This is a genomic window from Nakamurella lactea DSM 19367 (genome assembly GCF_000426645.1).
GTDB lineage: Bacteria > Actinomycetota > Actinomycetes > Mycobacteriales > Nakamurellaceae > Nakamurella > Nakamurella lactea.
On record NZ_AUFT01000001.1, the window covers coordinates 226,438 to 341,780 of the forward strand.

The 115,343-nt window shown below is 69.3% G+C and carries 99 protein-coding genes and 3 tRNA genes (2 of these 102 only partly in view); 33 read left to right on the forward strand and 69 right to left on the reverse strand.

Annotation, left to right across the window (positions count from 1 at the left end):
* Positions 1–534, reverse strand: partial view of a serpin family protein gene (locus K340_RS0101250; RefSeq protein ID WP_029135365.1) — the 5' end (the start) only. The gene continues 969 nt to the left of window position 1, outside the view; 534 of the gene's 1,503 nt are visible here — the first part of the coding sequence; the start codon lies at positions 532–534; its stop codon lies off the left edge, out of view.
* 444 nt (positions 535–978) lie between these two features.
* Between K340_RS0101250 and K340_RS0101255 the strand changes: the two genes are divergently transcribed.
* Entirely contained in the window at positions 979–1,599 is a 621-nt protein-coding gene (locus K340_RS0101255; RefSeq protein ID WP_051264924.1) for a GNAT family N-acetyltransferase, read from the forward strand.
* Between the two features lie 287 nt (positions 1,600–1,886).
* On the opposite strand, the gene smc is transcribed toward K340_RS0101255, so the two are convergent.
* Complete coding sequence (smc, locus tag K340_RS26640) at positions 1,887–5,567, reverse strand: chromosome segregation protein SMC (protein ID WP_037362173.1); 3,681 nt, start codon at positions 5,565–5,567, stop codon at positions 1,887–1,889.
* A gap of 238 nt (positions 5,568–5,805) precedes the next feature.
* Positions 5,806–6,108, reverse strand: a complete 303-nt coding sequence (locus K340_RS36190) for a hypothetical protein (RefSeq protein ID WP_051264750.1) — start codon at positions 6,106–6,108, stop codon at positions 5,806–5,808.
* Between K340_RS36190 and K340_RS26650 the strand changes: the two genes are divergently transcribed.
* Positions 6,035–6,817 carry an SGNH/GDSL hydrolase family protein gene (locus K340_RS26650; protein ID WP_084613909.1) on the forward strand — a complete coding sequence of 261 codons (783 nt, stop codon included), beginning with the start codon at positions 6,035–6,037 and terminating at the stop codon, positions 6,815–6,817. The two genes, K340_RS36190 and K340_RS26650, sit on opposite strands and share 74 nt — an antisense overlap.
* A 61-nt stretch (positions 6,818–6,878) precedes the next feature.
* On the opposite strand, the gene K340_RS0101275 is transcribed toward K340_RS26650, so the two are convergent.
* The 4 genes from K340_RS0101275 to K340_RS26655 all read right to left on the reverse strand — a co-directional run bounded on the left by K340_RS0101275 (position 6,879) and on the right by K340_RS26655 (position 9,358).
* Positions 6,879–7,178 carry an acylphosphatase gene (locus tag K340_RS0101275; protein WP_029135367.1) on the reverse strand — a complete coding sequence of 100 codons (300 nt, stop codon included), beginning with the start codon at positions 7,176–7,178 and terminating at the stop codon, positions 6,879–6,881.
* 41 nt (positions 7,179–7,219) lie between these two features.
* The gene (locus tag K340_RS0101280) at positions 7,220–7,939 is read right to left on the reverse strand and encodes a hypothetical protein (protein ID WP_029135368.1); all 720 of its coding nucleotides are present in this window, start codon (positions 7,937–7,939) and stop codon (positions 7,220–7,222) included.
* A 98-nt stretch (positions 7,940–8,037) separates the two neighbouring features.
* Positions 8,038–8,796 (reverse strand): hypothetical protein, encoded by a 759-nt coding sequence (locus K340_RS0101285; protein WP_029135369.1) that lies wholly within the window; start codon positions 8,794–8,796, stop codon positions 8,038–8,040.
* Positions 8,786–9,358 (reverse strand): RNA polymerase sigma factor, encoded by a 573-nt coding sequence (locus K340_RS26655; protein ID WP_211229201.1) that lies wholly within the window; start codon positions 9,356–9,358, stop codon positions 8,786–8,788. Before K340_RS26655 ends, K340_RS0101285 begins: the two co-directional genes overlap by 11 nt.
* 185 nt (positions 9,359–9,543) lie before the next feature.
* Between K340_RS26655 and K340_RS0101295 the strand changes: the two genes are divergently transcribed.
* From K340_RS0101295 to K340_RS0101305, 3 genes are read left to right on the forward strand one after another with little or no spacing between them, the layout of a single operon-like run.
* Positions 9,544–10,332 (forward strand): LamB/YcsF family protein, encoded by a 789-nt coding sequence (locus K340_RS0101295; protein ID WP_029135370.1) that lies wholly within the window; start codon positions 9,544–9,546, stop codon positions 10,330–10,332.
* Entirely contained in the window at positions 10,329–10,994 is a 666-nt protein-coding gene (locus tag K340_RS0101300; protein WP_154674006.1) for a 5-oxoprolinase subunit B family protein, read from the forward strand. The genes K340_RS0101295 and K340_RS0101300 overlap by 4 nt, the downstream gene beginning before the upstream one ends.
* Positions 10,987–11,880, forward strand: a complete 894-nt coding sequence (locus K340_RS0101305) for a 5-oxoprolinase subunit C family protein (RefSeq protein WP_029135372.1) — start codon at positions 10,987–10,989, stop codon at positions 11,878–11,880. The genes K340_RS0101300 and K340_RS0101305 overlap by 8 nt, the downstream gene beginning before the upstream one ends.
* Here the strand turns inward: K340_RS0101305 and K340_RS26660 are convergent.
* From K340_RS26660 to K340_RS35605, 4 genes are all read right to left on the reverse strand, one after another.
* Positions 11,844–13,601: an MDR family MFS transporter gene (locus K340_RS26660; protein WP_211229202.1), complete on the reverse strand. Its 1,758-nt coding sequence runs from the start codon at positions 13,599–13,601 to the stop codon at positions 11,844–11,846. The genes K340_RS0101305 and K340_RS26660 overlap by 37 nt on opposite strands.
* Before the next feature lie 114 nt (positions 13,602–13,715).
* A complete protein-coding gene (locus tag K340_RS26665; RefSeq protein ID WP_084613911.1) occupies positions 13,716–14,156 on the reverse strand; it encodes a MarR family winged helix-turn-helix transcriptional regulator in 441 nt (146 codons plus the stop codon).
* Positions 14,157–14,261: 105 nt separating this feature from the next.
* Positions 14,262–14,846, reverse strand: a complete 585-nt coding sequence (locus K340_RS26670; protein WP_051264756.1) for an NUDIX hydrolase — start codon at positions 14,844–14,846, stop codon at positions 14,262–14,264.
* A 64-nt stretch (positions 14,847–14,910) separates the two neighbouring features.
* Positions 14,911–15,192: a hypothetical protein gene (locus K340_RS35605; RefSeq protein WP_029135373.1), complete on the reverse strand. Its 282-nt coding sequence runs from the start codon at positions 15,190–15,192 to the stop codon at positions 14,911–14,913.
* Positions 15,193–15,363: 171 nt separating this feature from the next.
* Between K340_RS35605 and K340_RS0101330 the strand changes: the two genes are divergently transcribed.
* On the forward strand, positions 15,364–17,334 hold the full coding sequence (locus tag K340_RS0101330; protein ID WP_029135374.1) for a serine/threonine-protein kinase: 1,971 nt from the start codon (positions 15,364–15,366) through the stop codon (positions 17,332–17,334).
* 23 nt (positions 17,335–17,357) lie between these two features.
* On the opposite strand, the gene K340_RS0101335 is transcribed toward K340_RS0101330, so the two are convergent.
* From K340_RS0101335 to K340_RS0101350, 4 genes are read right to left on the reverse strand one after another with little or no spacing between them, the layout of a single operon-like run.
* Complete coding sequence (locus tag K340_RS0101335) at positions 17,358–19,529, reverse strand: transglutaminase-like domain-containing protein (RefSeq protein ID WP_029135375.1); 2,172 nt, start codon at positions 19,527–19,529, stop codon at positions 17,358–17,360.
* A gap of 7 nt (positions 19,530–19,536) precedes the next feature.
* Positions 19,537–20,760, reverse strand: a complete 1,224-nt coding sequence (locus tag K340_RS0101340) for a DUF58 domain-containing protein (RefSeq protein WP_029135376.1) — start codon at positions 20,758–20,760, stop codon at positions 19,537–19,539.
* 11 nt (positions 20,761–20,771) lie between these two features.
* Positions 20,772–21,773, reverse strand: coding sequence for an AAA family ATPase (locus K340_RS0101345; protein ID WP_211229203.1), 1,002 nt, complete (start codon positions 21,771–21,773; stop codon positions 20,772–20,774).
* Positions 21,770–25,063: a hypothetical protein gene (locus K340_RS0101350; protein WP_029135378.1), complete on the reverse strand. Its 3,294-nt coding sequence runs from the start codon at positions 25,061–25,063 to the stop codon at positions 21,770–21,772. The genes K340_RS0101345 and K340_RS0101350 overlap by 4 nt, the downstream gene beginning before the upstream one ends.
* Before the next feature lie 279 nt (positions 25,064–25,342).
* Between K340_RS0101350 and K340_RS0101355 the strand changes: the two genes are divergently transcribed.
* Positions 25,343–25,798 (forward strand): phage holin family protein, encoded by a 456-nt coding sequence (locus K340_RS0101355; protein ID WP_029135379.1) that lies wholly within the window; start codon positions 25,343–25,345, stop codon positions 25,796–25,798.
* 25 nt (positions 25,799–25,823) lie between these two features.
* Here the strand turns inward: K340_RS0101355 and K340_RS0101360 are convergent, their stop codons facing one another.
* The 14 genes from K340_RS0101360 to K340_RS0101425 form a co-directional block, all read right to left on the reverse strand.
* Positions 25,824–30,203, reverse strand: coding sequence for an FtsK/SpoIIIE domain-containing protein (locus K340_RS0101360; RefSeq protein WP_029135380.1), 4,380 nt, complete (start codon positions 30,201–30,203; stop codon positions 25,824–25,826).
* Between the two features lie 176 nt (positions 30,204–30,379).
* Positions 30,380–30,658, reverse strand: a complete 279-nt coding sequence (locus K340_RS0101365; RefSeq protein ID WP_037362183.1) for a hypothetical protein — start codon at positions 30,656–30,658, stop codon at positions 30,380–30,382.
* 159 nt (positions 30,659–30,817) lie between these two features.
* Positions 30,818–32,527: a hypothetical protein gene (locus tag K340_RS0101370; protein ID WP_029135382.1), complete on the reverse strand. Its 1,710-nt coding sequence runs from the start codon at positions 32,525–32,527 to the stop codon at positions 30,818–30,820.
* Between the two features lie 205 nt (positions 32,528–32,732).
* Positions 32,733–33,527, reverse strand: a complete 795-nt coding sequence (locus K340_RS26675) for a hypothetical protein (protein ID WP_211229204.1) — start codon at positions 33,525–33,527, stop codon at positions 32,733–32,735.
* Positions 33,528–33,659: 132 nt separating this feature from the next.
* Complete coding sequence (locus tag K340_RS0101380) at positions 33,660–33,896, reverse strand: hypothetical protein (protein ID WP_029135383.1); 237 nt, start codon at positions 33,894–33,896, stop codon at positions 33,660–33,662.
* Between the two features lie 18 nt (positions 33,897–33,914).
* On the reverse strand, positions 33,915–34,814 hold the full coding sequence (gene mutM / locus K340_RS0101385; RefSeq protein ID WP_029135384.1) for a bifunctional DNA-formamidopyrimidine glycosylase/DNA-(apurinic or apyrimidinic site) lyase: 900 nt from the start codon (positions 34,812–34,814) through the stop codon (positions 33,915–33,917).
* Between the two features lie 5 nt (positions 34,815–34,819).
* A complete protein-coding gene (rnc, locus tag K340_RS0101390) occupies positions 34,820–35,608 on the reverse strand; it encodes a ribonuclease III (protein ID WP_029135385.1) in 789 nt (262 codons plus the stop codon).
* Positions 35,609–35,627: 19 nt separating this feature from the next.
* Entirely contained in the window at positions 35,628–35,807 is a 180-nt protein-coding gene (rpmF, locus tag K340_RS0101395) for a 50S ribosomal protein L32 (RefSeq protein WP_029135386.1), read from the reverse strand.
* Between the two features lie 2 nt (positions 35,808–35,809).
* Complete coding sequence (locus K340_RS0101400; RefSeq protein ID WP_029135387.1) at positions 35,810–36,430, reverse strand: YceD family protein; 621 nt, start codon at positions 36,428–36,430, stop codon at positions 35,810–35,812.
* 180 nt (positions 36,431–36,610) lie between these two features.
* Positions 36,611–37,342 carry a DivIVA domain-containing protein gene (locus tag K340_RS0101405; RefSeq protein ID WP_029135388.1) on the reverse strand — a complete coding sequence of 244 codons (732 nt, stop codon included), beginning with the start codon at positions 37,340–37,342 and terminating at the stop codon, positions 36,611–36,613.
* Positions 37,343–37,446: 104 nt separating this feature from the next.
* Entirely contained in the window at positions 37,447–37,989 is a 543-nt protein-coding gene (gene coaD / locus K340_RS26680; RefSeq protein WP_084613913.1) for a pantetheine-phosphate adenylyltransferase, read from the reverse strand.
* Positions 37,986–38,573 carry an RsmD family RNA methyltransferase gene (locus K340_RS0101415; protein WP_029135389.1) on the reverse strand — a complete coding sequence of 196 codons (588 nt, stop codon included), beginning with the start codon at positions 38,571–38,573 and terminating at the stop codon, positions 37,986–37,988. The genes coaD and K340_RS0101415 overlap by 4 nt, the downstream gene beginning before the upstream one ends.
* 5 nt (positions 38,574–38,578) lie before the next feature.
* Positions 38,579–42,001, reverse strand: a complete 3,423-nt coding sequence (locus tag K340_RS0101420; RefSeq protein WP_029135390.1) for a pyruvate carboxylase — start codon at positions 41,999–42,001, stop codon at positions 38,579–38,581.
* Between the two features lie 260 nt (positions 42,002–42,261).
* Positions 42,262–43,788 carry an FGGY-family carbohydrate kinase gene (locus tag K340_RS0101425; protein WP_051264760.1) on the reverse strand — a complete coding sequence of 509 codons (1,527 nt, stop codon included), beginning with the start codon at positions 43,786–43,788 and terminating at the stop codon, positions 42,262–42,264.
* 219 nt (positions 43,789–44,007) lie between these two features.
* On the opposite strand from K340_RS0101425, the gene K340_RS26685 reads away from it, so the two are divergent.
* Together K340_RS26685 and K340_RS0101435 are read left to right on the forward strand one after the other, a co-directional pair.
* On the forward strand, positions 44,008–44,619 hold the full coding sequence (locus tag K340_RS26685) for a putative immunity protein (protein WP_051264762.1): 612 nt from the start codon (positions 44,008–44,010) through the stop codon (positions 44,617–44,619).
* On the forward strand, positions 44,616–45,131 hold the full coding sequence (locus K340_RS0101435; RefSeq protein ID WP_029135392.1) for a putative immunity protein: 516 nt from the start codon (positions 44,616–44,618) through the stop codon (positions 45,129–45,131). The genes K340_RS26685 and K340_RS0101435 overlap by 4 nt, the downstream gene beginning before the upstream one ends.
* A gap of 94 nt (positions 45,132–45,225) precedes the next feature.
* On the opposite strand, the gene recG is transcribed toward K340_RS0101435, so the two are convergent.
* The 3 genes from recG to K340_RS0101450 are packed head-to-tail and all read right to left on the reverse strand — an operon-like array spanning position 45,226 to position 49,833.
* Positions 45,226–47,496: an ATP-dependent DNA helicase RecG gene (recG, locus tag K340_RS0101440; RefSeq protein ID WP_029135393.1), complete on the reverse strand. Its 2,271-nt coding sequence runs from the start codon at positions 47,494–47,496 to the stop codon at positions 45,226–45,228.
* 56 nt (positions 47,497–47,552) lie between these two features.
* Positions 47,553–48,491, reverse strand: a complete 939-nt coding sequence (locus tag K340_RS0101445) for a hypothetical protein (RefSeq protein WP_029135394.1) — start codon at positions 48,489–48,491, stop codon at positions 47,553–47,555.
* 7 nt (positions 48,492–48,498) lie between these two features.
* Positions 48,499–49,833 carry a family 1 glycosylhydrolase gene (locus K340_RS0101450; protein WP_051264764.1) on the reverse strand — a complete coding sequence of 445 codons (1,335 nt, stop codon included), beginning with the start codon at positions 49,831–49,833 and terminating at the stop codon, positions 48,499–48,501.
* Between the two features lie 169 nt (positions 49,834–50,002).
* Between K340_RS0101450 and rpmB the strand changes: the two genes are divergently transcribed.
* The gene (rpmB, locus tag K340_RS0101455; RefSeq protein WP_029135396.1) at positions 50,003–50,194 is read left to right on the forward strand and encodes a 50S ribosomal protein L28; all 192 of its coding nucleotides are present in this window, start codon (positions 50,003–50,005) and stop codon (positions 50,192–50,194) included.
* A 212-nt stretch (positions 50,195–50,406) separates the two neighbouring features.
* On the opposite strand, the gene K340_RS0101460 is transcribed toward rpmB, so the two are convergent.
* A complete protein-coding gene (locus K340_RS0101460; RefSeq protein WP_029135397.1) occupies positions 50,407–51,522 on the reverse strand; it encodes a branched-chain amino acid aminotransferase in 1,116 nt (371 codons plus the stop codon).
* A 192-nt stretch (positions 51,523–51,714) separates the two neighbouring features.
* Here K340_RS0101460 and K340_RS26690 point away from each other — a divergent pair, with 192 nt between their 5' ends.
* The 7 genes from K340_RS26690 (at position 51,715) to K340_RS35615 (ending at position 58,766) form a co-directional block, all read left to right on the forward strand.
* A complete protein-coding gene (locus K340_RS26690) occupies positions 51,715–53,262 on the forward strand; it encodes an extracellular solute-binding protein (RefSeq protein ID WP_211229205.1) in 1,548 nt (515 codons plus the stop codon).
* 27 nt (positions 53,263–53,289) lie between these two features.
* Positions 53,290–54,186, forward strand: coding sequence for a carbohydrate ABC transporter permease (locus tag K340_RS0101470; protein WP_029135398.1), 897 nt, complete (start codon positions 53,290–53,292; stop codon positions 54,184–54,186).
* A 50-nt stretch (positions 54,187–54,236) separates the two neighbouring features.
* On the forward strand, positions 54,237–55,058 hold the full coding sequence (locus tag K340_RS0101475) for a carbohydrate ABC transporter permease (protein ID WP_037362408.1): 822 nt from the start codon (positions 54,237–54,239) through the stop codon (positions 55,056–55,058).
* A gap of 33 nt (positions 55,059–55,091) precedes the next feature.
* Positions 55,092–56,276, forward strand: coding sequence for an ABC transporter ATP-binding protein (locus K340_RS26695; RefSeq protein ID WP_051264766.1), 1,185 nt, complete (start codon positions 55,092–55,094; stop codon positions 56,274–56,276).
* Positions 56,273–57,460 (forward strand): CehA/McbA family metallohydrolase, encoded by a 1,188-nt coding sequence (locus K340_RS26700; protein ID WP_051264768.1) that lies wholly within the window; start codon positions 56,273–56,275, stop codon positions 57,458–57,460. The genes K340_RS26695 and K340_RS26700 overlap by 4 nt, the downstream gene beginning before the upstream one ends.
* Positions 57,461–57,707: 247 nt before the next feature.
* On the forward strand, positions 57,708–58,178 hold the full coding sequence (locus tag K340_RS35610) for a hypothetical protein (protein WP_154674009.1): 471 nt from the start codon (positions 57,708–57,710) through the stop codon (positions 58,176–58,178).
* Between the two features lie 30 nt (positions 58,179–58,208).
* Entirely contained in the window at positions 58,209–58,766 is a 558-nt protein-coding gene (locus K340_RS35615) for a hypothetical protein (RefSeq protein ID WP_154674010.1), read from the forward strand.
* 105 nt (positions 58,767–58,871) lie between these two features.
* Here K340_RS35615 and K340_RS0101495 read toward each other — a convergent pair whose 3' ends face one another.
* Positions 58,872–61,634 (reverse strand): glycoside hydrolase family 38 N-terminal domain-containing protein, encoded by a 2,763-nt coding sequence (locus K340_RS0101495; RefSeq protein WP_029135401.1) that lies wholly within the window; start codon positions 61,632–61,634, stop codon positions 58,872–58,874.
* An 8-nt stretch (positions 61,635–61,642) separates the two neighbouring features.
* A complete protein-coding gene (gene gcvT / locus K340_RS0101500) occupies positions 61,643–62,764 on the reverse strand; it encodes a glycine cleavage system aminomethyltransferase GcvT (protein WP_029135402.1) in 1,122 nt (373 codons plus the stop codon).
* A gap of 129 nt (positions 62,765–62,893) precedes the next feature.
* Here gcvT and K340_RS0101505 point away from each other — a divergent pair, with 129 nt between their 5' ends.
* Positions 62,894–64,372 (forward strand): leucyl aminopeptidase, encoded by a 1,479-nt coding sequence (locus K340_RS0101505; RefSeq protein WP_029135403.1) that lies wholly within the window; start codon positions 62,894–62,896, stop codon positions 64,370–64,372.
* A 55-nt stretch (positions 64,373–64,427) separates the two neighbouring features.
* Here K340_RS0101505 and K340_RS0101510 read toward each other — a convergent pair whose 3' ends face one another.
* Positions 64,428–64,784 (reverse strand): hypothetical protein, encoded by a 357-nt coding sequence (locus K340_RS0101510; RefSeq protein WP_029135404.1) that lies wholly within the window; start codon positions 64,782–64,784, stop codon positions 64,428–64,430.
* A 187-nt stretch (positions 64,785–64,971) separates the two neighbouring features.
* Here K340_RS0101510 and lpdA point away from each other — a divergent pair, with 187 nt between their 5' ends.
* A complete protein-coding gene (gene lpdA / locus K340_RS0101515; RefSeq protein WP_029135405.1) occupies positions 64,972–66,348 on the forward strand; it encodes a dihydrolipoyl dehydrogenase in 1,377 nt (458 codons plus the stop codon).
* 36 nt (positions 66,349–66,384) lie between these two features.
* Entirely contained in the window at positions 66,385–68,244 is a 1,860-nt protein-coding gene (sucB, locus tag K340_RS0101520) for a 2-oxoglutarate dehydrogenase, E2 component, dihydrolipoamide succinyltransferase (protein WP_029135406.1), read from the forward strand.
* Positions 68,245–68,409: 165 nt separating this feature from the next.
* Here sucB and K340_RS0101525 read toward each other — a convergent pair whose 3' ends face one another.
* The 4 genes from K340_RS0101525 to recO are packed head-to-tail and all read right to left on the reverse strand — an operon-like array spanning position 68,410 to position 71,903.
* Positions 68,410–69,264: a TIGR03943 family putative permease subunit gene (locus K340_RS0101525; protein WP_029135407.1), complete on the reverse strand. Its 855-nt coding sequence runs from the start codon at positions 69,262–69,264 to the stop codon at positions 68,410–68,412.
* Positions 69,265–69,292: 28 nt separating this feature from the next.
* The gene (locus tag K340_RS26705; RefSeq protein ID WP_037362189.1) at positions 69,293–70,297 is read right to left on the reverse strand and encodes a permease; all 1,005 of its coding nucleotides are present in this window, start codon (positions 70,295–70,297) and stop codon (positions 69,293–69,295) included.
* On the reverse strand, positions 70,294–71,088 hold the full coding sequence (locus K340_RS26710) for an isoprenyl transferase (RefSeq protein WP_051264770.1): 795 nt from the start codon (positions 71,086–71,088) through the stop codon (positions 70,294–70,296). Before K340_RS26710 ends, K340_RS26705 begins: the two co-directional genes overlap by 4 nt.
* On the reverse strand, positions 71,085–71,903 hold the full coding sequence (recO, locus tag K340_RS26715) for a DNA repair protein RecO (protein ID WP_037362416.1): 819 nt from the start codon (positions 71,901–71,903) through the stop codon (positions 71,085–71,087). The genes K340_RS26710 and recO overlap by 4 nt, the downstream gene beginning before the upstream one ends.
* 140 nt (positions 71,904–72,043) lie before the next feature.
* Here recO and K340_RS0101545 point away from each other — a divergent pair, with 140 nt between their 5' ends.
* Positions 72,044–72,823, forward strand: a complete 780-nt coding sequence (locus tag K340_RS0101545) for a hypothetical protein (protein ID WP_154674011.1) — start codon at positions 72,044–72,046, stop codon at positions 72,821–72,823.
* 232 nt (positions 72,824–73,055) lie between these two features.
* Positions 73,056–73,553: a GNAT family N-acetyltransferase gene (locus tag K340_RS0101550; protein WP_029135409.1), complete on the forward strand. Its 498-nt coding sequence runs from the start codon at positions 73,056–73,058 to the stop codon at positions 73,551–73,553.
* Between the two features lie 46 nt (positions 73,554–73,599).
* On the opposite strand, the gene K340_RS0101555 is transcribed toward K340_RS0101550, so the two are convergent.
* Positions 73,600–74,139, reverse strand: coding sequence for an AAA family ATPase (locus K340_RS0101555; RefSeq protein WP_029135410.1), 540 nt, complete (start codon positions 74,137–74,139; stop codon positions 73,600–73,602).
* Positions 74,140–74,220: 81 nt separating this feature from the next.
* Between K340_RS0101555 and K340_RS0101560 the strand changes: the two genes are divergently transcribed.
* Positions 74,221–74,745, forward strand: coding sequence for a hypothetical protein (locus K340_RS0101560; RefSeq protein ID WP_029135411.1), 525 nt, complete (start codon positions 74,221–74,223; stop codon positions 74,743–74,745).
* Positions 74,746–74,827: 82 nt separating this feature from the next.
* Here K340_RS0101560 and clpX read toward each other — a convergent pair whose 3' ends face one another.
* The 4 genes from clpX to tig form a co-directional block, all read right to left on the reverse strand.
* The gene (gene clpX / locus K340_RS0101565; RefSeq protein WP_029135412.1) at positions 74,828–76,096 is read right to left on the reverse strand and encodes an ATP-dependent Clp protease ATP-binding subunit ClpX; all 1,269 of its coding nucleotides are present in this window, start codon (positions 76,094–76,096) and stop codon (positions 74,828–74,830) included.
* Positions 76,097–76,410: 314 nt separating this feature from the next.
* Positions 76,411–77,091, reverse strand: coding sequence for an ATP-dependent Clp protease proteolytic subunit (locus K340_RS0101570; RefSeq protein ID WP_084613915.1), 681 nt, complete (start codon positions 77,089–77,091; stop codon positions 76,411–76,413).
* Positions 77,092–77,127: 36 nt separating this feature from the next.
* Positions 77,128–77,718 (reverse strand): ClpP family protease, encoded by a 591-nt coding sequence (locus tag K340_RS0101575; RefSeq protein ID WP_037362418.1) that lies wholly within the window; start codon positions 77,716–77,718, stop codon positions 77,128–77,130.
* Positions 77,719–77,941: 223 nt separating this feature from the next.
* The gene (tig, locus tag K340_RS0101580) at positions 77,942–79,444 is read right to left on the reverse strand and encodes a trigger factor (protein ID WP_029135415.1); all 1,503 of its coding nucleotides are present in this window, start codon (positions 79,442–79,444) and stop codon (positions 77,942–77,944) included.
* Positions 79,445–79,617: 173 nt separating this feature from the next.
* Between tig and K340_RS26720 the strand changes: the two genes are divergently transcribed.
* Entirely contained in the window at positions 79,618–81,402 is a 1,785-nt protein-coding gene (locus tag K340_RS26720; protein ID WP_037362191.1) for a thioredoxin domain-containing protein, read from the forward strand.
* Positions 81,403–81,410: 8 nt separating this feature from the next.
* On the opposite strand, the gene K340_RS0101590 is transcribed toward K340_RS26720, so the two are convergent.
* A tRNA-Gly gene (locus tag K340_RS0101590) sits at positions 81,411–81,484 on the reverse strand.
* Positions 81,485–81,562: 78 nt separating this feature from the next.
* Between K340_RS0101590 and K340_RS0101595 the strand changes: the two genes are divergently transcribed.
* Positions 81,563–81,636 (forward strand) — tRNA-Pro (locus tag K340_RS0101595).
* A gap of 83 nt (positions 81,637–81,719) precedes the next feature.
* Here the strand turns inward: K340_RS0101595 and K340_RS0101600 are convergent.
* From K340_RS0101600 to K340_RS0101615, 4 genes are all read right to left on the reverse strand, one after another.
* A complete protein-coding gene (locus tag K340_RS0101600) occupies positions 81,720–82,748 on the reverse strand; it encodes a LacI family DNA-binding transcriptional regulator (protein ID WP_029135416.1) in 1,029 nt (342 codons plus the stop codon).
* 56 nt (positions 82,749–82,804) lie between these two features.
* A complete protein-coding gene (locus K340_RS0101605) occupies positions 82,805–83,728 on the reverse strand; it encodes a carbohydrate ABC transporter permease (RefSeq protein WP_029135417.1) in 924 nt (307 codons plus the stop codon).
* A complete protein-coding gene (locus tag K340_RS0101610) occupies positions 83,725–84,912 on the reverse strand; it encodes a carbohydrate ABC transporter permease (RefSeq protein ID WP_245599395.1) in 1,188 nt (395 codons plus the stop codon). Before K340_RS0101610 ends, K340_RS0101605 begins: the two co-directional genes overlap by 4 nt.
* A 166-nt stretch (positions 84,913–85,078) precedes the next feature.
* The gene (locus K340_RS0101615; RefSeq protein ID WP_154674014.1) at positions 85,079–86,602 is read right to left on the reverse strand and encodes an ABC transporter substrate-binding protein; all 1,524 of its coding nucleotides are present in this window, start codon (positions 86,600–86,602) and stop codon (positions 85,079–85,081) included.
* Between the two features lie 269 nt (positions 86,603–86,871).
* Between K340_RS0101615 and K340_RS0101620 the strand changes: the two genes are divergently transcribed.
* Together K340_RS0101620 and K340_RS35620 are read left to right on the forward strand one after the other, a co-directional pair.
* The gene (locus K340_RS0101620; RefSeq protein WP_029135420.1) at positions 86,872–88,095 is read left to right on the forward strand and encodes a pyrophosphate--fructose-6-phosphate 1-phosphotransferase; all 1,224 of its coding nucleotides are present in this window, start codon (positions 86,872–86,874) and stop codon (positions 88,093–88,095) included.
* Between the two features lie 4 nt (positions 88,096–88,099).
* Positions 88,100–88,624: a hypothetical protein gene (locus K340_RS35620; RefSeq protein ID WP_051264775.1), complete on the forward strand. Its 525-nt coding sequence runs from the start codon at positions 88,100–88,102 to the stop codon at positions 88,622–88,624.
* 44 nt (positions 88,625–88,668) lie between these two features.
* Here the strand turns inward: K340_RS35620 and K340_RS0101630 are convergent, their stop codons facing one another.
* The 3 genes from K340_RS0101630 to K340_RS0101640 all read right to left on the reverse strand — a co-directional run bounded on the left by K340_RS0101630 (position 88,669) and on the right by K340_RS0101640 (position 90,467).
* A complete protein-coding gene (locus K340_RS0101630; protein WP_029135421.1) occupies positions 88,669–89,139 on the reverse strand; it encodes a ribose-5-phosphate isomerase in 471 nt (156 codons plus the stop codon).
* A 21-nt stretch (positions 89,140–89,160) separates the two neighbouring features.
* Positions 89,161–89,685, reverse strand: a complete 525-nt coding sequence (locus tag K340_RS0101635; protein ID WP_029135422.1) for a universal stress protein — start codon at positions 89,683–89,685, stop codon at positions 89,161–89,163.
* A gap of 107 nt (positions 89,686–89,792) precedes the next feature.
* Positions 89,793–90,467, reverse strand: coding sequence for a mycothiol-dependent nitroreductase Rv2466c family protein (locus K340_RS0101640; RefSeq protein ID WP_245599396.1), 675 nt, complete (start codon positions 90,465–90,467; stop codon positions 89,793–89,795).
* A 153-nt stretch (positions 90,468–90,620) separates the two neighbouring features.
* Here K340_RS0101640 and pepN point away from each other — a divergent pair, with 153 nt between their 5' ends.
* Positions 90,621–93,173, forward strand: coding sequence for an aminopeptidase N (gene pepN, locus K340_RS0101645; RefSeq protein WP_029135424.1), 2,553 nt, complete (start codon positions 90,621–90,623; stop codon positions 93,171–93,173).
* 35 nt (positions 93,174–93,208) lie between these two features.
* Here the strand turns inward: pepN and K340_RS0101650 are convergent, their stop codons facing one another.
* The 3 genes from K340_RS0101650 to K340_RS26730 all read right to left on the reverse strand — a co-directional run bounded on the left by K340_RS0101650 (position 93,209) and on the right by K340_RS26730 (position 95,550).
* On the reverse strand, positions 93,209–94,351 hold the full coding sequence (locus K340_RS0101650; protein WP_029135425.1) for a DNA polymerase IV: 1,143 nt from the start codon (positions 94,349–94,351) through the stop codon (positions 93,209–93,211).
* Positions 94,352–94,465: 114 nt separating this feature from the next.
* Positions 94,466–94,945, reverse strand: coding sequence for an NUDIX domain-containing protein (locus K340_RS0101655; protein ID WP_029135426.1), 480 nt, complete (start codon positions 94,943–94,945; stop codon positions 94,466–94,468).
* 14 nt (positions 94,946–94,959) lie between these two features.
* Positions 94,960–95,550, reverse strand: a complete 591-nt coding sequence (locus K340_RS26730) for a hypothetical protein (protein WP_154674015.1) — start codon at positions 95,548–95,550, stop codon at positions 94,960–94,962.
* Between the two features lie 108 nt (positions 95,551–95,658).
* Between K340_RS26730 and K340_RS37205 the strand changes: the two genes are divergently transcribed.
* Positions 95,659–95,787 carry a hypothetical protein gene (locus K340_RS37205; protein ID WP_281170677.1) on the forward strand — a complete coding sequence of 43 codons (129 nt, stop codon included), beginning with the start codon at positions 95,659–95,661 and terminating at the stop codon, positions 95,785–95,787.
* 646 nt (positions 95,788–96,433) lie between these two features.
* On the opposite strand, the gene K340_RS26735 is transcribed toward K340_RS37205, so the two are convergent.
* The 3 genes from K340_RS26735 to K340_RS0101675 form a co-directional block, all read right to left on the reverse strand.
* Positions 96,434–96,895, reverse strand: a complete 462-nt coding sequence (locus K340_RS26735) for a DUF5130 family protein (protein ID WP_037362193.1) — start codon at positions 96,893–96,895, stop codon at positions 96,434–96,436.
* On the reverse strand, positions 96,882–97,109 hold the full coding sequence (ctaJ, locus tag K340_RS26740) for an aa3-type cytochrome oxidase subunit CtaJ (RefSeq protein ID WP_037362195.1): 228 nt from the start codon (positions 97,107–97,109) through the stop codon (positions 96,882–96,884). Before ctaJ ends, K340_RS26735 begins: the two co-directional genes overlap by 14 nt.
* A 107-nt stretch (positions 97,110–97,216) precedes the next feature.
* Positions 97,217–97,768 carry an HNH endonuclease gene (locus K340_RS0101675; protein ID WP_084613975.1) on the reverse strand — a complete coding sequence of 184 codons (552 nt, stop codon included), beginning with the start codon at positions 97,766–97,768 and terminating at the stop codon, positions 97,217–97,219.
* A 351-nt stretch (positions 97,769–98,119) separates the two neighbouring features.
* Here K340_RS0101675 and K340_RS26745 point away from each other — a divergent pair, with 351 nt between their 5' ends.
* The 3 genes from K340_RS26745 to K340_RS0101690 all read left to right on the forward strand — a co-directional run bounded on the left by K340_RS26745 (position 98,120) and on the right by K340_RS0101690 (position 101,366).
* Complete coding sequence (locus tag K340_RS26745) at positions 98,120–99,100, forward strand: mechanosensitive ion channel family protein (protein WP_051264932.1); 981 nt, start codon at positions 98,120–98,122, stop codon at positions 99,098–99,100.
* Complete coding sequence (locus K340_RS0101685; RefSeq protein WP_037362198.1) at positions 99,097–99,525, forward strand: globin; 429 nt, start codon at positions 99,097–99,099, stop codon at positions 99,523–99,525. The genes K340_RS26745 and K340_RS0101685 overlap by 4 nt, the downstream gene beginning before the upstream one ends.
* A gap of 92 nt (positions 99,526–99,617) precedes the next feature.
* On the forward strand, positions 99,618–101,366 hold the full coding sequence (locus K340_RS0101690; protein WP_029135429.1) for a glycoside hydrolase family 13 protein: 1,749 nt from the start codon (positions 99,618–99,620) through the stop codon (positions 101,364–101,366).
* A 37-nt stretch (positions 101,367–101,403) separates the two neighbouring features.
* Here K340_RS0101690 and K340_RS0101695 read toward each other — a convergent pair whose 3' ends face one another.
* The 9 genes from K340_RS0101695 to K340_RS0101735 form a co-directional block, all read right to left on the reverse strand.
* Positions 101,404–102,033: a hypothetical protein gene (locus K340_RS0101695; protein ID WP_029135430.1), complete on the reverse strand. Its 630-nt coding sequence runs from the start codon at positions 102,031–102,033 to the stop codon at positions 101,404–101,406.
* A gap of 2 nt (positions 102,034–102,035) precedes the next feature.
* A complete protein-coding gene (locus K340_RS0101700) occupies positions 102,036–102,482 on the reverse strand; it encodes an acyl-CoA thioesterase (protein ID WP_037362427.1) in 447 nt (148 codons plus the stop codon).
* A gap of 54 nt (positions 102,483–102,536) precedes the next feature.
* On the reverse strand, positions 102,537–107,411 hold the full coding sequence (locus K340_RS0101705) for an NAD-glutamate dehydrogenase (protein ID WP_037362200.1): 4,875 nt from the start codon (positions 107,409–107,411) through the stop codon (positions 102,537–102,539).
* A gap of 202 nt (positions 107,412–107,613) precedes the next feature.
* Entirely contained in the window at positions 107,614–108,063 is a 450-nt protein-coding gene (locus K340_RS0101710) for a hypothetical protein (protein ID WP_029135433.1), read from the reverse strand.
* 34 nt (positions 108,064–108,097) lie between these two features.
* Positions 108,098–109,780 (reverse strand): energy-dependent translational throttle protein EttA, encoded by a 1,683-nt coding sequence (gene ettA, locus K340_RS0101715; RefSeq protein WP_029135434.1) that lies wholly within the window; start codon positions 109,778–109,780, stop codon positions 108,098–108,100.
* Between the two features lie 212 nt (positions 109,781–109,992).
* Positions 109,993–110,568, reverse strand: a complete 576-nt coding sequence (locus K340_RS33735) for a single-stranded DNA-binding protein (protein ID WP_051264781.1) — start codon at positions 110,566–110,568, stop codon at positions 109,993–109,995.
* Positions 110,569–110,708: 140 nt separating this feature from the next.
* The gene (locus K340_RS26755) at positions 110,709–112,799 is read right to left on the reverse strand and encodes a cytochrome c oxidase assembly protein (RefSeq protein ID WP_161632036.1); all 2,091 of its coding nucleotides are present in this window, start codon (positions 112,797–112,799) and stop codon (positions 110,709–110,711) included.
* A 74-nt stretch (positions 112,800–112,873) separates the two neighbouring features.
* Positions 112,874–112,946: transfer RNA gene (locus tag K340_RS0101730), tRNA-Arg, on the reverse strand.
* Between the two features lie 412 nt (positions 112,947–113,358).
* Complete coding sequence (locus tag K340_RS0101735) at positions 113,359–113,940, reverse strand: TetR/AcrR family transcriptional regulator (protein ID WP_029135435.1); 582 nt, start codon at positions 113,938–113,940, stop codon at positions 113,359–113,361.
* Positions 113,941–114,024: 84 nt separating this feature from the next.
* Here K340_RS0101735 and K340_RS26760 point away from each other — a divergent pair, with 84 nt between their 5' ends.
* Complete coding sequence (locus K340_RS26760; protein WP_154674017.1) at positions 114,025–114,861, forward strand: EamA family transporter; 837 nt, start codon at positions 114,025–114,027, stop codon at positions 114,859–114,861.
* A 51-nt stretch (positions 114,862–114,912) separates the two neighbouring features.
* Here K340_RS26760 and K340_RS0101745 read toward each other — a convergent pair whose 3' ends face one another.
* Positions 114,913–115,343 carry the end of a beta-ketoacyl-ACP synthase 3 gene (locus tag K340_RS0101745; protein ID WP_029135436.1) on the reverse strand. The gene runs 556 nt beyond the window's last position, so the window shows 431 of its 987 coding nt (coding positions 557–987); its start codon lies beyond the right edge, outside the window; it ends in the stop codon at positions 114,913–114,915.

Sequence of the window (115,343 nt, forward strand, 5' to 3'; positions counted from 1 at the left end):
CGCGCGCAGTGCCGCGTCGATCTGGGCCGCCGTCTTTCCCTTCGCGCCGGCCCTGGCCATCGCCAGCACGGTGAACAGCGAGTACGGACTGATCGCGGTATTGGCCGCGGACGGGTCGAGCCCGCGTGCCTGCCGGAGAAAGTCGGCGCCGAAATCGGTCAGCGCGGTGCGGGCGGCTGCTGCATCACCCGGACCGCGCCGGGCACCGGTGCCGCGCAGTGCCTGCGGCGGTCGGGCCGGACCTGGGGTGGGCACCGGACCGGAGGTCGGGGCCGGATCGGAAGAACGGATCGGATCAGAGGATGTCGCCGGCTCGGCGCTCAGGGTTCCCTCGGCCTGCGTCGAGGCCGGACCGCCACCGGACCGGGCGGTCTCGGAAACGGAATCCACCGAGGTGTCGGGACCACCGGCGTTCGATTCGGCGCTGCAGCCCGCCAGGCTCGCGGCCACGCCGGAAGCAGCGGCCGCGGCCACCAACAGGAACCGGCGGCGGGTGACGGCCCCGGCGGCATCAGCGGTGCCGAGAGTGTTCATACCCGCAAGACGTTATCCGGTCCGAGCGCGTTGCACCCGCCGGCGACCTGACCCGCAGGCTGATGCGCGGACGCCGTCCGACGCCGTCAGGCCCGTGACGGCACCAAGGAAACGCGGTGCGCCGGTACGAGTCTCACCGATCCAGAAGATGAATGGCCGGTCGACGATGAGCTGCACGATAGCGCCGCCAGGTCGGGTGGTCCGGTCGGTCCCTGACGGGCTGACGGGGCCGACGGATCAGCGCCGTTCGGCCCCGGATGTTCGGGCCCATCTCGTCCCAGGTTTGCAACTCCCAGGCGGCCCCAGACCGCGAACCAGCCGTCCGGACCGACGGGCCACCACCGGCGACCAGCTCAATTTCAGTGACGCACGCCGAGATCTTCGTCGTAGCGAACCGGCTAGTATGTGCCGCATGCGGAACTGCGTCACGGGCGCGAATTCGTCATGATCGAAACCGCGCCGGGTGACGAGGGCGTGACGACTTCGCACGTGGTCAAGCCGCTCACGCTCGAGACGTTCCCGGCGTGGCTGGCGCTCGCGCAGAAGCACAACGGGGTCTGGGGTGGCTGCTACTGCTCGTATTTCCACGGCGACACAGAGCACACCATCAAGCGGGAGTATGACGGGCCGACGTTCAAGAAGCGACTCGTGGCGGAGGGTGTCGCACACGCCGCACTTGTCTTCGACGGGGACGACGCCATCGCCTGGTGCGAGTACGGCAGCCCGCTGGAACTGCCGAACATCTATCACCGCAAGGAGTACGACGCGGCCGAGACCAAGCCGGCGCCCTGGCGCATCACCTGCTTCTTCGTCGACCGCGACTACCGACGTTCAGGGGTGGCGCGGGAAGCGCTGGACGGCGCACTGGAGTTGATTGCTCGGGCCGGTGGGGGCGAAGTGGTCTCGTTCGCCAACGAGCTCGTCGACGGCAAGAGGACGTCGTCGTCGTTCCTGCACAACGGCACTCGGGCCATGTTCGAGAAGGCTGGATTCACGTTCGAGCGTCACATCGGCAAGCGCAAGACTGTGATGCGCAAGACGATATCGCAGGCCCAGGGACCGTGACCACGCCATGCCGAGCCGCGCCACGCCGCGGTCGAGTTCGCTCGGTCGTTGCTGACGATCACCGCCGGGCGTCACTTGTTGGCCTCGCTGCCGGGCACGTGGTCGAGATCGACGCCGGATCTCACCGCGCAGCATCGGCGATCCCGTCGGCGGCCGTCGCGCTCCGCGCCGCATCGTCGCCTGACTCTTCCCACTCTCGCTAGGCAGCTTCGTAGTCCTGCTCCAGGTCGGGCAGCCGTAACATGCGCACGGCATGCTGCAGCGCGGCCTGCGATGCAGGCGGAGTCCTACTCGGGTGTCCCCACTGGCGCGGGCGTTCGCAATTCCTCGGCCCGGGCATCGGACTCCCCCGGCGTCCCGACCGACCGAACGGGTGCCGGCCGGTCGTCCGCCGACCGGATGCGCTGGCTGATCACCTGGGTGATGCCGTCGCCGCGCATCGAGACGCCGTACAGCGCGTCGGCGGCCTCCATGGTGAATTTCTGGTGGGTGATGATGATCAACTGCGAGGAGTCGCGGAGCTCGGCGAGCAACCCGACCAGCCTGGTCAGGTTGACCTCGTCCAGCGCGGCTTCCACCTCGTCCATGATGTAGAACGGGCTGGGCCGGGCCCGGAAAATCGCCACCAACATGGCCACCGCGGTCAGCGACCGTTCGCCGCCGGACAGCAGCGAGAGCCGCTTCACCTTCTTGCCGGGCGGCCGGGCGTGCACCTCGATGCCGGTGGCCAGCATGTCCGACGGATCGGTGAGCACCAGCTCGCCTTCGCCGCCGGGGAACAGCGTGGCGAACACCGTGACGAATTCGCGGGCCACGTCGTGGTAGGCGGCGGTGAAGACCTCAAGGATCTTGTCGTCGACCTCCTTGACCACGGTCAGCAGGTCGGTCCGGGTCGCCTTCAGGTCTTCCAGCTGGGTGGACAGGAAGGCGTGCCGTTCCTCCAGCGCGGCGAATTCCTCCAGCGCCAACGGGTTCACCTTGCCCAGCAGCGCAAGATCCTTCTCGGCGCGCTTGGCCCGCCGCTCCTGGGTCTGCCGGTCGTAGGGCATGGGCTGCGGCGCGGAAACCTCGTCGCCCCGTTCCTTCGCCGCGTCGTACTCCCCCATCTCCAGCGCGGTCGGCGGCACCGGCACCTCCGGGCCGAACTCGGCGAGCAGGTCGTCCGGCGAGATGGCGAACTCCACCCCGATCCGCTCCACCAACTGTTGGTGCCGCAGCGACTGCTGCGCGCGCTGCACCTCGTCCCGGTGCACAGTGTCGGTGAGCCGGTCCCACTCGGACTGCAGCTCGGCCACTGCCCGCCGGGTCTTCTCGGCCGCCGCCTCTGCTCCGGCGCGGGCGGCCTGGGCCTGCTCCCGGCCGGCCGTGGCGTGCTGCAGCGAGATGTCCAGCTTCTCGGCGGCCCGGCGGCCCAGCTCGACCACCCGGCCGGCAACGGCGGCGCCCGCCGCCCGCCGGCGGACGGCGGCCTCGGCCCTGGCGGTGGCCTCGCGTTCCTGTCGGGCCGCCCGGCGCAGCCCCTCGGCGGTGCCGGATCCGGCTCTGGCCCGTTCCTCGGCGGTGCGCAGCGCGAGCCGGGCATCCACCTCGGCCTGCCGGGCGCGGGCGGTCACCTCAGCAGCTGCGTCCCGGGGACCGGCATCCACCTCGGTCGAGGCGTCCGCTGTGTCCTCGGTCGCCGCTCGCAGCCGCCGCTCCAGGTCGTCCAACGCCGTCCGGTGCTGCTCGCGGGCCGTCTCGGCGGCGTCCCGCTGACGCTCCAGCCGATCGGCCTCCGCCGACGCCGATCTGGCCTGCTCGCCCAGCCGACCGAGCTGCTCGGCGACCGCGGACAGCTGGGCGTCCGACTCGTGCAGCGCCGACAGTGCGAGATCGGCCTCATCGGCCAGCTGCTGCGCCTCGGTCCTGGCGCCGGACAACGCCGCCTCCAGCTCGGTGATCCGGCTGCCCACCGCTGCCAGCCTGGTCTCGGCCTCGTCGACCGCCGCCTGGATCTCGATCACCGACTGCTTGCCGGCGCTGCCGCCGAACGCCCAGTCGGCGCCGATCAGGTCGCCACCGGTGGTAACCGCCCGGATGCTCGGCTCGGCCGTCACCAGATCGGTTGCGGCGGCAAGGTTCTCGACGATCGCTACTCGGTCGAGGGCACGCAACAGGGCCGGCCGCAACGATTCCGGCGCCTGCACCTGATCGATTGCCCAGACCACCGCGGCATCCGGCAGCTCCGGCCAGCCGGATCGGTCGATGAGCTCCGGTGCTCCGCCCAGCAGCAGCCCGGCCCGGCCACCGTCGCTGTCCCGCAGGTGCTCCAGTGCTCCGGCGGCAGCCGTCAGCCCTTGCACCGCAACGGCATCGGCCACCGAACCGAGCGCCGCACCGACGGCCGTCTCGTGACCGGGCGTCACGTCCAGCACCGAGGCCACCGAGCCCAACAGACCGGGCAACTCGGCCGACAACAGCGCGCCGGCGCCGTCCCGGCGGTCCAGCCCCATCGACAGCGCCTCGGCCCTGGCCTTCAGGCCGGTCTGTTCGGTGCGAGCCTCGCGAAGAGCATCGGTCAGCTCGCCGACCCGGTCGGACGCGGTGTTGGCCGCCGTCTCCGCGGCCAGGTGCGCCTCGTCAAGGCCGACCTCTGACGAGTCCAGGTCGCCGACCGAATCCTGCAGGTTCTCGAAGTCCGTCCAGGCGGTGGTCGCGCGCTCACGGGCGCCCGTCACCGCCGTCCCCAGCCTGGCCACCTCGTCATCCGAGGACGACAGCCGAGACCTTGCGGCATTGACCTGCCCGGTCAGCCGGGCCAGTCCCTCCCGGCGATCGGCAATCGCCCGCGAGGCGGCGACAAGTTCCGCCTCCGCGGCCCGCAGGGCCTGCTCGGCGCCGCTCCTGGCCGTCACGGCGTCGGCCAGTTCGGTCCTGGCCGCATCCACGGCCTGTTGCCGGGCCGCCTGTTCGGCCTCGGCCGCCTCCGCCTGCCGGTCCAGTTCGTCCGGGTCGCGGCCGCTGCGGTGCGCTTCCTGCGGCGCGGACAGATTGCGGGCCCGCTCCTCGGCCAGCGAAATGGTGCCGCGGAATCGTTCGGCGAGCGCCGACAACGAGAACCAGGTGTCCTGCGCTGCCTGCAGGGCCGGGTTCGCCTCGGCCAGCGCGGCGCCGGCCCGTTCGGCCGCGGTGGTGGCCTCGGTGAGCGCCTGCTGGATCTTCTCCCGGTGCGCGACCGCGGCTTGCTCGTCGGCGTTCTCTTTGGCGATCTGCTCGGCCAGGCTGACGAAGTCGTCGGCGATCAGCCTCAGCTTCGCGTCCCGCAGGTCGGCCTGCACCCCGGCGGCCCGGCGGGCCACCTCGGCCTGCCGGCCGAGCGGCTTGAGCTGCCGGCGCAGCTCACCGGTCAGATCGTTGAGCCTGGTCAGGTTGGCCTGCATCGAATCGAGCTTCCGCAGTGCCTTTTCTTTGCGTTTGCGGTGCTTGAGGACGCCGGCCGCTTCCTCGATGAAGGCCCTGCGGTCCTCCGGCCGGGCGGACAGCACCGCATCGAGCTGGCCCTGGCCCACGATCACGTGCATCTCGCGACCGATGCCGGAGTCGCTGAGCAGCTCCTGGATGTCCAGCAGCCGACACGAGCTGCCGTTGATCTCGTACTCGCTGGCGCCGTCCCGGAACATCCGCCGGGTGATCGACACCTCGGTGTAGTCGATGGGCAGCGCGCCGTCGGCGTTGTTGATGGTCAGGGTGACCTCGGCCCGGCCCAGCGGCGGCCGATCCGCGGTGCCGGCGAAGATGACGTCCTCCATCTTGCCGCCACGCAGCGCCTTGGCACCCTGCTCGCCGAGCACCCAGGCGATGGCGTCGACCACGTTGGACTTGCCGGATCCGTTCGGACCGACGACGGCGGTGATGCCGGGCTCGAACTGCAGGGTGGTGGCCGACGCGAACGACTTGAAGCCCTTGAGCGTGAGCGACTTCAAATACACGCGGTCTTCACCTCTCTGCCGACACCCGATCTGTCCGGATTCTCGCGAAACCGTTGGCGCGGGCCCGCGGTATGGCGACTCGCGAAAGGTTACCCGCTTTCGGATGGCCCCCTTCCCCGACGACACGCCTTCGCCGCTGGTCGGCCGTCGGGTCCGAGAGATCGCCACTCGGCCACGTCCACCCGCCGAGAGTGACGAGTTCGACTCGCGCACGCCGTCGCGTCCCCAGCAAGGGTGTCTACCCTGGCGACGTGTCGCACGCTGGCGAAAGCTCGACAATCTCCCGGGTGAGCCGACTCGGGTCGGCGGTGGCACTCAGCGTGATCCTGGTGGCCACGGCCACCGGTTGCTCGCCGGCGAAGACCCTGGCCCCCGCGGCGACGCATTCCTCGGCGACAGCCACAGCCACAGCCACAGCCACAGCCACAGCCACAGCCACAGCGTCCGTCACGTCGGCCACCTCGGCCATGTCATCGGCCGCAACCGCGTCGGCGGCGGTGACGCCATCGAGTTCGACACCGGCCAGGCCACCGGAGACCACACCACCGCGACCGTGGAGGGTGTTGGCCGTCGGCGACTCGGTGACGACCGGCAGCGCCTGTAAGTGCACGCCGTTCCCACAGCAGTACGCCACGCTGTTGACCCATGCCCGCGGGGTACCGACCACCGTCACCAACCTGGGGGTGAACGGCCTGACCGCGGCCGGGCTACTGGCGCTGGTCAAGGATCCGAAGTCGGCCGTCAGGCGCGCCCTGCCGAACGCCGACATCGATCTGATCACCATCGGCGCCAACGACTTCGGCGACAATTACGCCGACATCACCTCGGCCTCCTGCCGCGGCCCGGACCGCACCGACTGTGTCGATGACGAGTTGGCTGCGCTGCGCATCACCATGACCCAGTTGATCGACGAGATCCACCAGGTGCGCAGCAGGCGGCCGACGGCCATCCTGGTGTCCGGCTACTGGAATGTGTTCCAGGACGGTCAGGTAGCCAAGGACAAGTTCCCGACCGCCGGCGTCCAGGCCACCAAGGCGTTGACGCAACGGGCCAACACGGTGCTGCGTGAGGTGGCGGACGCCGATGGCGCCACCTATGTCGGGCTGTACACCGCGTTCAACGGTCCAGCGGCGAGTGGCGACATCACCCAACTGTTGGCTCCGGACGGCGACCATCCGAACGCCAGGGGCCACGCCCTGATCGCCCAACGGCTGTTGGCGGCCGGGCTGCCCGGTCTGGTCCGGGGCTGACGCCGGGTCAGCGGATCTGGATTGCGCTACGTCACCGGCCACGGGTCTCGTGCGGACCCGGTCACGCCTCGACGAATCCGACCAGATCTCCCCGGGGTTCGGCGTAGCGCTCCGAGACGTGGCTGACGTGCCCGGGAGGGCGGCCCTCGCGCAGCAACCGCACCAGCTGCTCGCAGGCGGCCCGCGGGCCCTCGGCGATCACCTCGACCCGGCCGTCCGGCTTGTTGATCGCCTTGCCGACCAGCCCGAGCTCGAGCCCGCGCACCCTCGTCCACCAGCGGAAACCGACGCCCTGCACCCGGCCGTTGACGAACGCCGTCAGCCGCACCCGTTCGTCGGTGCCGGGGGGCTGGTCGGTCATCCAGTGGATTCTAGGGACCGTAGGCGCCCACTGTCCGGTGGCTACCCGTCCCCGAGCATCACCACCGGCAGCGGTGCCAGCCCGTCATCGTCGTCGCCTTCGGACCGCCGACGCTGCAGGCCAAGGCCGAGCCCTGCCAACACCGCGAGCGCTGCGCCAACGGCCAATCCGACCACTGCGAACGGCCAGCCGGCAAAATCGGGCCGGTCCAGTATCCGGCTGGTCGCCGTTACGGGCGCCGGCCCGGGACTCGCCTGGCCGGCAGCGGACCCGGCGTTCTGGCCGATGCCGCTGGGCGCCTGCGGGGTCGGTCCACCCGCCGCCCATGGTTCTGGGTTGATCACCAGCCGATCCAGCATCCCGGCCAACAATGAGCCGTTTTCGGAATGGTGCCAGAGCCCCTGCCGGTCCCGCTGCGAAGCCGAGTACCGGACCTGGGTCCAGATCCACGGGTCGGCACCGGCGTAGTAGTACACCCGGTCCACCCGGCCGATCTCGCCGCCGTACATCAGCCAGGTGACGGTGACGTACGGGCCGTTCGCCCCGTGCGGCTCTGCCGGGGTCCCCGCCCCGCCGCTACCCAGCAGGGTGCCGAGGTCCTGGAAGTCTCCATCGGAGTACGACAGTGCGGTGGCCCGCCCGATGTCGGTCGCCGAGAGCACCATCGTCGTCGGCCCGCCCGCGCTCGCCGGGATCGCTGAGATCACCATGGCCAGACCAGCCACCAGAACGCTCAGTGCGAAACGCGAGATGCGCCGCATGACAACCTCCCGTTCCGTTACCGCGGCCGTCTCTTGGCCGCCCTGCCCCGAGTACACCGCCGGTGCCCGACCGGTTCCGTCGTCGGCGGGTCAGCGGGTCAGCGGATGGACCCGGCGATCTGCAGGGCCCCGTCCTTGGTCGGCACGCCCTCCAATCTCAAGGTCAGCCCGCGGTGCTGCCACACCAGGGTCGGGCCGGCCGTCCGGGCGGATTCGGTGTGCTCGCGTCCGGCAGGGTCGACGTAGACCAGTTCGTGCGGAGCCGAGAGCCAGGCGGCATCGTCGGATCCGACCTGGGTGAACTGCACGTCCTCGAAGTACTTCTTGTAGTAGTACGGGGACACGGTGCCGTCGAACTCATCCAGCCGGACGGTTCCGTTCCCGGACGTCCAGACCAGCGACACCCGCCGGTGATCCGCGGAGACCTCGACGGCGCCCGGCGGGCCGAGGGCCGAGGGCACCAACGGCGTGAAGCCGACCAGTTCGGCTGCCCGGGCCAGGCTCATCGACGTGGCCGGACTGCCCGGCCCGCCTGCGGCGGGGGCCGGTCCCGGCGGGCGTTGGTCGGCGGGTTGCTCGCTGATCACCACGGCGCCGAAACCGAACCAACGGCCGACCGCGGCGCCGACCGGGCTCACCGCGCCGACGCCGATCAGGGCGCCGAGCAGCACCGCGATGACGGACCGCCGGCGAGCGCGCAGCCAGCGCCGAAGGTCGGCGACCCGGCTGGGTCGTCCGCCGGGCAGCGGATCGTCCCTCAGCGCGAGCAGCACCGGGCCGGCCAGCTCCAGGTCCGGCACCTCGATGGTGCGTCCGAGGGTTCTCAACTCGTTCTCCAGCTCCAGATCAGTTGCCACGCCGCACCTCCTTCGTCGTTGCCTCGTCCGCCGGCAGTCCGACCGGGCCGCTGCCGGACACGGCGGTCAACCCGTCGCGGAGCCGACGCAGGCCGCGTGAGGTCCGTGACTTCACCGTTCCGGGCGCGAGTCCGAGCACCTGCGCGGTCTCGCTCTCGGTCAGCTCCAGCAGGAACCGGCAGACCAGCACGTCCCGGTACCGCGCGGCCAGCCGATCCAGTTCGCGATGCAGCTGGTCGCGGCGCTCACGGCCGACCACGGTGTCCGCCGGGTCCGCGGCCTCGTCCATCGGCACGTCGATCAACACCCGGCGCTCGCGCTCGGACCGGCGGCCGCGACTGCGATGTACGTTCCGGGCCTGGTTGCCAACGATGGTCAACAGCCAGGGCCGGAACTCGGATCCGGCGCGGAAGCGGCCGAATGCCCGATAGGCGTTGACGAACGACTCCTGCACCACGTCCTCGGCCTCCGCACCGGCGCCCAGCGCCATCGCGGTGCGCAGCGCAATCGACGAGTACCGACGCACCAGAACCCCGTACGCATCGTGGTCTCCGATGCGCACTCGTTCCAACAGTTCGGCCTCGTCACGTCCCGAGTCCGGATCCGATTCGCCGACGTCGGCCTCCTTCCCTTGCTCGGGTCGAACGGCGGTGGTTCTGGGTCCCGGCTGGCTGCCTACACAGCTGTCTACACCGCCGAACGGATTCCGGTTCCGGGCGCTGCGCACGGACCGGTGATACTGGGGCGATGAGCTCCCCCGCAGCCTCCAATGCCCGGACCGTCGACCTGAACGCCGATCTCGGCGAGTCCTTCGGGCGTTGGGTGCTCGGTGACGACACGGCAATGTTGGAGGTCGTCAGCAGCGCGAACGTTGCCTGCGGCTTCCACGCCGGCGACCCGACCGGACTGCTGCTGATCTGCGAGCAGGCCGCGGAGCGTGGCGTGGTGATCGGCGCCCACGTCTCTTATCGCGACCTGGTCGGCTTCGGACGCCGCTTCGTCGATGCCACCGCGGCAGAGCTGACGGCCGACGTGCTCTACCAGATCGGTGCGCTGGACGGTCTGGCCCGCGCCGCCGGAACGGCCGTCCGTTACGTCAAACCCCATGGGGCGCTGTACAACAGCATCGTCGAGCACCCGGAGCACGCGGCTGCCGTCGTCGAGGCGGTGCGACGGTACGACCCCGAGCTGCCGGTCGTCGGGCTGCCCGGCTCGCAGTTTCTGCAACTGGCGCAACGCGCCGGGCTGCGGACGATCAGGGAGGCCTTCGCCGATCGGGCGTACACCCCGCAGGGCACCCTGCTCTCCCGGCGCGAGCCCGGCGCCGTGTTGCACGACGCCGACACGGTGGCCGCCCGGATGGTCGGACTGGTCACCACCGGCCGGATCACCGCGGTCGACGGCACCGAGATCGAGTTGACGGCCGATTCGCTGTGCACGCACGGCGATTCGCCCGGCGCCGTCGCCATCGCCAGGGCGGTCCGGGCGGCGATCGAGGCGACCGGTGTGACGATCCGGCCGTTCGTGGCGGCATGACGGGTCCCGGTGTCGCGGTGACGATCCGGTCGATGGGCGACACCGCGCTGTTGATCGAAACGCCCGACCTGCCCTCGATGCAGTCCGTCGATCGGCTGTTGCGCACCGCCGCCCGGGACGAACGGCTGCCTCCCATCCTCGATCAGGTACCCGCCGCGCGCACGATTCTGGTCGTGCCTGCCGATCCGGCAGACCTGCCGTCGCTCCGGGCCCTCCTGCAGACGCTCTGCGCCACAGCGGATCCGGCCGAGGTTCCTGGCGAGGACGGCACCGCGGTGACCATCGACGTGCACTATGACGGCCCTGATCTCGGCGCGGTCGCCGGGCTCACCGGCCTGTCGGTTGGCGAGCTGATCGCTGCCCACACCGGCTCGCTGTGGCGGGTGGCGTTCTGCGGATTTGCTCCCGGCTTCGGCTATCTCGACGGGGGTGATCCCAGGCTCCGGGTGCCGCGTCGCGCGGAACCCCGCACCAGCGTGCCGGCCGGATCGGTCGGCCTCGCTGGTGAGTTCAGCGGCGTCTATCCGCGGGCGTCACCCGGCGGTTGGCAGCTGATCGGCCGCACCGATGCGCAGATCTGGGACGTCGAGAAGACGCCGCCGGCGCTGCTGCAACCCGGCACCGCGGTGCGGTTCCGGCCGATCCGGGCAGACGATGACTGATCCGACCACGGGTGCTGCGGCACTGGAGATCCTGTCCCCGGGCATCCAGACGCTGATCCAGGATCTCGGCCGGCCCGGGCTGGCCGCGGTCGGCGTCGGGCGCTCCGGGGCGGCCGACCGCGGCTCGTTCCGGCGGGGCGCGGCGCTGGTCGGCAACCCGGACGCCGCCGCCGCCCTCGAAGTGCTGCTGGGCGGACTCCAGGTCAGGGTGCACGGCGCCGTCACGCTGGCCGTCACCGGCGCCGACCTGGCGGTCGCCGTCAACGGCGACCCGGTGCGCGGCAAGGGCTCTGCCGCAGACATCGTCTTCTCCGTTGACGACGGTTCCGTCGTCACGCTGGGCAACGCCCGACGCGGCCTCCGCGGTTACCTGTCGGTGGCCGGCGGGATCGACGTCCCACCGGTGCTGGGGTCGAGGTCGACCGACACCCTGGCCGATCTCGGGCCGGCCCGCCCGCAGCGCGGCGACCTGCTGCCCGTCGGGATCGCCGCGCCGAGGCGCGATAGCCCCGCCGCAGCAACGGTTCTGCCGGACGGCGAGCTGCTGCTCCGAGTGATCCGCGGCCCGCGCGACGACTGGTTCGCCGACCCGGAGCTGCTGGTGCGGACGGCCTGGGCGGTCTCGCCGCGCAGTGACCGGATCGGCGTCCGGGTCACCGGCGGCGACCTGCGTCGGTCCGCCGGCCGCGGCGAGCTGCCGAGCGAGGGCATGGTGCACGGGTGCCTACAGGTGCCACCCAACGGCGAGCCGGTGCTGCTGATGCCGGACCACCCCGTCACCGGGGGTTACCCGGTGATCGGGGTGGTGATCGATGCCGACCTGGACCTCATCGCCCAGGCCAGGCCCGGTCAGTCGGTGAGGTTCCGCTGGGCCGAATCCGGTTGACCCGACGGCTCGGCGATTCCGGTGCCGACCGGCTGCAGGGCCGGCCGTTCGAGTTCGTCCCGCTCGTCATCGGCGAGCTCCATCATGGCCGAATCGTCGACCGCGACCGGGGCCGGGTTCTCGGCCTGCACATCGGCGTACAGCTCGACCGCGGTGCGGGTGCCGAGCGGCCGCTCCTTGAGCAACGCCACCGCCAGGATGGCGATCAGGCCGAGTGCCGCCGAGATGATGAACAACTCGGTGACGCCGCCGGCGAAGGAGTCCTGCACAACGCTGCGCAGTGGCTGCGGGAACTGCAGCACGGCGGCCGGTTCCGGCAGTCCATCGGCCAGATTTGCCAGCTGCGACTGCGGCACCTGTTGCTCGACGATGCCGGAGGCGGTGAGCGAGGCGACCCTGGTACCCAGGATGGCGCCGAGCACCGAGACCCCGATCGCGCCGCCCAGCGAACGGAAGAACGCGACCGATGCGCTGGCCACGCCCATCTCCGTCACCGCGACCTCGTTCTGCACGATCAGCACCAGGTTCTGCATGACCATGCCGGTGCCGGAGCCCAGCAGCAGCAGATACACACCCATCAGCACGAACGAGGTGTGCGCGTCCATCGTGCCGAGCAGGGCGAACCCGGCGGACATCAACACCGCGCCGAGGACCATCCACTTCTTGTAGTGGCCGGTCCGGCTGATGACCTGGCCGATCAGGGTCGAGGCGAGGAAGGTGCCGACGACCATCGGGATGGTCAGCAGACCGGCGTGGGTCGGCGTCTGGCCGCGGGACAGCTGCAGGTACTCGCCCAGGAACACCGAGGAGCCGAACATCGCGATACCGACGACCACGGAGGTGATGATGGACAGCACCGCGGTCCGCATCTTGAACAGGTGCATCGGGATGATCGGTTCGGCGACCTTGTTCTCCACCACGATGGCAGCGGCCAGCACCACCAGCGACCCGATCACGAAAGCGCCACTCTGCCAGGAGATCCACTCGAAGCTGCTGCCGGCCAACGACACCCAGATCAGCAGGGCGGACACGCCGCCGGCGATCAGGCCGGCACCGAGGAAGTCGATCCGGGCCTTGCGACGGACCACCGGAAGGTGCAGGGTCTTCTGCAGCAGGATGAGTGCGACGACCGCGATCGGCACGCCGACGAAGAAGTTCCAGCGCCAGCCAAGTGAGTCGGTGATCAGTCCGCCGACCAGCGGCCCGGCCACCATGGCAACACCCATCACGCCACCCATCAGGCCCATGTACTTGCCACGCTCGCGGGGCGAGATGATGTCGGCCATCACGATGGTGACCAGCGCGGTCATCCCACCGGCACCCAGCCCCTGCAGCACCCGGAAGGCGATCAGTTCACCTGGAGCGGTGGAGATCCCGGCCAATGCGGAACCGACCACGAAGATGATCAATGCCAGCTGCACCAACAACTTTCGCGACATCAGGTCGGCGAGCTTTCCCCAGATCGGGGTGGACACCGTTGTCGCCAGCAGGGTGGCGGTGACCACCCAGGTGTAGGACGCCTGCCCGCCACCGAGATCGGCGATGATGATCGGCAGCGAGGTCGACACCACCGTCGAGGACAACAGGGTGACGAACATGCCGAGCAGCAGACCGGAAAGTGCCTCGAGCACTTCACGGCGTTGCATCGGCGCCGCGATCTCGTCGCCGGCGCCGGGCCCGGCTGCGGTGGATTTCACCGAGCCGGATGGGGTGGTGGTCATTGCAATTCCTCTACAGATCGTTGATGTTCGGAAACGTGTGCGCGGCTGACGGAGCCCGCGAGGTTTGCCTGTCCGTGCGGCTCCGCACGGAAGAGTGGATGGGTTGGCAGCCGGTCAGGCTGCCGAGTCGACGATGACGGCTTCGAGGTCCTCCCGGAGCCTGCCGGTCAGCGTCGTGAGGGTGCTGACCTCGTCGGGATGCCAATGCTCCAGCGCGCTGTCGATCAGCTCCGCCCCCCGGCGGAAATAGTCCTCGACGACCGCCCGACCGGCCGGCGTCAACGAGACGAAACTCGAACGCCCGTCACCGGGATCGCACCGTCGCTCGACCCGGGCCTGCGCCTCCAGCTCGGCGACCTGTCTGGTCACCACCGACGGGTGGACGTGCAGGGTTGCCGCCAGGTCCCCCAGCCGCATCTCGCCCGACCGGAACAGCACACCCAACACCGCGATCGAACCGACCGGCGCGGCGTCGGCAAGCCGACGACCCACCATGCGCTTCAGCGCGAACAGCTGCTGCAGCGTCGGCAGCAACGTCTGCACTTCAGCCCTCATTGCTACTCCCTTGTTGATTGCCTCAGGCAACTTTACAAGAATTGATTGCTGGAAGCAACCACATAGGCAGGGATCGGCTGTTGAACGCGTCACAGGAGGCGCGGGCTACCGCACCGGGACGACGGACTCCTGTTGCCGACCGAGATCCAGCGGCGGGATTCGTGGGTCCGGCGCTGCCAGCCTGACCCGGAGCTCGGCCCAGAGGGCGAGAATGCCGGCCGGCCACACCGCATCGGTGGTGCGGCCCAACTCATCGGACGGCCACCAGCGGTGGGCCAGCAGCGAGAGTCTCTCGTCGTCCGTGTGGCCGGTGGTGTCGACCTCGAAGGCCGGAACCGTCAGGCCGAAGAAGATCTCCTGCTGCTCGACGATCACGTCGCTGTAGCCGTGCACCGCGTGGCGCACTGCGATCGGCCCGATCAGCTCTTCTTCGTCGATGACGGCGCCGGTCTCTTCGGCCAGTTCGCGGACGGCGGCTGCGCGGTCGGACTCCCCCGATTCAACGCCCCCGCCGGGGGTGATCCACCAACTGCTCCCAGGAACACCCGGGTCACTGTCGGCGAACAGCAACAATCGGTCGGCGTCGTCCTGCAGCAGCACCCTGGCGGTGCGGCGCCGGCGTCGGGGCCGCTGGTCCGCCGGCACCGCGGTGAAGCGCTGTCGGCCGCCGGCGGCGGGTTCGCTGCTCACCCGGCCACGGTAACCGGTGGGCGGTAGTCCGGCCGATGGCCACCGGCCGGGCCGAACGTTCAGATCAGGCCGAGGCTTCGTCCTGCAGGTCGGCGCGCTTGCGCAACTCCCGGCCCCGGTGGTCCATCTCGGTGGACGACTCGGCCATCTTCGGCCGCAGCGTGCTCCCCCAGTTGTCGACGAATCGCTCGGCGTTTCCGCCCTGCCAGACGACGCCGTCCAACATCCCCTGGATATTGCCCATCAGTCCGTTCATCTGCTCGCTCTGTCCGCGCATCTGCGAGGCCTTGCCACGGCAGTAGTCGGTGTCCAGACCCTGGAACTGCTGCCGGTTGTGAGTCGTCATCATCGTCACCTCGTGGTCGCTGGGTTTGACGGAATTGCCCGCTGTCCGCCGTTGGAACCCTTCGAAGGTAAGTCGAGTCGTACGATCCGTACATCCTGCCGGCGGCGGAACGTTCCACCTTCTCCGTCGCGCGGGCGCATTCCAGACCGGCAGCGGCGACGAGGGGGACGGGTGGAGACTGGCCACGGGGAACCGGCGGGCCCGGCCGTGATCGCCGGCGCGCTGGTCCTGGACGGTTTCACCGACGTAGTGGCGGTCGCCAGCGGCGGCGACAGCACGATCTACCGGGCCCACCAGTCGTCGCTCGACCGCGACGTGGCGATCAAGGTGGTCAGCCTGTCGGAACCAGAGGAGTTGCGCCGCTTCGAAAGGGAGATCTCGCTGACGGTGCGGCTGGGCCGCGCGCATCCGAACATCGTCACGGTCTTGGACACCAGGACCTTGCCGGACGGCCGGCCGTGCATCGTGATGGACTTCTTCGAGCTCGGCTCGATCCACGACCGGCTGCGGGTCGCCGGGCCGTTCGCTTCCGACGAGGTGGTGACGATCGGCCGGGTGATCGCCGACGCGCTGGCCTTCGCTCACGATCAGCGGGTGGTACACCGGGACGTCAAGCCGCAGAACATTCTGATGCTGCCGACCTCGTATGTGTTGGCGGACTTCGGGATCGCCCGGTCCGTCGATGCCGGCCACACCGCATCGCTTGAGCGGCTGAGCTATCGGCATGCCTCCCCGGAAGTGCTCGACGGCCGGCCACCGGAGCCGACGGACGACCTGTGGTCGCTGACGTCGACGATGGCCACCCTGCTGGAGGGCCGGGCGCCGTTCGCTGCTGACGACCCGGGCGAAGACTCCGCACTGGCCTACCTGCGCCGGGTTCGGCTGGGCGAGCGGCGACCACTGCCGGCCGACACCCCACCGGCACTGGCCGCACTGATCGATCGCGGCATGCATCCCGATCGACGTCGGCGGTTCGGCAGCGCGGCGGAATTGATGGCTCAGCTGCGTGAGCTCGACCGGCAGACCACCAGCTGGGCACCGCAGGAAACCGGATCCGGTTCGGCGTTGCCCGGCGTCGACCGTGCCGTGCAGGATGGCTCAGCTACCGCACCCCGACACGCCGCCATCGCCGCTACCGTCCCCGAATCCAAGGCCGCAGGGGTCGCGGCGCCTGGCTCCGACCTGCCGGCCGACTCCGAGGACCGGCTCTGGGCACCGGGACCGAGGGCCTCAGCACCTGAAGCCGCAGCACCCGAAGCCGTGGCACCCGAAGCCGTGGCACCCGAAGCCGTGGCACCCGAAGCCGTGGCACCCGAAGCCGTGGCACCCGAAGCTGTGGCACCCGAATCCACAACACCCGGACGCACGGCACCGGAAACCACGGCACCCGGCGACCCAGCACCCGCCGACCTGGCCGCGCCCGTTCGGTCGGTCGCCGCGGCGACCACCCCGGTAGGCCCGGCCGCGGCGTCCGGCGCCGAGCGACCGGAGGACGCGGAACCGACCGGGTGGCGACCTGAGACGGCCACTCCGGCGGGTCGAGCGGGCGACGGTGTCCCACCGGGACAGGCGGCTCCGCGGCCACCAGCGGGGCCGGGTGCCGACCGCGACCGGATCCCACCGAAGGTCCGCGGCCGGATCATCGTGCTGGCCGCGGTCATGCTGGTGGCCGCCGCCGTCCTCACCTACTTCCTGGTCAGGACCCCGCCGCCGCCCGCGGCCGGCCCCGACACCTCCACACAGGTCACCGGCACGATCGCCGGGCTCGGCGCTGCCGGCGGGTCCGGCACCGCCGCCACCGCGGTGAGCTCGCGGCGGCTGTCCACCAGCGACCCGGACTACACTCCGCAGTTCCTGAAGATGTCGGTGGACGGGAACCTGCTGATCGTCACCGTGCGAGGTCCGCAGGCCGACGATGCCGCGCTGGCGCTCTTCGATGCCACCGACTACGACCGGACGGCCAACACCGGCAATCTGGTTCCGCTGACCAAGGATCCGGTGGCCAGGGCGAAGGAGGGCGACACCCAGATCTCCGTACCGCTGCCGGCCGGCCGCAAGACGATCGTGGTCGCGGTGATGGGCCTGTCCCCGGACAGCAACAAGAGCGGTATCGCCTTCTCGCCACCGCAGAAGATCGGCTGACGGCTGCCGCCGGGCGTTGGCCGTCAGACCCGACGGCGCCAGGCCGCCGGGCGCAGGTACCAACCGATCCGGCCGGCCGGCGACAACGTCGCCTTCATCGCCTTGCGCACCTGCAGCGCATCACGCCAGGTGCCGGGCGCCACTGCGGTGCCATCCGGCCCGAAGCACTCCCGCTCGGCCTGTCGGGCAACGGTTTCCGCGGTTCGCCCGACCTGCGGACCGACCCGTTCGGAGATCGCCAGCGCCACCCGTTCGGTCGGCCAGTCGATCCCGAGCGGAATCCTCGCCAGCCGGGCACCACGTTCGACCGCGGTCCAGGCGCCCGCGGCCCCGCGCCGACGCAGCCGCAGCAGCACGGCGAATCCGCCGAGGAGCGCGAGCAGCAGCGACCCGACCAGTAGCGACCCGCCGACGGCAGCACCGACCCTGGCGCCCGCCGCCCAACCGCCGCCACCGACCGCCGCGCCGGCAGCGGCATCCGGATCGACCTGCAGGATCTCCGAGTCCTCCTGGGTCTGCGTCGACTGCTCGGCCTTCACCCGCTCGTGGTGCTGCTGGGCCGGGGTCTTGTTCGGACCGGGCACCGGGTCGAACGCCACCCAGCCGACGCCGGAGAAGTACACCTCCGGCCACACCGACATGTCCCGGCCGAGTACCGGTCTGGTCGCTTCCGTGACGCCGGGCGCCGCCGAGAGCTGGGCACCGACCACCACCTTGGTCGGCAGGCCGATCGAGCGGGCGAGCACCGCGAAGGCCGAAACGAAGTTCTCCGCGGACGCGGACTTCGCCGGCTGCGCCGGGCCGGCCCCGACCAGCTCCGCCACGGCGTACATCGAGGTGCTGCCGGAGTCCTTGGGATCGACAGAACGCCCTTGGCGCAGCGCCGCTTCCAGGGCAGCTGCCTGGTCGTAGCGTCCCGGATAGTCCCGCACAACGGCATCCACCCAGGTCCGAAGGTCGTCGCTGACCGTCGGGGTCTGCAGGTACGGCGCCGCCGCCTGCTGATCGGGAACACCCGCCGTGGACAGCGATGCGTCGTCGGCCACGTCTACCGAACCTGTCACGGTGTACGGCCGCGGATCGCTCCCCTGACCGATCCGGCCGATCGAACCGCCGGTCAGGTCCTGCACGGCGTCCGCCAGCGACACCGAGGCCACCCGACCACCGGCCGGCAACAGATCGCCGGGCAGCTTGCCCGGCGTCACCCGCATCGAGTATGCCGCGGTCAAGGTGCCGGTAGCGAGTTCGCTGAGCCGGGGGCTGCCGAACAACGCGAAATCGGTTCCGGTGGACCAGCTGTTGCCGTCATAGCCGATGTAGTCGGCTACCGCCACCCGGTCGGGGACGACGCCTGCCACGGTGAACAGTTCAGTGTCCCACCCGTCGGCGTTGCGGTCCTGCCAGGCGGACAGCTGCGGCAGCAGATTCTGCTGCTCGACAACGATCCGCGGCGGCGTCACGTACTGCCGCACGTCCCAGCCCGGCGCCGGATTGCTGAGGGCGACCAGAGTTGCGCAGACCGCGCAGACCGCTGCGGCCCCGATGGCCGGCATCGAGATCGGCGTCCAGGCCAGCAGGGTGACCAGCACCAGGGCCGCTGCCACCACCCCCCACCGATCGGCGGCGCCGGCCGTGAGCAGTTGCCCGGCGGCATACAGCAAGGGCGCCATCACGATCGGCGCAATGCCCATCGGCCGGCCCGGACCGCGTAGCTGGGCCCGCACCACCACGAAGGTGTGGGCGAGACCGACCAGCAGGAACGCCGGTGCCAGCAGATCCAGCCGGGCCGGCGTCCCGGGCGGTGTCGACAGCAGTGCGGCGACCGAGTCCAGTAACACCCGCCAGGCCGGCCGGGCGATCTCGGTGTCCGGGCCCACCCGCGGCGTTCCGGACACCATCAGGTAGCCCAGCACGATCACCACTACACCGATGCCGGGGCCGGCCAGCAGCACCGGCACCCGCAACCTGACGGCGACGACGAAAAGCCCGAGCACCAACCAGCATTCGCCGGCCAGCAGCAACGCCGGCCACCATCCGCCGAAGGTGGAGCCGAGGAACATCGAGGCGAGCGTCATCACCACGGTGGCACCGATCAGCGCCCGCCGGCCGAGTGCCGGACGCGGCGGCTTCCCGGTGGCGCCCTCGACGGTGTCGGCGTCGGTCACGACCGGCCGATCCTGCACCCCGGCGCTCATCGGTCGCTCATCTGGCCGCGCCGGTCAGGTTGCTGTCGATGCCGGACAACCTGCGCAGCACCATTTCTGCGGTCGCTGCCCGCAGCACCAGTACCCCGCGGGTGGCCTCGGCGCGCGGTGCGGAGGCATCGCCGCCGGCCTCGTCCGACCCGCCCCCGCCGTCCAGCTGCAGGATCACCATCATCCGGTGGTCGTGCCCGCCACCGAGCCGATGGGCGAGTTCGCCGGGTTCACCCTGCGGGCCGCACACCACCACGGTCAGGTCGCCGCCCGGAACCCGCGGACTGCTGTCGTCGGTCAAGGGCAGGCAGGCGATGGCCAGTTCGGTGGCCGTCAGCCCGTCGGCGTCGGCGCTGTCGACACCGTCGCGCCCGCGGCCGGTCCAGGTCACCGGCAGCCCGCTGCGCACCGCGAAGCCGACGACGCTGGTGGCCACGTCGAGCATCTCCGCGTAGGTCTCTGGCTCAGTACCGGACACGTTGTCCACCACCACGTTCACCGATGAGACCGAAGGTTCGGCGTCCTGTCGGATCATCAGCCGACCGACCCTGGCGGAGATCCGGGCGTTCACCTTCCGCAGATCGTCGCCCGGTGCATACGGCCGCAGGCTGCGTAGTTCGGTGCCCCCGCCCTCGACCTCGTCCGACCGCAGTGCCTCGACCGGCAACAGCCCGTTCTCCGGCATCCGCATCGGCAGCGAGCGGGCCAGCACCATCACCAGGTCCTGGGTGGCGTCGGTCAGTCGCATTCTGGCCAGGCCGGCGAAGCCGAAGAACCGCAATTGTGCCGGACCGATCTGCACCGGGCCCGGCAGGTCGGTGGAGATCGGATAGTCGAGCACCGAGCCCTGGTGGTCCAGCGACATCCGTTGCGGCGTCAGCGGTCGACCGGCCACCCGTTCGGTCACCTCCACTTCGCCCCCGGGCGCCGAGGCCCGCGGGGTGATGCTCATCCGGCCGGACAGCACGGTCAGCCGGCGGATCGGCCGGTCCGGCAGGGTGCGGGTCACCGTCAGACCCCGTTGGGTCACCAAACCGATCATCGAGACCCCCACCGAGACGCCGGCAGCGATCCCGAGACCGAGCAGACCCGGATAGCGGGCCAGCGCACCCATCAGCAGGCAGCAGCCGGCGACGATGGCCAGTGCCAGCCCGCGCCCGGTGAGCCCGACCCGCCGCCCGGCGCGGGCCGGGTTCGGCAGCGGGTTCGAAGCCGGGTTCGGTGCCGTCATCGCCGGTCCGGTCAGTTCTGCGGCCGCGGAGCCGACACCGACGCGACCACGTCGGCCAGGATCTCCTCCACCGGTACCGGTGTCGAGCGGTAGTCCTGAGCCGCGATCAATCGGTGCGCCAGCGTGGGTTCGGCAAGCCGCTGGACATCGCCGGGGACCACGAAATGTCGGCCCTGGGCCGCCGCGTACACCTGGCAGCAGCGGACCAGCATCTTCAGTCCGCGGGTGCTGACCGCCACCCGCAGCCGCGGCTCCGCCCTGGTGGCCAGGCCGATGTCGCGGATATAGGCCAACACGGGCGGTGCGATGTGCAGGGTGGCGAGCCGCCGCGACCAGCTGGCCAGCTCCTCCGGTCGCATCACCGGGCTGATCCGGTCGACCTCGCCGGCGCCGCCATTGGGATCGATGGCCAGCAGCTCGAAGTCCGGATCCGGGACACCCAGCGAGGTCTTGATCGCGAACCGGTCCAGCTCGGCCAGCGGCAGCCGGAAGGTGCCGTCGGCGTCCAGCGGGTTCTGGGTGGCAAGGGTGACGAACGGATCGGGAACCCGATGGGTGGTGCCGTCGACGGTCACCGTGCGTTCGGCCATCACCTCCAGCAGTGCGGACTGGGTCTTGGCCGCCGCCCGGTTGATCTCGTCCGCCAGCAGCACGTTGGTGAACACCGGTCCGGGGCGGAACGTCAGCTCACCGCTGTTGGGTTCGTACACCAGGCCGCCGGTGATGTCGGCCGGCAACAGATCCGGTGTGAACTGGACCCGGCTGGACGATCCGCCGATGGCGGCGGCCAGCGCCCTGGCCAGCGTGGTCTTGCCGGTCCCGGGGAGATCCTCGATCAATACGTGACCGTTGGCAGCCAGGGCCACCGCGACCAGCTCGATCACCCGGCGGCGGCCGACCACCACGCCGTCGACGGCCGAGCACAGCTTGTCGAACAGCAACCGGAACCCGGCCACCTCGTTCTCGGTGACCGGCCGGATCTGGGTGTGTTCTGGCTCGACGGTGACGGTCACTGCTGCTCCTCGGGTTTCGGTGCGTCGGCCGCCGGCGCGTCAACGGTGTGCTTGCCCCTGGCCCGCCGGCGCCCGACGTTGATCAATCCGGCCAGGAACAACAGCCCGGCGGCGGATCCGTAGCGGGACAACGGGTTCTGCACCGGCGCCGCGGACTCCTCGGTGCTCGGCTGCAGCCAACCGGTGTCGCCGCGCAGCTTCGGCATGCAGGTATACGGGCCGGTCGGGCACGGCTCGGGGGTGTTACACATCGGCATACCCGCGAGCCAACGATCGCCCCGCAGATTGCTGCACTGGACACCGTCGTAATTCAGGTATGCGGTCGCGCTGCCGACCACAGCGCCGCCTTTGATCGCGTTGACGGTAATGGTGATGTCGTCCATCGCGGTGGTTCCCCAGGTCACGGACGAGCTGGTCGTGGTCGTGGTCTGTGTTTGATTGCCGTACGTGCCGACGTACGTCACCTTGTAACTGTCGGCGCCGGCGGCCGGCGCCGTCCAAGCCACCGAGACCTTGAACCGCATCTGTGCAGGCGACAACCCGGTCGGGTTGGGGTTCGGGACGTCTTTGTCCAGGCCCACGCTGGTACTGGCGCTGCTCGTTCCGGCCGCGTTGATGGCCATCACTGTGATCGACACCGAGCCGAGCCCGTCCGGATACTGCTTCGAGGCGGAGGTGCCAGCGACCGGGACATCCGTCGCAACCCCATCCTTGGTGAACGTCACCTTCCAGGACGTCGCGCCGCCACCACCGGACCAGTTGACACTCACCAGGTTTGCGCTCGAGCCATGGGAACCGATGGTCACCGCTCCGGGCTTCTGCGGCGGCACGTCCTTGTCCAGGCTCACGTCGGTGTTCGCGCTGGTCGTCCCGGTGTCATTGGTGGCCGTCACCGTGATCGACACCGCGCCGAGCCCGTCCGGGTACTGCTTCGAGGCCGTCGTCTTGCCGGCCGCGACGTTCTGGGTCGAAGCCACCCCATCCTTGGTGAAGATGACCGTCCACGATGTCGCACCCGTGCCACCGGACCAGTTGACGCTCACCAGGTTTGCGCTCGAACCATGGGACCCGATGGTTACCGCTCCCGGCTTCTGCGGGGCCGGCGGAACATCCTTGTCCAACTCGACCGTCTTCTGGGCGTTCGTCGCACCGGCGGCGTTGCTCGCCACCAACTGCACGGTCACCGTGCCCAGACCGGCCGGATAGCTCTTCGTCGCCGAGGTGGCGTCGCCGGCCAGATCGGCCGTCTCCGTGACGCCGTCCTTGGTCCAGCGCACCTGCCAGCCGGTCGCGCCGCCGCCACCGGACCAGTTGACGCTCACCACATTTCCGCTGGAGGACGCGGTGTCGATGGTGACCGCGCCGGGGACGGCAGCCGGAACGTCTGACGTGTTGGTCACCGAGGTGTCGGCACCGGCCGTGTCCGTGACGGAGGTGTCGGTGTTCGTGGTGACGGTGGACGTGGTGACGGTCGCCGAGTCGGTTGTATTCGTCGTCGAGCCGCCGTTGGGCTGCTGCCCGTGCGGCTTTCCACCGGGGTGGCTGGTCGACGTCCTGGAGCCACCGAGATCGAGCTGATTGCTCGGCTCCGAGCGGACCCGCACGCCGTCACCGAAGTCGGCGATCACCTCGAACCGCACCACGCCGGACAGATTCGCCAGCCGGACCGTTGCCGAGCGCTGCGATCCGCCGACGTCGGTTCCGCCGGCGCCGTCGGTGGTCTGTACCCGGTAGCCGATCGGGATCTCGTTCGGCGGCTGCCAGGTCACCGTCACCATGCCCGGCGCGGTCATCCTGGCCGACACCTGCCGCGGGCCGTCATGGGTGCGCGGCGAGGCGTTGGTCACGGTGGTGTCGGCCGGTCCGTTGACCGTCACGCTGGTCGACGTGTCGACACCGCCGCCGTTGTCCGCCGGCTGTTGGTGCGAGCGGGGCGCGTCCTGCGACGCGCCTGCATCCGGCGGCTGCGGTGCACTCCGATCCGGCTCCGACGTCGACTGTTCGGTGGTCTGCTGTTCGCTGCTGGAACGCTCCGCGGGTGGGTTGCTGCTCGGCGCTGCGCTGCTGGTGGGCACGGACGGGCCGGTCGCGGTGGCACTGGCCTTCTTCGGCTTGTGCACAGGGACGGCCGGATCCTTGATCGTGGTGCGGTGCTGGCGGCCGGCGCTGTCGACCGTCACCGCCTGCTCCGCCCCGGGCGATGACACCACCAGCGCGTCGTCATCCTTGGTGATCTGCGGTGTCTCGGTGCCGCCGGTCACGATGTCCGGTTGCGCGGAGCGCCCCGTGCGGTCGAGCACCACGGTGCGCCCCTGCCCGGCGCACGGCACGTACACCCGGTCGCCGAACACCGCCGGCTTACCCGGGTCGGTGCAGCCGGTCGAGCCGAGGTTGGTCATCCGGACCTGGTCGCCGTCCAGGATCAGCACCGACTTCTGGTCGGTCACCGTCACCGCGACCAGATCGTTCGGCGTGTCGTCCGCCGGCACCACCTCGCCGTCCAGGTCCTGGACGACGGCCGCCACATCCTTGCCGGTGCCGACCTGGATCACCGTGCGGGTCGACGGCGAGAAGACCGTCACACCCTTGCTGTGCGGCACCATCTTCGAGCCCTTACCGGCGCCGTCGACGGTCGAGTTGCCGTTGGTCAGGAACCGCCCGGCCTCGTCGGAGTAGTGCAGCGAGGTCAGTTCGCCGTTCTCCCCCAGCGCCCACAGGTCCTCCTGCTCGTCGACCACCACGTCGGCCAACGGCCCGGAGGCGACGAACGCCTCGCCGACGTCGACGTTGGTGCCGGGCTGCACGCTGCGGATGACGCCGGTGGTCAGGTCCGCGAGATAGGTCCGGCCGGTGCGCAGCAGCCACTTGTGGGTGCCGGGGTCCTCGGTCCTCGGCTGGGAGGCGACCATCTCGCCGACGTCGATCGACACGGTCCGTCCGGTGGCCGGCGAGGTGACCAGCACGACGCCGTTCCCCTGCTGCACCGTGACGGTCCCCGGCACGTCGACCGCGACCTTGGTGACCGGCTCGCCCGTCACCGGGTTGATCTGTACGACGGTGCCGTCGCCCGCGGCGACCCAGGTCTGCCCGTCCGAGGTCTGCGAGGTCGCCCTGGCCACGCCGGCGCCGAACACCACACCTGAGGCCAGCGCGGCCGCCACCACCAGCAGCGCGGCCTCGGTGGCGCCGCGGTTCCACAGTGCCTTCAGGCCGCTGCGCACCGACCAGCGGCGCACGGACCAGCGGGACCGCCGAACATCGGCGGCCCCGGTCGGGGCTGGGTCGGCCATGGTGTTCCTCCCTCGGCACTGCGCACCTCACCTGCGGCGACCCGATCGTCGACCGGTCGGACGGTGACCCCCACAGTGGACCAGTTGGAAGGTTAACAACGCATCTCGCCGAGGGCGGAACCTTCCGCAATATCCCCCCGAACCGGGTGACGCGGACATTCTGCCGGGGTGGTCGTAGAGTCAGTAACGGGACCACGACCCGACCGGGACGAACCCACCACCCTCGCTGAGTAACTGCCGGCCGCCGGTGCCAGGGCGACCGATGACCAGGAGACACCCATGATCCGGATGCTCATCCAAATCGCCGTCAACCTGGCGTCCTCCGCCGTCGCCTTGCTGATCGCCTGGTGGCTGATTCCCGACTTCCACCTCGAGGCGGGCGGTTTCTTCATCGCGGTGGCGATCTTCACCCTCGCGCAGAGCGTGCTCGGCCCGTTCGTCTTCAACCTCGCCCGCCGCTACTCGGCGCCCCTGCTCGGCGGCATCGGTCTGGTATCCACGCTGTTGTCGCTGTTCATCACCAGCCTGCTGCCGGGCGGGCTGTCGATCGTCGGGTTCGGCACCTGGTTCCTGGCCGCCCTGGTGGTGTGGCTGATCACCGCGATCGGCGGCTGGATCCTGCTCGGAATCCTCGCCAAGCGCGGCCGGGCACGGCAGCAGAACAGGAATGACGAGCGGGTCATCGATCGGCTGCAACAGCAGGGCCGCATCCCCAAGTCGACCGACCAGGGCTGACGGCCCACGGGCGCTGCAGGTCGCCTCAGCCCGCAGTGACGAACTGCAGCACCCTGGCTGCTCCGGCCTCCACCAGTAGTCCGCGTCCGATTCCGGTCAGCGGCTCCATCGGGTACGAGGGCACATCGCAGCCGGCCGGCATGCCGTCGTTGTCGTGCGGCATCAGCAACACACTGCGGCGGGTCCGGTGCAAGGCGTCGACCAGTCCGGACTGCATCGTCGCGTCCCGCAACTGATCGGTGTGCACGGCCGCGAGCAGGGCAATGTCGGAGCGCTCTCCGGCGGCCGCCGCGCCGACCAATCCGGCCAGGGCCCCGAGCAGGTCGCGGACGATCTCGTCGTGGTCCCAGCGCTCCTCGAGCCGATGCACGTCGTCGACCAGGATCGCCGCCCGCACCTGACCGTCGGTGGTCGGCGCGCCGAGTCGGTCCAGCATGGCGGTGAGCTCGGCCAAGGCCTGATCCGGCCGGCCGAGCTCGACCGCGCCGAACCGATCGAAGGCGCCCGAGGAACGCGGGCTGACTGCGAGGATCGGCAGCCCGGCGTCCTGCCGGCGCAGCGCCTGCCCGATACCGGCCAACAGGCTGGTCCGGCCGGACCCGGTGCGGCCGCAGACCAGCAGCGGACGACGGCCCAGCGGCACCCCGACGGCGGTGACGGAGTCCGCCTCGACCCCGAGATAGGTGGTGCCACCGACCCCGACCGGCAGCGCGGTCGGCGACACCCGGTCCGGCATCACCGGCACCTTCGTCACCCTGGTGCCGGAATGCCGGTCGTCCCAAGCCCTGGCGGCGTCCGCCAGCGCGGCGGGATCGACGGTGGCGTCGGCGATCTGCGCCTCCAGGCGGCCGAAAAGCGCCCGGCCGGCGGCGGCGTCGGCGTCCAGGATGTTCATCGGCACGCCGAGCATCGAGTAGTCGTCCTCGGTGGTCATTCGCAGCACCAGCCTGGCGCCGACCGTTGCCAGCAGCTGCATCGCCAGACCGCCGCGCTGCGGGCTGGTGCCGATCACGTGCACACCGCATCGGCGACCGTCCTGCAGCAGCGACTCGAACAACGCATAGTGACTGCGGCGCATCATGTTCCCGGCGTCGATGGTGTCCACCATGGCCGGCAGGTTGTCGATCAGCAGCAGCACCCGCGGAAGCGTGTGGCCGATCCGGGCCAGGTCGACCAGATCCGCCGCGCCGGTGCCGGCCAGCAGCGCGTTGCGCTCGTCGACCAGCCGTTTCAGGGTGCGGATCAGCCGCAGGGTCCGCTCCAGGCCGGCCAGCGGGACGACGGACGCCACGTTCGGCAGCTCCTCCAGGGCGACCAGGCCGCCACCGGCCGCGTCGATGCCGTAGATCAGCGTCGGAGCCTCGTCGGTCGAGGTCAGTGCAGCGACCGCACACGCCCGCAGGGCCGCGGTCTTGCCCGACCCGGAGGTGCCGTAGATCAGCGCGTTCCCGGCCCTGGCCAGATCGAGTTCGAGCGGGATCTGCCGCTGGTTGGCCGGGTCGTCCAGCAGACCGAGGGTCAGCACTCCGGGCTCGGTGCCGGCCTGGGCCGGCAGCGGCAGCGACTCGGGCAGGGCGGGCAGCCAAGGCAGCCGCGGGTCCGGCCGGCCGCTGAGCCCGTGCGCCCGGTTCACCGTGTCCACCAACCGGTCAAGGTCGGTGCGCGGGTTCACCCGGTGGGCGCCGGCCGCCCCGTGCGATCCGGCCGGTCCGAAGGCGCCGGACGGATCGGGCTCGATCGCCGAGTGCGGCCGGACGCTGACCGGTGAGAGCGAATCCGCCACCGGTTCCCGGCCACCGACGTAGGCGACCTGCACCAGCTCGGTGGAACCGTGACCGGTGCGCCGGATCCAGGCCCGACCCGGTGTGCGACGGGAGATCCGGGCGGCGTCGGTCGTCTCGATCACGTCGTCAGAGTCGTCGCCGGAGGCCACCCGCAGCGCGATCCGCAGATCGGTGTTCGCCTTGATCTGATCACTGATCACCCCGGACGGACGCTGGGTGGCCAGAATCATGTGCATGCCGAGCGAGCGACCGCGCTGGGCGATCGACACCATGCCGTCGATGAAGTCCGGCACCTCGGCCAGCAGGGCAGCGAACTCGTCGACGCAGATCAGCATGGACGGCGGCGCGGCCTCCGGGTGGTCCCGCTCCAGCGCCAGCAGATCCTTGGCACCGTATTCGGCCAGGATGTGTTCCCGCCAGGTCAGTTCGGCGTTCATCGAGACCAGCGCCCGGTGCACCAGCGCGGGCGTCAGATCGGTGATGTAGCCGACCGTGTGCGGCAGATCGGCGCACTCCCGGAAGGCGGCGCCGCCCTTGTAGTCGACCAGCAGGAACGTCATCCGGCTCGGCGGGTTGTTGGCGGCCAGCGAGACGATCAGCGATTGCAGCAACTCCGACTTGCCGGCGCCGGTGGTGCCGGCGACCAGCCCGTGCGGGCCATCCTCACGCAGGTCAAGGCTCACCAGACCGTCCACCCCGACACCGATCTGGGCGCGCAGCCCGGTCGATCCCGCCCACCGCCGGCAGATCGCCGTCGCGTCGTCCAGGTCGTCCAGGTCGCTCCCCAGCTCGGTGAACCGCACCGCACCCGGCAACGCGGTGTCCGGCGCAACGGTAGCGGCGACATCGCGGAACGCGGACAGCTGCCGGGCGTACTCCCACGACGTGGTCAGGTCCAGCCCGTCCACCCGGTCAAGGGCCAGCACCCCACCGCGGTCGCGGATCAGCACGCTCGGGCCGTCGGCCGGCGCGCCGCCGATCAGGTCGAGCAGCACGCCGGTGGCCGCCGGGGCGTGATGCCGGCCGGCGCCGAGCCAGATCACCGTGCAGTGGCCCTGCCCGGTGGCCAGCGACTCGACCACCCGCCGCGGCACTCCGGCGGCCTCGTCGACCACACAGATCACGTGGTGGTTGCCACCCGATCCCTCGGCGAGCGACTCCACCAGGGCCCGGCCGGCGGCCGGTCCGATGGTGACGCTGGCCGCCCCGCCCGGCCGGGGACCGGCGTGCGGCAGCCAGCGCAGCACGCCCTCGAGGTCACGACGGGCCGGTGACAGCGCGGCACAGATCGACACATCGAACGGCGAATGGTTGACGGCGATCCTGATCAGCAGGCTGCGAACGGCCGCGTCGACCTGCTCGGCGCTACCGACCACTCCGAACACCTTGGCGCCGAGCACGTCCGGGGTGACCGGCAGTTCGTCGATGGTCGCGGCCGCGGCGATCAGGCCGCGGATCTCCTCGCGCAGTTCGGCTCCGGGACTCAATTGCGGTGCCTTCAGCCGGGTCTTGGCCGGCACCGTGCCGATGCCGACCCGGACCGACAGGAAGTCCGGATCCCGCGGGGTACGCACCCAGACCAGCTGTCGGTTGGCCAGCCGCCGGGCCAGGCCGTTGACCTCGGGATCGTCCTGATAGGCCTGGTCCCGTTGCGCGACGGCCAGTTTCGCCACGCCCTGGCGGATCTCGTCGCACTCGTCGCGCCAGGCGATCACGTCTTTGCGATGTTGGCTCAGTTCCTGCCGCCGCTGGATCAGGTGGCCGCCGATCATCGCGACCGGCCAGGCCAGCAGGTAGACCATCGAACGGCCAAGGCCCATTGTCGACATCATCGAAGCACCGAGCACCAGTGGCATCGCCAGCATGGCCCACGGGAAGTGATGCGGCGACGGCTCCGACGGCGGGGACGGGAGGTCGACCTCCGCCTCCGGCACCGACACGCCGAATCGCGGAGTCCGGGTGACCGCCCCGGACCCGAGCGCGCTGCCGCTCTCGACGGACCGGGTCGCCGGTGCCGGGTCGGCGCGGTGCGGCGGGGCGGACAGCAACAGCACTGTTGTGCCCAGCCGCAGCCTGGTGCCGAACGGCACCAGGGTGGGACGGCGGATCGAGACGTCCTGGTTCGCAACCCCTTGCTGGAACGTGCCCGAGGCCGACCCGTCGTCGATCACCGTCGGTTCGCCGTCCAGCTCGAGATGACAGTGCCGCCGGCTGACGTCCGGGTCACTGAGCTGCACGGTGCTGCTGCTGCCGCGGCCGATGGTGGCACTGCGGCCGGTGAGTTCGTAGGTTCGGCCGGCATCGGGGCCGGCCAGCACCTCGATGATCGCCACCACCGCCGACGCCGGCCGGCGATCGGTGGCCCGCAGCCAGCCGTCCGGAACGGACTCGACGCTGATCAGTTGCCCGTTGCGCAGTCCGGTCTCGGCCAGTAGCCGGTCGGCCGGCCACACCGCGCCGTCGGTGGTCGGTGCGAACAGCGTCCGGCTCCGGCCGCCCTGCAGGTGGCTGCCCAATGCTCGGGCGAGATCGCCGACGGTGGCGCCGGTTTCCGCTCTGACCTCGACGTCGACCGGCGGGATGCCGGACCCGCGGCTGGGGATCACACTGAGGCAGATCATTACGGTCCTCCTGCTGGGCGTGGTGCAGACTCCTCGACGCTAGGGCGCTGGCGTGCCCGGCCACCAACTGTCGGGGGCGGAAGCTTCCGGTTGTTCACGGCATGCCGGAAGGGCGGCACCGCCACGGAATCGATCCGCGGGGCGCCGCCCTTCCAGGGTTCGGGCCGGCTGTCCGGTCAGTGCGAGCCGGAGGCCTGATCCTGCTGCTCGGCTTCCTTCTTCAGCTGGGTGCTGGCCGACTCCAGCGCCTGCGCCACCGACTTCAGCGCCTTGGTGTACTGGGTGGTCCAGGAGTTGCGGAAGGTGTCGGCGTCCTGGCCGTACCACTCCGTCTCCTGCAGCTGGCGGGTCAGGTCCTTGGTGATGGTCAGGATCTGCTGGGCGTCGGTGGTGCACGAGCTGGCCAGCTTGCGTCCCTGCTCGGTGTTCATGCCCTTCAGGCCGGTGGGTGCCATGATGATTCTCCTTCGAAGTGTTCCGGCGCTGTTGCCGGAATGCGATGTCCGCCCGATGGTTTCGGTGCGGCTGGTGCTGGTGATGCAGGTCCTGCGATGGTTGTTCCTGCTGTGCCACCGGCGGAACAGTGATCCACCCGCGGCAGGTCAGTGCCCTGGTCAGGCCGGCAGCCCGGGCTGCGCGGCGAAGACCTCCTCCCCGGACTCAACGGAGTCGTCGTCGTTGTCCGAGCGATTCCGCCGGGCGTACAGGCCGCCGAGCAGAGAGGCGGCGACCGCCGCTCCGCTGAGCGGCACGGCCGCCGACCCGGTCGGGGTTTGCTGGGCCGCGGTCGCGACCAGCCTGGTCTGCACGTCGCCGCCGGCGCCGGAACTCCCGGTGTCGACCGAACCGCCGCCGTGGGCGGTGTAGACGACCTCGGAGCGCGCCGGCTGGCTCGGCTGATTCGCTGCGGGCTCCGGGCTGTAGCTGCCGGAGCCACCGCCGGAATCGCCGCTGCCGGACCCGCCGCCGGATTCTCCGCTACCGAGATCGCCACCGCCCGAACCACCGCCGCTCGAGCCGCCCGATTGTTCGGCTGGGAACGAGTCAGGTTGTGCGGCAGACATTTCCGGTGCCGAACCGACCAACGATCCGGCGTCCGGCGCGACGGCGAACTGCTGGTCGTCCGACCGCGACGACGGAGTCAGGGTGTCGTCCGCCGCGAAGTACGACTGCGGTTCGTCGGAGTACGGCTGGTCGAACGATCCGACGTCCGTACTCCCCGGGCCGGCGGGGGTATCGACGAACTCCGGTGTGTCCGCTGCGCCGACATCCGCGGTCTCGATGCCCAGGTGCTCGCGCAGCCGGTCCAGATCGGACTGCAGGGAACTGATGTCGCCGGCAACCGCATCGGTGTCGATGCCGGTCGGGGTGTCGACCGACCCATCGTTCGACCCGTCACCCGCACCGTCGGCGACGGTGCCGTCGGCGTTCAGCACACCGAGCTCGCGTAGCGCTCCGATCACCGCCTGCCAGATCTGCCCGGCGGTGAACGTCGGTGGCGTCCCGGCCGGTCCGTCGGTGCCGGAGCCCGTGCCGGAACCCGCGTCGGTGCCGGAACCCGCGTCGGTGCCGGATCCCGCATCGGTGCCGGATCCCGCATCGGTGCCGAATCCCACGTCGCTACCGCTTCCGGTGTCGGTGTCGGTGCCGATCCCGGTGTCGGTGCCTGCCCCGGCGTCCGTGTCGCTGCCGGTGCCGCCGGTCGCCGCATCGCCGTCGGTGTCGCCGATCAACTTCTCGATCGCGCCGACCAGCGCCCCGAGCTTGGTGATCTGCTCCGACAGCGTGCCGTCGGCGACGCCGTCACCGTCCACCGACTCGGCGAACGCGCTGAGCTTGGTCAGGATGTTCGCGACGTCGCCGACCACGGTCTGCAGCTTCCCGGTGTCCAGCGAGGTCGTGTCGACCGCGCCAACCTCAGCTCCGGTGATGGTGGAGCTCTCCGGATCGGCGGCCTTGTCGACTGCCGCCGGATCACCCTTGAGCACCGGGGCCGGCACGTAGCCGGTGTCTCCGGCGTCGATGATCAGCCGGTTCGAACTGGTGTCCTTCTGGACGGATGACGCGAGCTTCACCACGTTGGCGAACAGTTTCAGGTTCTTCGAGACCGCTTGCAACAGCGGGATGACGCTACCCTTGATGTACGCCGACAATGCCGCGGCGTATCCGGTCCAGCTCATCGCATCGAGCGCTACGCACAACGCCTTGAGCGCGATCACCATGGTGTCGGCGAACTCCGCCGCCTCGGTCATCTTGGCCACGATCTTGTCCAGACCATCGGTGTCCGAACCGCGGAATCCTGCCGTGCTCGCCTGCTGGGTCATCCGTCCCCACCTCCCCGCTTCTCCTTGTGCCATCGCGTTTTTCGCCCGGTACGTTCCGGGATCGCGATGTCCGTTGGGAGAAAGCTATGGCCGGGTTGGCGACCTGCCAAACAAATCAGGGGTGGAAACTTCCGCCTTCTCGCCGGCGGCCGGAGGCCGGACCGACTCGATCGGGGTGGCTGTGCGAGTCAATTCTCGTTGCGGCTCAATCGTTTCGGGACGCCTGGCGGGCGCGTTCCACCGCCCGTTCCGCGGCCCGCTCGGTCGCCTTCCGCTGCACCTGCGCGAGGTCTTCCGGCGTCACCAGCCGGACCTCGGCCGCCCGTCGGCCGACAGCGAACCGGACGTTCTGCGATCGCCCCTCGGAGCGGGTGAACGGATCGTCCACCCGGCCGAATGCCAGTCTGGAGATGATCTTGATGGCGTCGTCCACCCGCTGTGGGCGGACCAGGTTCCAGGCGTACGTGTTCCACTGCGCCACCCGCTCGTAGATCTCCCGGTTGCTGGGCGGCCGCGGGTAGTCGTCCTGCCCGACCAGCCAGGGTTCGGCCAACGCGAGCGCGACGAACCACTCGCGGCCGAACTGCTCCAGGGTCGGCGCCGCGCTGGTGGCCGCGCTGTCCGGGTCGCCGCCACCGGTCGGCGGCTCGGCCGGGTCCGTCAGGTCAACCTGCTCGATGTCCAGATCGAGCTCCAGATCCGTGTATCGGCCGGCAGCGTCGACCGCCCCGCGCAGCAGCACCAGCTGGTTCTCGCCCTCGTCCAGCAGCGCGACCATCCCGCGGGACAGGGTCACCCGTCGGGCGCCGGCCGGCGCGTCGAACAACGACGACAAGCGCGCCTCGCCGGCGCCGCTGAACCTGATCCTGGCCACCTCGCTGCCGACCTCGATGGTCAGCGCGGTCCTCGAGGTGTGCTCGGCGGCGGTCGGCACCTTGACGAACGTGGTCTGCAGGCCGGCGGATATCGGTGGGTCCGACTGTGGATCCCGTCCGATCACGATGGTCTCCCCGGATCCGACAACCACAGCCGCCACGGACCGCCCCGAAACACTCACCCTCAGCATCGGGTCAGCATAGAAGGAGCCATCGCCACGCGCGGCCGGATCGCCGCGCAGTACGAGGGTCAGCGGCTACCTGGTCAGCGTCCGAACCGCACCGAAGCCGGCGAGTTGCTCGGCGGTCCAAGCGACAGGACGAATGCTGAAGTCGGTGACGGTGTAGTCGGCCCGCATGACGAGTGCGATCGACGATCCGCTGATGACGCCTGTAGCTCCGTGCGGTCCCCGAGCAACCGGAGAGACGAAGGTCCCCGTCAACAGGATCATGATCTGCGGCTCGGATCCGTCGTCGAGGTCGCCAAGGCCCAACCGATGAGCCTGGCACTGTCACACCGGCAGGCCGCGCGGCCGGCGCTGGCAGCGCGGACACAGGTACGACGAGCGGTTCATGAACGCCTCGCGCCGGATCGCGGTGCCGCAACGCCGGCACGGCAGGCCCTCGCGGCCGTAGGCATCAAGGGTGCGGTCGAAGTAGCCGGACTCCCCGTTCACGTTGACGTACAACGCATCGAAGCTGGTGCCGCCGACCGCCAGCGCCTCGGACATCACCTCGGTGGCCGACTCCAGCACCGCCCTGGCGGCCGGCCGGGACAGCGTCGCGGTGGGCCGTCGGTAATGCAGTTTGGCCCGCCACAACGCCTCGTCGGCATAGATGTTGCCGATTCCGGAGACAATCGTCTGGTCCAGCAGGGCCCGCTTCAGCTCCGTGTGCTTGGCCCGGATCGCGGCGACCGCCGCATCGATCGAGTACTCGGGATCCAGCGGATCCCGGGCGATGTGGGCAATGGCGTCCGGCAGGTCGGCACCGTCGGGAGCGAAGGCGAGACCGCCGAACGTCCGCTGGTCGAGGAAGTCGAGAGTCGGGCCGCCGTCATCGAAGATGAACCGGACCCGCAGGTGCGGATGGTCGAGCACCGGCGCGGCCCCGTCGGTGGCGTCGAACTGCTCCGGCCGGCCGTCGGCGGGCTCGCCGATCCGGAACTGCCCGCTCATTCCCAGGTGGGCCAGCAGCGCGTCGCCGTCGTCGAGCACCATCCACAGGTACTTGCCGCGCCGACGGACCTGCTCGATCCGCCGGCCGGCCAGGATCGCCGCGAAATCCGCGCGACCGCCGGGATGACGACGCACCGCCCGGTCGGAGTGCACCAGCACCCGCGAGAGGCGGCGGCCGGTGACGTGCTCGGCCAGGCCGCGCCGCACCACTTCGACCTCGGGCAGCTCCGGCATGTCGGTCAGTCGGCGGTCTGGTCCGCCGGCCCGGCGGCGGTGTCCCCAGCTGCCGTGTCGTCAGCGGGGGTGGCGTCAGATCCGTCGTTGATGCTGTTGTAGGCGGTGGCCGCCGCCTGCTGCTCGGCTTCCTTCTTGGTCCGGCCGGCGCCGTTGCCGAGCGGTTCGCCGCCGACGATGACCACCGCCTCGAACGTCTTCGCATGGTCGGGGCCGTCCTCGGTCACCTCGTAGACCGGCAGCCCGAGACCCTCGGCCGCCGACAGCTCCTGCAGCGAGGTCTTCCAGTCCAGCCCGGCACCCAGCGACGGCGCAATCACGATCAGCTCGTGGAACAGGCGGTGGATCACCCCGCGGGTGGGCTCCAGCCCGAGCTGCAGGTACAGCGCGCCGAGGATCGCCTCGACCGCATCGGCCAGGATCGACGCCTTGTCCCGGCCGCCGGTGAGCTCCTCACCGTTGCCGAGCCGGATCAGCTGGCCGAGGTTCATCGCGCGGGCCACCCCGGCCAGCGCGTGCATGTTGACGATGGACGCCCGCAGCTTGGCCAACTGCCCCTCGGGCAGGTCCGGATGGGTGCGGTACAGCTCCTCGGTCACCACGATGCCCAGCACCGAGTCGCCGAGAAACTCCAGCCGCTCGTTGGTCGGCAGGCCGCCGTTCTCGTAGGCGTAGGACCGATGGGTCATCGACAGCACAGCGAGCTCGGCGTCGATGTCGACGCCGAGCTCGGTGGACAGCTGTGAGACGAGTGCGGAATCGGGAAGTTGTGGCCCACGCGCCGCACCGCTCATCGTTTCGTCAGACTGCTTGTCAGACGCCGACGACCTGGCGACCGTCGTACTGGCCGCAGTTCGGGCAGGTGATGTGCGGCGGCTTCAGCTCGCCGCAGGCCTTGTTGCTGCAGGGCGCGAGGGTCGGGACAGTGGCCTTCCACTGCGACCGGCGGGCATGGGTGTTGCTGCGGGACATCTTCCGCTTCGGGACAGCCACGACTACTTCTCCTTCGGTGTTTCCTGCTGGGAATTGCCGGCAGATTCGGGTGACGAGGCAGCATCAGCCGACGAGGTCGAACCGAACTTTTCAGCAAGCGCCGCCCAGCGCGGGTCCAGTATCTCATGAGAATGACCCGGTTCGAGCTCGGCGAATCGCTCGCCGCACTCGGGGCACAGCCCCGCGCAGTCCGGGCTGCACAGCGGGACAAGCGGCAGCGCCAGGGTCAGTTCGTCGCGGACCAGCGGCAGCAGGTCGATCAGGTCGTCGACCACCCGCGGCAGTTCGTCGGTCTCGGTGGTCTCGTCGGTCGCCGATCCGGGGTAGGCGAACAGCTCCCGCAGGTTCGACTCGACCGGCTCGCTGACCGGGGTGAGGCAGCGAGCGCACTCGCCTGTGGCCTCGGCGTAGGCCGTGCCGGACACCAGCACGCCCTCTGTCACCGACTCCAGTCTGATATCCAGCTCAACCTCGTGACCTGCGGGAACGGCGAGCACCTCGTTCCCGATCGGGTCGTCGACCGGGAGATCGATGGTCATCGCCTTGAGGCTTCCGGGTCGCCGACCGAGGGGCCTGATGTCCAGGACCCAGGGAGAGTTGTGGTCGGGGCGCGCGGCAGTCATGATCTCGATCCAGCTTCGGGGATGTCGTGGTGGTCCAGCGGGTGGGTGCTCCGGAGAATGCGGCCCGACGTCGACAGGTTCGCCGGGCAACCACCCCAGAGTAGTGCAGGCCGGCAACCCCGTGATGATTCGAGCTCACGCCGCGAGCCCGGCATCGATGACGCCGCACAGTGAGAAGCGTCACTCCCGGTAGTCGGCGACCGCACCCGAACGTAAGGAGGTCCGGCCACGGCCGACCGTCCGCAGGGTCTTGGTGAGCGTGTCCTCGAGCCCGGCGAGTTTGCCGTCCACGTAGGTGTCGCACTCGGCCCGCAGTCGGTCGGCCTCGCCGTGTGCCTCGTCCAGGATGTCGGCCGACTGAGCGTGCGCGGCCTGCACCACCTCGGACTGCGAGACGAGCCGGGCCTGTTCGGCCCGGCCGTCGGCCACGCTGCGGTCGTGCGCGGCCCGGCCAGCGGCGATCAACCGTTCCTGCTCGTGCTGGCCCCGGTCGACCAGCCCGTCGTGCTGGTCCTGGCCGGCCTGCACGGCGCGTTCGGCGTCCGCATGCGCGCGCTGCATGATCTGCTCGGCCCGCTGAGCGGCCTCGGCAACCATCCGGTCGGCCTGCGACTTGGCGCCGCCCACCGTGGCCGCGGCCTCCTCGCGCGCGGCGGTCACCAGCCGCTGGGCCTCGGCCTCGGCACCGCTGACGGTGTTCGTCGCGGTGGTCTGCGCCTCGGAGATCATCTGGTCGCGGTGGTCGAGCACGTCCTGTGCGTCGTCCATCTCCCCCGGCAACGCGTCCCGGACGTCGTCCAACAGATCCAGCACGTCGCCACGCGGGACGACGCAGGACGCCGTCATCGGAACGCCGCGCGCTTCCTCGACGATGGTGACCAGCTGGTCAAGGGCCTCGAAAACCCGGTACACGGTGACGTCCTCCCTGTTGTTCTGCGGTCTCAGTCTGCCAATCGGCAGCGTCCGCAGCCGGGAAGCCACGCGGGACTCGGGCAGGGAGCCCGGCCACAGTGCGATCAGCCGAGCTTGGCGGCCAGCGCGCGCTGGACCACCGGCGGCAGGTAGGGGCTGACGTCGCCGCCGTAGCTCGCGACCTGCTTGACCAGGGATGACGACACGAACGAGAACTCGGCACTGGTCGGCATGAACAACGTGTCCACCCCGGTGAGACCGGAGTTCATCTGGGCCATCTGCAGTTCGTAGTCGAAGTCCGACACTGCTCGAAGACCCTTGATGATGGCGTTGATGCCGTTGCGGGCGCAGTAGTCGACCAGCAGCCCGCGGAACGAATCGACCCGGACGTTCGGCCACTCGGTGGTGGTGGCGGCCAGCAGCTCCAACCGCTCGTCGAGGTCGAACATGCCGTGCTTCTCCGGGTTGATCAGCACCGCCACAGTGACCTGTTCGAACAGGCCGGCCGCGCGGCCGATCACGTCCAGGTGGCCAAGGGTCGGTGGGTCGAACGAGCCGGGGCAGACCGCATGCGAGGCCGACCCGGGCCGCGCCGCTCTGGCGGCCGGCTCCGGTGACTCGGATTCCGGCGGGAGGTGGGTGGTCATTGCGCGCGACCGTAGCAGAGCAACGTGTCGCCGTACCGCTTCGCACGCACGGCGATCAGCGGCGCCGGCCAGTCCGGCTCGCCGGAGCGTGCGCTCCGTTCAACGACCACCTCGGCGCCGGGTGCGAGCAGCGGTCCCAGCGCAGCGAGCACGGCATGCAGTTCTGCCGCCGGCAGATCGTAGGGCGGATCGGCCACCACCAGGTCGAAGCTGCGGCCGGCCAGCCTCGGCAGCGCCGCTTGCACATCGGCACCGAGCACCTCGACCGGAACGCCCGGTGCGGCCGCGGCCTGCCGACCCGAGGTTCCTTCGGTCAACCCGGCCACATTGGCGCGCAACGCCTCCAACGCCCGGCGATCCTTCTCCACCGAGACCAGCGAGGCTGCTCCCCGGCTCAGCAACTCCAGTCCGAGGGCACCACTACCGGCGTACAGGTCCAACACCGTCGCACCGTCCAGCGCGCCGGCGGCTTGCAGAGCGTTGCCCAATGCCGCCCTGATCTTCTCGGCCGTCGGCCGGGTGGTCCCGCCGCTGGGCGTACGCAGCGTCCGGCCCTTCCAGTGCCCGGCAACGATCCGCGTCATCGCCGTCAGCCCTGGCTGTTCAGCACCAGCACCAGGTCCCCGCCCTCGACCTGCTGAACCGGCGAGATCGCCGCCCTGGCAACCGTTCCGGCCCTGGGCGAGGTGATCGACGCCTCCATCTTCATCGCCTCGATGGTGGCCACCGTCTGGCCGACTGTCACCGCGTCGCCCTCGCCGACCGACAGCGTGACCACCCCGGCGAACGGCGCCGCGATGTGACCGGGATTGCCAGCGTCGGCCCGTTCGGCCACCGGCACGTCGCTCGCCACCCCGCGGTCGCGGACCTGCAGCGGACGCAACTGGCCGTTCATCGTCGTCACCACCGTGCGCAGACCGCGATCGTCGGGTTCGCCGATGGCCTCCAGCCCCACGTACAGCTGCACCCCGGCGCCCAGGGTCAGCACGTGCTCGGCGCCGGCCCGCAGGCCGTACAGATAGTCCGCCGTCGGCACCACCGAGACGTCGCCGTACTCGTCACGGACCGCTTCGAAGTCCTTCGTCGGTCCGGGGAACAGCAAACGGTTCAACGTCTTCCGCGGCTCGTCGACGAGTGCCGCGGCGTCGTCGGCGGACAGCTCCGCGGCCGGCGCCGTCCAGCTGCGTCCGGCCAGCGCCCTGGTCCGGAACGGCTCCGGCCACCCGCCGGGCGGATCGCCCAACTCACCGTTCAGGAAACCGACCACCGAATCGGGCACGTCGAACCGACCCGGATCGGCCTCGAACTCGGCCGGGTCGACCTTGGCGCCGACCAGGTGCAGGGCAAGGTCGCCCACCACCTTCGACGACGGGGTCACCTTGACCAACCGGCCGAGCATCGCGTCCGCCGCTGCATAGGTGTCCTCGATCGCCTCGAACCGGCCACCAAGTCCGAGCGCGATCGCCTGCTGCCGCAGGTTGGACAACTGACCGCCGGGGATCTCGTGCCGGTAGACCCGGCCGGTCGGTGCCCGCAGGCCCGATTCGAACGGTGCGTACACCGCGCGCACCGCTTCCCAGTACGGCTCCAGGTCGCCGACCGCGCGCAGCGACAGCCCGGTGGCCCGCTCGGTGTGGTCGGTGGCCGCGACCAATGCCGACATCGGCGGCTGCGAGGTGGTGCCGGCCATCGGGGCGCTGGCGACGTCGACGGCGTCGACGCCGGCCTCGATCGCGGCCAGATAGGTGGCCAGTTGCCCACCCGCGGTGTCGTGGGTGTGCAGGTGCACCGGCAGGTCGAAGCGCTGCCGCAGAGCCGAGATCAGTTGCCGCGCAGCGGGTGCCCGCAGCAGGCCGGCCATGTCCTTGACCGCCAGGATGTGCGCGCCGGCGTCGACGATGCGTTCGGCCAGCCGCAGGTAGTAGTCCAGGGTGTACAGCTGCTCGGCCGGGTCGCCCAGGTCGCCGGTGTAGCACAGGGCGACCTCGGCCACCGCGCTGCCGGCGGCCCGGACGGCGTCGATCGCCGGGCGCATCTGGTCGACATCGTTGAGCGCATCGAAGATCCGGAAGATGTCGATACCTGCCGACGCCGCCTGCTGCACGAAGGCGTCCGTGACCGCCGCCGGATAGGGCGTGTAGCCCACCGTGTTCCGTCCGCGCAGCAGCATCTGCAGTGCCACATTGGGCAGCGCGGTGCGCAGGATGTCCAGCCGCTCCCACGGGTCCTCGGCCAGGAACCGCAGGGCCACGTCGTAGGTCGCCCCGCCCCAGGCCTCCACCGACAGCAGCTGCGGGGTGAGCCTGGCCACCGCGGGCGCCACCGCGGCGAGGTCCCGGGTCCGGACCCGGGTGGCCAGCAACGACTGGTGTGCGTCCCGGAAGGTGGTGTCGGTGACGCCCAACGCTTTTGCGGCCCGTAGTTCCGCGGCGAACTCCTCCGGGCCGAGCGCCAGCAACCGCTGCCGACTGCCGTCCGGTGCCGCTGCCTCCGCGTCGAAGGGCGGCAGCTTCGCGGCCGGGTCCAACAACAGCTTGGGGGCGGGCCCGTTCGGGCGGTTGACGGTGACGTCGGCCAGGAAGGTGAGCAGCTTGGTGCCCCGGTCGGCCGAACTGCGGGCGGTCAGCAACTGCTGGTGGGTCTGGATGAACGAGGTGGTGACGCCGCCGGCGGCGAAGTCCGGATCGTCCAGCACGGCCTGCAGGAACGGGATATTGGTCGCCACCCCGCGGACCCGGAACTCGGCCAGCGCCCGGCGGGCCCTGGTGACGGCCTGCTCCCAGGTGCGGCCGCGGCAGGTCAGCTTGACCAGCAGGGAGTCGAAGTGCGCGCTCACCTCGGCCCCGGCATGCACGGTACCGCCGTCGACCCGGACGCCCGCCCCGCCGGGCGAACGGTAGGTGATGATCTTGCCGGTATCCGGCCGGAAGCCGTTGGTCGGATCCTCGGTGGTGATCCGGCACTGCAGGGCGGCGCCGTTGATCTTGACCGTTTCCTGGGACAGTCCGAGGTCGGCGAGGCTCTCGCCGGCCGCGATCCGGATCTGCGAGGAGACCAGATCGACGTCGGTCACCTCCTCGGTGACGGTGTGCTCGACCTGGATCCGCGGGTTCATCTCGATGAAGTGCCAGGACACCTCCCCGTCGGTCTCGGAGAGCAGGAACTCGACGGTGCCGGCATTCACGTAGCCGATGTGCCGGGCGAAGGCCACCGCATCGGCGCAGATCCGTTCCCGCACAGCCGGATCGAGCCCGACGGCGGGCGCCACCTCGATCACCTTCTGGTGCCGGCGCTGGACCGAGCAGTCGCGCTCGAACAGGTGCATCACACTGCTCGGGCGGGCGGCGCCGGCCTCGGCCGGGCCATCTGCGAGGATCTGCACCTCGATGTGCCGCGGCTCGATCACAGCACGCTCCAGGAACACCGTCGGGTCGCCGAACGCCGACTCGGCCTCGCGCATGGCGGTGGCCAACGCCTCCGGCAGTTCCTCCGCGGTGTCGACCCGGCGCATGCCGCGGCCACCGCCACCGGCCACCGCCTTGACGAAGATCGGGAACCCGACCGATCCGGCCGCGGCAATCAGCGCGTCGACGTCCTTCGACGGCGCCGTTGACTCCAGCACCGGAATGCCGGCCGCCCGCGCGGCCGCCACCGCCCTGGACTTGTTACCGGCCAGCTCGAGGACGTCGGCCGGCGGACCGATGAAGGTGATCCCGGCGGCGGCGCAGGCCGCGGCCAGATTCGGGTTCTCGGACAGGAAGCCGTAGCCCGGATAGATGGCATCGGCACCGGCTTCGAGTGCGGTGCGGACGATCTCGTCGACGTCCAGGTACGCACGGACCGGATGACCCGGTTCGCCGATCCGGTAGGCCTCGTCGGCCTTCTGCCGGTGCGTGGAGTTCCGGTCCTCGTACGGGAACACCGCGACCGTCGCGACGCCCAGCTCGTAGGCCGCCCGGAACGCCCGGATGGCGATCTCTCCGCGGTTGGCGACCAGGATCTTGCTGAACATGGCGGCTCCGAGTTCGTCGTGACTGACGGACCGGTCGGTCGCCGAGCGTGCGGCGATCAACCGCCGCTACGGTATCGCGCGGCGCCGCCGTTCCATGCTTCGGACCCTGGTTCCCATCATCTGGGAGTAGGCGCCGCTGGCTGGTGCGGCAGGGGCACACCCCGGCAGGTGCCGACCGAGGCCTCAGCAGCGGAACGTTCAGTGCGGCGTTCCGGGGTCGTTCGACCCGCATCGGCCCACTGTGCAAGCGTCAGCCGAACTCAGTGTTGGGTCGCTGCCAGCGAGTGCGCGATGTCCGCCGTCGACGCGTACAGCTCCCGGTACAGGCGGTACCGCTCGTCGTAGGTGTCCAGCAGGGCCGCGTTGGGCTCGACGATGCGCAGCACCGGATTCCAGTCGGCCATCGACGCCCCACCGATCGCGCGGGCCGCCAGGAAGGCCATCCCGTAGCTCGCCCCGATCGAGGTCTGCCGCAGCTCCTGGGGGCGGCCGGTGACGTCGGAGACGATCTGCGTCCACAGCTCGCCCTGGGTGCCGCCGCCGACCGCGACCACCCGGTCGATCCGACCGCCGGCCTGCTCGAACACCTCGATGTTGTGCCGAACCCCGAAGGCGATCGCCTCCAGCGCCGCCCGGTACAGATCGCCACGGGTGTGCGAGATGGTCAGCCCGGCGACGATGCCGCGGGCGTCCGGGTCGTTGATCGGTGTCCGCTCGCCGGCGAAGTAGGGCAGCATCAGCAGCCCGTTGGCGCCCGGCGTCGAGCTGGCCGCCTCCTGCAGCAGGGTCGGGTAGTCCGGCGAACCGAACAGCTCGCGCAGCCAGCCGGTGATCGCACCCGAGGTGGCCATCCCGCCGGCCAGATTGCGGGTGCCCTCGAAGGCGCCGACCGTCCCCCACAGTGTCGGCCAGGAAACCCGATCCGCGACCGTGTTGACCATGAACATGGTGGTGCCGTACATCAACATCAGATCGCCGACGTTGTGGGCGTCGACGCTGATCGCCTCGGACCAGGCGTCGATGGTGCCGCAGAGCACCGGGATCCCCTGCGGCAGACCGGTTTCGGCTGCGGCCTCGGGGCCGACGGAGCCGACCACCTGGTCGGACCAGTGCAGGTCCGGCTGCTCGATCGAGCCGCAGATCCGTTGCCACCATGGCTGGTACCAGGCCTGCTCCTCGGCGTCGTAGAGCGGTGTGCACTGACTGGCGGACTGCTGGTCCAGGACGTACCGGCCGCTCAGCCGGTACACCAGGTACGAGCTCGGCATGTACAGCCGGCGGGACGTCGCGAACACCCCTGGCTCGTTGTCCGCCACCCAGCGCACCTTGGGACCGACCGCCTGGCTGGACAGTGCCGAGCCGCCGCGTTCGATGATCGCCTCTGCCCCGAGCTCGGCGTTCAGGGTGTCGATCTGCTCGCCGGCCCTGGTATCGACGCCGTACAGGATCGCCGGTCGCAGCAGTTCCGAGTTCTCGTCGGCCAGCAACAGGCACGGCCCCATACCGGAAACGCCGACGGCGGCGACCTCCGCCCGGGACGCTTCGTCGGCCGCGAGCAGCTCGGCGACGATGGCGACGAACTCGTCCCACCAGATCGAGCCGTCCATCTCGACGTGGCCCGCCCGCGGCCGCTGGACGTCGTGTTCCCTGGTCGCTGTGGCGAGCACCCGACCGTCGGTGTCCACCAACACGCCCTTGCTGCTGGAGGTGCCGATGTCGACGCCGACGACGCACTGGGTCTTTCCTGATGGCGTCGTGGCTGACGCTGTCGTGGCTGACGCTGTCACGGTCGGGTTCCTCCACACAGATCCGAGAAATCGATTCCACCTGCGACTGAGCCTGCCCTGCACCAGCCCTCCTATGCAACACACCGGGTCGGCTCTACGGCAACCCGCGCTACCACCGGCGTAGCGGGGTTGTCCCGTTGGTGACCAGGCCGGTCGCTACCACCCGTCCACGTCGGCGCCGTCGGCTCCGATCCGATCGACCCGGATAGCATCCACCCCATGACCCGGGGCACGCACTATCGGTCCGGCGACTTCGAACTGACGACGGACGAGCTGCGCGTCGTGGCGCGCTTCGTGACTCAGCATGCAGAGGACGTCCTGGCCGTCTACGAGGAGGCCGTTCCCGACGACCCCCGCCCCCGCGACGCCATCGACGCAGCCTGGGTATTCGTCAACGGCGCCAACCGATCGAGACTGCAACGGGTCGCATCGATGGAGGCCCACCGGGCCGCCGCCGCCGCGCCCTCCGAGCCCGCCCGGCTGGCCGCTCGATCGGCCGGCGACGCCGCATCTGCCGCGTACCTGCATCCGATCGCCCAGGCCGACCAGGTCGGCCACATCCTGCGGGCCGCCGCCTGCGTCGCCCTGATCGGTGAACTGGCCGCCGGCGATGACCCGGCGGCCTCGCAAGCCCTGTTGGATCGGTCGCTGCGGCGCGCAACACCGGTACTCATCCAGGTTCTCGACCGCTACCCGCCGGCTCCAACGGGCACCGGTCGCCTCCCCCGCCTGATGAGCAGGCTGGATCGACTACTGCGCGAGTCCGCAGATCCGGCGCCGCCGCACGGCGCGAACGGCAGTGCCGAACCGGTCGCCGGGGACCGGCCATGATCCTCCCGAAGGTCAGGGACCCACGCCTGATCACGATCCGCCGGGGTGGAACGCTCACCGACGCCGACCACCAGCTCCTCGCGCTGTGGGCCGCCTCCTGCGCCGAGCACGTCGTCGGATTGTTCGAGTCGGTCCGGCCGCAGGATCCACGCCCCCGGCAGGCGATCGAGGCCGCCCGCGCCTGGGCGCGCGGCGAGCTTCCGATGATGCGGGCTCGGGCGGCCGGCGGTCATGCGATGGGGGCGGCCCGAGACCTGAAGGGAGCAGCCAGGAATGCCGCCTACTCGGCAGGCCAGGCCGGTGCCGTGGCCCACGTCGCTGCCCACGATCTGGGCGCGGCCGCCTACGCGATCAAGGCCGTCCGGGACGCGACACCGGCGCCCGGCAGAGAGTCCGCGGGCCGACTCGAATGTCAGTGGCAGCGCGACCAACTCCCGGATGCCGTCCGCGAGCTCGTGCTCGACGACCAACGGCTGCGCAACGACATCTGCTGGTCGGTCTTCGACTGCTGAACCGCCCGCGGGACAAGCGCGCTACGGCTGAAGAAGCGGGGATGTCCCAACGGCAACCCGCGCCGGCGGGACAAGCGCGCTACGGCTGCTGTCATCAGCCCTTGGTGAGGAATTCCTGACCCTCGTCGCCGATCACCGATTCGGCCATCGCCAGTAGCCCGGGGAACTTGCCGAAGCCGGGGTCGCTGTCGACCAGGTCCTGCGCGTCATGCCGGGCGGCTTCGACGATGTCCCGATCGGTGGTCAGCGACAGCTGGCGCAACGCACTCGCGGTGCCGGCCTGGCTGGTACCCAGCACGTTGCCTTCCTTGCGCAGCTCCAGGTCGCGGTCGGCCAGTTCGAACCCGTCGGTGGTCGCCTCCACCGCGGCGAGCCGCATCCGCGACGGTGAGCCGCCCGGCGCCTCGGTGACCAGCAGGCAGATCCCCGGGGCGCTGCCCCGCCCGACCCGGCCCCGCAGCTGGTGCAGCTGCGAGAGACCGAACCGCTCGGCGTCCATGATCACCATCATGGTGGCGTTGGCCACGTCAACCCCGACTTCGATGACGGTGGTGGACACCAGCACGTCGATCTCACCGGCGGCGAACCGGCGCATGGTCTCGTCCTTGTCGGCCGGCACCATCCGCCCGTGCAAAGTGGCCAGCCGCAGATCGGCCAACGGCCCCTCGGCCAGCAACGTCGCGACGTGCTCCACCGACAGCGGCGGGCGCTTCTCGTCGACCGAGTCCGCCCCGCCGTCATCCGGTGCGTCCCACTCGGAATCGGCGTCGTCCTCGCTACTTCTCTTCCCCGGTTCGTCGGCGATCTTCGGGCACACGATGTACACCTGATGGCCCTTGCCGACCTCCTCGTGCACCCGCTGCCAGGCCCGGTCCAGCCACGCCGGCTTCTCCCCCGCCGGCACCACCGTGGTGGAGATCGGCGAACGCCCCTTCGGCAGTTCGGAGAGGGTCGAGGTCTCCAGGTCGCCGTACACCGTCATCGCGACGGTGCGCGGGATCGGCGTCGCGGTCATCACCAGCACGTGCGGCGGGTTGCCGTCAGGCCCCTTGCTGCGCAACGCATCCCGCTGCTCGACACCGAACCGGTGCTGCTCGTCGACCACCACCAGGCCGAGTTCGGCGAAGAACACCCCGTCGGACAGCAGGGCATGGGTGCCCACCGCTATCCCCGCCTGCCCCGAGGCGATCGTCAGCAGCGCCTCCTTGCGGGCGGATGCGGTCATCGATCCGGTCAGCAGACTGATCCGCGTCGCCTCCGGCGGCGCACCGAGCTCGCCGCCCTCGCCGAGCGGGCCGAGCACCGTGCGGAGCGACCGGGCATGTTGCGCCGCAAGCACTTCGGTAGGCGCCAGCAGCACCGCCTGCCGTCCGGAATCGATCACTTGGAGCATGGCCCGCAGCGCGACGACGGTCTTGCCGGATCCCACCTCGCCCTGCAGCAGCCGGTTCATCGGGTGGATGGTCGACAGGTCGAGCGCGATCTGCTCGCCGACCGCCTGCTGGCCGGGCGTCAGGGTGAAGGGCAATGCCGCATCGAACGCGGCCAGCAGCCCGTCCGGAACCCGCGGGCAGGGCTCGGCCGGGAACGACCTGGCCTGCTCCCGGCGCCTGGCCAACACCAACTGGATCGCCAGCGCCTCGTCGTACTTCAACCGGCGCTGGGCCGCCTGCAGCTCCTTGGAGCTCCGCGGCCGGTGGATGTCCCGGAGCGCGCTGTCCAGGTCCGTCATCCCTTGCGCGGCAAGAATTTCCGTCGGCACCGGGTCATCGATCTCGCCCAGCAGCTTGAGGACCACCTTGATCGCGCCCTGGATCATCGGCTGGGACAGTCCCTCGACCAGCGGGTAGATCGGAATGATGCCGCCGGCGAACGACTCGAGGATCTCGATGTCCTCCTCGGCCTCGCCTTCGCCGCTGAGCTTGGCCCATTGCGGCGACGACAACTGCATCTCGCCGCGGAACTCCTTGACGGTGCCGGCGAACATCGCTTCCATCCCGACCTTGAGCACCTTGGCGATGTGCCACTGGTTGAAGAAGGCGCAGGACAGCCGGTGCCGGCCGTCGCTGATCACCACCTTGGTGATGAGTTTGACGCCGCTCTTGGGCCCGCGGTGGCTGAACCGGTTGATCTGGTTCTCTTTGACGTCGGTGATCCTGGCCCAGACGGTCGCCTTCTCGCCGACCTGCAACTTGCCCAGTTCGGTAAGTTTGCCGCGCTCGTTGTACTTGCGCGGGTAATAGCGCAACAGATCGCCGACGGTGCGGACGCCGATCTTCTCGTCCAGCGCCTTCAGGTGCTTGGGGTTGACGCCGACATCGCGGAGCGGGCTGTCCAGTCCGACGTCCCCGTACCTTTCGGCCATTGCGTTCCAACCCCTACCGCGTGCGATCCGTCGACGTCACGCCGGCTCGCCGGCATTCATTCGTCATCCATCCTGCCGTGAGGTACCGACAGCGGTGGTTCCAGGGTGCCGATCCGCAGGTCGAACGGTGTGCCGAGGGCATACGCCTCGCCCACCACGTCGGCCGGATGCACGGTGTGCAGATGGAAGCGGGCGCGGTCCTCCCCCGGCCAGACCCGCAGGTCGGTGCCCATCGACGCCAAGGTCTGCTGCAGCCTGCTGCGGGCGGTCGCATCGCCACGGAACTCGAAGGTCACCTCGGCCAGGAACCGACGCCCGGAGTGCTCGCCGGGACCGGCGCCGCAGCCGGCCACCTCGGGCTCGCCGTCAGCCCCGCCGGCCACCTGGGCGAGCGCGGCGAGCACCGTGGCGATCAGCGCGCGCAACCGGAACTCCTCGCGCAGCGCCGGGTCGTGCGGCGGTGCCAACAGCCAACCGGAATTCGCCACGCCGGCGGCGGTCTCGGTGATCCTGGCCAGGTCGGCCCCGTCGGCGGCAAGGTCGGCGGCAGCCACCCCCGCCCTGGACGCGAGCTCGGCGGCCGACGGGTCGTCACCGCCGGAGCCGACGCGGTTGTACTGCAGGGCGGCGGCGCCGGCGATCAGCCCGGCGACCAGCGACATCGGGTCCCGGTCGGCGCCGGTGGCCTCGATGCCGGCCGCGATGCCGACCAGGTAGCGCTGCAGATCCGTTGCCACGTCAGCGCTTTCGCCATCGCCTGGGCGGGCTTCGCCTGGGCGGGGGTGGCCCGTGGCCGGCGGCGCCGGCAGATCCGGCTCGCCGACGTGCTCGCCGAGCACCGCGGCCCGCACCTGGGCGAACCCGACGCCGATCGCCGCCCGCTCCGCCGCGGTCGGCCGCACCCCTGGCAGCCGCAGCACCGGGCGCGCGGGATCCAGCACCCGGTCGGCCCAGGCCGACACCAGGTGCGCGTCGACTGCGGCGAAACTGCTCATCCAGCCATCATGCCCGGGCGGCGGCGATCAGCTCGGCGAAGCGCCGGAACGCGGCTCGCGGTACGCGTTCCAACGTGTCCCGGTCCACCCGGACCAACCCGCGCGGCCGGCTGAAGCCGTCGCCGTAGTCCCAGCCGTCGAGCAGGTGCGACCAGAACCAGCCGCGGACCTGCGCGCCGGCCGCCCGGGCGGCCAGCGCCGCCTGCAGATGATCGACGAGGAAGCCGGTCCGGTCCCGATCCGGAGTCGCCGACGTCCCGTCGGCCGGACCCGGATGGGCGGCTCCGGTCTCGGCATAGAGCACCACCCCGGGCTGACGGCCGGCGAGTTCGGTGAGAACGCGGGTCAGCGCCGCGGGCTGAACGGCGGTGCCGGCGGCGCTGTGCGGCCGGTCGTCGCGCTCGACCATGGTGAAGGGCACCGAGCGGTTGTCCGGCGCCGCGGCCACCCACCGGGGGTGGTCGTAGGAAACGCCGTAGAAGTCGATCGGCGCGCCGATCGCCGCCAGGTCGCCGTCCGCGACGACCGATAGATCCGTCCCGGGTAGCGCGGCGAGGCCTTCCGGGTACGCGCCGATCAGTACGGGGTCGCTGAACTGCCGGTTGTGGATGGTGTCGTAGAGCTGCGCGGCCGCCCGGTCGTCCGTGCTGTCGGTGGCCGGATCCACCATGCTGTGGTGGTTGACGATGCCCACCGGTGCAGCGGTCGCGGCGCGCAACGCCGTCAGCGCCGCGGCGTGGCCGAGCAACAGGTGGTGGGTGACGGCGAAGGCGCCACCGAACAGCGTCAGCCCAGGGGCGTCGATGCCGACGGCGTGCCCGTAGAAGCTGTGCAGGGCGGCGTCATCCATGGTGATCCAGGCCGCGACCCGGTCGCCGAACTTCTCGGCGACCAGCGCCGCGTAGTCGGCGAACCGACCGGCGGTGTCCCGGTCCAGCCAGCCGCCGTCGAGCATCAGCTCCAGCGGCAGATCCCAGTGGTAGAGCGTGAGCCACGGTGCGATGCCCACTCCGGCCAACTCGTCGAGCAGCCGGTCGTAGAAGTCCAGACCCGCCGGGTTGGCCGGGCCGGTGCCGCCGGGCTGCACCCGCGACCACGAGACCGAGAACCGGTAGGCGTCCACCCCGAGCTCGGCCAACAGCCCCACATCGGTGCGCATCCGCTGGTAGTGGCCTGCGGCAACGTCCGGCCCCGCTCCGTCGGCGATCCGGCCCGGTGCGGCGGCGAACACGTCCCAGACCGACGCGGTGCGGCCGTCGCCGGGCGATCCGCCCTCGATCGCAGCGGCCGACGACGACACCCCGAACAGGAAATCCGGCGGGACCGGCAGGGGTGAGCTCACCCGCCCATGGTGCGCGATTTGGCGCCCGCGCGTCCACGCAGGTATCGTGAAGCGGTTGCCCGGCTCAGGTCGGGTATCTTCGACTGTCCAAGCGAGTGCCCCGTCGGATCGCGGCCGCCCTGTGCGGCGCGGCGGCAGGACGCCAGAACTTTAGTAGGAGTGAGCCGTCGTGGCTGCCGTCTGTGATGTGTGTGGCAAGGGCCCGGGCTTCGGAATGAGCGTGTCGCACTCTCATCGCCGGACCAACCGTCGGTGGAACCCGAACATCCAGTCGGTGCGGGCTCAGATCGCTCCCGGCACGGTTCGCAAGATCAACGCCTGCACCTCCTGCCTCAAGGCCGGCAAGGTCGCTCGCGGCTGACGCTGCGCACTTCCCGTCGTTCCTTCGCACCTTCCGCGGCGCGAAACCCGAAACGGCGGCTCCCTTACTGGGAGCCGCCGTTTTCTCGTCCCCCGTCCGGCGCTTATCAACATCGCAGGCGCTTTCCAAGTGGGCCGGTTTGGGGCGGGTGTGACGAAAGTCAACGAGTTCGGAAGCGATTGAGAAGTTGATAAGCGCCGGGTCGGGAGCGCTCAGTCGGCGAGGCGGACGCGCCAGCCGTGCGGGTCCTCGGCGGTGCCGTTCTGGATGCCGACCAGGGCCTCCCGGATCTGCTCGGTGACCGGGCCGGAGCTGCCGCCACCGATCTGGAAGCCGCCGTCGGCGTGCTTGACCGTGCCGACCGGGGTGACGACCGCCGCGGTCCCGCAGCCGAAGGTCTCCGTCATCTCGCCGGTCTCGGCGGCCTTGGCCCACTCGTCGGTGGAGATCCGGCGCTCGGTGGCGGTGAAGCCGAGGTCACGGGCGATCTGCAGCACCGAGTCGCGGGTGATGCCGCGCAGCAACGATCCGTTCAATTCGGGGGTGACGATCTCGACGCCCGCCTCCGCATCCGCCGAGCCGAAGACGAAACACAGGTTGTTGGTGCCCATCTCCTCGACCCAGTGCCGCTCAAGGGCGTCCAGCCAGACCACCTGATCGCAGCCCTTGGCCGCGGCCTGCGCCTGCGCGATCAGCGACGAGGCGTAGTTTCCGCCGGTCTTCGCCTCGCCGGTGCCACCCGGTGCCGCGCGGACGTACTCGGTGGACAGCCACACCGTGACCGGCGCGGCGCCGCCGGCAAAGTACCCGGCGGCCGGCGAGGCGATCAGGCAGTAGGTGACCTTGCCGGACGGTCGAACGCCGAGGCCGACCTCGGAGGCGAACATGAAGGGCCGCAGGTACAACGACATTCCCGGCGTGGTCGGCACCCACCGCTTGTCGATGGTGACCAGCTCCCGCAGCGACTGCAGGAACAGCTCCTCGGGAAGCTCGGGCATGGCCAGCCTGGCCGCCGACTTGTTGAGCCGCGCGGAGTTGGCCGACGGCCGGAAACCGGCCACCGAACCGTCCGGCTGCAGGTAGGCCTTGAGGCCCTCGAAGATCTCCTGGCCGTAGTGCAGCACCATCATCGCCGGATCGACGGTGAACGGGGCGTAGGGCACCACCCTCGGGTCGTGCCAGCCGGCGTCGGCGTCCCAGTCGATGATCACCATGTGATCGGTGAAGAACTTGCCGAACCCCGGCGCCGCCAGAATCTCCGCGAGCCGATCGTCGGCGACGGGCGAGGTACTCGTTTCGCGGCGGAACGCCTGGGTGTTCTCGGTCATGGAACAACGGTAGCGCGATTAGTCGGAGTTCCGACAGTCGGGTATCCGTGCGTCGGCGCCCCCGATCGAGTCGAATGATGCACGCCCCTTTCCGTTGCTGTGTCACCGTTGTCCTGCCAGACTGCGATGGGGCCGGAACTTCTCCTCCGACGCTCGCGACTACCCCGCTGACAACGATGTGAGAGGAACTCGATGAGAAGGTATGCGCGCTCGACCGCGATTCTCGCCGCCGGCACAGCACTGGCGCTGACTTTGGCCGGTTGCGGCTCGGACAGCGGGTCGGGCGGCGGTACTTCCGCCGGTGCCGACACCTCGGCCGCCGCCGCCACCTCGCACACCGCCGCCGCCGACGGCACTACCTCGTCCGGCGACACGTCAGAGGCAGCGCCCGGGACGAGTACAGCCGGCGGTTCCGAATCGTCGGCCGGTACCTCCGCGCCGAGCGGCGGGACGGTGACGCTGACCATCTCCACCAACGGCATCAGCGGCGGCAAGAACGCGCAGGAGGCGGACTGGATCACCAACTGGGTGATCCCGGAATTCACCAAGGCCGAAGCGGCCAAGGGCGTCACGGTCCAGGTCAGCTATCAGTCGTCCGGTGTCGACGACGAGAAGTACAAGGCCAAGCTGGCGCTGGATCTGAAGGCCGGTAGCGGACCGGATGTGTTCTCCATCGACGGCATCTGGGTCGGCGAGTTCGCCCAGGCCGGCTACATCAAGCCACTGGAGGACGTGGTCGGCGCCGACTACCAGAGCTGGGACGGCCTGAAGCAGATCAACGAAGCGGTCCAGGGCAACGCCACCTTCGACGGCAAGCTCTACGGACTGCCCACCGGGACCGACGGCCGTGTCCTGTACTACAACAAGAAGCTCTTCCAGCAGGCCGGGCTGCCGGCCGACTGGCACCCGGCCAGCTGGGACGACATCTTCGCGGCCGCCGACAAGCTGAAGTCGATCGACGGCGTGACCCCACTGCAGATGAACGCCGGCACCGCGATGGGCGAGGCGACCACCATGCAGGGCATCCTGCCGCTGTTGGCCGGCACCGGGGCGCAGATCTACACCGACGGCAAGTGGCTGGGCAACACCCAGCAACTGCGCGACGTGCTGAGCTTCTACGACAAGGCGTACAACACCGACCAGGTCGGCGACCCCGACCTGCAGCTGGACGCCAAGGGCCGGGACGAGAGCTTCGCGGAGTTCGCCGCCGGGAAGATCGGCATCCTGGCCGAGAGCGACTACTTCTGGCGCAGCGTGGTGAATCCGAAGGACGGCGTCGCCCCGATGAAGGATCGCAACGACACCGTCGGATACACCCTGATCCCGGCACAGAAGGCCGGCGCCGGCATCCGCGGCCAGGACTTCGTCTCGATGTCCGGCGGAGCGGTGTACACCCTCAATCCGAACAGCAAGAACGCCAAGGCTTCCTGGGACCTGATGACGTTCATGCTGTCCCCCGAGGCAATCGAGGCACGGCTGGGCGACCAGGCGCAGATCACCTCTCGTGACGACGTCAACAAAACGGTGCTGGCCAACGACCCGATGTTGACCTTCGTGGCCACCAAGGTGCTGCCGCTGACCGCCTACCGGCCCGGCCTGGCCGAGTACCCGGAGGTGTCGATGCTGCTGCAGCAGGCGACCGCCGACGTGGTGTCCGGCACCAGCGTCGACGACGCCGCGGCCAGCTATCAGGAGGCGCTGGAGAAACTGGTCGGCGCGGACAAGGTGACCAGCGGCTGATCCCCGTCACCACGGATTTCTGACCTCGTGCCGCGTACCGCAGTCGCGACCGACGCCGCCGGCCTGGGCCGTGCCCGGGCCGGCGGCTTCGTCGCGCCCGCCTTGGTCCTGGTCGGGCTGTTCCTGGTCTTCCCGGCGCTGTGGACGATCTACCTCGGGCTCACCGACTACCGGCTCACCGGGTTGGCCGCCGCCGCCCCGAAGATGGTGGGGCTGCAGAACTTCCGGGACGCCCTCGCCGACCGGTTCTTCCTCAACTCACTGTGGCTGACGCTGATCTACGTAGCCGGTTCGGCGATCATCGGCCAGACCGTCCTCGGGTTCGCACTTGCCTGGATGATGCAGAAGGTGCGCCCGTCGGTGCGCGGGGTGGTCGAAACCGTGGTGTTGCTGGCCTGGCTGCTGCCCGGGTCGGTGGTCTCGTTCCTGTGGTGGGCGATGCTCAACCGCCGGGACGGAACCCTGAACGCCTTGCTGGACACGCCCGGCTACAACTGGCTGATCCAACATCCGATGCTGTCCATCATCGTGTTCAACACCTGGCGGGGCACCGCGTTCTCGATGATGCTGTTCTCGGCCGCGCTGCAGGCGGTGCCGCCCTCGCAGCTCGAGTCGGCGAGGATGGCCGGAGCCAATGGCGCCCAGCAGTTCCGGGACGTGGTGTTCCCGCACATCCGCGGCCACGTGCTGACGAACACGCTGCTGATCTCGTTGTGGACGTTCAACGACTTCTCGCCGTATCTGCTGACGGCCGGTGGGCCGAACCACAAGTCGGAGATCCTGCCCGCCTTCATCTACAACCGGGCGATCGGCACCGGCGAACTCGGGTACGGGGCGGCTATCTCGCTGATCATGCTGGTGATCAACCTGATCATCGCGCTGTTGTACCTGACCCTGCTGCGCACCAGGAAGGTCAAGACATGACGGCCACCGCAGCCCGGCCGGCGGCCGTTCCGCTCGGGCCGCCGCCGTCGATGGTGGTGAAGAAGTTCGTCAGCCGGGTGCTGTTCTACGTGGTGATCGCGCTGCTGCTGGTCTTCTTCATGCTGCCGATGCTGTGGATCGTGCTCGCGCCGTTCGACGCCTCACCGTCGCTGACCATCAAGCTGCCGGACTTCTCCACCGGCAACTTCAGCGAGTTGTGGCACAACCCGTATGCACTGCGTTCGCTGCTCAACGCGCTGATCATCTCGCTGGGCACGATGGCTCTGGTCCTGGTCTTCGGCGCGCTCGCCTCCTACGCCCTGTCCCGGGTCCGGGTGCCGGGCCGGGACGCACTGCTGTACGCGCTGTTGTTGTTGTCCTCCATCGTGTCCGGCACCGCGGCGATGGTGCCGATCTTCCTGCTGATGACGAACGTGCACCTGATCGACAGTCAGCTCGGGGTGGTGCTGGTGATGACGGGCGGGCTGTTACCGGCGGCGATCTTCATCCTCAAGGACTTCATGGACGCCACCCCGCGCTCGTACGAAGAGTCGGCAAAGGTGTTCGGCGCCAGCCCGTTACAGATCCTGCGGCACGTGGTGATCCCGATCGCCCGGCCCGGGCTGGCCACCATCGCGGTCTGGGCGCTGGTCAACGCCTGGGGCAACTTCCTGGTCCCGTTCATCCTGCTGCGATCGGCGGACAAGTACCCGGCCGCTGTCGTCATGTACACCTTCTACACCGAGGGGGGCCAGCCGAAACTCGGTCTGATCTCGGCATTTTCACTGATGTATTCCATCCCCGTCGTCATCGCGTACCTGGTGGTCAGCCGGCGCTACGGATTCCGCTTCCACGGTGGCATCAAGAGTTGAGAGGTAGTAAGAGCTGATGGGTATCAAGACCTGATGGCCCGCATCATCCTGGACACGCTGAGCAAGCAGTACCCGAACGGGGTGCTGGCGGTCGATGCGTTGGACCTGACCATCGCCGACGGCGAGTTCTTCGCGCTGCTCGGGCCGTCCGGCTGCGGCAAGACCACCCTGCTGCGCACGGTGGCCGGGCTGGAGAACGCCACCGGCGGCCGGCTGCTGTCGGACGATCGGGACGTCACCCACCTGCCGCCAGGGAAGCGGGACATTGCGATGGTGTTCCAGGACTATGCGCTGTTCCCGCACATGGACGTCGCCGACAACATCGCCTACCCACTGCGGATCCGCGGTGAGCACCGCACGCAGCGGCGGGCCAAGGCGCTGGAAACCGGCACCGGCCTCGGCCTGGAGAACCTGATGGATCGGCGCCCCGGGCAGCTGTCCGGCGGGCAGCAGCAACGGGTCGCGCTGGCCAGGGCGATGGCCTGCCAGCCATCGGTCTTCCTGTTCGACGAGCCGCTGTCGAACCTGGACGCCCGGCTGCGGCTGGAGGCCAGGACGTTCCTGAAGAAGCTGCAGAAGGACCTGGGCGTCACCACCATCTTCGTCACCCACGACCAGGCCGAGGCGCTGGCGATGGCCGATCGGATGGCGGTGATGGAACTCGGGAAGATCCGTCAGGTCGGCACTCCGGCCGAGGTGTTCCACCGGCCAGCCAACACGTTCGTCGCCAACTTCATCGGTTCGGCGCCGATGAACCTGCTGGCCGGCGAGACCGCCGACGACGGGCTGCGGATCGGTGGCTTCACGGTTCCCTTCCCGCACGATTCACCCCGGCTGCCGCCGGGCACGCCGGTGACACTGGGCGCGCGGCCCGAGTACGTGGATGTCGTCGGTACCTCGACGCCTGGTGCGATGGCGGGCACGGTGACCATCGTCGAATATCTCGGCGCCACTGCCCTGGTCAGCGTGCAGATCGGTGACGAGCGGGTGCCCGACGGGGCAGATCCGGTGCTCGGGCTCACCGTGCAGGCGATGGTCGCCGAGGGCACCGAACCGCAGATCGGCGCCCGGATCGGAGTCACCCACCAGCCGAACCGGTCACTGCTCTACGCCGCCGACACCGGTGACCTGGTGTCCGGCACCGGCTCCGGCACCGGCTCCGGCACCGGCTCCGGGATCCCTGGCTCCACCGCGGCAACCGTGTCGACGACGCCGTGACGGTCATCCGGCGGACCTTCACTCCGCAGGATCGGGCCGCGGCCACCTGGCACTACCTGCCGTTCGATCTGCCGGCCGCCGCCGGCGCCTTCACCGTCACCCTTGACATCGACCGCGACGACGCCGTCATCGACCTGGGATGCCACGGGCCACAGGGGTTCCGCGGCTGGTCCGGCGGTGCTCGCCGGAGCTTCTGCATTACCGACGATGCGGCAACCCCCGGTTACCTGCCGGGGGTGACGGCGGGCGGTTGGCAGGTGGTGCTCGGGCTGCACCGGGTGCCGGCGCCCGGCGTGCGGGTGACGGTGGAGATCACCACCGGCGGGGAGCCGGAGCCGGCGTTGGGCCCGGCCCGGCCGACTCCGCAGCGACCACCGCGGCCCGGGCTGCCCGACGTCGACGGGATGCGCTGGCTGGCCGGTGATCTGCACTGCCACACCGTGCACTCCGACGGTGCGGACTCGATCGACCAGGTGGCGGCGCACGCGGTTGCCGCCGGGCTGGACTTCCTGGCGGTCACCGACCACAACACCGTCAGTCACCACCGACACCTGCCGACGGTCTCGGCCCGCTCCGGGATCCAGCTCATCCCGGGGCAGGAAGTGACCACCTGGCGCGGGCACGCGAACGCGTTCGGTGACATCGGCTGGATCGATTTCCGCAACGAGGCCGATCGCTGGTTCACCGACGTCGCCGACCGCGGCGGGCTGATCTCGGTGAACCATCCGTTGGGTGACGATTGTGCCTGGCGTTACCCGGGTTCCGGGCGGCCGGATCTGCTGGAGACCTGGCACTCGGGGTGGTTCGACCGGACCTGGGGGGCGCCGCTCGCCTACCGGCAGGCGTTCGCCCCGGGCGCGACCCCGGTCGGCGGCTCCGACTATCACCGGGCGGGCTCCGATGCGATGCCCGGCTTCCCGACCACCTGGGTGCTGACCGATGGGGACGACGTGCTGGGCGGCCTGCGGGCCGGCCGGACTGCGATCTCGGCCGGGCCGGGCGCCCCGCTGCTGGTCCGGATCGACGACGATTTCCTGGCACTGGGCGCCGATGGCCTGCTGCTGGCCACCCTCGACGGTTACCGGCTGGTGCTCGACGGTGACCGGGTGACGGTTCCCGCGCGCCCCGGGCTCGCCTGGCTGGAGGACGCAGCCACCGGGATCCAGGGCATCTGCGCCGGCTGAGCTTGTCCGCACTTCGGGGTCAACGCCCGCGACGATGGCGCGCCGTGGAGTAGCACGATGCCGAGACCACAGTCAGTTGCGACATCGGATTCGACGATGGACGAAGGTGATCGTCCAGGTGGTAGCACATAGCTCGGCCGCAACGATTGCGTCCGAGCAGCCAGCCGATCAGTCGTGAATTCCCAAACTGCCACTACGTTCCGTAATCATCGCTCCGCCGAACGGACGCAAAGTCCACGCAGCGAGGGTGAACGGCGACCACACCGTTGCGCGCCCGGATCCGCAGACCTACGATGCGCCTAGACCCGAGGTCCGCACTCAGGCGGACCTTCCAATGAAGCGGGGTGCATGCATGATTGGTCGCGCTCGGAGATTCGCGGTCATCGCCATTGTATCGATCGCCAGTCTACTAGGTGTGGGAGCCACTCCTGCTTCAGCCACGATCAACTGGCACAAGTACTTTGGCGGCACCTTGAATGCAAACACCTGGATCTACACCGGACTGATATCCACCAGTGCAAGCCAGATGGATCTCAGTAAGGGTACCTTCCCGACCGCGGTATTCCAGATCGACCAGTTCAACAATCGTATTTTGTACGCGTACGGTAATGGCGATGTCTACAGCGGCTTCAACTGGGGCAATTACAAGAGTGCCTGTTGGAACAGGTACAGCAGTTGGATTCAGGTAACCGATTGTTCGAGGTTCGCGAATGCCTAAACCAGCAGATCAGGGGCAAGGAGTCCAGCTATGAAGTTCAAGCGTACTCACCTCGCAGTCGGTGCCGCAGTTCTGCTTGTCGGCGTAGGTTCGGGAGTTGCCGTAGCTGTCAACGCCACGAGTTCGCCATCTATGGTCGTATCCGCCGTTGACAACTACGCAGGTAGCGCCAACTCCGAAGTGACGGCGGCGGCATCCAGGATGGGCATGTCCCTCACAAGCGGATCACGGGCCACTTTGGTTGCCAGTGTGGCTGGCGAGAAGGTCTACCTCGTTAAGGACGGCGACGATAGGCTGTGCGTCATCAGGGTGTCCAGCGAGCAAAACGCGGGATCCTGTGGCTCGCGTAGCCAACTGCTCAGCACAGGCGTCTACCTGATCACGGGACGTCCCGGCGACTTCTCGGCAATTGTTGTCACCCCAGATGGCATCAGCAGTGCGTCGGTGTCCGATGGCGCATCAAAGGCGTCGAATAACGTTGCCATATTGAAGCTCGATGGATCGGATTCAGGATTGGTCCTCACGGGAGTGGACGGCACTAGGCACAGCATCGATCTCGGCGCCCTCATGCCTCCTCCCCTGAAGTGAGCCTGCACTCGGTCCCAGTGCCCAGTCCCTGTCCGCCCAGATGGAACGTACCTACACCCTCGAAGTTGCGATCCCAAGCCAGAGCCGTCCGCAAAGAACGCGACGTCAGCGAGTTGACTGGAGACGCACGGTAGCGATCTCCCAGGGCCGCAGCGGCACCGTCATCACCTCGTCGACCACCTCGAGCCGCCGGACCTCGGCACCGTGCAGATCGACGACGGTGGCACCGACGACGGGCCGGCCGGCGAGCTGCATCCGAGCAGTCGCGCCGCGATCGGCAAGGGCGACCACCCGCGCGTCGAGGGACCCGTCGGGACCGGCGACCACCGCGGACAGCAATACGCCGTCACCGGAGAGTTGCAGTCCGGGCCGCGGCCGCGGCAGCGCACCCCCGGCGCTCGCCGCGCCGATCCTGGTCGCGGGCGGCAACCGGAATCGCTCGCCCAGCTCCGGCAGCCCGGCGTCCTGCCAGCTGCCGGCATGCGGCAGCACCGCGAGCCCGACCGTGACCGTACCGAGCGATTGACCCAGCGGGGTCGGCAGATTCGGTCCGGCAGGCTCGTCGCGGTACGGGTGGACGTTGCGGGACAGGAAGCCGACCCCGCGCACCAGCGTCACCGCGAGCTCGGGCAGGCCGGCCCGGCCATCCACCAGTTCGTACTCAGTGGGTGCGTACAGCAACACGGCGGCGCCACCGGCGTCGACGAACCCGGACGCCGGGTAGGTCGGGATGCCGAACTCGCCGACGGGTCCGGTCTCCGGCTCCCCACTGCGGCGCACCACCGCGAACTGCCCCTCCGCGTCGCTGGCGGAGGTCGGTCGAGCACAGGGCACGTGCAGCCGGACCCGGTGGTCGCGGGCGACGTTGTCGAAGTCGAGGTCCAGCCGGACGAAGCGCTCGCCGGTGCGCAGTTCCACCGTCATGTCGATCGTCGCCGCAACGGTTTCGTCGGACCGTCCGGCCAGGTCGCTGCTCACCGGCCAGCGGTAGCGGCGCCGGATCAGCACCCTGGCCCGCAGCGGGCCGTCCTCCAGCAGCTGAACCTGGACCTCGTCGGGATCCTCGACCGACGGGTTCGCCGCCGGCGGCCCGTAGTTGTAGGAATCGCCGGTGTCACCGTCCTCGACGATCCTTCCGACCCCGGTGAGCACGGTGCCGTCGGCCTCGATCGTCAGCGTGCCGTCAGCCGCGATCCTCACCTCGATACCGGGGCCGAACAGCCCGCCGACGTCCGCCCTGACCGCACCGGCCACTTCGGCGGTCACTGGAGGAACCCCGTCGGGGACCAGCCGTGCTGCGGCGAAACCCAATGCGGGAACATCGATGTCGGCCACCACCCGCCGCCTCGACTCGTCGACGATCAGCGCCCGCCAGGCTCCCGGCCGGCCGGCCGCGGCCGCGGCCACCTCCGCCTTCGCCGCCCTGGCATCCCACGGCTGCGTTCCGGGGTCTGCGGCCACCTCGAACCGCAACAGCGGCGGCGTCGACCCGTCCTCGATCACCATCCGGGCGATCTGCCGGCCGAACAGTTCGCGGTCGTGCACCCGGCGGAACAGCAGCGACAGCTCACCGGCATCGACCGTCTCGTCGGCGAGAATCCTGTCGTTGACGGCGATCTGCTGGACCGCCAGCCGGTCGCCGGCCGCCGTCTGCAGCGCCACCGGGCCGGACCCGTCGGGAGCAGGCAGGTCGAGCTCGACCTGAACAATCCGGTCGAACGGGCTCGGGTTGAACACCAGCGCGGCGTCCGACGGCACCGCGGCGGCCAGCTCGGTCAGCACGCCGTCCCGGATCGCCTGCCCGAGGTGCTCCGCCTCCGCGATCCTGGCACCGACCTGGACGGCGGTGTCGTCGACGCCGCAGCCGGTCACCGAGTCGTGGCACGACGAGTCGACCAGCCGCAGCCAGGCCATCGCCAGCAGGGTGTCGGGCCAGTGTCCGCCGTGCAGGGCGGCGAGCGGCTCCGCGTACCGCTCGACCATCCGTTCCGCCTGGGCCAGCGCCCTTTTCAGAGCCGGCCGGATCGAGATCACACCGGGCAGGATGTTCGAGCGGGCATGGCTGCGCAGCTCGCCGGCGAGCTCGGGCAGACCGCTACCGGCCGGGTCGAAGCCGGCCAGGTAGTCGCCCAGAGTGGTCACGTGCAACCCCTCGCGATCGGCGGTGTCCAGCGAAGCAACCTGGCTCATCAACGTCGGCAGCGGTCCGGAGTGGTCGGTGCCGTACATGGCCAGCACGTCGTCGTCGCCGAACCACGGCAGCAGCGCCTCGACCCGGCGCTGCAGCCGACTCTCGAGATCGTCCGGGTCGTTGAACAGATCGGACATGTTGCCGTAGCCGCCGGCCAGGTACTCGGTGCGGATGGTGCTGCCATCCGGTGCGATCCAGCGGAATGCATGGGTATCGATCGACGCCGGCACCCCGCGATACACACACGCATGGTCGAACCCGGCCAGCCGCAGGATCTGTGGCATCTGGGCGATGTGACCGAACATGTCCGGGAGGTAGCCGACCGGCATCATCGGCCCGAGCGCCAGCGCCTGCTGCCGGCCGAGCTGCAGGTTCCGGATGATGTTCTCGCCGGAGCAGAGGAACTCGTCCAACAGCACCCGCCAAGGGCCGATCGCCAGCTGCCCGGTCCGGACCAGCGCCGCAAGCCGTTCCCGTTGCTCGGGGCGGACTTCCAGATAATCCTCGACCGCCGCCATCTGCCCGTCGAAGGTGAAGTGGAAGCGGGGATCTGCCTCGGCGCGGATCAACACGTCGTCGACCACGTCGACCAGCCGCATCCGGAAGCGCTGGAACGGCTCGTACCACTCGCGGTCCCAATGGGTGTGCGCGACCAGCGAGATCCGCGAGTTCTCCATCGGGACGGTCAGCGGACGTGCGACGCGACGAACGGCGGCTTGACCACCTGCACCCGTAGGGCGCGTCCGCGGACGTCAACGACCAGTTCGGCACCGTCCTGCACCTCGGCGGCGGTGTCGATCAGGGCCAACGCGATGCCCTTGGTCAGGGTCGGTGAGAAGGTGCCGGAGGTGGTCTCCCCCACCGGGTTCCCGTCAGCCCCGAGTACCTGCTGGTGCGGCCGGAGCACGCCCTTGTCCAGCGCCAGCAGCCCGCGAAGAGTGCGGGCCGGCCCGGCCGCCTTCTCCGCCTGCAGCGCGTCCCGGCCGAAGAACGCCTCCTTCTTCCAGCCGACCGCCCAGCCGGCCCTCGCCTGCACCGGCGAGATCTCCGGCGAAAGGTCCTGACCGTGCAGCGGATAACCCATCTCCGTGCGCAGGGTGTCCCTGGCGCCCAGCCCGGCGGCCTGGCCGCCCAACGGCCCGGCCGCAGCCAATAGCGCGTCCCACAGCGGGCGGGTGACGTCCCAGGCCGGCAGCAGCTCGTAGCCGTGTTCGCCGGTGTAGCCGGTGCGACACACCCGGACCGGGCGGCCGTCGAACTCGGCGTCGACCCAGGACATGTAGTCCAGTTCGGTCGGCAGCCCGACCGCTGCCAGCACGTCGGCCGAGCGCGGACCCTGGACGGCGAGCACGCCGTACTCGCGGTGCCGGTCGGTGATCGCCAGGGCGGCGTCGCCCTCGGCGGTCGCCGCTGCCTGCAGTGCGGCCACCACCGCGGCGGTGTTGGCGGCATTCGGCACCAGGAACACCTCGCTGTCGGACACCAGATAGGCGATCAGGTCATCGATCACGCCGCCGGAGTCGTTGCAGCACAACGTGTACTGCGCCTGGCCGGCCGTGATCTTGTCGAGGTCGGCGGACAGGCAGCGGTTGACGAAGGCAGCCGCCCCCGGCCCGGTCACGGTGGCCTTACCCAGGTGCGACACATCGAAGACGCCGACCGCGTTCCGGACCGCCGAATGCTCGGCGATCACCCCGCCCCCGGAATATTGAATGGGCATCTGCCAGCCACCGAACGGCGCCATGGTGGCACCGAGGTCGAGATGGGCATCGTGCAGCGGGGAGGTCAACAGGTTCTGATCGGCCATGGGCTGACCGTAGCGCCCGGGCCGGACCCGCGTCATCCTCGGCGTCGAACATCCCATGCGGTCGTGAACTGGACACCCGCTCAGTAAAGTAACCATCGGCAACGCTGCCGACACCCATGGGAGACCCCGATGACGAACCTTTCGCTGACGACCTCGGCACCTACCTCGATCAAGGCCGAGGCGCTGATCGTCGGAGTGCACTCCAGTGACGAGGGGCCGTTCCTGCTGCAGGCGCCGACTCCGCTCTCCCCCTGGGATGACGTCGCCGCGGCTGCCGCGTTGGCCGGCCTGACCGGGGCCGTCGGCGAGGTGGCGACGCTGCCCGGCGGCGACTGGGTGGCGGCCGAACGGGTGGTCCTGGTCGGACTCGGCGAACCCGAAAAGCTGACCGGGGAACGAGTCCGCAAGGCGGCCGGCGTCGCCTCAAGGGCGGTTGCCGGCCTCGGCACCGTCGCGTCCACCCTTTCGGCGATCGACCTGACCGCGGCGGCCGAGGGTCACCTGTTGGGCGGCTACCTGTTCGAGGCGTACAAGGGCGCGACCAAGGCCCCGGTGAAGGCCATCCGGTTGATCGTCCCGAGTGCGGCGAAGCCGGCAAAGGAAGAACTGCGCCGGGCCGAGATCACCGCCGAGGCGGTCGGCCTGGCCCGCGACCTGATCAACACCGCACCGAACGACCTGTATCCCGCTTCGTTCGCCGACCGGGCCGCCGCCGCCGCCCAGACCGCCGGGCTCAAGGTGCAGGTGCTGGACGAGAAGGCGCTGGTCAAGGGTGGATACGGCGGCGTCATGGCCGTCGGGCAGGGGTCGACCCGACCGCCGCGGCTGGTGCGGATCAGCTACCGACCGAGCCGACCGAAGGCCTCGGTCGCGCTGGTCGGCAAGGGCATCACCTTCGACTCCGGTGGTCTGTCGATCAAGCCCGGTGCCGGCATGGAACACATGACCTCGGACATGTCCGGCGCCGCCTGCGTGGTCGCGACGGTGATCGCCGCCGCCGCGCTGAAGCTGCCGCTGACGGTCACCGCGACCGTGCCGTTGGCCGAGAACATGCCATCGGGCGGCGCCTACCGGCCGGCCGACGTGCTCACCCACTACGCACCTAAGGGCGAGCGACCCAAGACTTCTCACATCCTGAACACGGACGCCGAAGGTCGGCTGATCCTGGCCGATGCGATCGTCAGGGCCTGTGAGGACAAGCCGGACTACCTGCTGGAGGCGGCCACCCTGACCGGCGCCCAGGTGGTGGCGCTCGGCGAGCGGACGATGGGCGTGATGGGCACCGAGGCGCTCCGCGACCGCGTCGCCGAGTTGGCCCGCCAGTGCGGCGAGGGCGGCTGGGCGATGCCGCTGCCGGAGGAACTGCGGACCCAGTTGGACTCCTACCTTGCCGACCTGCAGAACGTCGGCACCGGCAGGGCAGGCGGCATGCTGATCGCCGGCCACTACCTGTCGGAGTTCGTCGCCGACGGGGTGCAGTGGGCGCATCTGGACGTAGCCGGCCCGGCGTTCAACACCGGCAAGACCTACGGCTACACCCCGCAGGGCGGCACCGGCGTCCCGGTCCGCACGCTGTTGGCGACGCTGGCCGACATCGCGGCGCGGTAACCGGCGCGGCGCGGGCAGCGCCGGCCGGCCCGCGCCGGCCCTCGCCGGGGCCTGGTCAGTCCCCCAACGCCTCCCGCTCGGCGCGCTCCCGCAAGATGGTCTGACGGCGGGAGTAGTCACGCATCCGCTGCGGGTAGCCGACCACCGTGGCGTCGTAGATCGGTAGCGCGTGCTTGCGGGCGAACGATCTGGCCGCGTCCGGCGAGGCCACCCGGCGGCGGGTGAACTCGCCGTCGTGCGCCACCAGCAGGATCGAGTTCTCGGTGACCGAGGTTCGCGGTTCGACGTAGACCTCGATGCCGCGGCGGGCCGTGATCCACTCCTGGAGCGCGTCGGCGGCAGCCCGGTTCTCGGCCTTCGACGGCGTCGATCCACCCTGCGAACCACGCCTGAATCGGGCGAACACACTCATCCCTGCCTCCGGGTCGTTGGGGCGTGCAGACCTCCAGTGTTCCGCAAGGCCCCGCGCCGTGCCTCGGTTGCCGTGGGGTGGAAGGATGGAGGATGCGCCGAGCGCGGGGTGAACCCCCGCCCGGCGCCGCTGTGCGGACAGCAGCCCGCGGCGATCCTCGAGTGACGTGCAAGGAGCCTTCCCCACCATGACGGATACCAACGTCGACCTGGTCGTTCTCGGCGGCGGGACCGCCGGCTATGCCGCGGCCATCAGAGCCGCCGAGCTCGGCTCGAAGGTGGTGTTGATCGACAAGGACAAGGTCGGCGGCACCTGCCTGCACCGGGGCTGCATCCCGACCAAGACCCTGCTGCACGCCGCCGAGGTGGCGGACGAGGCCAAGGAGGCGGCGGCCGTCGGTCTCAAGGTCACCTACGAGGGCGTCGACATCGAGGGCCTGCACAAGTACAAGGACGGCATCGTCGCCAAGCATTACAAGGGCCTGCAGGGCATCCTCAAATCGCACGGGATCACCACGGTCCAGGGCGAGGGCACCTTCGTCGGACCGAACACCGTGGTGGTCGGCGACGACCGCTACATCGGCACCAACGTGATCCTGGCCACCGGCTCCTACTCGAAGAGCCTGCCCGGCCTGGACATCACCGGCCGGGTGATCACCAGCGAGCAGGCCCTCGGCCTGCAGTGGATCCCGGAGAAGGCGATCGTCCTCGGCGGCGGCGTGATCGGCGTCGAGTTCGCCTCGGTCTGGGCCTCCTTCGGCGCCGAGGTCACCGTCGTCGAGGCGCTGCCATCACTGGCGCCGGCCGAGGACGCCTGGGTCGGCAAGCAGCTGGAGCGGGCGTTCCGCAAACGCAAGATCAACTTCAAGACCGGGGTCAAGTTCTCCGGCGTCACCCAGGACGATTCCGGCGTCACGGTCACCCTGGAGACCGGTGACGAGCTGAAGGCCGACCTGCTGCTGGTCGCCGTCGGCCGCGGCGCCGCCACCGACGGCACCGGGTTCGCCGAGGCCGGCGTCACCATGGACCGTGGCTTCGTGATCACCGATGAGCGCTGCCGGACCAACCTGCCGAACGTGTTCGCCATCGGCGACATCGTGCCCGGCCTGCAGTTGGCCCACCGCGGGTTCCAGCAGGGCATCTTCGTCGCCGAGGACATCGCCGGGCTCAACCCCGTCGTCATCCCGGAGAAGAACATCCCGCGGGTCACCTACTGCGATCCGCAGATCGCCTCCGTCGGGCTCACCGAGGCCAAGGCCAAGGAGGAGTTCGGTGACGACCAGGTGGAGAGCTACGTCTACAACCTGGCGGGCAACGGCAAGTCCGACATCCTGCGCACCTCCGGCGGCATCAAGGCGGTCCGGGTGAAGGACGGCCCGGTGGTCGGCGTGCACATGGTCGGCGGCCGGATCGGCGAGATCCTCGGTGAGGCTCAGCTGATCGTCGGCTGGGAGGCGCACCCGGAGGACGTCGCTCCGATGCTGCATGCCCACCCGACCCAGTACGAGGCACTCGGCGAGACCATGCTGGCGATGGCCGGCAAGCCGTTGCACGGCGCCCACTGACCGACCGACAAGCACAGAAACAGGCAGGAGAACCAGATGTCGCAGTCCGTGCAGATGCCGGCCCTCGGCGAGAGCGTCACCGAAGGGACCGTCACCCGCTGGCTCAAGGCCGAGGGTGACCAGGTGGCGGTCGACGAGCCGTTGCTGGAGGTGTCCACCGACAAGGTGGACACCGAGATCCCGTCGCCGGTGGCCGGCACCCTGGAGAAGATCCTGGTCGCCGAGGACGAGACCGCCGAGGTGGGAGCGGATCTCGCGCTGATCGGTGACGGCAGCGGCGGCGGTGACAGCGCGGCTGACGCAGCGTCGGCGGCCGAGCCGGAGTCGGCCCCAGAGTCCGAGTCGGCCCCAGAGCCGGACGCCGCCCCTGAGCCCGAGGCCGCTCCGGCCGAGCAGGCCGCGCCGGCCGAGGCGCCGTCCACCGAGGCCGCCGCTCCGGCGGAGAAGCCGGCCGACGGTTCCGGCGGTGGTGGCAGCGGCACTCCGGTGACGCTGCCGGCGATGGGCGAGTCCGTCACCGAGGGCACCGTCACCCGCTGGCTCAAGGCCGTCGGTGACGAGGTCGCGGTCGACGAACCGCTGCTGGAGGTCTCCACCGACAAGGTCGACACCGAGGTGCCGTCGCCGGTGGCCGGCACCCTGCTGGAGATCAGCGTGCAGGAGGACGAGACTGTCGAGGTCGGTGGGCAGCTCGCGGTGATCGGCAGCGCCGGCGCCGCACCGGCCGCCGAAGCCACTGCCCCGCAACAGGAATCGGCGCCACCGGCGTCGGAACCGGCAGCCGCATCAGCACCAGCGGCGGCACCCGTACCCGCACCCGCGGCGGCACCCGCGCCAGCACCGGCACCCGCAGCAGCACCGGCACCGGCACCGGCACCCGCAGCAGCGGCACCTGCACCCGCCGCACCGGTGGCGAGCCCGACCGAGTCGCTGGCCCCGAAGAACGATGCCGGGGGCGCGTACGTCACCCCGGTGATCCGCAAGCTGGCCGCGGACAACGGCGTCGACCTGTCCACCGTCAGCGGTAGCGGCGTCGGCGGCCGGATCCGTCGCGAGGACGTGGTCAAGGCGGCGGAGGCGGCCAAGGCGGCCGCAGCCACCCCGGCGGCTGCCGCCGGCGCACCCGCGCGGTCCGGATCCGGTGCCCCGGTGCCGGACGAAGCGGCAACGGCGCTGATCGGCACCACGGTGAAGACACCACGGATCCGCCAGGTGATCGCCAAGAACATGGTGGCGGCGCTGCAGACCGCGGCGCAGCTCACCTCGGTGATCGAGGTCGATGTCACCAGGGTGGCGAACCTGCGGGCGAAGGCGAAGAAGGCGTTCGAGGCCCGCGAGGGCGTCAAGCTGTCCTTCCTGCCGTTCTTCGTCAAGGCGGCGGTCGAAGCGGCGAAGGTCTACCCGATCATCAACTCGACGCTGTCGGACGACCTGAAGCAGATCACCTACCACCCGACGGTCAACCTAGGGATGGCTGTCGATACCCCGCGGGGTCTGGTCGTGCCGGTGATCAAGAATGCCGACGACCTGAACCTGCCGGGGATCGCCCGCAAGATCGCCGATCTGGCAGAACGCACCCGCAGCAACAAGATCGGGCCGGACGAGTTGTCCGGCGGCACCTTCTCGCTGACCAACACCGGTAGCGTCGGCGCCCTGTTCGACACGGCGATCTTCACCCCGCCACAGTCGGCGATCCTGATCACCGGTGCCGTGGTGAAGCGGCCGGTCGTGGTGCCGGACGCCGACGGCAACGACACCATCGCGATCCGGTCGATGGCCTACCTGGCGCTCAGCTACGACCACCGCAACGTCGACGGCGCCGACGCGGCCCGCTTCCTCGGCGCGGTGAAGAAGCGCATCGAGGGCGGCGAGTTCGAGGGCGACCTCGGCCTGTAACCGGGTGCGAGCTCGTCCTCCGGGACAGGTTCGCAACGCCATCAGTGGTTCGCAACGCCCGTGACGGTTGCGAACCACTGGAAGCGTTGCGAACCTCCGGCAATGGGCCGCGCGGCAGACCGCGCCTTGGCCCCGCGGCAGGCCGCGCCCAGCGGCGCGGCGAGCTCAGTGCTCGTACGGATCCGACGGCTGGGCGACCTGCTGGACGTTGGTCACCCGCGCCTGCGGCACGTAGTCGTTGTCGGCACCGCCGGTGCCGGAGACGCCGGTGACCACCGCCGCCACCCAGGTGTTCACCGCGAACGGCGGGTCGCCGTCGACGTGGATGCGGATCGGGTTGGCGTCGGCGGCGCAGCAGGAGATGGCCAGCCGGGCGATGGTGTAACCCCCGTGATACCCGGATCCGGCCGGCGCAATGAAGCCGACCACGGTCACCGGGGTGGTGCTCACCGAGTCGTCGGCGTCGTACAGCGTCCGCAGGACGAAGTCCTTGATGGTGATGACCGGGTCGGGGCCGGTCGGCAGCGGATCGAACGACATCGTCCGGCGGCCCGAGCTGTCCTCGGCGCTGCCGCTGCCGTCGTTCGGCGCGTATCCGTCGTACTTGGTGGCCGCGGCCGGCGCCGCCTCCATGCCGGCGATCGCCTGCGAACCGGCGTTGCGGGCCACCGCATCTGCCCCCAGCGCTGACGGCGCCACCAACACCAGGATCAGCGACGGCACCAGAATCAGCCACGGCGCCCGCGAGTGTCGGTGCGAGTGACCGTGGGCATCCACCTCCACCTCGGCTCCACCCTCGGCTGTCGTGGCCGGGCGGGTGGTGCCCTCCGACTCACGGCGGGCACCCAGCACGATCTGGACCAGCGACAGCACCCCGATCACGATCAGCACGATCCCGCCGATCAGGATCAGCGGTCCGAAACCCGGTTTGACGTACGAGGTGTAGCGCCCCGATGCGGTGATGCCGACCAGGGTGCCGCCCAACAGGGTGACGACGATCGACTGCGCCTCCTTGTTCACCGGTCCCTCCCCAGGCCCATGGTCGCTGTCATGTGCCCAGCCCCCAGAACAGCAGCCCGACTCCGCTGCCGACCACGACAGCGACGACGAACGTCAGCGGCGCGAACCTGATGGCGAACCGGCGGCCGAAGGTGCCGGCCTGCAGCGCGGCGAGTTTGACGTCGATCGCCGGCCCGACGGTGAGGAACACCAGCTTGCCGACCATCGGGATGGTGGTGAACGACGCGGCGACGAAAGCATCCGCCTCGCTGCACAGCGCCAGCATGAAGGCCAGCACCGCCATCAACGCCACCGACAACAGCACCGAGGAGCCGACGTGTTCCATCCACCTGGCCGGCACCAGCACCTTGAAGGTGGCTGCCACCGCGGCGCCCAGCACCAGGAAGCCGGCGGCCTGGGTGAAGTCGGTGCGCATGGTGGTCAGGAAGGTGGCGAAGCCGCGGGCATCCTCGTCGGCTCCGGACTTGAGCCGCGGCGCCAACCATTCCGGCCGGCCGATCCGTTCCCAGATCCAGCCGACCACCACTGCCGTCAGCAGACCCGCCACCAGCCGGGCCCAGGCCATCCGGTGATCGGTGGAGAAGGCCACCGCGGTGGCCACCAGTACCACCGGGTTGATCGCCGGCGCCGACAGCAGGAACGCCAGCGCCGCCGACGGTCGGACCCCACGGTCCATCAGGCGATTGGCGATCGGCACCGAGCCGCACTCGCAGCCGGGCAGCAGGACGCCACAGGCGCCGGCCGCCGGCACCGCCAGGGCGGCCTGTTGCGGCAGAATGCGGCGGAAGAAGCTGGCCGGAACGTACGCGGCGATCGCCCCGGAAACGACGACGCCGAGCACCAGGAACGGCACCGCCTGCACGCAGACCGCAACGAAAACCGTTGACCAGGTACGCATTCCGGGTGCGGAGAACAGGCTCTCCAGCGGCCCGCGCAACACGATCCCGGCGAGCAGCACCACCCCGAGGATCTCCAGCGAGCCCGGTCGGTACCGCCTGCGGGTGGCCGGCGGTCGTTCGGTGGTCGCCGTCACGCAGACTCCTGCCCCGCGCCGCCCGGACCTTCTGTCTTGACCCCGCCGAAGCGCCGGTCGCGGGAGGCGTAGATCTCGCAGGCGCCCCACAGGTCGCGGCGGTCGAAGTCGGGAAAGAGCTTGTCCAGGAAGACCATCTCGGCATAGGTGGATTCCCAGAGCAGAAAGTTGCTGAACCGCTGCTCGCCGGAGGACCGGATGAACAGGTCGACGTCGGGCATGTCCGGCACGTACAGGTAGTGCGCCAGCATCTTCTCGTCCACCTTCTTCGGGTCGATCAGGCCGGCAACCGCATCCCGGGCGATGGCTCTGGCCGCATCGGCGATCTCGGCGCGGCCGCCGTAGTTCACGCACATGGTCAGAGTCAGGACGTCGTTGCCGGTCGTGAGTTGCTCGGCGGCCTCCAATTCGTGCAGAACGCTTCGCCACAGCCGCGGTTTGCGGCCGGCCCACTGCACCTTGACCCCGAGTTCGTTCATCTCGACCCGGCGGTGACGGATGGTCTCCCGGCTGTAGCCCATCAGGAAACGCACCTCGCCGGCCGACCGGCGCCAGTTCTCGGTGGAGAACACATAAGCCGACAGGTGTCGGACGCCGATCTCGATGCAGCCCTTGACGACCTCCATCAGCTGGGCCTCGCCGGCCTTGTGGCCCTCGGTGCGGGAGAGCCCCCTGGCTCTGGCCCACCGTCCGTTGCCGTCCATCACGATCGCGACATGGTTCGGCACCAACTCGGCGGGAATGACGGGCGGACGGGCTCCGCTGGGATGCGGCTCCGGTTGCCGGGTCATCCGGTGACCTCGGCGGCCGCCACGGCAGCGCTGATCGGCTGTTCCGCGTCGCTGTCCAGGTCCACCCCGATGGCTTCGTCCGGTCGGCTCCGATCCACCAGCGGCAGCGACCGAAGGCCGCGTTCCAGGTGGTACTGCAGCAGCGCGGCGACCAGTCCCGATGCCTCCCGCCGGTGGGCCGTGGCGGCGGCGTTCGCGGTCGACCAGTCTCCGTCGGCCAATGCGGCCATCAGTTCCATGGTGGACGGCGCGGGCCGGGCGGCTCCGACGGATCGGCAGTTCTGGCAGAGCAGGCCGCCGGCCGCGATGTGGAACGCGGCATGCGGCCCCGGCGAGCTGCACCGGGCGCACTCGATCAGGGCCGGTGCCCAGCCGGCCAGCGCCATCGCCCGCAGCAGGAACGAGTCCAGCACCAGTGACGGATCGCGACCGACCTCGGTCAACGCCCGCAGCGCCGAGACCAGCAGCAGGTACAGCCGCAGGCTCGGTTCCCGTTCCTCGGCGGTGAGCCGCTCCGCGGTCTCGACGATCGCGGTGGCCGCGGTGTACCGCCCGTAATCGGCCGCCAGTACGCCGCCGAAGGCGTCCAACGATTCCGCCTGGGTGACGATGTCCAGGTTGCGTCCGGCGTAGAGCTGCAGCTCGACGTGGTTGAACGGCTCGAGCCGACCACCGAACCGGCTCTTGGTGCGGCGCACGCCCTTCGCGACCGCCCGCACCCGGCCGGTATGCCTGGTGAGCAGGGTGACGATCCGGTCGGCCTCGCCGAGCTTCGTCACCCGTAGGACGACGCCCGAATCGCGGTAGGTGCTCACCCGCTCCATGGTGCCACCGGGCGCCGTCATCCCGGCGCAGGTTGCGGTGCATGGCACCGGCGGGGCGTCCGCTGCGTCGGAACCGCGATCGCGGGCTCGCATGATCGACTGTTCCCGCACGTCCGATCAGGAGGATGACGATGACAGCTCCGTGGGATCCGAACCAGCCCGGACGCCCGGCGCAACAGCAGTACCCCGGGCAGGGCCACCCGGCGGCCCAGCCACCGGCCGCCGAGTTCGCGGCCCACCGCGGTAACGGCCGGCTGCTCGCCGGCATTGCCATCGGGTTGGTCGCTGCGGTGCTGGTCGGGGCGGTGCTGGTGTTCACCAAGGTGATCGGCTTCCGCGCCGACGACGCGCCGGACGGCCCCGACACCACCCCGATCTCCCTGCCTGCGCAGCTCGGCGGTTTCAGCGATCAACTCGACGCGGCGAAGGAGCGGGCGAAGGACTCGAGCGATCCGGAGAAGGCGGTCGCGGGGATAGCAACCCGGCTGAGCCACTCCTACCCACTCACCACGAAGCGCTATCAGCAGGCGTTCGGCGGCGCGGCGGTGGCCGTTCGCAGCTACGCCGACCGCGACGTGATGTTCCTGCCGACCGTGATCGCCGTCCGGGCGCCGTCGCCGGGTCTGGCCTTCGGCGTGGTCTCGGATCCTGCCGACCTGGGAGTCGCCGCCGCCCCCGGGGTGCAGATCATCGTGCAGGACGACCAGGTCGATTGCGTGCAGTACGCGGTCCAAACGGTCAAGCAGGGCGAGCAGGTCGATCCGGAGGACCTGACGACCACCATGTGCCATCGGGCGAACGATGCCCTCACCGTGTACGTCCAGGGCGTCGGGAGTGGTGCCACCGGGCGTTCGCAGATGGTCGAGCTGACCAACGCTGCCTTCCGGTCGGTGACCGGAGAAACCGGTTGAGTCACACCCGGACCCGCTCGACGATTCCGGTTCGAACGGCGGCGGCTGACCGCGTCATCCCGGCCCGGGGTCGGTGACCTGCACAGACGTCGCTGACGACGATGCCACAGCACGTCGGCACCCCGCGGTGGACTAGCCTGATCACTGACGCTGGGCGCGGCCGGTCGTCGGGGCAACTGCCGCGAGCACAACTGTGCAGCCCACAGCCCTGCTGACGCTACGAGGCGGTGCCATGGTTTCGACTCCTGAGGTGCGAGCTGCCCAGCCGGACGACGCGCTGGCGTTCGCCACCTGCCACCTGGCGTGCTGGCGTGAGGCCTATGGCGAACTGTGGGGGCAGGAACGGTTCGCCGAGATGGATGTCGAGAAGATGGCCCGGCGCCGTCGTCAGGAGATCGAGGACGGCACCGCGACGCACGTGCTGGCAGAGGCCGACGGCGAGGTGGTCGCGGTCGCGATCTCCGGGCCGTCCAGGGACGAGGACGATCCCGCGCCGCAGGAGTTGTACGCCAGTTACGTCCGCAAGGCCTACCAGGGCAGCGGGGTCGCGGATGCCCTGCTCGCCGCGACCATCGGCGACCGGCCGGCCGCGCTCTGGGTGTACCGCGACAATCCCCGGGCCACGGCGTTCTATGTGAACCACGGCTTCATCCCGGACGGCTCGGAGCGCACCGATTCCGAGGGCATCCTGGAGATCCGGATGGTCCGCAACGGCGGTCGCCCGGACTGACCCGGCCGCCCGTCGGCCGGGTGTCCTGGTTCTCGGGCTGCCTACCTCACCCGGCGAGGTAGGCGACGAACCGGCGCACCTGGCCGGGTGAGGTGAGCCGGACACACGGCAGTCCGCCGGCCCGACCGGCGGCCTCTGCCTCGACGGCCTTCCGGTGGTAGGCGGCCCGCTCGGTCCAGGCCCACAGGATGACGTTCTGGTGCGGGTCGTTCCATCGAATCAGGTTGCTGAGGGGTTCGGTGTTGCCGTTCCACAGTTCCTCACGGCCGACGGTGCGACGCAGGGTCCGGATGATGACCCGCGACATGGTCCGCCGGCTCGGCAGGTCCAGTGCGATCCGCAGGTCCGCCCGCTGCGCAACCAGCGTTCCCAGCAGGCTCCCGTAGTTGCCGTCCACCACCCAGCCGGGTCCGGCGGTCGCCCGGCGCACCGCGGCCCGGAACTGTTCCGGTTCGGCCGGCGTCCAGTTCGGGCCGTGGTGCAGCCCGTCCAGCTCGACGTGCGGCACCCGCAGCCGGCCGGCGAGGGTGCGCGCCAACGTCGTCTTGCCGACACCGGACGAACCGGTGATCCAGATCCGGGACACGGCGCAGGAGCTTACGCAGCTCGTCGGTTCGCGGGGACGGCGGCTACGCTCGCAGCCAGCGAATCGACGGAAGGGACGCTGATGGGGCCGTTGACCTGGGCGCCGCGTGCGGTGCTGATCGGCGCACTGGCGATGTGCCTGTCGACCACCGGCTGCGCGACCCATATCGCCGGAACGGCCGAGCGCGACGCCGCTTCGTCAGCGACCGCACCGCCGTCCACCGCACCGTCATCGGCTGCGGCGCCGACGAACTCGACTCTGGACCCACGGCCGACCGATCCGGCCGGCACCGGACAGCCGACACCGCCGACGGGCGTCCAACAGAGCTGTTTGGAGCTGGCTGCCATCGCCCAGCAGTTCAACACCCACATCCTGCAGAAGTGGCAGAGCGGGGAGGTCACTGCGAAGGACGTGGCCGCGGTCTTCTCCGCGGCGAACGCCGCCAAGATCCCCGCCGACTATCGGGACGACTGGGCGGACCTCAAGACGATCTCCGCGCAACTGGTCGGAAAACGACCGACGGACGTCGCCTCGCTGTTGCCCCGGTTCGAGGCGGCCATCGAGAAATTGACGAACACCTTGACCGACGAGTGCGGCCAAGGCTGAACCCTGCTGGGCCGGTGTCGCAGGGCAACAGCCGCAGGGGCGCACCGGTCCCCGGGCGGGAACCGATGCAGGACCCGGTGGATCAGGCCGACTTCTCCCGCGGAGTGCGCTTCTGCGGCCGCGGCACGATGGTCGGCAGTACGTTCTCCCGCACCGTCTTCTCCGTCACCACAACGCTTTCCACGTCGTCACGGCCCGGCACCTCGTACATCGCCTGCAGCAGCACTTCTTCCATGATGGCCCGCAGACCGCGGGCGCCGGTGCCGCGCAGGATCGCCTCGTCGGCGATCGCCTCGAGCGCCTCCGGCTCGAAGTCCAGCTTCACGCCGTCCATCTCGAACATCCGGTGGTATTGCTTGGTGAGCGCGTCCCGCGGGTCGGTCAGGATGGAGATCAGCGATTCCTTGTCCAGGTGGGTCACCGAGGCGACCACCGGCAGCCGACCGATGAACTCCGGAATCAGGCCGAACTTGATCAGGTCCTCGGGCATGACGTCGGAGAAGATGTCGCTGGCGTCGATGTCGTACTTACTGCGCACCTCACCGGTGAAGCCGAGGCCGCGCTTGCCGACCCGCTCGCCGATGATCTTCTCCAGGCCGGCGAACGCCCCGGCAACGATGAACAGCACGTTCGTGGTGTCGATCTGGATGAACTCCTGGTGCGGGTGCTTCCGGCCGCCCTGCGGCGGCACCGACGCCTGGGTGCCCTCCAGGATTTTCAGCAGGGCCTGCTGCACGCCCTCGCCGGAGACGTCCCGGGTGATCGACGGGTTCTCCGACTTGCGGGCGATCTTGTCGACCTCGTCGATGTAGACGATGCCGGTCTCGGCCCGCTTGACGTCGTAATCGGCGGCCTGGATGAGCTTGAGCAGGATGTTCTCGACGTCTTCGCCGACGTAACCGGCCTCGGTCAGTGCGGTGGCATCGGCAATGGCGAACGGTACGTTCAGCATCTTGGCCAGCGTCTGCGCGAGATAGGTCTTGCCGCAACCGGTCGGCCCGAGCATCAGAATGTTCGACTTGGCCAGTTCGACCGGTTCGGGCCCGCGGTCCGGACCCGCCTGGATGCGCTTGTAATGGTTGTAGACGGCGACCGAGAGCGCCTTCTTGGCGGTGTCCTGACCGATCACGTACTGGTCGAGGTACTCCCGGATCGCTACTGGTTTGGGCAGTTCGTCCAGTTTTACGTCGTTGGTCTCGGCGAGCTCTTCTTCGATGATCTCGTTGCACAGGTCGATGCACTCGTCGCAGATGTAGACGCCCGGTCCCGCAATGAGTTTCCGTACCTGCTTCTGGCTCTTTCCGCAGAAGGAGCACTTGAGCAGGTCTCCCCCGTCACCAATGCGTGCCATGAGCCCTCTCGATCATCTGGTCGCTGGTCGTCAGTTCGCTGCCGGAACTCCCGCCGGTCAACGGTGGCCACCGATGTGCCCGCCGCTCCCCGACAATCCGACGGTAGCTGATGTCACCGCGCCCTGAACGGATTCGCCGATCACGACACGGACACGACCTACGCCCCCGACGCGCGGTCTCACTGGTCAATAGTGCCCGCGTCGGCCGTTCCTGCACCGTGCGGACAGGACTCCAGCCTATCGGTCGCCGGGCGCGACCGCAGTACCAATTCGGCCGCCGCTGCCCAGGGCAGCGACGGCCCGGCCATCGGTGATCAGGCCTCGATCTTGCGGTAGGGCAGCACGTCGTCGATCAGGCCGTACACCTTCGCCTCGTCGGCGGTCAGGATCTTGTCCCGGTCGATGTCGGCCCGCACCTCTTCGACCGACTTCTTGGAGTGCCGGGCCAACAGATCCTCCAGGATCGCCCGCATCCGCTGGATCTCCTTGGCCTGGATCTCCAGGTCGGACACCTGGCCGTAGACACCCTCGGTGGCCGGCTGGTGAATGAGGATCCGCGAGTTCGGCAGCGCCATCCGCTTTCCTGGGGTGCCGGCGGCCAGCAGCACCGCGGCGGCCGAGGCGGCCTGGCCGAGGCAGACCGTGCGGACGTGCGGGCGGACGAACTGCATGGTGTCGTAGATCGCCGTCATCGAGGTGAACGAGCCACCAGGCGAGTTGATGTACATGATGATCTCGCGGTCCGGATCATTGGACTCGAGCGTCAACAGCTGGGCCATCACGTCGTTCGCCGAGGCGTCGTCGATCTGCACGCCGAGGAAGATGATCCGCTCTTCGAACAGCTTGTTGTACGGGTTCGACTCCTTGACGCCGTAGCTGGTGCGCTCGACGAAGGACGGCAGGATGTAGCGCGACTGCGGCAGCTGCAACGCCCCGCCGGCCGGCCCCTGACCTGCGCCGTACGCCGCACCGTTCGGATATCCGTTGTGGGTCATGGTGTTTCGTTCCTTGTCTGGTCGCTCGACGGCGGGTCAGTCGGATGCCGGATTGGCCGGATTGTCGGCAGCCCTGGCCACCACGCGGTCGATGAACCCGTATTCCAGCGCCTCCTGCGCGGTGAACCACCGGTCACGATCGGAGTCGGTGACGATCCGCTCCACCGATTGTCCGGTGTGCTGGGCGATCAGCTCGGCCATCTCCTTCTTGGAGTTGTTGAGCATGTCGGCCTGGATCGCGATGTCGGCAGCCGTGCCGCCGACACCGGCGCTGGGCTGGTGCATCAGGATCCGGGCGTGCGGCAGCGCCGCCCGCTTGCCGGGGGTGCCGGCGGTGAGCAGGAACTGCCCCATCGAGGCGGCCAGCCCCATCGCGGTGGTGGCCACGTCCGGCTCGATCAGCTGCATGGTGTCGTAGATCGCCATGCCCGCGGTGACACTGCCGCCGGGAGAGTTGATGTAGAAGGTGATGTCCTTCTCCGGATCCTCCGCGGCCAGCAGCAGCAGCTGGCTGACGATCTCGTTCGCGTTCGAGTCCTTGACCTCGGAGCCGAGCAGGATGATGCGCTCGCGCAGCAGGCGTTCGGACACCGAGTCCGAGAGGTTGAGGCCCGGGGTACCGCGCATGACGGCCGGCAGGACTCCGGAGGTGTCGGTGGCGGCGATGGCGTTCACGGCTGCCATCGGGTGACGGTCGGTCACTGCTGCTCCTTCGATCGGTGACGCGGTGTTCGGCGAACTCTCGTCCGCCCTGCTCTCGACACTAACGACGGGAACCCGTCGACGATGCCCGGTTGCCCGATTGTTCGCTCACGGCGTGAGCTGGGGCTCAGCACCGTGGGCGAACGGGTCAGTCCTTGTCGGTGTCGTCAGCCGTATCGGTGTCGGTGTCCTCGGCGTCGGTGTCGGCCTCGTCGGCCTCGGTGGCGGCGTCGGTGTCGGCGTCGGTGTCGGCGTCGGTGTCGGCGTCGTCGGCCGACTCGATGCTGCCGTCGATGGTCACCGGACCCCCGGCCTCTTCTTCGTCAACCGTCTCGACACCGAACAACTCGTCGATGTCCAACACGTTCCCGGACGCGTCCGTCACCGTGGCTTTGGCGACCGCGCCGGCCAGCGCCTTGCCGCGCCGGACATCGGCGAAGATGCTGCCGAGCTGATCGGCCTCCTGCAGCCGCTGGAAATACTCATCGGGCGCCAGCCCGAACCGCTGCGCGTTGTAGATCACCCGCTGGGTGAACTCCTCCTGGGTCACCCCGACGTCCTCGGCCTCGGCCATCGCGTCCAGCAGCAACTGGGTGCGAACCGCTTCCTCGGCCGACTCGCGCAGCTCGGCGTCGAACTCCTCGCGGGTCTTGCCCTCGCCCTCGATGTAGGTGTTGAGAGCGTCCTCGTCGTGGTTGAACGAGTGCACCGCGTCGTGCGCGCGGACCTCGATCTCGGAGTTGAGAACGCCTTCCGGGACGGGGATCTCGGTCATCGCGAGCAAGGCCTCGAGCACCTTGTCGCGGGCTGCGGCGCCCTGCGACATGCTCTTCACCCGACGGATCCGATCGGCCAGGTCGGCCCGCAGCTCCTCCGCGGTGTCGAATTCGCTGGCCAGCTGGGCGAACTCGTCGTCGACCTCCGGCAGCACCTTCTCCGAGACCTTCTTGACGGTCACCAGCACGTCGGCGTCCTGGCCCGCGTAGTCCCCGGCCACCAGCTTGGTGCTGAACGTCTTGCTCTCACCGGCCGACATCCCGGTGACGGCCTCGTCGACACCGTCGACCAGATCGTCGGAGCCGACGGTGTAGCTCAGGTCGTCGGCGGTCGCCTCGGCGATGTCGTTGCCGTCGACCGACGCACGCAGGTCGATCGAGATCAGATCGCCGTCGGCGGCCGGCCGCTCGACGACGGTCGTGGTGGAGAACCGCTGACGCAACGAGTCGACCTGTTCGGCGATGTCGTCGTCGGTCACCTCGATGTCGTCGACGGTGACGGACACCTCACCGACCGCGGGCAGGGTGATCTCCGGGCGGATGTCCACCTCGGCGGTGAACTCCAGCGTCTCGTGGTCCTCCAGCTTGGTGACTTCGATCTCGGGCTGGCCGAGCGGGTTCAGCTCGTTCTGCTGGACGGCCTCGCCGTACTTGCCCGGGATGGCCTCATTGACCACCTCGGACAGGATCGCGCCGCGGCCCAGCCTGGCCTCCAGGATCTTCGGCGGGACCTTCCCCTTGCGGAAGCCGGGAATGTTGACCTGTCCGGCCATCGCCTTGTAGGCGGCGGCGAACTGCGGTTCGAGCTCGTCGAACGGAACCTCGACGGTGAGCTTCACCCGGGTCGGGTTCAGGGTCTCGACAGTGCTCTTCACGCTGATATCTCCTCAGGGGTACGTCTGGTGGTGGTGAACGCAGGCATGCGGACAGGCTCGTGACGAAACCCCGTCTGGAGGTCCGGTGACGAGCCGTTTCGTCGATTCTAGGGGAACTCCGGCAGTGCTCGGGCGCGGGAGCCGTCGGCGGCCCACCGCCCTACGGTGGAGACGTGCCCAATCGCTTGCGCCACAGCCTCAGCCCCTACCTGCTGCAGCATGCCGACAATCCGGTCGATTGGTGGCAGTGGGGGCCGGACGCGCTGGCCGAGGCCAGGCGCAGGGACGTGCCGCTACTGATCTCCGTCGGCTACGCCGCCTGCCACTGGTGCCATGTGATGGCGCACGAGTCGTTCGAGGACTCCGAGGTGGCGGCGGCGATCAACGCGCACACCGTCCCGATCAAGGTGGATCGGGAGGAACGACCCGACATCGACTCGGTGTACATGCAGGCGACGGTCGCAATGACCGGCCAGGGTGGCTGGCCGATGACCGTGTTCGCGGCCCCCGACGGCACACCGTTCCACGCCGGCACCTACTACCCACGCGAGCAACTGCTGCGGCTGCTGGCCGCCGTCGACGAGGCCTGGACCCACCGACGCGCGGAGGTGCTCGCCCAGGGCAACGCCATCGTCGACGCCTGCTCGACTGGCGGGCCGGCGCTCACCGACGTGACCAGGGTCTGCCCGGTCGGCGGGCCTTGCCCACCGGTGGCGCCGGTGGACAGCAGGAAGCTGGATGCTGCGGCCGCCGCCCTGCTGCGCGACATCGACCCGGTGAACGGCGGATTCCGCGGCGCCCCGAAGTTCCCGACCCAGCCGGCGCTGCAGTTCCTGCTTGCCCAGCATCACCGCACCGGTGACGGAGCAACGCTGACCGCAGTCGCCAGGACCGGGGAACGGATGGCTCGCGGCGGCATCCACGACCAGCTGGCCGGTGGATTCGCCCGGTACAGCGTCGATGCGACCTGGACGGTTCCGCACTTCGAGAAAATGCTCTACGACAACGCCCTGCTGCTGTCCACCTACCTGGACCTGTTCGAGGCGACCGGCCGGGAGTACTTCGGCGGGGTGGCGGACGGCATCGCCCGTTTCCTCATCGAGGATCTGGGCACCCCGGAGGGCGGCTTCGCGGCCGCACTGGATGCCGATACCGGCGGCGTCGAGGGCGCGACCTACGTCTGGACGCCCCAGCAGCTGTCCGAGGTGCTCGGCGAGTCGGACGGCAACTGGGCGGCCGAGGTGTTCGGGGTGAGCCCCGCCGGTACCTTCGAGGCCGGCAGTAGCGTGCTCCGGCTGCCTGAAGATCCGCTCGACGCCGGCCTGTTCAGCAGCGTCAAGAAGCGACTGCTCGCGGCGAGAAGAGAACGGCCGCAACCGCTTCAGGACGACAAGGTGGTGGCCTGCTGGAACGGGCTGACGATCGTTGCACTCACCCGTTACGCCACCGTTCGCGGATCGGACCTGGCCGACGCGGCGGCCGAGCGCGCCGCCGAGTTGCTGCGCGACGTGCACCTGGCCGACGGTCGGGTGGCCAGGGTCTCTCGCCACGGACGCGTGGGTACGGCGGCCGGCATCCTGGAGGACCAGGCGGCAGTGGCCGGTGCCTTCCTGGCCCGAAGCCGATCGGCCGGCGGGGCCGGCGAACACTGGGCGGCGGCCGCCCGATCAGTAGTGGATGCGATGCTCGCCCACTTCGTCGACGAGGCCGGCCGGTTCCAGGACACCGCGGACGACGCCGAGATCCTCGCCTACGCCAGGACCGACGTCACGGACGGGCCCACACCCTCAGGCACCGCGCTGGCCGCTGATGTGCTGCTGGCCTTCGCCGCCGCCACCGGGGACGCCGGCTTCGACGACCAGCTCTGGCGAACGCTGGCCGGCGCGTCGGAAATCATCTCGGAACACCCGCGGTTCGCGGCCGGCCTGGCCGCGGTGGCCGAGCGGGCCGCCCGCTGACCCGGTCATGGAGCGGATGACGGGAATCGAACCCGCGTCATCAGTTTGGAAGACTGAGGCTCTACCATTGAGCTACATCCGCGCTGTGCACCATTGACGGCGCTGGATCATCTTAGCCGGTCGCCCCGGGTGCCTCGTGCACGCTAAGGTTCAGCGGTCGCGGGGTGTGGCGCAGCTTGGTAGCGCGTCCGCTTTGGGAGCGGAAGGCCGTGGGTTCAAATCCCGCCACCCCGACGTAGGAGTGGTGACGGGATTTGAACAAATCCTGGGCCCCTGGCCGAGCGGAGCGAGGCTAGGGACCACCCCGACCAACCGAGTCAGTGATGGGTGGAAAGTGCCCGGGCCGAATCGGTCGTCCGGTGGCCGGCCGTCGTCCCCCGCACCACCAGCCGGGTCGGCACGACCTTCGATTCGATCGGCTCACCGGCCATGGCAGCCAACAGCATCTCCGCCGCCAGCCTCCCCTGTTCGCGAACCGGTTGCTCGACCGTGGTCAGGCCGAACAACCGGGCCATGTCGTGCCCGTCGACCCCGACGACGGACAGCTCGTCGGGAATGTTCACGCCGGCCGCCCGGATCCGGTGGACCAGACCCATCGCCACCTCGTCGCTGGCGCAGACGATCGCGGTGGGCCGCGAGGCGGCCGCCAACCACATTTCGGCGACGCGCTCCCCCGCGCTCACGGTGAAGTCGCCGGGGTAGACGTCCTGGGCGAACTGTTCCAGCCCGGCGGCGGCCAGGGCCTGACTCAATCCGGCTCGCCGGTCCTCGGCAACCGGCATGTGCGGTACGTCGTCCGGCTCACCGCCAGCGAATCCGATCCTGGTGTGCCCCAATGAGATCAGATGTTCGGCCGCAGTCCGTCCGACCGCCACGTCGTCGATCGCGACCGCGGCGCTGTTGGCCGGCCCCGGGCCGATCAGCACCGTCTGCAGGTGCGTCGAGGCGAGCCGGGAGATGGCGGCCGAGACCCAGGGCAGGTTCAGGATCAGCAGGCCGTCGACGCGCTTGGCCAGCATCCGTAGCTTCGGTTTCGGCAGGTCGTGGTCCGGGTCGGCGGCGAACAGCAGTACGTCGTAGCCGCTGCGGGCGAACACCTGGTTGGCGCCCTCGATCGCCGCTGTGAAGAACCAGCGCGTCACCCAGGGCGCCAGGATGCCGACCGTCCTGGTCCGGCCGGTGGGCAGCGCCGCCGCGGTCGGCGACGCCACGTAGCCAAGGCTCTCGGCCGCATGCACGACGGCGTTCCGGGTCGCGACCGAGACCCCGGGCAACCCCCGCAACGCGCGGGAGACCGTGGTCGCCGAGACCCCGGCTGCCCTGGCCACCTCCAGAATGCCCGTCACCGCATGACCTTCCGAACGCTCGTGGCCACCGGAACCGTCCGATCCCGGTTCCGGGCTCAGCCCTTGACCGAACCGGCCAGGAGCCCTCGGACGAAGAACCGCTGGAGCGACAGGAACACGATCAGCGGGACCACCGTGGCCAGGATTGCCGCAGCCGGCAGGATGTTGCCCGCCTGCGAGAACTGGGTCGTCAGCCCCTGGATGCCCTTGGTGATCGGCGAGGTGTTGTCGCCGGAGAAGGTCAACGCGACCAGCAGGTCGTTCCACACCCAGAGGAACTGGAAGATGCCGAACGCCACGATCGCCGGGACCAGCAGCGGCATCAGCACCCGCACAAAGATGGTCACGTGGCCGGCGCCGTCCACCCTGGCCGCCTCGATCAGCGAACCGGGGATCTCCTTCATGAAGTTGTGCAGCAGGAAGATCGCCAATGGCAGACCGAAAATGGTGTGCGACAACCAGATCGACCAGAACGACTGATTCAGGCCGAACTTGCTGTACAGCGTGAGCAGCGGGATCAGCGCCACCTGGATGGGCACGACCTGCATGGCGAACACGGCGACGAACAGCACGTTCTTGCCCTTGAACGGGATCCACGCGAAAGCGTAGGCCGCCAGCAACGCCAGGGTGATCGGGATGATCACGGCCGGCAGGGTGATGATCACCGAGTTCAGAATGAACTCGTACAGCGGGGTGGATCCGTTCCCGTTCCAGGCATTCGAGTAGTTGCTGAGGGTGAAACTACCGTCAACGCCCCAGAAATGCCACCAACCGCTGGTCGTCGGTGCCGGGTCGGCGCGGGTGGAGTTGATCAGTAGGCCGAAGGTGGGGATCGTCCACAGCACGGCGATCACCACCGCGATCAGCGATGCCCACGGCGACGAGAGCTTGGTCTTGGCCTCCTGGGCCCGCAGTTGCGCCTTGAGCTTGCGCGGGCTCTGCTGCGGCTCGACCAGCAGCGGCGGGGTGGTTGTCGTCATCGGATCTCATCTGCCTTCCGCATCTGCCGAACATTGAAGACGATCACCGGGATCACCACGATGAAGATCAGCACCGCGAACGCGCCTGCCCTGCCCGGTTGCTGGACGGCCAGTTGGTTGTAGAACGCGTTGGCCAGGATGTTGTTCGACGGCAGGTTGCCGCCCATCACGTTGACGATGTCGAACGTCTTGAGTGAGGCGATGGCGACCGTCGTCAGTACCACCACAAGAGTCGGCCGGATGGTCGGCAGGGTCACCGAGAAGAACAGCCGCGGACCGGTGGCACCGTCGATCTTGGCAGCCTCGACGATGTCGTCCGGAACCGCCTTGATCGCCGCCGACAGGATCGTCATGGCGAATCCGGCCTGGATCCAGATCATCACCACGATCAGCGCGAAGGTGCCGGTGGGGTATTTCGTGATCCAGTTCTGCGGAGACATTCCGACCACGTCCACCAGGGCGTTCAGCAGGCCGACCTGCTCCTTCCCCGTCGGAGCCGGCGCCAAGTAGACGAACTTCCAGATCACCGACGCGGCGACCATCGAGATCGCGGTCGGCAGGAAGATCAGGGCCTTCGCCAACGCCTCACCGCGGGTCCGATCGACCAGGGTCGCGTACACGAGACCGAACGCGGTGGCCAGGATCGGCACCAGAAAGATCCACAGCACCGTGTTGATGAGCATGTGCTCATTCGCCTTGGTGAACACCCTGGCGTAGTTGTCGAATCCCACCCAACCGGCGGAGTCGCCGGCCGCATTGGCGCCTTGGAACGAGGCGATGATGGTCCGGATTCCCGACCACAGCAGGCCGACCGACAGGGCGACGACCACCGGGCCGAGGAAGCCGGCCAGCAGCACGCCCTTGGGGATCCGTGGCCGGTCGATGATCCACAGGATCAGCCCCATCACGACCACGAACAGCAGGATCGCCAGGAACATGACGAGGATCTTCTGGCCGGCACTCGACGGTGCGAAGACCGCATTGACCAGCCAGCCGTGCGACTTCTGGTTGTCATAGAACAACCCGGAGCCGCCCTTGGACTGCAGCGTCATCACGATCAGCGCGATGATCACCACGCCGATCAGGAACCAGACCAGGTAACTGATCCAACCCCGGCCCTGGTCTTCATTCGACCGTCGGGACTCGACCGGCGCAGGTCCCGGGCGGATGTCGGTGTGGGTCACGTCAAATCCCTTCGGCCACGATCACGGTTCGACCACAGAGCTTTCGACAGAACTTCAACGGAGAGCTTTCCACCATCCACGGCGTTCCACCATCGTCGACGGCAGTCACCGGGCGACGGGCCGGAACACCCGGGATTCTGGATGCTCCGGCACCGCCGTCTGGCGATTAGTTCGGCCAGGCCGCATCGATCTGGGCCAGGGTCGTCTCATCGTCCTGGTCGCTGGCGATCCATGCGGTCAGCTGCTGCCATTCCGCTCCGGCGCCGACGGCGGCCGGCATCAGATCGGACGCGTCGAACCGCGACACCGACTTCGGATCCTGCAGGATCGTCACGCACAGCTTGTTGATGGCGCCGTCCACGTTGTCGATCTGCAGACCCTTGTTCGCCGAGATCCGCGACGGGATGGCCTTCGACTGATTGTTCGCCCAGTGAGCGGTGGACAGGTAGAACTGCGCTGCCTGCACCTCGGGACGATCGGAGAAGGCCGCGGTGAACTCGCCGCCGACCTCGACCGGCTTGCCGAACTGAGTGCCCATCTCCGGCTCGTAGAAGGCGAAGATGTCGCCGTTCTCCGAGATGTCGGTGCCCTTGTCCCAGTTGGAGGCGTAGAAGTTCGCCATCTGCATCATGTAGCACTGGCCGGCCTGGATGGGCTTGCCCGCAGTGGCGAAGTCGGTGGTGGCGATGGAGCTGACGTCACCGATGCCGGCGTTCACGTACTTGTCGTTCTTCAGGATGCTGCCGACGGTCTTGAGTGCATCGGCGATCTGCGGATCGGAGAACTTGACCTTGCCCTCGATCCACTGGTCGTAGACGTCCGGACCTGCCTGCCGCAGCACGACCTCCTCCAGCCAGTCGGTGGCCGGCCAGCCGGTGGCGTTCCCGGACTCGATGCCGGCGCACCACGGCTTGATGCCATCAGCATCGGCCGCGATCTTGTCCGACAGCGCGATCAGGTCGTCCCAGGTGGTGGGAACGGTGTAGCCCTTGGCCTTGAACATCTTCGGCGAGTACCAGACCAGCGACTTGACGTTCGCGCCGAGCGGGGCGGCGTAGAACTTGCCGTCGATCGTGCCGTACTTCTTCCAGCCCTCGTCCCAGTACTTGGTGACGTTGTCCTGCACCTGCTGCGGCGCGGCAACGACCTTGCCGGTCGCGACCAGGGTGGCCAGCAGACCCGGCTGCGGCACGAACGCGAGATCGGACGGGTTGCCCGACTTCGCCTTCACCACGACCTGCTGCTCGAAGTTCTTGTCGCCGGTCACGTTGAGGGTGGCACCGGTGCAGTCCTTGAAGTCCGTCCAGGACTTCTTCAGACCCTCCAACTCGGCGCCGACGATCGAGGTGTAGATGCTGACCGTCTTGCCGGTGATGTTCGGCCAGTCCTTCTTGATGGTGTCGCACCAGGTGTCGTCGTCACCCTCGACCGCTGCTCCGGCGCCACTGGTCGTCTCCGAGCCGGTCGCACCGGAGGTCTCCGAGCCGGGCGCTTCGGCACTGGATTCTGCAGGGCTGGATTCCGCGCTGGATTCAGCAGCGGACGTTTCGCCGCCGGTGGCAGCCGCGCTCGTCGTGGCAGCGGTCGTGCCACCACCGCCGGCGTCGTTACTGCTTCCACAGGCACTCAGCACGAGCGCGGCGGCCGCCGTTGCGGCGACCAGTCCTAATGCACGTCGATGTCGCATCATGGGTGGTGGGCCTCCTGAGCCATTCCGGGTCTGTGAACCACTTCACAGCGGACGATGTCCAACGAAAACGTTTTCGGTCCCGATTTGCAAGCCCTCGAGGCCCGTTGGATGTAACGATTCAGTAACCCGGCAGCCGTTCGGCCCCAGTAACCGATTTCTCGATCACCGAGGGTGAGTTGTTCGAGCCTTCGAAGCACCCTGAAGTGCACCGCCGGACCTGCGCCGGGACCCGGCCGGTGCCACCCCGGCCGCCGGATAGGCTCGGCGACATGTCCGTCCGAAAAGTTGCTCTGCTCACCGCGGGTGGTTTCGCCCCGTGTCTGTCGTCCGCCGTCGGCGGCCTGATCGAGCGATACACCGAGCTCGCCCCCGAGATCGAGATCATCGCCTATCGGCACGGCTACCAGGGACTGCTGGCCGGCGACAGCATCGCCGTCACCGAGCAGATCCGGGCCAGGGCCGGAATTCTGCACCGGTTCGGTGGCTCGCCGATCGGGAACTCCAGGGTCAAGCTGACCAACGTCGACGATCTGGTGAGGCGGGGCCTGGTGCAACCGGGCGACGACCCACTCAAGGTGGCGGCCGAACGGTTGACCGCCGACGGCGTCGACGTGCTGCACACGATCGGCGGTGACGACACCAACACCACCGCCGCGGACCTGGCCAGGTTCTTGGCGGGCAACGGATACGACCTGACGGTGGTCGGCCTGCCGAAGACCATCGACAACGACGTGGTGCCGATCCGGCAGTCGCTGGGCGCCTGGACGGCCGCAGAACAGGGCGCCCGGTTTGCCGCGAACATCGTCGGCGAACACAATTCCGGTGCCCGGATGCTGATCGTGCACGAGGTGATGGGCCGGCACTGCGGCTGGCTGACGGCGGCTACCGCAGCCGAGTACCGCAGGTGGCTGGATCGCCAGGAGTGGGTGCCGGAGATCGGGTTGAGCAGGGCGGCCTGGGATGTGCATGCCGTCTATCTGCCGGAGGCCGCCTTCGACGTGCGGGCCGAGGCGGCCCGGCTCAAGTCGGTGATGGACACCGTCGGCAACGTGACCATCTTCGTTTCGGAGGGCGCCGGGGTCGACACCATCGTGGCCGAGCTGGAGGCCTCCGGCGTGCAGGTGCCGAGGGACCCGTTCGGTCACGTCCGGCTGGACGAGGTGAACCCCGGCGCCTGGTTCGCCAAGCAGTTCGCCGAGCTGCTCGACGCCGAGAAGGTGATGGTGCAGAAGTCCGGCTACTTCTCCCGTTCGGCGGCAGCGAATGCCGACGACCTGCGGCTGATCAAGTCGATGACGGACCTGGCCGTCGACAGCGCGCTGCGCGGTGAGTCGGGGGTGATCGGGCACGACGAGGAGAACGGGGACAGGTTGCGGCCCATCGAGTTCGACCGGATCGCCGGTGGCAAGCCGTTCGACATCGGCACCGGGTGGTTCACCGACCTGCTGGCCGATATCGGCCAGCCCGCGGCGCACCCGGCGCCGGCGCACTGAGCAGATGACGGGATCGGACGGCACCGGCCGGGGCAGTGTCCCCCGCCGTCGGCGCTCGGCGAGCCGCCCGGCCGGACCGCCGGCGGCACCGCCGGTAGCCGAGCCGAACGCGGACGCCGCACCGGCGCCGGCGGACAACCCGGCGGTGGTGCCGCCAACCAGGCGGCAGCGGCGGCGACGGGCCGATCCGCGACCGGCGGCCGCCGAGCCGCGCGCCGGCTCCGAACCGGATGCCGGCCAGGATCGCGGCGCCGACCAACCGCGGCCGAACGCCGCCGAAGGCCGCCGCGACGAACGTGAACCACGCCGCGGCGGGGACCGGGGCCTGCGCGGACTGGAAACCGTGCGCTCCAGCCAGCTGTCGCCGGTGGACGCGATGCGTGCCCGTGAGTACGCCACCCCGACCGCTGAGGATCTGGCGGCCGCCGAGCGCGAGGTGGTGCTGGTGCGGCGGAACTACGTGCCGCCGGCACCGCTGCAGACGACGAAACGGCGCGGGCGGCGCCGCGACGATCCGGCGGATCGCTGATCGCGGCAGTTCGTCAGCCCTGGGTGACGTCAGCCCGCGGCAGGTCAGTTCGGGAGCACCGGCGGGGCCGGATCGGCCTCGTAGGCGGTCAGCATCCCGATCCGGCGGATGTGCCTGGCGCCCTGTGAGAACGGGGTCTGCAGGAAGGTGATGACGAACCCGGTGGCGATGTCCTGGTCGTGCATCCTGGCGCCGACCGCGATCACGTTGGCATCGTTGTGCTCACGGGCCAGCTGTGCGGTTTCGGTCGACCAGGCGAGCGCGGCCCGCACCCCGGCGACCTTGTTGGCGGCGATCTGCTCACCGTTGCCACTGCCACCGATCACCACCCCGAGACTGCCGGCATCGGCCACCACCCGGCGCCCGGTCTCCAGGCAGAACGGCGGATAGTCGTCCCGGTCGTCGTAGACGTGGGCGCCGACGTCGACCACGTCGTGGCCGAGGTCGGCGAGCTGCTGGAGCAGGTGTGCCTTGAGTTCGAAACCGGCATGATCGGAGCCGAGGTAGACGCGCATCCGGTCAGTCTGCCCTGCGGGTTACGGAACGACCAGTACGGGCCACTTGTTGGCCGCCACCATCGCCCTGGACACCGAGCCCGAGGCGATCCGGTGGACCAACTCGGCAAAACCGGTGTGCCGCTTGCCGACCACCACCAGCGCCGCGTCCCGATCCTGGGCGATCCTGGTCAGCTCGGCGGCCGCGTCACCGACCGTCGTCACCAGTTCCCAGTCAGCCCCGACCAGATCGGGCGAGGCCTGCAGCGCGGCCACCAGCTCGTCCTCCACCTCGTCCTGGATCCGCTCCCCGACCACTGTCTCCTCCGGCACCGGGACGTAGCCCTCGATCACCGGCATGGTCCGTCGACGGACGTGCACCAGCAGCAGCGGTCGTTCCAGCGCGAGCGACATGAACACAGCGGCTCGCAGCGCGCGCCCACAGGTGGTCGCCTCGTCGACGCCGACCACCACCGGACCACTGCGCAGATCCGGCGGGACGGGGAGCCCGTGCGAGTTCTTCGGCCGGTCCGGCGTCGGCTCGACCGGCGGTTCGCTCGATGCCATGAGTGACCTCCTCGCGGTGGTGGTTACTGCGAGGGTGACACACCGGCCCGCTCAGGCCAACTGGGAGTGGCTCCCGCCGTGTCGTCGGCGCTCTCCCCGAGGTCGGCTCAGTCGAACTGCGGGTCCTCTGTCCTGGTCCTCTTCAATTCGAAGAAGTACGGGAAGGACGCCAGGGTGACGGTCGCGTCCCACAGCTTGCCGGCCTCCTCGCCGCGTGGAATCCGGGTGAGCACCGGGCCGAAGAACGCCGAGCCGCCGACGTGAATGGTCGGCGTGCCGACCTCGTCGCCCACCGGGTCCATCCCGCGGTGGTGGCTGGCCTTGAGCGCCTCGTCGTACTCGGTGGAGGTGGCCGCCTGCGCCAGTTCGGCGGGCAATCCGACCTCGGCCAGCGCCTGCTCGATCACCTGGGCGTAGTCCTTGTTGCCCTCCTGGTGGATCCGGGTGCCCATCGCGGTGTACAGCGGCAGCAGCACCTGGTCTCCGTGCGCCTGTGCGGCGGCGATCAGCACCCGCACCGGGCCCCAGCCACGGCCGAGCAGATCCTGATAGGCCTCGGACAGCCCGGGCCGGCCGTCGTTGAGCACCGACAGGCTCATCACCTGGAATCGGACGTCGATCTCACGCACCTTCGCCACCTCGAGGATCCAGCGGGAGGTGACCCAGGCGAAGGGGCAGATCGGATCGAAGTAGAAATCGACGGCACCGGTGGCGGTGTCACTCCCGGTGCCGTCGTCAGCCTTGTCGTTGCCCAGGTCCTGCTCGATCGTGGTGCTCGTCATTCCGGTCGTTCCTTTCAGTTTTCCGACGTACTTCCCATCCAGGGCAACAGCCCGGCCGGATAGGTTGTTCCCGGAGGCGCGGCGCACGTTCGGCGCTGCATTCCCGGACGTCCGGTGCGATCCGCCGGGCGCCACACCGACGAGAGGACTTCTATGACCCAGCCGCCGAACCTCACGCGTGAGCAGGCCACGCGCCGTGCGGCCACCATCTCGGTGAACAGCTACCAGATCGCGCTGGACCTCACCGACGGCGCCGGCGGCGCCGGGGAGAAGACCTTCTCCACGACCAGCACGGTCGCCTTCGCGGCCGAACCACAGTCGTCGACGTTCATCGACTTCGTGGGTGACGGGATCGCATCGGCGACCCTGAACGGGCGGTCGCTGGACATCTCGGGCTGGACCACCGATGGCGGTCTGGCACTGACCGATCTGGCGGCCGAGAACGAGCTGGTGGTCAAGGCGGTCGGGCTGTACACCAACACCGGCGAGGGGCTGCACCGGTTCGTCGATCCGGTGGACAACGAGGTGTATCTGTACTCGCAGTTCGAGACGGCCGACGCGAAGCGGATGTACGCCTGCTTCGACCAGCCGGATCTGAAGGCCACCTTCAGCGTCCAGGTGCTGGCGCCGAAGCACTGGCAGGTGGTGACCAACGGCGCCACGGAATCGGTGGAGGACGCCGAGTCCGGGGCCTCATTGCACCATTTCGTCACCACCGAGCCGATGAGCACCTACGTGACGGCACTGGTCGCCGGGCCGTACCACGTGGTTCGCCAGAACCACGACGGGATCGACCTCGGCCTGTACTGCCGGACCAGCCTGGCGCAGCACCTGGATGTCGACCGGTTGTTCACCGAGACGGCACAGGGCTTCGACTTCTTCCACGCAGCCTTCGGAGTGCGGTACCCGTTCGGCAAGTACGACCAGCTCTTCGTCCCCGAGTTCAACGCCGGAGCGATGGAGAACGCCGGGGCGGTGACCTTCCGCGAGGAGTACGTCTTCCGGTCCAAGGTGACCCGCTACGCCTACGAGCGGCGCTGCGAGACGATCCTGCACGAGATGGCGCACATGTGGTTCGGCGACCTGGTCACCATGCGCTGGTGGGACGACCTGTGGCTGAACGAGTCGTTCGCCACCTGGGCGTCGGTGGTGGCGCAGAACGCCGCGACCGAGTACACCTCGGCCTGGACGACCTTCGCCAACGTGGAGAAGTCGTGGGCGTACGTGCAGGACCAACTGCCCTCCACCCATCCGATCGCCGCCGACATGGTCGATCTCGAGGCGGTCGAGGTCAACTTCGACGGGATCACCTATGCCAAGGGCGCTTCGGTGCTCAAGCAACTGGCCGCCTATGTCGGCTATGACGAGTTCCTGGCCGGGCTCCGGTCGTATTTCGCCGCCCACGCGTTCTCCAATGCCACCCTGGCCGATCTGTTGTCGGCGCTGGAGCAGACCTCCGGCCGCGACCTGTCCTCGTGGTCGGACGCCTGGCTCACCACCACCGGATTGAACACCCTGTCCGCCGAGTTCGAGGTGGACTCCGACGGTCGGTTCACCTCCTTCGCCGTACGGCAGACCGGCGCCGCCCCGGGCGCCGGAGAGCTCCGCCCGCACCGGTTGGCGGTCGGCGTGTACGCCGACTCCGGTGACGGAAAGCTGGTGCGCAGCAAGCGGGTCGAGCTCGACGTGGTCGGCGGGCTGACGCCGGTTCCCGAACTGGTCGGCGAGCAGCGTGGCGAGCTGGTGCTGGTGAACGACGACGACCTGACCTACTGCAAGTTGCGGCTGGATCCGGAGTCGTTGGCCACCGCGGTGCAGCGGATCGGCGACATCGCCGAGTCACTCCCCCGCACGCTGGTCTGGTCGGCGGTCTGGGAAATGACCCGGGACGCGCTGCTGCGCGCCCGAGACTTCGTCGCGCTCGCCCTGCGCGGGCTGGGCTCGGAAACCGAAATCGGTGTGGTGCAAAGAGTTCTGTCGCAGGTCGGCTCGGCGTTGGGCAGCTACTCCGATCCGCAGTGGGCCGATACGACCGGGTATCCGGCGTTCGCCGATGCGGTGATCGACCTGGCGCGCGGCGCCGAGCCGGGCAGCGACCTCCAGCTGGCAGCGGTGTCGATGCTGGCCGGGACCAAGTTGTCGGACAAGCAACTCAACGTGCTCGCCGGTTGGCGGGACGGGTCCGCCCCGCTGGACGGCCTGGTGGTGGATTCCGATATGAGCTGGACCCTGCTCGGTGCGCTGGTTGCCCACAGCCGGGCGGGCAAGGCTCAGATCGAGACCGCAAAGGCGGTGGATCCCACCGCTTCCGGCGAGCGTCGGGCGATCGGCGTGACGGCCATGCTGCCGGACGGCAAGGCGCAGATCTGGGACCGGTTGATGCACGACGACGGCATGGCGAATGCGTTGCAGGACGCCGCGATCGGCGGCTTCGTACATCCCGCGCAGCGCACGTTGCTGACACCGTTCGTCGACCCCTACTTCGCCGAGATCGCCGAGGTCTGGGAGCGTCGGTCCAGTGAGGTGGCGCAGAAGGTCGCGGTGGGCCTGTTCCCCCGCTGGGCCATCGATCAGGCCACCGTCGACGAGTCGCTGACCTGGGAGTCGGGCGAGCACCCGTCGGCACTCAAACGGCTGGTGTCCGAGGGACGCTCGTCGATGGAACGGGCTCTGGCGGCCAGGGAGAAGGACCGGCAACAGATCTGACGGTGTCCACGCCGATCAAGGTCCGTCCGCGCTGATCAAGGGCTGCCGCGGCGACCGTGGGTGCGCGGCGGGTCGTACCCACCGTCCGGCGGGACCATCTCGGCCCGTACACCGAGCAGTCGAACGGGCCGGTCGTCGGCGAGTTCGCCGAACAGGTCCTGCGCGGTGCCGGCGATGACGGCGGGGTCGAAGGTGGGCTCGGGCAGCTTGCGGACCCGGGTGACGGTGAAGAACGGCGCGAATCGCACCTTGAGGTGCACCCGGGCGCAGGCCCTGTCCTCTGCGCGGATGTCGGTGACCACCTGGTCGGACAGCTCGCGCAGTGCCGCGATCACCTCTTCGGGGGTGACGAGATTGTGCTGGTAAGTGGTTTCCCGCCCGTGCGCCCTGGCGATCCACGGGGTGTCGTCGACAACGGCGCTGCTCTCCCCCCGGCCCAGCCGGCCGATGTGCGGGCCGGTGTTCGGCCCGAACTCGGTGATCAGCGGGTCGTCGGGGGACGCGGCCAGTTCCCGCACGGTGCGGATCCCCAGGCCGGCCAGGCGCTCGGCGATCCGCTTGCCGACACCCCACAGCGCACCGGTCGGTCGGTCGCCCATCACCTCCATCCAGTTGTCCCTGGTGAGCCGGAAGACTCCTTGCGGCTTACCGAATTCGGTGGCGATCTTGGCCCGCACCTTGGTGTCGCCGATGCCAACCGAGCAGTGCAGCCCGGTCGCGGCCAGCACGGCCGCCTGTAGTGCCCTGGCGATGGACTCGGGTGCATCGTCAGCCCCGTCGGTGGCCTCGGTGCCGTCGGTAGCCTCGGTGCCGTCGGTGGCCTCGGTGGCCTCGGTGCTCACCCCGACGAACGCCTCGTCCCAGCCGAGCAGTTCGACCACTGTGCCGGGAAACGCACGCAGCGTCGACATCACCTGCTCCGAGGCGGCCTCGTACACCGGGAAGTCAACCGGGAGGAACACCGCGTCCGGGCATTTGCGGACGGCGATCTTGAGCGGCATCCCTGACCGGATACCGAATTCGCGGGCCTCGTAGGAGGCGGTGGACACCACCGCCCGTTCCGACGGATCGCCGCGCCCGCCGACCACCACCGGCCGACCGGCCAACTCCGGCCGGCGCAGGATCTCCACCGCCGCCAGGAACTGGTCCATGTCGACGTGCAACACCCAGCCGGTCATCGCTTCATTCTGCGGAGTACGCGCAGAACCCGCCAGCTCGGAGCCTTCCGCCCCGCCCGTCAGCCCCCGCCGTTCCCGAAGCCGCCGACTCGGAAGGTTTCTCCCCACCCGGCCTCACTCCGGCGGGAATCCGTACATCAGGATCGGCGGCGTCGCGCCGGCGCGCAGCAGCTCGAACACTCTCAACTCATGCGGGACAACAGGTTCCGGTAGCGCATCCAGGGCGAACCAGCCGAGGTCGGCGCACTTGTCGGGCTCGACGATGCGCGGCGTTCCCTGCCACGTTGTCGCGATGAAGAAGTAGTCGACCCGTTCGTCGATCGAGTTGCCGTTACCGCCTGTGCGGTGCATCGCCGTGAGCGGGGTGAGTCCGACCTGGCCGACGCCGAGTTCCTCCGCCGCCTCCCGACGGGCGGCCGCGAAGGCCGATTCACCGTCCTCGACGTGCCCGGCGGCCGCGGTTGCCCAGTACCCATCCAGGTATCCGGTTCCGGCCCGCAGTTGGAGCAGCACCTCGGTCGAGGATCCTCCGTCCCGGAGAAAGATGACATACGCAGCTGGGACAACCCGGAATCGGTCCGCGGACGGTGGCATCCGCCCACGGTAGCTCAGTCGCTGTCGTCGACAGCGCCGTGCGGGCTGGCTCGAAAGTACCTGCGCCAGACATTCTTCGGCTCCGGCATCGGCATCCCGACGGACCGGGCAGCGTCGCACACCCGTCGCAGGATGTCGGCCGGATCGGCGAAGAAGTCCTGGCCGATCACCACCACCAGCCGCCAACTCCTGCCATCCAGGTATTCGCGCCGCCGCACGTCGCGCCTCCACTGGTCGGGACTCTCTGCGTGATGTCGGCCGTCGTACTCGACACCGAGCCGGTGCTCGACATACGCCAGGTCGAGTCGGCAGACCAGCGTGCCGTCCGGCGCGCACAGACGATGGTTGACGGTCGGCTCCGGCAGACCGGCCAGCACGATCAACAGCCGTAGCCGGGTCTCCATCGGCGATTCGACGTCGGCGCGGACCATCCGCGCCGCCTGTCGGGCGCGCGCCGCAGCGCTCCCACGCCATTCCTCGGTGGCGGTGCGAAGTTCGGCCAGCGTCGTCGACTCCGCCTGCACCAACGAATCCCCGAAGATCACCAGATCGACGAGGTCGAGCAGCGGCGCGAGATCGAGAAATGTCTGAGCTCCGGTGGTCATCGGCAAGCCCCCGACCATCCTGGCCCGAATCGGCCGAACGGTTCGGTGCGCGACGACACCCGAGCGCTGGGTCCTCCGGGAGCCCGGCGTGGTGACGTGGATGTCCGGATGTTGCGGCACGACCCACCGAGCAACCTGGCGGCGGTGAAGTGGCTGAGGACGGTGCGCTCGCCGGTCGCCATCAGCACGGCTCTGGCCCGCTCTCGCAGCGTGATGCCGGCCGCATTCGTGGTGTAGACGCCACGAGTCAGCCGACCGTCAGCGAGGCCGGCGAGTTGGCGTTTCGAGATACCGCGTGCCGCTGCCTGGGTCGTGCGGAACAGTCGGCCGCGATCGTCCTTGGTGGTCACGTATCCAGCCTGCGCGATCCGGCAGCTCGGCTGCGAGTTATCCACAATGGGCGCGCGAACCCTCCGACTCGGAAGGTTTCCGCTCAACCGAGAGGCATCGCCGTTCCCGAAGTTGCCGAGTCGGAGAGTTGTTCCCCGCCACCATTTTCGGGGCATGTGGACAACCGCGGCCGAGTGTCGGTGCTCGTGCTCACCATGGGGGCACCAACCCGACCAAGGAGGAAACCATGCTCACCACATCCATCGACCCCGGCCTCGCCCCGGATCTGGCCGGCAGTCTCACCACGGACCGGCCCCGTTGCGAATGTCAGCACAACGACCCAGGGAGGATCGGGCGATGTCCCGAACGAGCCGGCGTCCGGGTCACGCTCGTCTGCGCTGTGGATGGTTGCAGCGACGCCGCCGGCGTCTACCTGCTGTGCCGTCCGTGTCTGAGCTCGTGGCAACGCAACGCCGGCGCCAAAGGGCTGAAGGTCCGCGTCCGTGCCTTGTGACCGGCCGGGCGGCGGCCCAGGACGGTCGAGCGCAGGCAGTTACCAGTTGGCGCGTTCGGGCAGCGTCCCCGCCTGGTCGGCGAGAGTGCGGACGCCGTTCACCAGGCCGCCGAGCAAGTCGCCGTCGGAGCAGGAGGCAATGGTCGAAAGCACGGCCAGCCGGGCACTGCGGTCGGAGATCCGGCGGCCGGATTCGGCCCCGGTCACCACCTCGACCACCTTCTGGCCCGGCGAGACCGCGAGCAGCACCGAGACGGTCGCCTCCGGGCCCAGTCCGGCCAGCAGCCCCTCGGACGTGGTCCGGGTGTCCGGACCCAGATCGCCCAGGTACACAGAGAAGCGCAGACCGGTGGCGCGTTCGGCGGCCGCAATCACCTCGTCCAGCGTGTTCCGCTCGGCCGTCGAGAACGGCGAACCCAGGTCACCCTGCGGGCCGACCGGCGGCGGCGACCACCTGACGGCGCGGCCAGGCTCGGGACTGGTCAGCTCACCATGCGCCATGTGCGCCTCCTCGTCCGGTCGGGGCAACGGTGTCGGCCGGCACCGTCACCGGGGTGTCACCAGCCCACCACTGCGGAGCGAATTCCCAGGTCTCACCGATCCGTCGCCGCGCCTTTTCCCTGGCCCGGCCGGGCAGCATGGTGCAGGCCGCGATGAACCCGTAGATCAGGGCCGGGATACCGACGAAGACCGCGATGATTTGCAGGGTGTTCACAGTTGTCCACGGTATCCGACAACTGCCGGGCGGGCCCCGCCGGGCACGCCCGAATTGCCGATCGACCAACCGCGGTCTGCGCAGTCGTCACGGATCCTGCGACCCGATCAGGCTGCGCCGACCAACCAAGGGCTCCAGGCCGGGTCGGTATCGTCCGTCAGCCACACCCGGCCACCGCCGGCCCTGGCCGGCGGACCCGGCGCGAACGGCAGCGACCAGCCCAGCTCGCCGAGCAGGCGGTCGGCCTTGCGCGTGTTGCACCGAGAGCAACACGCCACGCAGTTCTCCCAGGAGTGCAGGCCGCCCCGGCTGCGCGGCTGGACGTGGTCGATGGTGTCGGCGCGGTTGCCGCAGTAGGCGCAGGTCCTTCGGTCCCGGCGCAGGATGCCGGCCCTGGTGATCGAGGTGGCCGGCTGGTACGGCACTCGGACGTACCGGTTGAGCCGCACCACCGCCGGAATGGTGATCACCAAGGTCGGGGAATGCACCTGCGGATGGCCATCGCGTTCGGCGACGCATTCGGCCTTGCCGGCCAGCAGCAGCACCAGCGCCCGCCGACCGGTGACCACGGCGAGCGGCTCGTGAGTGGCATTGAGCAGCAGCACCCGCAAGCCGACACCGTGAGAGACCGGGGAGGATTCGACAGCGACGTCAAACATCGACGACCCGATGAGCGGATCGTCGACCAACGTCATTCCCGCGGGGGTCCCCGCGGCAGCGGCAGCGTGCGCCGCCCTGGGTTGTCGTACCTTCGACCGCGCTCGACTCATCGGCTCGTCCTCGTTCGGCTCGCCGGCGACCGCCCACCCGACAGGCATCCTGTGAGCGGCACCGTGATCAACGGATGCTCGCTCAGTCAACCGTGTCATGGCCGATCCGGCCAGGTGATTTGTCGTACGTGTCGTGGAAATATCACCTGACGGACGGGTGAACAATCGCCCGGACGGACCTCTTCGCTACCGTGGTCGATGATCCGGAGCCGCCGGACCTCGCCCTCCGGAAGGATCGCCGTGACATCCCTGGCACCAGCCTGCGCCGCCGACATCGGCAGCTGGTGCGAGCGGATCTGGTCGGGTACCGGCATGGGGTGGCTCGCCGAAAACGTCGACGGGATCGTCCGGCACGGCCTGCGGATCCTGCTGATCATCGTCATCGCGCTGGTCATCCGGTTCCTGCTGCACCGGGTGATCGGCCGGCTGACGAAGGTCGCTCACGGCTCGCTCCCCTCGGCGCTGCGGCCACTGCAGGAGCGGGCGGACAACCTGCTGCTGGGGCCGGCCGGGACGGCCCGGCGCACCCAGCGCGCCCAGTCGCTCGGTTCGCTACTCAAGTCGGTGACCTCGTTCTTCGTCTTCACCGTCGCACTGATCCTGATCCTCGCCGAGATCGGCATCAACATCGGCCCGCTGTTGGCCAGCGCCGGTATCGCCGGCATCGCCATCGGTTTCGGGGCCCAGAACCTGATCAAGGACTTCCTGTCCGGCATCTTCATGCTGCTGGAGGACCAGTACGGCGTGGGCGACGTCGTCGATCTCCAGCTGGCGACCGGCACCGTGATTGCTGTCACCCTGCGCACCACCACCATCCGCAGCGCGGACGGCGCCATCTGGTACGTCCGCAACGGCGAAGTGCTCAGGGTCGGAAACTCCAGCCAGGGCGAATCCGTGGTGACCATCGATCTGCCGCTGAGCTATCGGGCGGATACTGCGAAGGCCGGCAAGGTCGCGCTGGCGACGGCGACCTCGGTGGCCGAGTCCGAGGAGTTCGCCGAACAGATGGTCAGCATGCCGGAGATGCAGGGCGTGGTGTCGATGGCCAGCGACGCGGTGACCATCCGGTTGGTCGCCACGGTGCGGGCCGGGCAGCAGTGGGCGTTCGGCCGGGCCGTCCGCAGCTCGGTGGCGGAGGCCTTCGCCGCATCGGGCATTCCGTCACCGGCGTCGGATCTGCGACGCTGGGATTCCACCGACACGACCGGAGACGCGACATGACCGCAGGCGAGCCGCTGCCGCTGCACGGCACGCAGGTTCCAGATGAGCAGCCGGCGACCTTCTACGACGAGGTCGGCGGGCACCCGGTGTTCGAGGCGTTGATCCATCGCTTCTATCAGTTGGTGGCCGTCGACCCGATCCTGCGGCCGTTGTACCCCGAGGAGGACCTGGGACCGGCCGAGGTCCGGTTCCGGATGTTCCTGGAGCAGTACTGGGGCGGCCCACGCACCTACTCCCAGCAGCGCGGGCACCCACGGCTGCGGATGCGGCACGCGCCGTTCGTGATCGGCATCCGGGAGCGTGACGCCTGGCTGACCGCCATGCGCACGGCCATCGACGAGGCTCCGTTGACGCCCGAGCAGGACGCGCGGTTGTGGGACTACTTGACGATGGCTGCCGACAGCATGATCAACTCGGCGAACTGACCCGCCCGAACCGCAGCACCGGCTCCGGTCGACTCGCTGCGCCGACCGGCCTTGACACGTCCGCCCCGTTCGGGCTGGCAGGATGACAAAGCGTGACAGACGCATACCCCATCCAGGCCCAGAGCCCGGCGGATTCGCCCGCATGGTGGACAACGGCGGTTGGCTACCAGGTCTACCTCCGGTCGTTCGCCGATTCGAACGGTGACGGCAACGGAGACCTGCCGGGCATCACCGAACATCTCGGATATCTCGAACTGCTGGGCATCGACGTGGTGTGGATCAACCCGTTCTATCCCTCACCGATGGCCGACGCCGGCTACGACGTCGCCGATCCACGCGGCGTCGATCCACTGTTCGGCACCCTCGACGACGCCGACGCCCTGATCGCCGACGCCCACCATCGCGGGATGAAGGTGGTGGTCGACCTGGTGCCGAATCACACCTCCGACCAGCGGGACTGGTTCGTCGCGGCGCTGGCCGCCAGCCCCGGGTCGGTCGAGCGGGCGCGTTACCACTTCCGTGACGGCAGCGGCGACGGCGGCAGCCGGCCGCCGAACAACTGGGCCAGCGTCTTCGGCGGGCCGGCCTGGACCAGAGTCGCCGACGGCCAGTGGTACCTGCATCTGTTCGCGCCCGAGCAACCGGATCTGAACTGGGACAACTCAGATGTCCTCGCCGACCTGGAGCGGACGCTGCGGTTCTGGCTCGATCGCGGCGTCGACGGATTCCGGATCGACGTCGCCCACGGGATGGCCAAGCCCGACGGACTGCCGGACGCGCCCGCGGGGTCGGTAGCGGCCTCGCTCGCCCCGAGCCTGCCGGAAGTCGCCATGTCCGGGGCCGACGGGTCGGTCATCGGCGGGCAGGGGTCTGACGGACCAGGGGCGGACGCGGCGGCCGGCGGTGTGGTGCCGGCGGCCGGCGGTGTGGTGCCGGCGGCCGGCGGTGTGGTGCCGGCGGCCGGCGGCCAGGACGACCCTCGGTTCGACGACGACGGCGTGCACGCCATCCATCGAATGATCCGCAAGGTGGTCGACGAGTACCCCGGCGCAACCACCCTCGGAGAGGTGTGGGTGTCCGACCCCGAACGGTTCGCCCGGTACTTGCGTTCGGACGAACTGCACCAGGCATTCGAGTTCGGGGTCCTGGAGGCACCGTTCCGGGCCGTCGCCCTGCAACAGGCGATCGATTCGGCGGTCAACGCCGCCTACTCGGTCGGTTCCAACCCGGTCTGGACCCTGTCGAACCATGACGTCCCGCGCTCGGTGACGCGCTACGGGGGCGGCCAGGTCGGTGTCGCGCGCGCCCGCGCGATGCTGCTGGTGGAGCTGGCGCTGCCGGGGGCCGTCTACCTGTACCAGGGTGAGGAACTCACGTTGCCGAGCGTTGAGGTGCCCGACGAGAGGCTGCAGGACCCGACCTGGGAGCGCAGCGGCCACACCGAACGCGGGCGAGACTCCAGTCGGTTGCCGATGCCGTGGGAGGGCGACGTGCCCCCGTTCGGCTTCAGCACCGCGGAGCACACCTGGCTGCCCTCACCCGCGGAATACGCGCCGCTGACGGTGGAGAAGGAGCTCGACGACCCCGCCTCGTCGATCAACCTGACCAGAGCGGCAATCGAGCTCCGATCGACACATCCCGCGTTCGGTGGCACCGAGATCTCCTGGTACGGGGCACCGACGGACTGCTTCGCCTTCCGCCGCGACGGCGGAGGGTTGGTCTGCGCGCTGAACGCCGGCAGCACGCCAATCACCCTGCCGCCCGGTCAGGTGCTGCTCACCTCGGCGCCGTTGATCGACGGCGAGCTTCCGGCGAACGCGGCGGCGTGGCTGGTGCCATAACCGTCAGAACGTCCGTGCCGTCAGAACGTCAGTGCCGTCAGAACATCAGTGGCAGCAAGGCATGTCGGCGGCGGACGACCGCGCCGTAGCGGGCGTCGATCCGCATCCAGGCGTCGGTGGCGCTGACCCGCACCAGCTCATCGGGTGACGGTGGGGCAAAGCCCATGCCGGACAACGCCATCAGCATCCGCATCGGGATCACCACCCGCATCCCGTTGCCGGACACGGTGATCGCCTCGCTGTCCAGCAACGCGGTAGAGGCGCCCCCGGCCGGGCCCGGGGCGCTCTTGGCCCGCTCGACCCCGGAGTCGGCCAGTTCGGCCAGGACCTTGGCCGGCACGTCGTCGACGGTGATCCAGCCCTGCTGCGGAGGCAACTGCGAGCGCCAGGCCGCGTCGATCACGGTGCCGGGGTCGACGTCGCCGGCGCTGCCGACGGCCAACGCGGACAACAGGTTCCCGGCATGAACCGTCGCGTCCGACGGCTGCAGGCCGGCGTGCACCGCGCGGGTGGCGAGGGTGTCGAACGGAGTGGTCGCCCACAGCCGGACCAATTCACCGTCGACCTTGAGCCGGATCGGCCCGACCGCGTCCCAGCGGGCCACCCGCCCCGCGAACGCCGCGGCGTCGTCGCGGTCCGCCTTGCCGGCGGGGTGCAGTAGGGCCATCGTCAGCCGCCGTTGCCGGTGCTCTGGTCGACGGTGCTGAGGTAGTCGGTGAGGAACTCGCGCTCGCCCTGGTCCAGCCGGCGCGGCCGGAAGGTGTCGGAGTTCACCGGTACCAGCACCGTCGACGCGGTGGCCGACAGAAGGCCGTCAACGGTCACCAGGTAGTCGATGGTGAACGCCGACCCGCCGAGCTTCAGCACGCCCATCGAGACGGTGACCTGCGCACCGAACGGGATGGGCCGCCGGTACCTGATCTCCAGCTGCGAAACGACAATGCCCTCGGTGAGCCGATCGACTCCGCGATCCGTGGCCTCGACGAACAGCCAGTCGACCCTGGCCTCCTCGAGCAGGGTGATGGTCCTCGCGTTGTTCACATGCCCGAAGGCATCCAGATCCGACCAACGAACCCTGACATCGGTGACGAACCGCCCGGCAACCGTCTGCCCCACCGGCACTCCTGTCGTTTCGGGTCCCGCGTTTTGCCGAACCACTGCGACCCCTGTCTACCGGATCATCGTCCTGACCTCGCGGGCGGCCACCGACAGCGCCGCCAGATCCTGCGCCGCGGTGTCGGAGATCTCCGTCAGCGTCGTTCGCGCCCTGGCCAACCGCGACGCGTTCTCGATCTCCCACTGGGCGATCTTGTCGGTGGCGTCCTGACCGGGCGAGGTGGTCGACAGGACGTCGGCCGTCAGCAGCCGCATCGAACGGTACAGGTCGTCGCGGACCGCCTGCCGGGCCAGCGCGTGCCAGCGGTCGCCTCGTTCCAAAGCGGTGACCTGCGAGAGCGTCCGGTCGAAGTCCAGGTGAGCCGACAGGCCGTAGTACACGTCGGCGACCTCGAACGGATCCCGGTCCGTTTCCGTTGCCACATCGACGATATCGAGCAGGCTGAAGGTGTACAGGCTGTAGGCGACCCGCCGGGCCAGCTGGTGGTCGCAGTGCAGCTCGACGAGGCCGCCCGCATCACGGCCCACGTTCTCGTGCTCGACGCCGCGCAGCAGCTCTGGCATCTTCGGCGTCAGCGAGCCGACCACCTTCGCATACCGTTCGATCTCGCCGGACACGTCCAGCGGCTGCGGCCGCCGGACCAGGAACCAGCGGGCCGCCCGGTCGAGCAGCCGGCGGGCGTCCAGCAACAGCAGGTCCTGGGTGGCCGCCGGGATGGCGTTGTCCCGATCGGCGATGTCCGCCCAGAGCCTCGGCAGGTCGAACACCTCCGTCACGATCCGGTAGGCCCGCACCGCATCCGTGGTCGAGGCGGCGGTCTCCTCCCCGATCCGGAAGATGAAGCTGATCCCGCCGCCGTTGACCACGTCGTTCGCCGTCATCGTGGTCACGATCTCCCGCGACAGCGGGTGCGCCGCAATGGCTTCGGCATACTGCTCGCGCATAGCCGTCGGGAAGTAGTGCGGCAGCATGCCGGCGAAGGCCGGGTCGTCCGGCAGATCACTGGCCAGCACCGCCCTGGCCGCTGCCGACTTCACATACGCCACCAGCACGCTCAGCTCGGGTGACGTCAGCCCTTCGCCGGCCGCGATCCTGGCCCGGATGGCTTCGTCGCTGGGAAGGAATTCCAGCGCCCGGTCCAGCCCCCCGTCGGCGACCAACGCGCCGATCAGCCGTTGGTGCACCGAAAGCATCGGTGCGGCATGCGCCCGCGATACCCCCAACAGCCGGTTCTGCGCGGTGTTGTCGGCCAGCACCAGCGAGGCCACCTCGTCCGTCATCGACGACAGCACAGCGTTGCGGCCCTCGAAGGTGAGGCGTCCGTCGGCCAGTTCCGGGCTGAAGGCGATCTTGATGTTCACCTCCCGGTCGGAGGTGTCCACCCCGGCCGAGTTGTCGATGGCGTCGGTGTTGATCCGTCCGCCACCCCTGGCGAATTCGATCCGGCCCAACTGGGTGACGCCCAGGTTGCCGCCCTCGCCCACCACCTTGACCCGCAGCTCGCCGCCATTCACCCGAACCGGGTCGTTGGCCTTGTCGCCGACCGCGGCGTTGGTTTCGCTCGCCGACTTGATGTAGGTGCCGATCCCGCCGTTCCACAGCAGGTCGACCGGTGCCAGCAGCACCGCCCTGATCAGCTCGACCGGCGACAGCGCGGCGACCCCGGCAGGGATCCCCAACGCCCTACGCATCTGCTCGGTGATCGGGATCGACTTCAGGGTGCGTGGCCACACCCCGCCGCCGGCTGAGATCAACGCCGGGTCGTAGTCGGCCCAGGATGAGCGGGGCAGCTCGAACAGCCGGCGTCGCTCGGCGAAACTGGTGGCCGCCACCGGGTCCGGGTCGATGAACACGTGCCGGTGGTCGAAGGCCGCGACCAGCCGCAGGTGTTCCGACAGCAGCATTCCGTTGCCGAACACGTCGCCGGACATGTCGCCGATGCCGACGCAGCTGAACTCCTGCGTCTGGGTGTCGACACCCAGCTCTCGGAAGTGGTGCTTGACCGACTCCCAGGCGCCCCGCGCGGTGATCCCCATACCCTTGTGGTCGTAGCCGGCACTGCCACCGGAGGCGAACGCGTCGCCCAGCCAGAAGCCGTAGTCGGCCGCGACGCCGTTGGCGATGTCGGAGAACTTCGCGGTGCCCTTGTCGGCCGCCACCACCAGGTACGAGTCGTCAGCGTCGTGTCTGACCACCCGCTCCGGCGGAACCACCGCGCCCCCGACGCGGTTGTCCGTGACGTCCAGCAGCGCCGAGATGAACGCCTTGTAGCACGCGATGCCCTCGGCCTGCTGGGCGTCCCGGTCCGCGGCCGGGTCGCCGGTCGCCGGCGGGGGCTGACGAACCACGAACCCGCCCTTCGCACCGACCGGGACGATCACCGCGTTCTTCACTTCCTGCGCCTTGACCAGTCCGAGGATCTCGGTGCGGAAATCCTCCGGCCGATCGGACCAGCGCAGGCCGCCTCGCGCGACGGCGCCGAATCGCAGATGCACACCCTCCACCTTCGGCGAGTACACCCAGATCTCGTGCACCGGTACGGGTTTCGGCATTCCCGGGATCTGGTGCGGGTCGAGTTTGAAGGACAGCGTGCCGCTCTGGTCGGCCCGATAGGCGTTGGTCCGCTGGGTCGCGGTGATCAGTTGCAGGAAAGATCGCAACATCCGGTCGGCGTCCAGACTCGCCACCGAGTCCAGCGACTCGCCGATCCGTTCGGCGATCGCGATCTCGGCGTTCGCCCGGTCGTCATCGGCACCGACGTCCGCCGCGTCGAAGGCGTCCGGATCGAAGCGAGCGGCGAACAATGCGGCCAGGTCGGCGGTGATCTCCGGATACTGACCCAGGACCTGCTCGAAATATCCTTGGGTGTACGGAGAACCGATCTGTTGCTGGTAGTGGGCGTAGGCGCGCAGGATGGCGATCTGCTTCCAATCCAGCCCGGCCGCCAACACCAGCCGGTTGAACCCGTCGATCTCGGCGTCGCCGCGCCAGCTGGCGATGAACGCCTCGGCGAACCGCTTCCTGGCGGCCTCCAGGTCGCCGTCGGACGGCAGCAGGCCCTCGGCGAAGGTCAGGCCGAAATCGTAGATGTGGGAAGGGGTTCCGTCACCCCGGACCACGTCGTACGGCCGTTCCTCGACGACTCCCGCCCCCATACTCTGCAGCAGCGGGAACGCGCGGGTCAGGCTGAGCGTGCTTCCGGCGGTGTACAGCTTGAGCCGCCGGTGCACGTCGGAGGGCTGCTCGGGAATGGTGATGGACAGCGCCAGGTCGTCCGGACCGGTCAGCGCGTCGACGCGGTCGAGATCGGCCACCGCGTCGGCGCCCCGGTAGTCCTCCTTGTATGCCTCGTCGAACGCACTGCTGTAGCGGGTCAGGACCCCGGCGGTATCCAGGTCGTCCTCGCCGCCGACGGCCGCATCCAGCAGATCGTCGTTCCAGTCCCGCAGCGTGTCCCGGAGTTTCAGCGACAACGCCGACGCGTCGACGTCGACACTCTCGCCGGGGGTGCTGACCAGGAACTGGACGGCGGCGAGTTCGGCGAGCCCCACCCTCGCCGTGTAGCGGATCTCCGAACCACCGAGTTCCGTCATCAGCAGGTTCTGCAGTTTCAACCGATTCGCCGTTGTCCAGCGGTCGCGGGCCAGGAACACCAGCACTGCGACGAACCGGCCGTAGGGATCGGGTTGCAGGAAGGCCCGCAGCCGACGCCGGCTGGAGCCGTGGACGACCTCACCGACCAGGTCGGCGACCTTCTCCGGGTCCGCCCAGAACAGCTCGGCCCGCGGCTGACCGGTGAGCAGGTCGATGACCCGCTGCCCGGTGTACGAGGTCGGCTCGGCGCCGACCGACGCCAGCACCTGCTGCACAGTGCGGCGCAGCAACGGAACGGTGGCCAGGTCGGCGTTCAGCGCGCTCGGCGTGAGCACACCCAGGATCCGGTGCTCGGTGCCGACCGTCCCGTCGGGGTCGCGCAACCGGACCGCGATCGAGAGTGGATTGCTGCCGGAGCCGATCACCGCGCCCCTGGCGGCCTGGGTGATCACCAGCAATCCGCCCTCGGCAGCGGTCTTGGTCATCGACGCGTCATCGAAGGCGGTCGCCTCTGCGGAGCCCGTGCGGTACACGCCCAGCCCGGTCTCGGCGCCCCGCTTCCGGGCGCCGCCGGGGAACGTGTCCCGCCGATAGCCGATCAGCGTCATGTTGCCCAGGGCAACCCAGTCGAGCAGGTCGGCCACCTCGGTGCTCTCGCCATAGGTGCCGCCATAGGTGCCGCCGTCGGTGCCGGCGTCGGTGGCGCCGTCGACAGGGTGCCGGCGGACCGCCGCGGCCGCTGCGGCCACCGCATCCGTCATTGCGGAGGTGTCGTCGACCACCGCCCGCACCTCGGCGAGCACGTCGGTGATCCGCTGCTCGATGGCTTCCGCCCGTTCGGCGTCCGACAGCCGGTCGATCAGCACGTGCATCCAGGATTCCTTGATGCACTCCTTCTTCGCGGCGGCCTGCTCGGCGGGCGAACTCAGCGACAGGTCAGTGCGACTACGGACCTCGACCAGTTCACCGTCGGAATCCCGACGTACCAACAGGATCGGGTGCTGGACCCGGAACACCCTGACTCCGGCCGCGGCCAGCGCCGCCACCACGGCGTCGACCAGATGCGGCATGTCGTCGTTGACGATGTCGACCACGGTCACCTGCTGCGCTTCCCCGGACCGGGTCCGCGGGTTGAAGACCCTGACCTTGCTGGTGCCCGGTGGCCGGTGGCGGCCCAGCCGCAGATGGGTGTCAAGGATCGAGGTGGCCTCGGCCGCGGATACCGGCAGGTCCTCGGCCGGTAGATGGCGGAAGTACTCCTGGATCAGCACGGCCCGCTCCGGTTCGGCGGCGGCGGCCTCCGCGACAGCTGGTGGCGTGGCGGTGTGAGTCATCAAACGCTCCTGATCATCGGCGCCCCATTGCGCCGTTTCGGTAACCCGAGCCTAACGGCCGCGGCGGCCCGCGGATGCCGCACCACCGGAAGTTCGCCCGGCTGTGGGGCACGTCTCGAATCGGGGCGGCGAACGGTCCGGCGGAGAGTCCTGCGGAGGTCGCCGGCGGTCGATCCCGGTGAACGGTCGAGCGGCGGCCGGATCATCCGATCCCGAGCCGCTCCATTGCCTCGATCGCCGACTCGGCGGTGTCCGCCGCCTCGATCCGGACGTCCTCATCGCCGTCGCCTTCGCAGTGTTCGGCGACCGTCAGAATCGTCGCCAACTGCTCACGACAGCCGAGCACGCCCGGGATCTTCGCCGGGCCTTCGGCCGCCTCGGTCACCTGGCCGAGGAAGTACAGCAACTCGACCTTCGCCGCCGGGTCGGCGACCAGATCGCCGCGCAGCAGCCTGGCCACGTACCCGGCGACCGCCGGCGTCGCCTCGGTCGCCCGGCCGCCCGGAGCGATAGCGGCGTCCAGATGCTCGGTCGCCGCCCGGACCGCGTCCGGATCGGCCGACTTCAACGCCCGCAGATGCGCCGCTGTGTCGGTGGCCGGACCCAGGGCGTGCCGCACGCCGTCCAGGTCAGGTGGCGCGATGTCGACCATGACGTGCTCCCGTGCTCCCGTGCTCCAGGTTGACTCAGTCGCGGGTCAGCTTGCGGTGGGTGACCCGGTGTGGCTTGGCCGCGTCGACGCCGAGCCGTTCGACCTTGTTCTTTTCATAATCGGAGAAGTTGCCCTCGAAGAAGAACCAGGCCGCCTCGTTCTCCTCGGTGCCCTCCCAGGCCAGGATGTGGGTGCAGGTCCGGTCCAGGAACCAGCGATCGTGGGAGATCACCACGGCGCAGCCGGGGAAGTTCTCCAACGCGTTCTCCAGCGAGCTCAACGTCTCGACATCCAGGTCGTTGGTCGGTTCGTCCAGCAGCAGCAGGTTGCCGCCCTCCTTGAGGGTGAGCGCCAGGTTGAGCCGGTTACGCTCGCCACCGGAGAGCACACCTGCCGGCTTCTGCTGGTCCGGCCCCTTGAACCCGAACGCCGAAACGTAGGCCCTCGACGGCATCTCGACATTGCCGACCTTGATGTAGTCGAGACCGTCGGAGACCACCTCCCAGAGGTTCTTCTTCGGGTCGATCCCGGCCCGGCTCTGGTCCACGTAGCTGAGTTTGACCGTGTCGCCGACCTTGACGGTCCCGGCATCCGGCTGCTCGAGACCGACGATGGTCTTGAACAGCGTGGTCTTTCCGACGCCGTTCGGGCCGATCACCCCGACGATGCCGTTGCGCGGCAGGGTGAAACTCAGGTCCTCGATCAGCACCCGGTCGCCGTAGCCCTTCTTCAGGTCGGTGACCTCGACCACGATGCTGCCCAGCCGAGGGCCCGGCGGGATCTGGATCTCCTCGAAGTCGAGCTTGCGGGTGCGCTCGGCCTCCGCCGCCATCTCTTCGTAGCGCTCCAGCCGGGCCTTCGACTTCGCCTGCCTGGCCTTGGCGCCGGAGCGCACCCAGGCCAGTTCCTCGCGCAGCCGCTTCGACTGCTTGGCATCCTTGCGGCCCTGGATCTCCAGCCGGGCGGCCTTCTGCTCCAGGTACGTCGAATAGTTGCCCTCGTAGGCGTGCAAGCGGCCGCGGTCGACCTCGGCGATCCAGCTCGCCACGTTGTCCAGGAAGTATCGATCGTGGGTGACGGCGATGACGGCGCCGCCGTAGCTCGCCAGGAACTGCTCCAGCCACTGCACCGATTCGGCATCCAGGTGGTTGGTCGGTTCGTCGAGCAGCAGCAGGTCGGGAGCGCTCAGCAGCAGTCGGCACAGCGCGACCCGGCGCCGCTCGCCGCCGGAGAGGATGTCGACCGGGGAATCACCCGGCGGGCAGCGCAGCGCGTCCATCGCCTGCTCGAGCTGCGAGTCCAGGTCCCAGGCGTTGGCGTGGTCGAGTTCGCCCTGCAGCTTGCCCATCTCGTCGCCGAGCGCGTCGAAATCGGCATCCGGCTCACCCATCGCCTCGGCCACCGCGTTGTACCTGGCGAGTTTCGCGTAGAGCTCGCCGAACGCACCCTGCACGTTCTCCAGGACCGTCTTGTCCTCTTCCAGCTCGGGCTCCTGCATCAGGATCCCGACGCTGAAGCCGGGGGTGATGTAGGCCTCACCGTTCGACGGGGTGTCCAGGCCGGCCATGATCTTCAGGATGGTCGACTTGCCGGCACCGTTCGGCCCGACCATGCCGATCTTCGCGCCCGGGTAGAACGACATGGTGACGTCGTCCAGGATGAGCTTGTCGCCCACGGCCTTGCGGGCCTTCTTCATGGTGTAGATGAATTCCGGCACAGTTCCCTCTCGTATCCCTCAGGTTTATCCGGCGGCAGCTCGCTGATGGCCGGCCGGTCGCCACCGACCAGTCTGCCTCACTCCTACTCAGGTGTTGGACAGCGATCCGCGCGGCCGGGCGGAGACGCGGCGGGCGCTCATCGCCGCCAGGCCCGTTGCCAGGTGCGGCAACGGGCCAGAGAGCGATCGGTGCCGCGATGGCCGCACCGGGATCAGGAGACGGTGACCAGGTTGTCGTCATCCCGATCGGTCTGCGCATTTGCCCACGGATCGGACAGCGCGGCACCGGCGCCGTCGATACCCGACTCGCCCGCCACCGTGTCGTCAGCCGCTGTGTCGGAGGTCAGGGAGTCGTCAGCCGTGTCGTCAGTCGCGCTGGTGACGGACCCGTTCCCCGTGTCCGAGGTGGCGCCGGCATTGAAATTGAGCCGCTGGAAGCGCGCCGAGCCGCGGGACAGATCATGGGCGACGATGTCCGCGACCACCCGGGTCCGCCGATGCGAGGCCCCGTCCTGATCCACCCAGGAGTTCTCCTCCAGCCGGCCGTAGACCACCACCGGCTGCCCCTTCTGGATGCTCGAGACCACGTTGTGTGCCAGTTCCCCCCAGCAGACCACGTCGGTGCCGTTGACCTCCGACTCCTTCCACTCGTTCGTCTGCCGATCGAGCCAACGGCGGTTGTTCAGCACCCTCAACCGCACCCGAAAGCGCGGATCCTCGCCGCCCGGCTCCGGTGTGTAGGCCACGTTCCCGGTGACCCATGCTGTTGCCTGTTGCTGCATCGACATCGCCCTACCCCCTGCTCACAGTGTCGGCGGGCCGGTCGACCGCGCCGTGCCGTCACCGTGCTGGAAGATCGGGAACGGTTCAACCCGTCCCGGCCGGTCCTGTGGACAACCAGGATTGGGTGGACAACTGGGTCCTCGCTTCAGGATCCGCCGGCGGGCGGCTCGCCCGTTGCCGGCAGCCGCTTCCCGGCCGCCTGGTCCTGGGCGAGATCCCGGAAGGCGAGTTCGGCGAGCATGGCGTTGTAGTCGTCGAGCTCCCGCTCGGCCTTGACGTTGCCCGGCCGATCCAGTCGCTTCGCCTCGCGCGCATCGCTGGACGACCACTGGGCCATCAGTGCGATCACCACGATGATGATGGGCAGTTCTGTTGCCCCCCAGGCGATCGCCCCGCCGAGACGTTGGTCGGACACCAGGTCGGTGACCCAGGGCAACGAGAGCGAGCGATAGTAATCGGCGGCCATCGCTGAGTGCGAGTTCATCAGCGTCAACCCGAAGAAGGCATGGAACGGCAGCGCACCGAGCAGCAGACCCAGCTTGAGCATCGGCGGCAGCCGCCGCGGCGCCGGATCGACACCGATGATCACCCAGTAGTAGAGGTAGCCGACCAGCAGGAAGTGAAACCCCATGATCACGTGTCCGATGTGGTTGGACATCAACGTGTCGAACAACGGGGTGAAGTAGATCGCGTAGAACGACCCGATGAACAGCGGGAACACCACCAGCGGATGGGTCGCGGCCTTGGCCAGCGGTGAATGCACGATGCGCACCACCAGCTCGCGCATGCCCGGTGGTTGCGGCTTGTGCGCCGCCGGCAGCGCCCGCATCGCCAGAGTGACCGGGCCGCCGAGCACCAGCAGGATCGGCGCCATCATGCCGAGCACCATGTGCGTCATCATGTGGATGGAGAACTGCGCCGTCGCGTAGGCGCCGAAGCCGGACGAGGTGGCGAACAGGATCAGCAGCCAGCCGACGATCCAGCTGATCGTGCGGCCGCGCGGCCAGGCGATCTGCTGTCGGCGGAGCCGGACCAGTCCGGCGATGTAGAGCCCGATCGCCACCAGCGCAGCGGTGCCGAAGATCAGGTCGAATCGCCAGGCGAACAGCAGGTGACCGATGGTGGGCGGACCGGGCAGCGAGTAGCCGAGCACGTCGACCAACGGATCGGGCACCACGCCGGACGGTGGCGGGCTGGCCGTGCGGCCGAGCGCGACCGCGATGCCCATGGTGGTCGCCATCAGCAGTGTTTCGACCACTGCCAGCCGGGTCAGCGGACGGCGCTTGCCGGCCGCCACCGCCGGCAGGGTCACCCGTCGGTGCAGGAATCCGATGACGCCGAGCACGACCAACAGCACTGTCTTGGCGATCACCAGCGTTCCGTACTCGGTGCTGAACACGTCGCTCCACCGGGAGAACCGCAGCCAGGCGTTGCCGACGCCGGAAAGGGTCACCGCGATGAACGCGACCAGTGCCGTGTTCGAGTAGCGCTGCGCGATCACGCCCAGATGATCGGCTCGCTGCCGGGCCAGGCCGATCAGTGCGACCAGCCCGCCGATCCACACCGACACGCCGACCAGGTGATAGATCATCGTGTTGCTGGCCAGATCGTGGTCGCCGCTCTGCGCGGCGTGGCCGGCGATGGCCATCGGCACCACCGCGGCAACCGCGAGTGCCAGCAGCAGGAATGCGCCGCCGGGGCGCAGCACGGACCGGGAGATGATGGCGATCAACAATGCCCCGACGGCCGCGATCAGCGGGGCGCGGATCGATTCCAGGGCCTGCAGTCCGCTGAGAATGCTGCCGCCGCCCAACGAGTGGGCCAACGTCGCCCCGCTGGCCTCGGAGACGTTCAACGGAACGAGCGCCAGCCCGGACACCGCCCAGACGGTGGCACTGAGCGAGGCGGCGCGGACCGCGCGGTAGCCGCTCACCGTGAAGATGCCCGACCGTTGCGGCGGCGCGTACAGTGCGGCCGCCAGCAGCCACCCGAAGGTGAGGGCGGTGCTCAGGTCGAAGATGCCCTTGACCGCGGGCAATCCGTAGCTGGTGAGCACCCCCGGGTCGGGCAGCCCGAGAAAGGCGTCCCGAGGCTGGACGGCCGCGGTGATCCCGACGGCGACACACACCACGATCGCCGCGGCGGCCAGGGCGAGCGGCCCGGTTGACCAGCGGGAGGGCGCGGCGAAGCCACGGGCGCCACCTGCGTCCACCTCGTGCCCAGCGGACTCGGTCACCGCCATCACTGCATCGCCACGCTGCCAGCGTATCGACTCTGCTACGACGACCGAACCTGGCGCCTTCAGATCGGCGCCCCCGGCAGGATTCGAACCTGCGACCCAGTCATTAGAAGTGACTTGCTCTATCCACTGAGCTACGGGGGCTCGACAAGAGAGATTACTTCGAATCTGGGGGGCGATCTGCAACGGATGAGTGTCGGTGGGTCCTGGCACCGTCCGCCGGATGCCTCCCCATCACACGAAGGACAAGGGCGATCTCGCCCAAGCCAAAGTCGCGGCGGACCTCATCGGGCGAGGTGCAACCGTGCTGCTGCCGCTGCCAGGCTGCTTGACGACACGCAGCATCGTGACACCGAACCAGGGGCCGCCGTACTGGAAGCCGACCCCGAGCCCTCGCAGGGTGCCCTGACCGAGGTGCGCCGCGTGCCGGCCCGATCCAGTTCCCGCTGCCAGAGCTGAGTGCGGCAGCAGCGGCGACCACCCCGGAGACGACCTTGCTGCGGCTCTACGGGCCTCCGGGCGCCGGCCGCGAGCGGGGCGTATCGATAGCTGAGCGTCACAGCCTTGGCCGGGTGTGCGCGTTGACCTGCCGGACTACTAATACCTCAGGGCGGTCGGTGGTGATGGGTTCCAGCGCCCGGCGGCTTGCGAGGACGGCGAGGCCATGAATGCCGGCCCAGAGGTCAGTGGTCACCTCAGCCGGTTCGGCCGGCCCGATCTGTGCCACGCAATCGCTCGCGAGTGTGAAGAGGGCGAGGCTGTGGTGGCGCAATTGCTCTCCGGAGTCTTCGAGGAGATCGTGGCGGAACATCAGCTCGAACATCGCCGGGTGTTCTTGTGCGAACGAGACGTACTCGTTGGCCAAGGCACAGAGTTCCTCGCGTGCCTTGACCGGGTCAGCGGTCGTTTGCGGCCTGCGTTGAGCAGTGCGCATTCGTGCACGTAGGTCGGTGAATCCCTGTGCGGCGACAGCGGATAGCAGCGCGGCGCGGGATGAGAAGTGCCGGCGCGGGGCGCCGTGCGATACGCCAGCCCGACGAGCCACCTCACGCCCGGTGAACTCGCCGACCCCTACCTCCTCCAGCAGGTTCACCGCGTGCTCGATGAGCAGAGCCCTGGCCTCACCGTGTCGCGTCATGTTGACACCGTATACGTTGGGTAGACGGTGTCTACGTTTTCTCCTGGGACGGGGTGGAAAGTGGTTGTTGGGCTCGGTTTGGCGTTGCTCTCGTCGCTGGCGCACGCGGGGTGGAACACGCTGGTCAAACGTGTCTCGGCCGCCGGGGTTCCAGCGATGTGGGCGTACACGCTTGCCGCGTCTGTGCTTCTGGTGCCTCTGACGGTCGTGGCCACCGCTGGGCACGCCGTGCGTTTCACCGGAACTGGCCTGTTGCTGGCGCCGGTCAGCATGGCTTTGCATACGGCGTACGCGGCGCTGGTCCAGCGGGCCTACCGGTCGTTCGATGTCGGGCAGGTCTATCCGCTTTCTCGCGGCCTGGCGCCGGTGCTGGTCGCGGTCCCGGGCGTGACGCTGTTCGACCAAGGCCTGACGCCGGCCAGATGGGTGGGCGTGGCACTGATGGGCATCTCGGTCGCGTTGCTGACTTTCGAGCGATCCGCATCCCTGGACCCGGCAAGGAATCTACGGCCAGTGTTGTGGAGCACCGGCATTGCCGTGACGATTGCCGCCTACACCCTCTACGACGGGTGGGCCGTCGTGACGATGCAGGTTGACCCAATGGCCTATTACTTGATCACCGGGCTGCTCCAGTTAGGGCTGATGACCATGTTGATCCGTCATCGCATCCCGGAAGGCGTCGATCAGTTCCGCCAGCACACCGCATCGATCGTCACCCTCGCTGTGCTGATCCCGGCGTCATATCTGTTCGGTCTGTACGCGACACAGCATGCGCCTATATCTTTGGTCGCCGCGGTTCGAAGCACCAGTCTGATTTGGGCGGCGATCGCCGCCACAATGATTCTACGAGAACCGCTGCGCCGCAGCCGCATCCTCGCGACAGTCGCTGCGGTCGCCGCGTTAGCTCTGCTCGCAATATGACGGTTGTCCCTGGCCGCGAAGGTGAAGCCGACGTGCGAGATGTCGTCCGGGTCAACAGACTGTCTCTCCCTGGCTAGATTTCCGTGGTGTCATGACCACCTGGCCGGCGAACGTGAAGCCGCCGCCGAATCCGAGCAGCAGGGCTGGGACATCAGGCGGGATCTTGCCGAGGTGCCACCATTTGCTCAGGCCGAGTGGCACGCTGGCCGCCGACGTGTTGCCGGACTCAGTGACATCGGTGACCACGATCTTGGTACTGAGTCCGAGCGCCTCGGCGACGGGCTCGATGATGCGCAAGTTTGCCTGATGACAGGCCAGAACAGCGATGTCGTCCGTCGTCATGCCCGCTGCAGCGATCGCACGCTGCCCGTGACCGGCCGCCTTCCCGATCGCCCAGCGGAACACATCCCGGCCGCTCTGTCGAAAGGTGTTGCTGGGCGGTCCGATCACGACCGCATCCACCAGGCTCGGCTCGGAGCCCC

Excerpts from the sequence above, each read along its gene's own strand:
- K340_RS0101255 (WP_051264924.1), top strand. The coding sequence starts at position 979 with ATGATCGAAACCGCGCCGGGTGACGAGGGCGTGACGACTTCGCACGTG.
- K340_RS26650 (WP_084613909.1), top strand. The coding sequence starts at position 6,035 with ATGTCATCGGCCGCAACCGCGTCGGCGGCGGTGACGCCATCGAGTTCG.
- K340_RS0101275 (WP_029135367.1), bottom strand. The coding sequence starts at position 7,178 with ATGACCGACCAGCCCCCCGGCACCGACGAACGGGTGCGGCTGACGGCG.
- K340_RS0101280 (WP_029135368.1), bottom strand. The coding sequence starts at position 7,939 with ATGCGGCGCATCTCGCGTTTCGCACTGAGCGTTCTGGTGGCTGGTCTG.
- K340_RS0101295 (WP_029135370.1), top strand. The coding sequence starts at position 9,544 with ATGAGCTCCCCCGCAGCCTCCAATGCCCGGACCGTCGACCTGAACGCC.
- K340_RS0101300 (WP_154674006.1), top strand. The coding sequence starts at position 10,329 with ATGACGGGTCCCGGTGTCGCGGTGACGATCCGGTCGATGGGCGACACC.
- K340_RS0101305 (WP_029135372.1), top strand. The coding sequence starts at position 10,987 with ATGACTGATCCGACCACGGGTGCTGCGGCACTGGAGATCCTGTCCCCG.
- K340_RS26660 (WP_211229202.1), bottom strand. The coding sequence starts at position 13,601 with ATGACCACCACCCCATCCGGCTCGGTGAAATCCACCGCAGCCGGGCCC.
- K340_RS26665 (WP_084613911.1), bottom strand. The coding sequence starts at position 14,156 with ATGAGGGCTGAAGTGCAGACGTTGCTGCCGACGCTGCAGCAGCTGTTC.
- K340_RS35605 (WP_029135373.1), bottom strand. The coding sequence starts at position 15,192 with ATGACGACTCACAACCGGCAGCAGTTCCAGGGTCTGGACACCGACTAC.
- K340_RS0101335 (WP_029135375.1), bottom strand. The coding sequence starts at position 19,529 with ATGAGCGCCGGGGTGCAGGATCGGCCGGTCGTGACCGACGCCGACACC.
- K340_RS0101340 (WP_029135376.1), bottom strand. The coding sequence starts at position 20,760 with ATGACGGCACCGAACCCGGCTTCGAACCCGCTGCCGAACCCGGCCCGC.
- K340_RS0101350 (WP_029135378.1), bottom strand. The coding sequence starts at position 25,063 with ATGGCCGACCCAGCCCCGACCGGGGCCGCCGATGTTCGGCGGTCCCGC.
- K340_RS0101355 (WP_029135379.1), top strand. The coding sequence starts at position 25,343 with ATGATCCGGATGCTCATCCAAATCGCCGTCAACCTGGCGTCCTCCGCC.
- K340_RS0101360 (WP_029135380.1), bottom strand. The coding sequence starts at position 30,203 with ATGATCTGCCTCAGTGTGATCCCCAGCCGCGGGTCCGGCATCCCGCCG.
- K340_RS0101365 (WP_037362183.1), bottom strand. The coding sequence starts at position 30,658 with ATGGCACCCACCGGCCTGAAGGGCATGAACACCGAGCAGGGACGCAAG.
- K340_RS0101370 (WP_029135382.1), bottom strand. The coding sequence starts at position 32,527 with ATGACCCAGCAGGCGAGCACGGCAGGATTCCGCGGTTCGGACACCGAT.
- mutM (WP_029135384.1), bottom strand. The coding sequence starts at position 34,814 with ATGCCGGAGCTGCCCGAGGTCGAAGTGGTGCGGCGCGGCCTGGCCGAG.
- rnc (WP_029135385.1), bottom strand. The coding sequence starts at position 35,608 with ATGAGCGGTGCGGCGCGTGGGCCACAACTTCCCGATTCCGCACTCGTC.
- K340_RS0101400 (WP_029135387.1), bottom strand. The coding sequence starts at position 36,430 with ATGACTGCCGCGCGCCCCGACCACAACTCTCCCTGGGTCCTGGACATC.
- coaD (WP_084613913.1), bottom strand. The coding sequence starts at position 37,989 with ATGACCACCCACCTCCCGCCGGAATCCGAGTCACCGGAGCCGGCCGCC.
- K340_RS0101415 (WP_029135389.1), bottom strand. The coding sequence starts at position 38,573 with ATGACGCGGATCGTTGCCGGGCACTGGAAGGGCCGGACGCTGCGTACG.
- K340_RS0101420 (WP_029135390.1), bottom strand. The coding sequence starts at position 42,001 with ATGTTCAGCAAGATCCTGGTCGCCAACCGCGGAGAGATCGCCATCCGG.
- K340_RS26685 (WP_051264762.1), top strand. The coding sequence starts at position 44,008 with ATGACCCGGGGCACGCACTATCGGTCCGGCGACTTCGAACTGACGACG.
- K340_RS0101435 (WP_029135392.1), top strand. The coding sequence starts at position 44,616 with ATGATCCTCCCGAAGGTCAGGGACCCACGCCTGATCACGATCCGCCGG.
- recG (WP_029135393.1), bottom strand. The coding sequence starts at position 47,496 with ATGGCCGAAAGGTACGGGGACGTCGGACTGGACAGCCCGCTCCGCGAT.
- K340_RS0101445 (WP_029135394.1), bottom strand. The coding sequence starts at position 48,491 with ATGAGCAGTTTCGCCGCAGTCGACGCGCACCTGGTGTCGGCCTGGGCC.
- K340_RS0101460 (WP_029135397.1), bottom strand. The coding sequence starts at position 51,522 with ATGACCGAGAACACCCAGGCGTTCCGCCGCGAAACGAGTACCTCGCCC.
- K340_RS26690 (WP_211229205.1), top strand. The coding sequence starts at position 51,715 with ATGAGAAGGTATGCGCGCTCGACCGCGATTCTCGCCGCCGGCACAGCA.
- K340_RS0101475 (WP_037362408.1), top strand. The coding sequence starts at position 54,237 with ATGGTGGTGAAGAAGTTCGTCAGCCGGGTGCTGTTCTACGTGGTGATC.
- K340_RS26695 (WP_051264766.1), top strand. The coding sequence starts at position 55,092 with ATGGCCCGCATCATCCTGGACACGCTGAGCAAGCAGTACCCGAACGGG.
- K340_RS35615 (WP_154674010.1), top strand. The coding sequence starts at position 58,209 with ATGAAGTTCAAGCGTACTCACCTCGCAGTCGGTGCCGCAGTTCTGCTT.
- K340_RS0101495 (WP_029135401.1), bottom strand. The coding sequence starts at position 61,634 with ATGGAGAACTCGCGGATCTCGCTGGTCGCGCACACCCATTGGGACCGC.
- gcvT (WP_029135402.1), bottom strand. The coding sequence starts at position 62,764 with ATGGCCGATCAGAACCTGTTGACCTCCCCGCTGCACGATGCCCATCTC.
- K340_RS0101505 (WP_029135403.1), top strand. The coding sequence starts at position 62,894 with ATGACGAACCTTTCGCTGACGACCTCGGCACCTACCTCGATCAAGGCC.
- K340_RS0101510 (WP_029135404.1), bottom strand. The coding sequence starts at position 64,784 with ATGAGTGTGTTCGCCCGATTCAGGCGTGGTTCGCAGGGTGGATCGACG.
- lpdA (WP_029135405.1), top strand. The coding sequence starts at position 64,972 with ATGACGGATACCAACGTCGACCTGGTCGTTCTCGGCGGCGGGACCGCC.
- sucB (WP_029135406.1), top strand. The coding sequence starts at position 66,385 with ATGTCGCAGTCCGTGCAGATGCCGGCCCTCGGCGAGAGCGTCACCGAA.
- K340_RS26710 (WP_051264770.1), bottom strand. The coding sequence starts at position 71,088 with ATGACCCGGCAACCGGAGCCGCATCCCAGCGGAGCCCGTCCGCCCGTC.
- K340_RS0101545 (WP_154674011.1), top strand. The coding sequence starts at position 72,044 with ATGACAGCTCCGTGGGATCCGAACCAGCCCGGACGCCCGGCGCAACAG.
- K340_RS0101550 (WP_029135409.1), top strand. The coding sequence starts at position 73,056 with ATGGTTTCGACTCCTGAGGTGCGAGCTGCCCAGCCGGACGACGCGCTG.
- K340_RS0101560 (WP_029135411.1), top strand. The coding sequence starts at position 74,221 with ATGGGGCCGTTGACCTGGGCGCCGCGTGCGGTGCTGATCGGCGCACTG.
- clpX (WP_029135412.1), bottom strand. The coding sequence starts at position 76,096 with ATGGCACGCATTGGTGACGGGGGAGACCTGCTCAAGTGCTCCTTCTGC.
- K340_RS0101570 (WP_084613915.1), bottom strand. The coding sequence starts at position 77,091 with ATGACCCACAACGGATATCCGAACGGTGCGGCGTACGGCGCAGGTCAG.
- K340_RS0101575 (WP_037362418.1), bottom strand. The coding sequence starts at position 77,718 with ATGCGCGGTACCCCGGGCCTCAACCTCTCGGACTCGGTGTCCGAACGC.
- K340_RS0101605 (WP_029135417.1), bottom strand. The coding sequence starts at position 83,728 with ATGACGACAACCACCCCGCCGCTGCTGGTCGAGCCGCAGCAGAGCCCG.
- K340_RS0101615 (WP_154674014.1), bottom strand. The coding sequence starts at position 86,602 with ATGATGCGACATCGACGTGCATTAGGACTGGTCGCCGCAACGGCGGCC.
- K340_RS0101620 (WP_029135420.1), top strand. The coding sequence starts at position 86,872 with ATGTCCGTCCGAAAAGTTGCTCTGCTCACCGCGGGTGGTTTCGCCCCG.
- K340_RS35620 (WP_051264775.1), top strand. The coding sequence starts at position 88,100 with ATGACGGGATCGGACGGCACCGGCCGGGGCAGTGTCCCCCGCCGTCGG.
- K340_RS0101630 (WP_029135421.1), bottom strand. The coding sequence starts at position 89,139 with ATGCGCGTCTACCTCGGCTCCGATCATGCCGGTTTCGAACTCAAGGCA.
- K340_RS0101635 (WP_029135422.1), bottom strand. The coding sequence starts at position 89,685 with ATGGCATCGAGCGAACCGCCGGTCGAGCCGACGCCGGACCGGCCGAAG.
- K340_RS0101640 (WP_245599396.1), bottom strand. The coding sequence starts at position 90,467 with ATGACGAGCACCACGATCGAGCAGGACCTGGGCAACGACAAGGCTGAC.
- pepN (WP_029135424.1), top strand. The coding sequence starts at position 90,621 with ATGACCCAGCCGCCGAACCTCACGCGTGAGCAGGCCACGCGCCGTGCG.
- K340_RS0101650 (WP_029135425.1), bottom strand. The coding sequence starts at position 94,351 with ATGACCGGCTGGGTGTTGCACGTCGACATGGACCAGTTCCTGGCGGCG.
- K340_RS0101655 (WP_029135426.1), bottom strand. The coding sequence starts at position 94,945 with ATGCCACCGTCCGCGGACCGATTCCGGGTTGTCCCAGCTGCGTATGTC.
- K340_RS26730 (WP_154674015.1), bottom strand. The coding sequence starts at position 95,550 with ATGACCACCGGAGCTCAGACATTTCTCGATCTCGCGCCGCTGCTCGAC.
- K340_RS37205 (WP_281170677.1), top strand. The coding sequence starts at position 95,659 with ATGTTGCGGCACGACCCACCGAGCAACCTGGCGGCGGTGAAGTGGCTG.
- K340_RS26735 (WP_037362193.1), bottom strand. The coding sequence starts at position 96,895 with ATGGCGCATGGTGAGCTGACCAGTCCCGAGCCTGGCCGCGCCGTCAGG.
- K340_RS0101675 (WP_084613975.1), bottom strand. The coding sequence starts at position 97,768 with ATGTTTGACGTCGCTGTCGAATCCTCCCCGGTCTCTCACGGTGTCGGC.
- K340_RS0101685 (WP_037362198.1), top strand. The coding sequence starts at position 99,097 with ATGACCGCAGGCGAGCCGCTGCCGCTGCACGGCACGCAGGTTCCAGAT.
- K340_RS0101695 (WP_029135430.1), bottom strand. The coding sequence starts at position 102,033 with ATGGCCCTACTGCACCCCGCCGGCAAGGCGGACCGCGACGACGCCGCG.
- K340_RS0101705 (WP_037362200.1), bottom strand. The coding sequence starts at position 107,411 with ATGACTCACACCGCCACGCCACCAGCTGTCGCGGAGGCCGCCGCCGCC.
- K340_RS0101710 (WP_029135433.1), bottom strand. The coding sequence starts at position 108,063 with ATGGTCGACATCGCGCCACCTGACCTGGACGGCGTGCGGCACGCCCTG.
- K340_RS33735 (WP_051264781.1), bottom strand. The coding sequence starts at position 110,568 with ATGTCGATGCAGCAACAGGCAACAGCATGGGTCACCGGGAACGTGGCC.
- K340_RS0101735 (WP_029135435.1), bottom strand. The coding sequence starts at position 113,940 with ATGACGCGACACGGTGAGGCCAGGGCTCTGCTCATCGAGCACGCGGTG.